This window comes from Nonomuraea sp. NPDC001831 (genome assembly GCF_042892035.1).
Lineage (GTDB): Bacteria > Actinomycetota > Actinomycetes > Streptosporangiales > Streptosporangiaceae > Nonomuraea.
In genome coordinates, this window is record NZ_JBIATU010000003.1 from 226,306 (window position 1) to 337,405 (window position 111,100).

Here is a 111,100-nt window from a genome sequence, read left to right on the forward strand (position 1 = left end):
CTGCTCGGGCTGAAGAAGCCGATCTCGCCGGCGCCGTCGCTGATGTCGGCCTGCTTGTTGTCCTCCGGCTGGGCACCGATGCGCCGCGCGGTGAACATCAGGTAGTAGCCGACCATGAACGCGAACCCGACCGAGATCGCCATGGCGGTGGTGCCCACGGGCTCACCGTGACCGGTCGCGGCCTTGGTCCAGAACCAGTAGCCGACGTCGACACCGGCGAAGAACAGGCCGCACAGCAGGAACAGCCAACCCTGGACCTTCATCAGGCCTCAACCTCCTGGGCGGACTTGGCGGACATGTGCGGGTAGTGCAGGTCGAACGCCGGGCGCTCGGACCGGATGCGCGGCAGCGAGGTGAAGTTGTGCCGCGGCGGCGGGCAGGAGGTCGCCCATTCGAGCGAGCCGCCGTAGCCCCAGGGGTCGTCGACGGTGACCTTGGCCCCGGAACGCCAGGTCTTCCAGACGTTGTAGAAGAACGGCAGCGTCGAGGCGCCCAGGATGAACGCGCCGACCGACGAGATCATGTTCAGGTCGGTGAAGCCGTCGGCCGCGCTGTAGTCGGCGTACCGGCGGGGGAAGCCGACCATGCCGAGCCAGTGCTGGACGAGGAAGGTGGTGTGGAAGCCGATGAACAGCAGCCAGAAGTGCACCTTGCCCAGCTTGTCGTCGAGCATCTTGCCGGTGAACTTGGGCCACCAGAAGTAGAAGCCGGCGAACATGGCGAACACGACCGTGCCGAAGACCACGTAGTGGAAGTGGGCGACGACGAAGTAGGTGTCGCTGATCTGGAAGTCCAGCGGCGGCGAGGCCAGGATGACGCCGGTCAGGCCACCGAGCAGGAAGGTGATCAGGAAGCCGACGGAGAACAACATCGGCGACTCGAACGACAGGTGACCCCGCCACATCGTGCCGATCCAGTTGAAGAACTTCACGCCCGTCGGCACCGCGATGAGGAACGTCATGAACGAGAAGAACGGCAGCAGGACCTGCCCGGTCGGGAACATGTGGTGCGCCCAGACCGTGATGGACAGACCGGCGATCGCGATGGTGGCGCCGACCAGGCCGATGTAGCCGAAGATCGGCTTACGGCTGAAGACCGGCAGGATCTCGGTCACGATGCCGAAGAACGGCAACGCGATGATGTACACCTCGGGATGGCCGAAGAACCAGAACAGGTGCTGCCACAGGATCGGCCCGCCGTTGGCCGGGTCGAAGATGTGGGTGCCGAGCTTGCGGTCGGCCTCCAGGGCCAGCAGCGCGGCGGCCAGCACGGGGAAGGCCATCAGCACGAGCATGCTGGTCAGCAGGACGTTCCAGGTGAAGATCGGCATGCGGAACATGGTCATGCCGGGGGCGCGCATGCAGATGATCGTGGTGATGAAGTTCACCGCGCCGAGGATCGTGCCGAGGCCCGACAGGGCCAGGCCCATGATCCACAGGTCGCCGCCGATGCCGGGCGAGTGGATCGCGTTCGACAGCGGCGTGTAGGCGAACCAGCCGAAGGAGGCGGCGCCGCCCGGGGTGAGGAAGCCGGACACGGCGATGATGCTGCCGAACAGGTAGAGCCAGTAGCTGACCATGTTCAGGCGCGGGAACGCCACGTCGGGCGCGCCGATCTGGAGCGGCATCAGCTCGTTGGCGAAACCGGCGAACAGCGGCGTCGCGAACATCAGCAGCATGATCGTGCCATGCATGGTGAACAGCTGGTTGAACTGCTCGTTGCTGGTGATCTGCAGCCCCGGCTGCGCCAGCTCGGCCCGCATGATCAGCGCCATGACGCCGCCGATCAGGAAGAAGGCGAACGACGTGATCAGGTACATGTGCCCGATGATCTTGTGATCAGTCGAGGACATCCACTTGGCGATGATCTGGCCCTTGGTGACGGGCCGGACCGGCGCCCGAAGCGGTTCTTGGATGGCGGTCACTGGGCACTCCCAGCCTGGGTCGCGATGTACTGGTCGAACTCAGCCTGCTTGACGAGCTTCACCGAGAACAGCATCCGGCTGTGGTCGACGCCGCACAGCTCGGCGCACCGGCCGGCGTAGACGCCCACGCGGTTGTCGCCGAGCGTCTTGATCTCGAACTTGCGCCCCGGGTTCCCCTCCGGGATGCCGGGGATGATGTCCCGCTTGAACAGGAACTCGGGCACCCAGAACGAGTGGATCACGTCGTCGGTCGAGAGGTCGAACTCGACCTTGGTGTTCGTCGGCAGGACCAGCTGAGGGCCCTGGTGGTAGTCGTGCACCGGCATGCCGGACACGGGCTTCGTCGTCTTGCCGTTGTAGGTCGTGGTGAAGCGCCAGCTCCACTGGTACGCCTCGACCTTGACCTTGACGGGCGCGTCGCCCGCGACGTCCGTGAGGGCCTTGCTGTCGCGGGCGGTGAAGAAGAAGAACACCGAGACCATGACGAGCGGGACCACCGTGTAGAGGATCTCGATCGGCAGGTTGTAGCGCACCTGGGGCGGCAGTTCGGCCTTCCCCCTGCGCTTGCGGTGGAAGATCGCGGCCCAGACGATCAGGACGATGACGACGGCGCCCGTGGCGAGTGCGGCGATCCAGGCCCCGTTCCACAGATGCTGAACGACCTCGGCCTGCTCGGTCACGCCCTCGGGCAGCAGGCCGTTGGACCAGTCGAACTTGGGAACGTCATTAGCACACGCCGTAGCAGTGGCCAGCAGCAACGCCAAAGCGGCGGCGCGCGGCACCCTGCGCCGGGCCAACGAACGCCGCGTCGTACGGCGAGTCGGACTCACGGATCGCCTACCCCACAGATGAAGCCCAAGAGTCTTTCCCTTGGGTGCTCGTATTTCCAAATGCACAGCTGATTGCAGACACATTAGCGTGCAGGTGTCCCGCCCTACCGCGCGACCCCTCGATGGTGCCGCAAGTGGGACGATGAGTCTCGTGGCGTATTTCGACGCGGCCTCGAGCGAGCCGCTCCACCCTCAGGCACGCGAGGCGCTGCTGGCGGCGATCGACGTCGGCTGGGCCGACCCCGCGAGACTGTACACCCAGGCCCGCCGCGCTCACCTGCTGCTGGAGCAGGCCCGCACGGAGGTGGCCGAGGCGCTCGGCGCGCGCCCCGACGAGGTGTCGTTCACCTCGTCCGGCACGCAGGCCGCGCATCTCGGCGTGCTCGGCACCCTACACGGCAGGCGCAGGGTCGGGCGTCATCTGGTCACCAGCGCGGTCGAGCACTCCAGCGTGCTGCACGCGGCCGGCGTGCACGAACGCGACGGCGGCACGGTCGAGACCGTCGGCGTGAGCCTGGAGGGGCGGGTCGACCTCGACGCGTTCGCCGAGGCGGTCGCGCGTCCCGGCACGGCGCTGGCCTGCCTGCAGACGGCCAACCACGAGGTGGGCACGGTGCAGCCGGTCGCCGAGGCCGCCGCCGCGTGCCGGGCCAACGGGGTGCCGCTGCTGGTCGACGCCGCCCAGACGGCCGGCCGCATGCCGATACCGCCCGGCTGGTCGGTGCTGACCGCGAGCGCGCACAAGTGGGGCGGCCCGGCCGGGGTGGGCGTGCTGGCGGTGCGCAAGGGCACCCGGTTCCGCTCGTTCCTGCCCGAGGACGAACGCGAGCGGCGGCGCGTCCCCGGTTTCGAGAACGTGCCGGGCATCGTGGCCGCGGCGGCGGCGCTGCGCGCGATGAGCGCCGAGGCGGCGCAGGAGCAGGCGCGGCTGTCCACGCTCGTGGCCCGGATCAGGGAGACCGTGCCGAAGGTCGTGCCGGACGTCGAGGTGATCGGCGACCCGGTCGGCCGGGCGCCCCACATCGTGACCTTCTCGTGTCTCTACGTCGACGGCGAGGCGCTGCTCACCGAGCTGGACAAGGCGGGATTCGCCGTATCGTCCGGAAGTTCGTGCACCGCTAGTACGCTTCGTCCATCGCACGTCCTCGAAGCGATGGGCGTGCTGACGCATGGGAATGTCCGGGTGTCGCTGCCCAGGGGCACGTCCGCGGCCGAGGTCGACCGGTTCCTGGCCGTGCTGCCCGATCTGGTGCGCCGCATCCGGCACGACGCAGGAGTCGCATGACCGAGGTAACTCAGCCGTCATTGACGATCGACGCGCTCGGGAAGAAGTGCCCGATCCCGATCATCATGCTCGCCGAGCAGATCAACCACGTGCCGCTCAACGCCGTGGTGGCGGTGCTGGCCGACGATCCGGCGGCCTACACCGACGTGCCGGCGTGGTGCCGGCTGAAGTCCCACCGCCACGTGGCCTCGTACGAGCTGCCCCAGGGCGGCTGGGCCATCCACGTGATGCGCAACTACTGACGGTTTGTGGGTAGGGCCCTCCCCTGACGGCACATCGACCATTCGGGGGAGACCATGGCCAAGGGGAACGAGACCGCCCGCGACGTGATGAGCACGGGCGCGGAGTGCATCGCCGCGCACGAGACGCTCGACCGGGCGGCTCAGATGATGCGCAACAACGACGTGGGCGCGCTGCCCGTGTGCGGCCCCGACGACCGGGTGACCGGCATCATCACCGACCGCGACATCGTGATCAAGTGCGTCGCGGCCGGTCACGACCCCGCGCAGGTGACGGCGGGCGAGCTGGCGACCGGCCTGGTCTGGGTGGCGGCGGACGCCACGGTGCAGGAGGCGCTGTCGCGCATGGAGCAGAACCAGATCAAGCGGCTGCCGGTGCTGGAGAACGACCGCATCGTCGGCATGATCAGCGAGGCCGACCTGGCCCGGTGCCTGCCGGACGACCAGCTCGCCGAGTTCGTGCACCGGGTGTACGCCAAGCGCTGACACCCGTACGGGGACCGCCCCGCCACGCCTGCGGCGGGCGGGGCGTACGCGTGTCAGGGGTGGTAGCAGCGCACGTGGCCGGCGATGTCGGCCGCGGCCTCGGCGCCGTAGGCGGCTGTGAAGCGCTCCAGGAAGACCTTCTGGCCCAGCTCGTACTCCTGGCCGCCGACGCGCTCCAGCACGTGCGTGGCCGTCAGGTTGCCGATCTGGCCGCAGCGCTCCAGCGGCAGCCCCCAGGCCAGGCCGGACAGGAAGCCGGCGCGGAAGGCGTCGCCGACGCCCGTGGGGTCGGCCTTGCCGCGCTCGGGGGCCGGGGCGACCTGGATGGACGGCTCGCCCTTGCGGTCGATGACGGCGCCCTTGGGGCCGAGCGTGGTGACGCGGACGCCGACCCGGTCGAGGATCTCCTCGTCGGACCAGCCGGTCTTCTGCTCGATGAGCCCCTTCTCGTAGTCGTTGGAGAACAGGTAGGCGGCGCCGTCGACGAGCTGCCTGATCTGCTCGTCGGCCATGCGGGCGAGCTGCTGGGAGATGTCGGCGGCGAAGGGGATGCCGCGCTGGCGGCACTCGTCGGTGTGCCGCAGCATCGCGTCGGGGTCGTTGGGGCTGATCAGCACCAGGTCGAGCCCGCCGAGCCGGGTGGCGACCGGCTGCAGCTCGATCAGCCGCGCCTCGGCCATCGCCCCGGTGTAGAAGGAGGCGATCTGGTTGTGGTGCTCGTCGGTGGTGCACAGAAAGCGCGCGGTGTGCTGCGTCTCGGAGATGTGCACGGACTCGCAGTCGACGCCGTGGCGCTCCAGCCAGGAGCGGTAGTCGGCGAAGTCGTTGCCGACGGCGCCCACCAGGATCGGCTTGAGGCCGAGGCAGCCCATGCCGAAGGCGATGTTGGCCGCGCAGCCGCCGCGACGGATCTGAAGGTCGTCGACCAGGAACGAGAGCGACACCCGGTCGAGCTGCTCGGCGATGAGCTGATCGCCGAAGCTTCCTGGGAACGTCATCAGGTGGTCTGTCGCGATGGAGCCGGTTACGGCGATGCGCACGGGATTCTTCTTCCTCGTTGTCAGCAGGCCAATGAGCCCCACGAGAATACGCGAAGGTCCCGCTCGCACAAAGGCGGGCGGGACCCCACAGGCCGAAGCCGTGACCCCTTAGTTGAACGAGTCGCCACAGGCGCAGGAGCCGGTGGCATTGGGGTTGTCGATGGTGAAGCCCTGCTTCTCGATCGTGTCGACGAAGTCGATGCTGGCGCCCATCAGGTAGGGGGCGCTCATGCGGTCGGTGACCACGCTGACCCCGCCGAAGTCCGTCACCACGTCACCGTCCATGGAACGGTCGTCGAAGAAGAGCTGGTAGCGCAGGCCGGAGCAACCACCCGGCTGCACGGCGACCCTCAGCTGCAGACCTTCCTCACCCTGCTGCTCCAGCAGGCTCTTGACCTTCGCGGCGGCCGCGTCAGTCAGGATCAGGCCCTGCGTCGTGGTCTCGCTGCTCTCAACCGTCATCTGCTGACTCCCTAACCCGGCTGTCTGTTTCCGACGTCCTACTGATGACGCTACCAACACCTCGCCCATGCCACACATTCCCGGGTCCCCTACCCCCGGAATAACCACGTTCGTCCATGTGTCATAGTGAGTATCGTCAAAACGACGATAAGGGGGTATGGCGATGGCCACCCAGACTGGGCTGCCGCTCTTCGTCCTCGGGCAGGGCGCCGATCCGCACAGCGAGAAGGGCGTCGACTGCCCCGGCGAGCTGCCGCCCGCGTCCGACCCTGACCTGGTCGAACGCGCCCGCAAGGCCAAGGAGGCGCTGGGCGACCGCCTGTTCGTGCTGGGCCACCACTACCAGCGCGACGAGGTCATCCAGTTCGCCGACGTGACCGGCGACTCCTTCAAGCTCGCCCAGCAGGCCGCCGCGCGGCCCGAGGCGGAGTTCATCGTCTTCTGCGGCGTGCACTTCATGGCCGAGTCCGCCGACATCCTCACCGGCGAGGCCCAGAAGGTGGTGCTGCCCGACCTCGCCGCCGGGTGCTCCATGGCCGACATGGCCACGTTCGACCAGGTGGAGGAGTGCTGGGAGGCCCTTGAGGACGCCGGTCTGGCCGGCGAGGTGGTCCCCGTCACGTACATGAACTCCAGCGCCGACATCAAGGCGTTCTGCGGCCGCAACGGCGGCGTGGTGTGCACCTCCTCCAACGCCAGGAGGGCGCTGGACTGGGCCTTCGAGCAGGGCCGCAAGGTGCTGTTCCTGCCCGACCAGCACCTCGGGCGCAACACGGCGGTGCTGGAGATGGGCATGTCGCTGGAGGACTGCGTGGTCTGGAACCCGCACCGTCCCGACGGCGGGCTGACCCGCGAGCAGCTCGACCGGGCGCGGATGATCCTGTGGAAGGGCCACTGCTCGGTGCACGGCCGCTTCACGGCCGAGTCCGTCGACGACGTGCGCGCGCGCATCCCCGGCGTGAACGTGCTGGTGCACCCCGAGTGCCGGCACGAGGTGGTGCTCAAGGCCGACCACGTGGGCTCGACCGAGCACATCATCAAGACCCTCCAGGCCGCGCCCGCCGGGTCGAGCTGGGCCGTCGGCACCGAGCTGAACCTGGTCAAGCGGCTGGCCGCGATGTTCCCCGACAAGAACGTGTCGTTCCTGGACCGGACGGTCTGCTACTGCTCCACGATGAACCGGATCGACCTGCCGCACCTGGTGTGGGCGCTGGAGTCGCTCGTGCTGGGCGACGTCGTCAACCGGATCACGGTGGACGAGGACACCGCCCACTGGGCCAGGGTGGCGCTGGACCGCATGCTGGCGCTCCCGTAACGCCCTCCCCCGACGGGCCGGGCCCGTGGCGAGGAGCGCCCGCCCTCGCCACGGGCCCGGCTGCGTCACTGCTGCGTTCCGGCTGGGCCCGACGCGGGTTCCGGCTCGGTCGCGGCGCGGGTCCCGGCTTCAGGCGAAGTCGTAGCCGACGCGGACGCCGACCGTCAGCGTCTGGCGGCCGGGGCTGACCGAGGACGCGCTGTCGGCCGCCGCGGCCATCGTGACCAGCGGCTGGGGGCCGCCCCTGACGTCCTCGGAGATCGACACCACCGGGCCGAGCGGGCGGCCGGCCAGCTCGGCGTAGTGGGCGGCCTTGGCCGCGGCGTCCCTGAACGCCCTCGTCCTGGCCTCGCCGAGCACCGACGCCGGGTCGGACAGCTCGAAGGCCACGCCGTTGAGCCGGGCCTCCTCGCCCACGCCGGCGACCGTGTCGATGACGGCGTCGGCCCGCGACAGGTCCCTGACGACCACCTCGACGCCCTGGGCCGCCCGGTAGGCGGAGACCTTCGGGTAGACCTCGTACTCGGGGCCGAGCGAGAGCTCGACCGTGCGCACGTCGTGGGCCGCGACCCCGGCCCCGGCCAGCGCGTCAGCCAGCCGGGCCGCGGCGGCCCTGACGGCCGTGAACGCCTCGGACGCCGACGCCCTGCGCACCTCGACGCCCGCCGTCAACCGCAGGACGTCGGGCGCGGCCTGCACGCTGCCCTCACCGACGACGGAGATGTCCACGCCTGCCCCCCCTCGACTGGGTACGCCTCGATCCTACGAGCCTGCCCTCACCCGCGGGCGGCTCACACGGCGTCGACGATCGCGTCCGGATCGTCCAGCTCGACCTGGTGCCCCGAGCGGGGCAGCAGCACCAGCTTGGCGTCGAGGCGGGCCGCCAGGCTCTGCCTGCGGGCGTCCCGGCCGCCCGCGCCGAGCACGGTGACCGGGATGTCGGGAAAGGGATGGCCGGCCCGGATGTCGCGGAGGTCGGCGGCCATGTCGCGGCGGGCCAGCCACTCCCCCGCCACGGCCGCGGGCACCTTGCCCATCCGGTACACGCCGAAGGGGTCGCCCATGCCGGTGACCAGGCGGTGCGCCGGCGGCCCGGTCAGGCGGGCCAGCACGTTCGCGCCCCACGTGCCGCCGAGCGCGGGCAGCCACGCCCCCAGGGCGGCGGCGAGCGCGAGCGGCCGGCCCACGGGCGGCGGGCTGGGGTCCACCAGGACGAGCTTGGCCACGCAGAGCGGGTGCAACCGGGCGAACGCCTCGGCGTGCCAGCAGGACAGGCCGTGCGCCACCAGGGTCACCTGGGACGGCTGCGCGGGCGCCAGCGCGGCCAGCCGGGCCACCTCGCCGTACAGGGTGGGCCGGTCGGTCGCGGGCGGGCTGAGGCCGAGCCCCGGACGGTCGAAGCGGACGACCCGGTGGCAGGCGGCCAGTCCGGCGGCCACGGCGTCCCAGTGGAACCAGGCGCCGCCGAGACCCGCCGTGATGAGCACGCCGGGGCCCGCGCCCTGGTCGAGGACGTGCGGAGGCCCGGCGGGGGCCTCGTCGTCGTCGTGGACGAGCAGCCGCAGCGCCACGTACACGACCCAGACGGCGACCATGGTGAGCTGGATCCGGTGGGCGACGCCGGCCAGCCGTCCGGCGGCCAGGGCGGCCAGCATGAGAGCGGTGGCGCCTACGTTCAGGCCGGTGAACAACCACGACACCCACGAGCGCCAGCGCGCGGAAAGCACCGCCATGGCGGTCAGCACGGCCGTCGTGGCCAGCGCGCCGGCCACCATGTGGAGCCGGTGCGAGACCCCCACGCCGCGGCAGGTGGGGTCGCTCAGCGCGGCGCAGTCGAGCGGGACCAGGCCGGAGACGACCGTCAGCAGGCCGAAGGCGGCCAGCGCCAGCCAGCCGGCCCACTCGCGCGCCACCCTGGGCAGCGTCGCGACGGCGGCCAGGCAGGCCAGCCCGGCCAGCACGTCGCTGACCCGGAACAGGCGCGTCCACGGCTGGTCGCGGGCGGCCAGCTCGCTCACGTAGCCGTCGGTCCTGTCCACGGCGGGCGTGGTGAACTGGCCGGTGATCCAGGCGCTGTACAGCACGGCCGCCACGATGAGCGCCGCGGCCGCGGCGACGAACAACCTTCGCTCCACGTGATGATTAGAACACCATCCGTGGTCAAAGGCCCGGAGCACCCCATACCGGGAACCATCGGCCGAGGTCGGCCTCCAGCGGCAGCTCGCCGTCCAGGACGCCTCTGGCCTGCAGTTCGAGGGCGTTGTCGCGCCTGTTCCCGGGCAGGGGCGCGAACGGGTAGAACGTGCCGCGCTTGTACAGGTACACGACCGCCAGCCGCCTGCCCGCCGGATCGGCGAACGACACCAGCGAGCACAGCAGCGAGGGCCCGAAGCCGGCCGACTCCAGCGAGGAGTTGACCGCGTGCAACTCGGTGACCAGGTCGCTGACGTCGTCCGGCGCGCGGCGGACCAGCAGCCAGGTGTAGCCGTAGCCGTCGTCGGACTCCTCGACGCGCCCGCCGAGCAGCGCCTTGACGTCGCTCTCCAGCGTGGCGAACGCGCCGCCCTCCGCGGCCCTGAACGACACCGAGCCGAGACCGGTGGGGACGAGACCGGTCGCGGCCTGGAGCGTCACGGCGGCGGACGGCAGCGCGAACAGCGCGTCGAGGTTGGGCTTGACCGGCTTGGACCGGCCCAGCAGCGAGTCGAGCCAGCCCATACGGCCTCAGCCCCTTCCGAGCTGCTTGGAGATGGACGCGAGCAGTTCGAGCCGGCGCTCCAGCGGCGGATGCGTGGAGAACAGGTTCGCCAGCGTCTCCCCCCTGGCCAGGGCGGGCGCGAAGTAGAAGGCGTTGAACGGCGCCGCCTCGCGCAGGTCGGTGGTCGGGATCCGGGCCATGTCGCCGGTGACCTTGGTCAGCGCGCTGGCCAGGGCCGACGGACGCTGCGTGAGCAGCGCTCCGGCCCGGTCGGCGGCCAGCTCGCGGTAACGCGACAGGGCTCTGGTGAGCAGGAAGCTGACGGCGTACACGACGATCGAGACGAACATGATGATCAGCCCGACCGGCACGCCGCCCTGGCCGTTGTCCCGGCGCCCGCCGAAGCCGGCGTACAGGGCGAACCTCGTCATCAGCCCGGCGACGATGCCGAGGAACGAGGCGATCGTCATGACGGCGACGTCGCGATGGGCGACGTGCGACAACTCGTGCGCCAGGACGCCTTCGAGCTCCTGAGGCTCCAGGCGGCGCAGGATGCCCGTCGTCACGCAGACGACGGCCCGCTTCTGGTTACGGCCGGTGGCGAAGGCGTTGGGGACGTCGGAGTCGGCGATCGCCACCCGCGGCTTGGGCATGTCCGCCAGCGCGCACAGCCGGTCGATGAGGCCGTGGAGCTCGGGGGCCTCCTGTGGGGAGACCTCCCGTCCGTGCATCGCGAACAGGGCGATGCGGTCGGACAGGAAGTACTGCACCAGCAGCAGCCCCCCGGCGAGCACCAGCACGGTCAGCGCGCGCACGCCGAGGGCGATCAGCACGCCGACGAACGCCACGTAGAGCAGCCCCAGCAGGAACATCGTCACGACCATGCGGCGGGTCAGGCCGCTGTCGGACGCGAACCGCGTGCCCACGGGGCTCAGCCCGGGATGAGGCCTTGGTCGCCCAGCATCTCCCGGACCTCCTCGATCGAGGCGTCCGCGGGGGGAAGGATCAGCTCTGACGGCTCAAGGCTGTCGTCGGGAAGCGCCTTGCCCACATGGCGCACCTTGTCGAGCAACGCGTGCAGCTTGACGCGGAAGGCCCCCTCGTCACCGGTCTCGATGGCGGCCTCCAGCTCGCTGTCGAGCTCGTTGAGCACCGCGATGTCGTCCGGCGAGATCTCGACCTGGCCCTCGCCCATGATTCTGACGATCATGCGTTCTCCCCGGGCTGACGCAGCTGCTGGGTGTGACCCTGCTGCGGCTGGGCCTGCTGCTGCGGCTGGCCCTGCTCGATGGCGCTCTTGGGCGCCGGGCCCTGGCCCAGCTCGGCCTTCATCCGGGCCAGCTCCAGCTCGACGTCCATGCCGCCGCCCATGCGGTCGAGCTCGGCCTGGATGTCGTCGCCGCGGGTGCCGCTGAAGTCGTCGAGCGCGCCACTGGCCAGCAGCTCGTCGATCGCGCCGGCGCGGGCCTGCATCTGCGCCGTCTTGTCCTCGGCGCGCTGGATCGCCAGGCCGACGTCGCCCATCTCCTCGGAGATGCCGGAGAACGCCTCGTTGATGCGCGTCTGGGCCTCGGCGGCGGTGTAGGTCGCCTTGATCGTCTCCTTCTTCGTGCGGAAGGAGTCGACCTTGGCCTGCAGCCGCTGGGAAGCCGTGGTCAGCTTCTCCTCCTCGGCCTGCAGGTTGTCGTGCTGGACCTTGAGGTCGGCCATCTGCCCCTGCAGATTGGACCGCCGCTGCAGGGCCTCGCGGGCGAGGTCCTCGCGCCCGACGGACAGCGCCTTGCGGCCCTGGTCCTCGTAGCGCCTGGCCTGCGCCTCCAGGCCGTTGATCTGCAGTTCTACCCGCTTGCGCGAGGTGGCCACGTCGGCCACCCCTCGACGCACCTTCTGCAGCAACTCGAGCTGCCGCTGATAGGAGTAGTCAAGCGTCTCGCGCGGATCCTCCATCTTGTCCAGGGCCTTGTTGGCCTTGGACTTGAAGATCATCGAAAGTCTCTTCATCACGCTCATGCGCGTCGGCCGTCCCCTTCTAGGTCGTGCTGGTGTTCACCCAATGCAGCGCAGCCGCCTTGGGATTACCCTACGCATAACGCACGGGGGCGTCACTAAGTTGCAGTCCAGGTAGGGTTGACGTGTGTTGCGACGCCGATCCCAAACCTCCGTGGACGACACCCCCGTCCCCGTTGACGATCCTAAGCCCCAGGGTAAAGGTCGTCCCACACCCAAGCGCCGGGATGCCGAGGGCAGACGACGCCAGCCGGTCTCCGCGCCGAAGGACCGCAAGGAGGCCTATCGGCAGATGCGCGCCAAGCAGGCCGCCGAGCGCGACCGGGCCCGCAAGGGCATGCTCGCAGGTGACGAGCGTTATCTTCCGGTTCGCGACAAGGGCCCGGCGCGCAAGTTCGCGCGCGACTGGGTCGACTCGCGGCGCCTGCCCAGCCAGTACTTCCTGCCGTTCTCGCTACTGATCCTGCTGGCCACCTGGATCCCGTGGCCGATCGAGATCCGCCAGGACGTGCTCAACATCGTGATCGCGGTCGGCTGGCCGATCATGATGGTCGGCGTCCTGGCCACCTCCCTCTACGTGGCGTGGAAGGTGAAGAAGGAGGTCGCGGCCAAGCTCCCCAGCGAGAGCGTGAAGGGCGTCGGCTTCTACGCGGCGATGCGCGCTTTGCAGATCCGCAAGCTGCGCTTCCCGCCGCCCACGGTGCTGCCGGGCGGGAAGCCCGCGCCGCCCAAGAAGTAGCCCCGTTTTCCCGATTTTTCGGGAAAACGGCTTATCGGCGACGCCCGCGTGCCCATCACCGTCCGGTGGTGGGCACTCGTGCTTCCCGCCTTCCCGCGTCCCGCCCGCTCAGCGGGCGGGTCTCCAGCGCAGGAGGCCGCCGGTGACCACGGGGCGGCGTCCGTCGATCGTGCCGCCCCGTTCGAGGGCGTCGGCGACGGTCCGCAGCAGCGTGTACGACGACCGCAGCCGCCGGGCCGTGACCCCGGCCACCGTCCCGTCGGCCGAGCTCACGGTGGCGTACGCCGTGACGCCGTCGGCGGCCGTGTAGGACAGGATCGGGATCAGCAGGCCGTCCCAGGAGCCGGCCGGGCGGCGGGCGCACATCTCGCGCCAGGCGTCCCTGATGCCGCGGACGGTGAGGTGGTCACCCGCCCCGGGGCGGAAGCCGAGGATCCCGGCGCCGCGCGCGCCGTTGTGGCGCAGCAGGGAGGCGCGCAGGGCGTCGGGGAAGTCCACGCCCATCTGCGACTCGGCCACGGCGATCGTGCGCGCCCTGACCGGGCCGCCGAGCGTGCGGTAGGTGCGGGGGGGCGTTGCTCCTGAGCCAGCGTTCGATGCGCCGCCACTGGGCGTCCACGGCCCGCTTGACGTCGGGCGCGACCCTGCGGGGGTCGATCGGGCGGCGCCGGGGCGCGCAGTTGGGCGCCTGGGCGGCGGAGGCGGCGGGCGTGGGCTGCGCGGTCGCCGCGGGGTCGGCCGGCGGCTCCACGGGCGTCACGGCCGTCAGGGGCGTCACGGGTGTCAGGGCCTCGCGGCCCGCCGGGGGCGGTTCCTCCTGCTCGGTGACGGCGCGCACGAGGGCCAGGGCGCCGCGCTGCACCGACGTCCCCATCAGGGCGAACCCCAGCGTCAGCGTCACGACGACCCCGATGACCAGCCACGACAGGACCGTCCCCGCACTTCGGCGCCGCGGCGCGGGAGCCGGGACGGACGGCGGCGGCTCGGCCCGCGGCAGGCGGGCCCGGCGGCGCAACCGCACCGCGAGGGCGATCAGGACGGCCGCGGTGAGAGCCTGGCGGACGAGCTTGAGCACGTCGCGCACCCTATCCCGAATCGAATCGGCTCATGTGACGCTCTAAGGTCGAACGTATGGAATTCCGACACCTCGGCCGCAGCGGTCTCATGGTCAGCGAGATCAGCTACGGCAACTGGCTCACCCACGGCTCCCAGGTCGAGGAGGACGCCGCCAAGCTGTGCGTGCAGGCGGCGCTCGACGAGGGCATCACCACCTTCGACACCGCCGACGTCTACGCGGGGACGAAAGCCGAGGAGGTGCTCGGCCGGGCGCTCAAGGGCGTCCGCAGGGAGTCGCTGGAGATCTTCACCAAGGTCTACTGGCCCACGGGCCCCGGCAAGAACGACCGCGGGCTGTCCCGCAAGCACATCACCGAGTCGATCCACGCCTCGCTGCGCCGCCTCCAGACCGACTACGTCGACCTGTACCAGGCCCACCGCTTCGACAACGAGACCCCCCTCGAGGAGACCCTCAAGACGTTCGACGACCTGGTACGCCAGGGCAAGGCGCTCTACGTCGGCGTCAGCGAGTGGACGGCCGAGCAGATCGGCCGCGCGCTGAAGATCGCCGACGAGATGGGCTTCGACCGGATCGTGTCGAACCAGCCGCAGTACTCGATGTTGTGGCGGGTCATCGAGGCGGAGGTCGTGCCGCTGAGCGAGCGCGAGGGCCTCGGCCAGATCGTCTGGTCGCCGATCGCGCAGGGCGTGCTCACCGGCAAGTATCTGCCCGGTCAGCAGCCTCCGCAGGGCTCGCGGGCGACCGACGCGAGCGGCAGCGCCATGATCGCGCGGTACATGAACGACGACGTGCTCACCCGCGTGCAGGAGCTGCGGCCGATCGCCGACGACCTCGGCCTGACCATGGCCCAGCTCGCCGTGGCCTGGGTGCTGCAGAACCCGAACGTCTCCAGCGCCATCGTCGGCGCCACCCGCCCCGAGCAGGTGCGCGACAACGTCAAGGCGGCCGGCGTCAAGCTGGAGGACGACGTGCTCAAGCGCATCGACGACGTGCTCGGCACGGTCGTGGAGCGCGACCCGGCCAAGACGGTGAGCCCCGCCACCCGTCCGTGACCCGGAAAACGGAAAACCCCTTGAGCCACAATGCGCTCAAGGGGTTTCCGTTTTTTCGCGGATCACTCCGGACGCAATGACAATCCCGTGTATTCGACGCGGTCCTCGTCGAGCAGCGCCACCTGCTCGACGCCGGATTCGAGCAGCTCACGCCAGTTCTCCCCGAGCCAGGACTCCGCATCGGCCTGACTCGGGAAAACCTCTCGCGGCAAAGGGCGGTCCGTCACCTCACCACCATTTGCATTTTCATAACGCCACCGCCATGTCATGCCATACGCTCCTTCTCCGCGGGTTCGCCGGCGCCTTCCCTCCGACGGCACTGGAACCCTACTCCCGAGCTCGGAGGTCCATCGATGCTGCGCGCGGGCCGTGTTGCCGCGGCGGTCGTCCTGGGGGCGGCCGCCGTACTCCTTCTCCCCTTCTCCGCGCTCGGCTCACCCTCCTCGCGGCCCGCTGGTCCAGCGCCGGAGGTCGTGCGGCTGTGGGGGTCTCGCGCAGCGACGGCACGGCGTGGCCGGCGCCGAGGACGCGACCGCCGCCCAGCTTCGCCCGGGTCGGGCCGGTCGGTAGCCTCTGGGCGGTGAAGCTTCTTCTCTCCGGGACCGGGGGTGCGGCGGGCTGGCCGGTGGACGGGTGCCCGTGCGCCTCGTGCGCCCGGCTCCCCCAGGGCCGTCGCCGCCCCTTCGAGCTCGTCGTGGACGACGCGGCGCGGTTCCCCTTCACCGGCGGCGGCGCGTTCGGCGGCGGGCTGGGCATGGTGGCGGCCGACGGCGCGGCGGTGTTGTGCCTGCCGCCGGGCCGGGAGGCCCCCTCCGACGGTCCCGCCCGCTACGACGTCGTCGTGCTGGACCTGCTGGACCGCCCGGAGCGGCTCGGCGAGCTGCGCCGCGCGGGGCTGGCCGACGAGCGGACCACGGTGGTGGCCGCGTGGCTGGACCACCGGATCAGGTCGGAGGAGGAGCTGGCCAGGCGGCTGCGGTTGTGGGGGGCGGTGGCCGTGCCGGACGGGACCGTCCTGGAGAGCGGCGGAACGGTACGCGAGACGCCGCCGCGGCGGGCGCTGCTGCTCGGCGGGTCCAGGTCGGGCAAGTCGGCCGAGGCCGAGCTGCGGCTGGCGGCCGAGCCGTACGTCACCTATGTCGCCACCGGCGGCGACGGCGCGGCGGACGGCGAATGGGCGGCGCGGGTACGGGCGCACCGGGAACGGCGGCCCGCTCACTGGGACACGGCCGAGACGACGGACCTGGTGGCGGTCATCGCGGCGGCGCGCACGCCCCTGCTGATCGACGGGCTGGGCACGTGGCTGGCGGCGGTGTTCGACGAGCACGGGGCCTGGGACGGCGACCGCACGCCGGTCGCCCGGCGCTGCGCGGAGCTGGTCGAGGCGTGGCGCGGCACGCCGGTGCCGCTCGTGGCGGTCTCGGACGAGGTGGGAATGGGCGTGGTGCCCGCCACGTCCGCCGGCCGGGCCTTCAGGGACGCGCTCGGCAAGCTCAACGAACGGCTCGCCGCCGAGTCCGAGTACGTCGCCCTGGTGGTCGCGGGACGCCTTCTGGAACTGTGACCCCGGGCCCCGGAGCAGGGGCTACGGGCGTACGGCTCTGGCGTACCAGCGGCCGTCGAGGCGGTCGACGTGCAGCGGGCGGCCGAAGCACTCGGACAGCAGGCCGGGGGTGAGCACCTCCGACACCGGCCCGGCGGCCAGCAGCCGCGAGTCGCGCATGAGCAGCGCGTGCGTGGTGGTCGCGGGCACCTCCTCCAGGTGGTGGGTCACGGTGACCGTGGTCAGCACCGGACGGGTGGCGGCCAGCTGCTCGACGGCGGTGATGAGGTCCTCGCGGGCCGGCAGGTCGAGCCCGGCGAACGGTTCGTCGAGCAGCAGCACGGCGGGCTCGGCCATGAGCGCCCTGGCCACCCTGACCCGGGCCCGCTCCCCTTGCGAGCACACCCGGAACGGGCGCTCGACCAGGTCCTTGCAGCCCAGGTCGGCCAGCAGTCGGGTGGCGCGCTCGCGCTCGTTGTCGCCGTACTTGTCCCACAGCGGGACGCTCGTGCCGGTGTGGCCGGTCAGGACCACCGTGTGGGCGGTGGCGCCCTCCTCCTCCAGCAGGTCTTCGTCGATCAGCCGCTGGCTGGCCGCGACCAGGCCGATGTGGCGGCGCAGCTCCCGCAGGTCGACCCGGCCGAGCCGGTGGCCGAGCACGCTGACCGCGCCCTCGCTCGGGTGGCGCACCGCCCCGGCCAGCGAGAGCAGGGTGGTCTTGCCCGCGCCGTTGGGGCCGAGGATCACCCAGTGGTCGCCGTACGCCACCTGCCAGTCGATGCCGTCGAGCAGCGTTTTGCCGACAACCCGGACAGCTACACCTTCGAGTTCAAGCACGTGCATTCCCGCCACATTAGTCGGCCCTAGGATCGGTCGTTATGCCGCTTGCTGAGCTGACCCATGGGCTGCGCTTCGCCATCGGCATGCTCAGCGCCGTTCCCGTGCCGGTCGACAGGATCGATCGGGAGGTCGCCGGGCCGGCCATGGTGGCCGCCCCCGCGGTCGGGCTGGGGCTCGGCGCGGTCGCCGGCCTGGCGCTGCTGCTGCCCGGGCCGCCGCTGCTGGGCGCGGCGCTCGCGCTCGGGCTGCTGGCCGCGCTCACCCGCGGCCTGCACCTGGACGGCCTGGCCGACCTGGCCGACGGCCTGGGCAGCGGCCGGCCCGCCAAAGACGCCCTCGACATCATGAAAAAGTCGGACATCGGGCCGTTCGGGGTGATGACGCTGGTCCTCACGCTGCTCGTCCAGGCGGCGGCGCTGACCGGGGCCGGTTACCCCGCCCTGGTGACCGCCTGCGTGGCCGGGCGGCTGGCGCTCACCTGGGCGTGCCGGGCGAGCGTGCCCGCCGCGCGGCCCGGCGGGCTCGGGGCGATGGTGGCGGGCACCGTCGGCGATCCGGCGGCGTGGCTGGCCACGGTCGCCGCCCTGGCCGTGACCGGCGGGCTGGGGCTGGCGGCCGGGACGTGGGCGCCGCCGGTCGCCCTGGCGGCCGGGCTCGGGGCGGCGCTGCTGCTGCTCCGGCACGCCCGGCGGCGGCTCGGCGGCGTCACGGGTGACGTGTTCGGCGCCCTGGTGGAGACCGGGACGGCGGCCGCGCTGGTGGTGTACGCGATCCTGGCCTGACCGCCTGACCGCCAGACCGCCTGACCGCCAGACCGCCAGACCGCCAGACCGGCGCAGGCGGGGTCAGGCGACCGGCTGCGGGGCTCGGGCGCGCAGGCCGCGCAGGAGCACCACGCAGAGCAGGGCGAGCGGGACCCAGCCGACCAGCCCGGTGAGCCCGGACACCGCCGTGTCGGGCGGAGCCGCGGCGTCCCCGAGCAGCAGCACGGCGGGCAGCACCGCGTTCAGCGAGCCGTGCGCGACCACGCAGGGCCACACGCTGCCCGTACGCAGCCGCAGCCAGCCGATCGCGATCCCGGCCAGCACGCAGAAGCCGGTGAACTGCAGCGCCGCCCACGACCCGAGGCTCGGGTAGTTGTAGCCGAGCAGGGTGAGCGGGGCGTGCCACAGCCCCCAGATCGCCCCGGACAGCGCCAGGCCGCCGATCGGGCCGTACGTGGCGGACAGCCGGGGCAGCAGCCAGCCGCGCCAGCCCCACTCCTCGCCCAGCGCCGGGACCGCGTTCAGCACCGGACCCGCCAGCACGCCGATGGCGATCTGCAGGTAGAGCGCCGGGCCCGGGTCGGCCGGCGGCTGCACGCCCGCGGCCGCGAGCTGGGCCCGGAACAGGCTGAACCGGTCGAGGTCGAGCGGGAACAGCCCGACGGCGGTGCTGAGCCCGGCGCAGACGACGATCAGCAGCGGCACGCCCAGCCAGGCGGCCAGCACGTACCGGCCGGTGCGGCCCTTGCTGTCGCCCAGGGTCAGGCCGGTCTCGGCGGCCCAGCGCCGCCAGGGCGCGCGCGACAGCGCCCACACCCCGAGCACCCCGGCGGTCGGCGTGAACATCATGACCGCGGCCAGCCCCTTGGCCGCCGGCGAGCCCAGGCCCGCGCCGAGCCAGATGGGCAGCGCCACCAGCCAGGACAGCCCGAAGGCGAGGGCGAGGAAGACGGGAAGCTGTTTTCTCATGACCGTGCACGCTCCGAGACGAGGGCGTTGATGAGGGAGGCGCCGCGCTCGGCGTCGTCGATGCTGATCGCCAGCCGCCCCCCGGAGCGGTAGCCGACGACCAGGCACTCGCCGCCGCGCAGCATGATGGTGGCCGCGCCGGGCAGGCCGCGGAAGCCCCAGCCGCCGACCTCGCTCGGCCTGCGGTCCTCGGTCCAGGCCCGGTCGATCCGCGACAGCGGGATCCTGCGCGCCGGGACGCCGAACGGCCCGAAGCCGATGACGAGCGCGTCGTCGCCGACCCGTACGGACAGCGACGCCGTCGCCAGCCCCGCGACCAGCACGATCACCGCCCCGGGCAGGGCGGAGGCCAAGGTCGCCGGCGACAGGACGCCGGCCAGGCGCAGCCCGCAGAGCACGACGACCGCCATCGCGGCCACCAGCGTCAGCGCGACCAGCCAGGGGTTGACCAGCCGGCTGACCCAGACCGTACGGCGGCCGGGCCGCAGCTTCATGGCCGGGGGCGGCGCGACGGCCTCGACCGGGTCGGGCCCGCCCCTGCCGAGGGAGCCGGCGAGCACGCCCACGCCGAGCGAGCCGACGACGACCAGCGCGACGTGCCAGCCAGGAAGGCTCGCCGCCGTCCAGTCGGGCACGTCGAGGTTGGCCGCCAGCGTGGAGGCCTGCGTGCCGAGCACCAGGACGCCGCCGCCGAACAGCCCGCCCCACCACAGCGCCCGCCCGTTGCGGTGCCGCAGCGCCCAGCCCCGCGCGGCGACGGCCAGGAACGCGACCCACACCACGGTCCACACCGCCGCCACGGTCCACACGTGGGCCTGGAAGGAGGCCGAGCCGTCGACGCCCGCCGCGCCCCAGTGGGTGGCCAGCGGGTCGGGCAGCCGGTCGCGCAGCCCCAAGGGAGCCAGGACCAGGGCCGCCGTGACGGCCGCGCCCCACGCGGCCGCCGGGATTCGGGGGTTCATGGCAGATCCTCCAGGATGGTGATGAGGTCCTCACGGCGGTAGCCGTGCCTCTTGGCCTCCTCCAGCAGCTCCCGGGCGCGCTGCACGAGCAGCGCGCGCCCGTCGGCCTGGCCCGCGACGCTGACCCCGCGGCCCCGCCTGAACTCCAGCAGCCCTTCGTCGCGCAGGTCGCGCAGCGCGCGCAGCACGGTGTTGGGGTTGATGCCGAGCGCCCTGGCGAGGTCGCGGGCCGGTGGAAGGCGGTCGCCGGGCGTGTAGGAGCCCTCGCCGATGGCGCGGCGGATGGCGCCGGCCACCTGTTCATGGAGGGGCCGTGCGTCGTTGAGATCGAGCGCTAGCAACATGATGCTAATGACACTAGCACCATGAAACGGAATGCGCCCGACCAGCATTTGTAGGATGAACCCCTGTTTGTGAGTACGCAGAAACCGTGGATAGCATCGGTTTACGTGACCACTGTGCGGCTGAACTCAGCAGACCCAGTCTCTGTCGACACCGACGCCCTGATCGTCGGCTTCCGGCCCGGCCAGGACGGCCCCCGCCCGGCCACGGGCGCTGAGTCCCTCGACGCGGCTTTCGGCGGCAACCTCGCCACCTCCCTCAGCTCGCTCGGCTTCTCCGGCAAACCCGGAGAGCTGGCCAAGCTGCCCACGTTCGGCGCCGTCCAGGCCCCGGTGCTCGTCGCCGTCGGCCTGGGCGACTCCTCCGACCACGAGTCCCTTCGCCGCGCCGCCGGCGCCGCCGTGCGATCGCTGGCCGGCACCGCGCGCGCCGCGCTGGCCCTGCCTGCCGACGACGACGCCCAGGCCGAGGCCGTCGCCCTGGGCGCGCTGCTCGGCGCGTACGGCTTCGACCGCTACCGCACGGGCGAGCCGCCGAAGGCGCCCGTCTCCGAGATCACCGTCCTGTCCGGCCGGGGCGAGTCCGCCGCCGAGCGGGCCGGCGTGCTGGCCGAGTCGGTCTCGCTCGTCCGCGACCTGGTCAACACGCCGCCGTCCGACCTGTGGCCGGCCAAGTTCGCCGAGATCGCCGAGCAGGAGGGCGCCAAGCACGGGCTCACCGTCGAGGTCCTCGACGAGAAGCAGCTCAAGGACGGCGGCTACGGCGGCCTGGTCGGCGTCGGCCAGGGCTCGGTCAACCCGCCGCGCCTGGTCCGCCTCGCCTACAGCCACCCCGAGGCGGGCAAGACGCTGGCGTTCGTGGGCAAGGGCATCACGTTCGACTCCGGCGGCCTGTCGCTCAAGCCGTCGGCCGCCATGGACTGGATGAAGTCCGACATGGGCGGCGCGGGCGCCGTGCTCGGCGCGCTGGTCGGCATCGCCCGGCTCGGCCTGCCGGTCAACGTCGTCGGCTACCTCTGCCTGGCCGAGAACCTGCCGAGCGGCACCGCCCAGCGCCCCTCCGACGTCATCCACAGCTACAGCGGCAAGACCGTCGAGGTGCTCGACACCGACGCCGAGGGCCGCCTGGTGCTCATGGACGGCATCGCGCGCGCCGCCGAGGACGACCCCGACCTGATCGTCGACATCGCCACGCTGACCGGCGCGCAGATCGTCGCGCTCGGCTGGCGCACCGCGGGCGTCATGGCCAACGACGACGCCGTCCGCGAGCTGGTCGTCGAGGCCGCCACCGCCGCGGGCGAGGGCGCCTGGGGCATGCCGCTGCCGGAGGAGCTGCGCAAGGGCCTCGACTCGCCGGTCGCCGACATCGCCAACCTCCACCCCGAGCGCTTCGGCGGCATGCTCACCGCCGCCATCTTCCTCAAGGAGTTCGTCCCCGACGGGGTGCGCTGGGCGCACATCGACATGGCCGGACCGGCCTACAACAAGGGCGAGCCGTACGGCTACACCCCCAAGGGCGGCACCGGCGCCATCACCCGCACCCTCATCGGACTCGCAGAGCGGCACGCGAGCATCTGAAACAAATGAAAAGATGACGGCATCACGAACACCCCGACAAGGAGCCTTCCTGTGGCCTATGACATCGTCGTCCTAGGTGGCGGCAGCGGCGGTTACGCCTGCGCGCTCCGGGCGGCCGAGCTGGGCAAGTCGGTCGTCCTCATCGAAAAGGACAAGATCGGCGGCACCTGCCTCCACAGGGGATGCATCCCCACGAAGGCCCTGCTGCACTCGGCCGAGGTCGCCGACGAGACCCGCGAGAGCGCGTCCTTCGGCGTCAAGGCGAGCTTCGAGGGCATCGACGTCCAGGGCGTGCACGCGTTCAAGGACAAGATCGTCACGCGGGCCTGGAAGGGCGTCCAGGGCCTGCTCAAGGGCGCGGGCGTGACGGTGGTCGAGGGCGAGGGCCGGCTGGTGGGCCCGCGCAGCGTGCAGGTGGGCTCGGAGGTCTACGAGGGCGCCAACCTCGTGCTGGCCACCGGCTCGGCCCCCCGCACGCTGCCCGGCCTGGAGATCGACGGCGAGCGGGTCATCACCAGCGAGCACACCCTGAAGATGGACCGCGTGCCGTCGTCGGTGATCGTCCTGGGCGGCGGCGTGATCGGCGTCGAGCTGGCCAGCGTCTACCGCTCCTTCGGCGCCGAGGTCACGATCGTCGAGGCGCTGCCGCACCTGCTGCCCACCGAGGAGGAGTCCAGCTCCAAGCTGCTGGAGCGGGCCTTCCGCCGCCGCGGCATCAAGTACGAGCTGGGCGTCTTCTTCGACTCGGCCAAGACCACCGAGACGGGCGTCGTCGTCACCCTGGCCAACGGCAAGACCCTCGACGCCGAGATCCTGCTCGTCGCGGTCGGCCGCGGCGCGGTGTCGTCCGGCATGGGCTTCGAGGAGCAGGGCGTCACGGTCGAGCGCGGCGCCGTCGTGGTCGACGAGCACTGCCAGACCTCGGTCCCCGGCGTCTACGCCATCGGCGACCTGATCCCCACGCTGCAGCTGGCGCACGCCGGGTTCGCCGAGGGCATCATGGTGGCCGAGCACATCGCCGGCCTCAACCCGCCGCCGATCGACTACGCCGGCGTGCCCCGCATCACCTACTCCGACCCCGAGGTCGCCTCGGTCGGCATCACGTCGGCGCAGGCCGCCGAGCGCGGCATCGAGATCGTCGAGCAGGTCTACGACCTGGCCGGCAACCCCAAGAGCCAGATCCTCGGCACCTCCGGAGCGGTGAAGGTCATCGCCCAGAAGGACGGCCCGGTCGTCGGCGTCCACATGGTGGGCCGGCGCATCGGCGAGCTCGTCACGGAAGGCCAGCTGATCTACAACTGGGAGGCGCTGCCCGCAGAGGTCGCCCAGCTCATCCACGCACATCCGACCCAGTCCGAGGCAGTCGGTGAGGCGATGCTGGCCCTGGCCGGCAAGCCGTTGCACGTACACAACTAGTCCAGCCCTCGAGATCAGAACGCGAGAGAAGAATAACGATGCCGGTCTCCGTACAGATGCCCCAGCTCGGCGAGAGCGTGACCGAGGGCACGGTAACCCGTTGGCTGAAGAAGGAGGGCGAGCGCGTCGAGGCCGACGAGCCGCTCCTCGAGGTCTCGACCGACAAGGTCGACACCGAGATCCCGTCGCCTTCCGCGGGTGTCCTGACCAAGATCGTCGTGGCTGAGGACGAGACGGTCGAGGTCGGCGCCGAGCTCGCCATCATCGACGAGAACGCCCAGCCGGGCGCCGCCGCCCCGGCCCCGCAGGCCGCTCCCGAGCCCGAGCCGGAGCCCGAGCCCGCCCCGGCTCCCCCGGCCTCCTCCATCCCGCAGCCGGCCCCGGCCCAGCCCGCTCCCCAGCAGGCCGCCCCGGCTCCGGCCCCGCAGGCCCCTGCCCCGCAGCAGGCCGCTCCGGCTCCGGCCCCGCAGGCCCCGGCTCCGCAGCAGCAGCCCGCCGCCGAGCCGGCCGCGCCGGCGCCCTCGGGCGACAGCCCCTACGTGACGCCGCTGGTGCGCAAGCTCGCCAACGAGCACGGCGTCGACCTCGACTCGATCAACGGCACCGGCGTCGGCGGCCGCATCCGCAAGCAGGACGTGCTGGAGGCCGCCAAGTCCCAGCGCGAGCAGGCCGCCGCCCCGGCCGCGGCTCCGGCGGCCCAGCCGGCCGCCGCCGCGCCGGCCCCCGCCGCCGCCCAGGCCCCGGTCGCCGCGGCGCCCGAGCCGGTCGAGGTCGACACCACGCTGCGCGGCCGTACGGAGAAGATGACGCGGCTGCGTCAGACCATCGCCAAGCGCATGGTCGAGTCGCTGCAGACCGCGGCGCAGCTCACGTCGGTCGTCGAGGTCGACGTCACGAAGATCGCCCAGCTCCGGGCGCGGGCGAAGGACGACTTCTTCCGCCGCGAGGGCGTGAAGCTGACCTTCACCCCGTTCTTCGCGATGGCCACCGTCGAGGCGCTCAAGCAGCACCCGAAGCTCAACGCCACGATCAACAACGAGACCAACGAGGTCACGTACTTCGACGTGGAGAACCTGGGCGTCGCGGTCGACACCGAGCGCGGCCTGCTCGCGGCGGTCGTCAAGAACGCCGGCGACCTCAACCTGGCCGGCCTGGCCCGCAAGGTCACCGACCTGGCCGAGCGCACCCGCAACAACCAGGTGACGCCCGACGAGGTCACCGGCGGCACGTTCACGCTGACCAACACCGGCAGCCGTGGCGCGCTGTTCGACACGCCGATCCTCAACCAGCCGCAGGTGGGCATGCTGGGCACCGGCGCGGTCGTCAAGCGGCCGGTCGTGCTCGACACGCCCGAGGGCGAGGTCATCGCGGTGCGGTCGATGGTCTACCTGGCGCTGACCTACGACCACCGCCTGGTCGACGGCGCCGACGCCGCCCGCTTCCTGACGACGATCAAGCGTCGCCTGGAGGAGGGCCGCTTCGAGGCCCAGCTCGGGCTCGCGTAGTCATCGCTCTTGAGGCCGGGTGGCTCCTTCGGGGGGCGCCCGGCCTTTGGCGTACTGTGGAGGCCATGGCGATCATCGTGACCGGGGCGTCGGGCCTGATCGGTACGGCGCTGGTCGGGGCGCTGCGCGACGAGGGGCGGGAGGTCGTCCGCCTGGTCCGGCGGGAGCCCGCGGGGCCGGGAGAGGCCTTCTGGGACCCCTCGGCGGGGGTGCTCGACCGGGCCGCGCTCGAAGGGGCCGAGGCCGTGGTGCACCTGGCCGGGGCCTCGGTCGGCGACCGGCGCTGGACGACCGGCTACAAGCGCGAGCTGGTGCGCAGCCGCGTCGAGGGCACCCGGCTGCTGGTCGACGCCCTGCGCGCGCTCGGCAGGCCGCCCGAGGTGCTGCTGTCGGCCTCCGGGGTCGACTTCTACGGCGACACGGGCAGCCGGGAGATCGACGAGAGCCAGGGCAAGGGCCGGGGGTTCCTGGCCGAGCTGTGCGAGCGCTGGGAGCGGGAGGCCGAGCGGGCCGCCGAGGCCGGGTGCCGGGTCGCGCGGCTGCGCACGGCGATGGTGCTGAGCCGGCACGGCGGGGCGCTCGGGCGCATGTTGCCGATCTTCCGCATGGGGCTGGGCGCGCCGCTGGGGACGGGCCGGCAGTACTGGTCGTGGATCTCCTTGGACGATTGGGTGGCCGCCGCACTACATATCCTGAAAAATCGGGAAATCGAAGGTCCGGTCAATCTCGGGTCCCCTTCTCCGGTCACCAACGAAGAATTCACCCGGACTCTGGGTAAATGCCTGCGTAAAGGCACAGTCCCCATGCCGGTACCGGCGTTCGCCCTGTCCATCGGGGTGGGCGAATTCGCCCGCGCGGGGCTGCTGCCGAGCCATCGCATGATCCCGCGGAAACTGCTTGACAGCGGCTACGGCTTCACGCATACCCGTCTCGACGAGGCGCTGCGCGCCGTACTGTAGGGTGCCGTTCGTCCTTCAGCACGCGGGAGATCCGACATGAGCAGGTCCGGGCAGTCGCACATTCTGGCCATCGGGGGCGGGTCGTTCCGCCCGAGCGAGCGCCACAACTTCATCGAGGCGAGCGGGTTGCTGCGGTACGGCCTCGACCTGACCGGCCAGGACCGCCCCAAGCTCGGTCTGGTCGCCACCGCCCTCGGCGACTCCGCCGACTGGCTGCTGAAGATGTACGGCGCCTTCTCCGGCTGGGACGTCGAGCTGAGCCACCTGACCGTCTTCCCCATGCCCAACGTGGAGGACGCGCGGGCCTGGGCGCTCGAACAGGACATGATCTACGTCAGCGGCGGCAGCGTGGCCAACCTGATGGCGTTGTGGCGGCTGCACGGCCTCGACGAGGTCTTCGAGGAGGCCTGGCGGGCCGGCGTGGTGCTGTCCGGGCAGAGCGCGGGCGCCCTGTGCTGGCACGTGGGCGGCAACACCGACTCCTTCGGCCCGGCGCTGCGCCCGTGGGCCGACGGGATGGCGCTGCTGCCGTACTCGTGCGGGGTGCACTACAACGCCGAGCCGCAGCGCCGCCCGCTGCTGCAGGAGTCGGTCGCCTCCGGCGAGCTGCCCGGCGGGTACGCCGCCGACGAGGGCGTCGCCCTGCACTACGTGGGCACCGAGTTCATCCAGGCGGTCACCGTCGACCCGCGGGCGTACGCCTACCGGCTGGAGTACGACGGCGCGGGCGGCGTCAAGGAGTTCAGGATCGAGCCACGCCTGTTGACCCCCTGATTACCCGGACAGGGTGAGGGAACGGCACAATAGGCTCATGCGCCCCACCCACGGGGACGATCCCCACGCGCTGGCCGTCGTCCGCCTCGGTGTGGACGTCCCCTACGAGCAAGCCTGGTCGTTGCAGCGCTGGATGCACGGCAAGCGGGTCGCCGGCGAGCTGGGCGACGCGGTCCTGATCCTGGAGCACGCCCCCGTCTACACCGCGGGCAGACGCACCCTGCCCGGCGACCGTCCCGCCGACGGCACCCCCGTCGTCGACGCCGACCGGGGCGGCCGGGTCACCTGGCACGGCCCCGGCCAGCTCGTCGCCTACCCCATCGTCGCCGTCGCCGACGTCACCCGTTACGTCTGCGCCCTCGAGGAGACGATGATCCAGGTGTGCGCCGACTTCGGCGTCACCGGCCGGCGGGTGCCGGGGCGTCCGGGCGTGTGGGCGGCCGGCGACGTCGCGCTGGGGCTGCCCGACCGGCAGCTCGGCGCGGTCGGCATCCGCGTCGCGCGCGGCGTGACGATGCACGGCTTCGCGCTCAACTGCGCCAACGACCCGCGGTGGTTCAACCGGATCGCGCCGTGCGGGCTGCCCGACGCGGGGGTCTCCTCGCTCTCGGCCGAGACCGGCCGCCGGATCGTGGTCGAGGAGGTCATCCCGATCGCCGAGAAGCGGCTGGCCGAGGCGCTCGGCAGGGAGCCGTTCGACCTGCACGAGGAGGATCTGCTGCGCAGGTGACCGAATCGGCATCGAACAGCGGTTGAATCCGGATCTTTCCGGCTTAACATCGCCGTGTGAAGCGTTCCGCCGCTCTCGTCCTCGCGCTCCTGGTCCACCTGCTCACGCTGGCCTTCCTCGCGCTGGGCGCGTGGGCCGTGCTGGCGCACCTCGACTCCCTCGTCGCGTGGCTGGTCGGCGGCGTGAGCCTGGCCGTGGGCTGGGCGCTGCGGCCCCGCCTTCCCCGCATGCCGGCCGACGCCGAGGTGCTCGACCGCGCCGCGGCCGGCGAGCTGTACGCGCTGGCCGACCGGGTGGCCGACCGGGCCCGCGTCAAGAGGCCGCGCAAGGTCGCGGTCCGGGATCTGGCCACCGAGACCGTCTATGACCATGTGGGCGTGCCGCGCACGCCGGTGCTGGTCATCGGGCTGCCGTTGTGGCTGGCCCTGACGCCGCGGCAGCGGGTGGCGCTGCTGGCCACCGCGTACGCGCGCACCCCCGCCGCCGAGGAGCTGATCGTGGACGGCGCCCTGTTCACGCTGGCCTCCTGGCACGACGCGCTGCTCGGGGCGAGCGCTCCGCTGAAGATCAGGGAGGAGGCCCAGGCCAAGATCGCCGCGTCGTCGCTGGGCGCGATCGACCAGCCCGGCACGACGTACGAGGCGGCGGGGTTCTTCGGCCGGCTGATCGGGCGGGTGCTGGGCGGCCCGGTGCTGCTGGCGGAGTACGCGCTGACGGCGCTGGCCCGCGCCGGGCGGCCTCGTGCCGAGGAACGGCGGGCGGCGATCGCCCGGCGGGTGGTGTCCGAGGCCGAGCTGGCCGAGCTGCGCGACCTGGCCGCCGGCGGCTACCTGGCGCCCATCCAGGCCGCGGCCCTGCGCGGCGAGAGCGTCACGGCCATCAGGCAGGGCGCGCTGGCCCGCCACCGGCTCACCGACGACGGCGTGCTGACCTCGGCGCCGCACTCGGAGCTGCTGGACACCGCCGGGTCCGCGCTGATCGACGAGGAGCTGCTGCGCCACTACACCAGGGCGATCCGCGGGTTCGGGCTCATCACCTGACCCTCGACCGGTCCGGTTCGACGGCGGACGTAAGCTGGACGGGTGACCGTTGCTCCTGATGGCCGAAAGCTCCTCCGCCTGGAGGTGCGCAACGCCGAGACCCCTATCGAGCGCAAGCCCCCGTGGATCAAGACCAAGCTGAAGACGGGCCCCGAATACACCGAGCTGAAATCGCTCGTGCGCCGGGAGGGCCTGCACACGGTCTGTGAAGAGGCGGGCTGTCCCAACATCTACGAGTGCTGGGAAGACCGCGAGGCGACCTTCCTCATCGGCGGCGACCAGTGCACCCGCCGGTGCGACTTCTGCCAGATCGACACGGGCAAGCCCAAGGAATACGACCGCGACGAGCCGCGCCGGGTCGCCGAGTCCGTCCAGCAGATGGGCCTGCGCTACGCGACCGTGACCGGCGTGGCCCGCGACGACCTGCCCGACGGCGGCGCCTGGCTCTACGCCGAGACCGCCCGGCAGATCCACTCGCTGCTGCCCGGCTGCGGCGTCGAGCTGCTGGTGCCCGACTTCAACGGCAACCGCGACCAGCTGGAGGAGGTCTTCTCCAGCAAGCCCGAGGTGTTCGCCCACAACGTCGAGACGGTGCCGCGCATCTTCAAGCGCATCCGGCCCGCCTTCCGCTACGAGCGTTCGCTCGGGGTGATCACGACGGCCCGCGAGGCCGGGCTGGTCACCAAGTCCAACCTGATCCTGGGCATGGGCGAGACCCGCGAAGAGGTCGTCGAGGCGATGCGCGACCTGCACGCCGCCGGCACCGACCTGCTGACGATCACCCAGTACCTGCGGCCGACGCCGCGCCACCACCCGGTGGAGCGCTGGGTCAAGCCGGAGGAGTTCGTCGAGCTGCAGGCCGAGGCCGAGGCGATCGGGTTCGCCGGGGTGCTGTCAGGGCCGCTGGTGCGCTCGTCCTACCGCGCGGGCAGGCTCTACCAGCAGGCCATCGCGGCCCGCCAGACCACCTGATCCAGGCTGATCCCAGCTGATCCCGCGTGATCCTGCTTGATCCCGCTTGAGCGGAGCCCCGGGCCGTTTGCCCGGGGCTTTTCGCGTCCCTAGCATGGCAGGGCCGAGGGAGGGGCGAGGCCATGGCGACCGTGATCCGCACCAGCGACCTGCCCGCGCGCAGCCGTCACGAGGCCTGGCGCGGCATCGTCTGCGACACGCTCGGGCCGCTCGACCTGCGCATCGATTCCGGCGCGCCGCTGCGGGGCGAGATCGAGCTGGGGCAATTAGGCCCCGTGGGCGTGGGCCGGGTGCGCACGTCCACGCCGCACAGCGTCCACCGCACGGCGAAGTTGATCCACCGCGACAACCCCGAGCTCTACCGGGCCGTGCTGGCCGTCTCGGGCAACCCGGTGCTGCGCCAGGACGGCCGCGAGATCCGCCTGGACAAGGGCGAGTTCGCCATCTACGACTTCACCCGCCCCTACGAGGTGGCCTACGACTCGGCCGTGCAGCTGGCGGTGTTCAGCTTCCCGCACGAGCTGCTGCCGCTGCCCTACGACGACGTGGCCCGGCTGACCGCGGTGCCCGTCTCGGCGCGCGAGGGCACCGGCGCGCTGGCCGTACCGCTGCTGCGCCGGGTCACCCAGGACTACGACGACTACACCCCGGCCAGCGCGGCCAGGCTGGCGACGGTGGTGATGGACCTGGTCACCACGGCCCTGGCCGAACGGGCCGAGCAGGCCGCCGCGGTGCCCGAGGACGCCCGCCGCCGCGCCCTGCTGCTGCGCGTGCGCGCCTTCATCGACCAGCGGCTGGGCTGGGCCGACCTCGACCCGGCGATGGTGGCCGAGGCGCACCACGTCTCGGTGCGTTACCTGCACCGGCTGTTCGAGTCCGAGAACACGACGGTGGCCGCCTGGATCAGGCACCGGCGGCTGGAGCGCTGCCGCGCCGACCTGCTGGGCGCCCGCCACCTGCCGGTCGGCGAGGTCGGGGCGCGCTGGGGGCTGCCCGACTCGGCGCACTTCAGCAGGCTGTTCAAGCGGGCGTACGGGCTGCCGCCGGCCGAGTTCCGGCGCGCCAACCCCGTGCGCTGATCGTCAACCGTCCTGGCACGGGGATCCAAGACGCGCGGGGTCGTGCTGAGCAGACTGAAGGTGTCGCAGAACACCTCAGATGCCTAGGAGCACGACATGCAGCTCTTCCTGAACCTCCCGGTCAAGGACCTGGACCGGTCGCAGAAGTTCTTCACCGAGCTCGGCTTCACCATGTACGGCATGGCCGAGGGCATGGCCTCGATGCTCGTCAACGAGCAGACCCAGGTCATGCTGCTCACGGAGCCGACGTTCTCCGCCTACGTCACCAAGGAGATCGCCGACGCCACCACCAGCACCGAGGCCATCCTGGTGCTCGGCATGGAGAACCCGGCCCAGGTGGACGAGCTGGTGGACAAGGCGCTCGCGCTCGGCGCCACCCCGGCCGGCGTGCCGCAGGAGGCCGGCGTCCGCTACCAGCGCGGCTTCGCCGACCTCGACGGGCACCACTGGGAGGCCCTCTGCCTGGTCCAGCCCGCGTGAACGGCCACGCCACCTCGGCGGACGGCACCGTGACCTCGGCGGACGGCACCGTGCTGGCCTACGACAGCTACGGCGCCGGACCGGCGGTCGTGCTGGTCAACGGCGCGTTCGGCGACCGGGCGCACCCCACGCTGGCGGGCGTGGCCGCCGGGCTGGCGCCCTGGTTCACGGTCGTCAACTACGACCGCAGGGGCCGGGGCGGCAGCGGCGACACCCGGCCGTACGCGGTCGAGCGGGAGATCGAGGACCTGGCGGCGGTGATCGGGGCGGCGGGCGGGACGGCCATGGTGTTCGGGGGCTCGTCCGGCGCGGCGCTCGTGCTGGAGGCCGCCGCCCGGGGCCTCGGCATCACGAGGGTGGCGGTGTGGGAGCCGCCGTACCACGTGGACGCCGACGCTCCCTCGCTGCCGGACGACTTCGCCGCCCAGCTCGACGCGCTGGTCGACGCGGGCCGCTGGGAGGAGGCGGTCGAGCGGTTCATGGTGGAGGCGGCCGAGGTGCCGGCCGAGGCCGTGGCCGCGATGCGGGCCGACGCGTCGTGGGCGCACCTGAAGGGCGTGGCCCGCACGCTGGCCTACGAGGCCGCCGTCCTCGGGCCGGGCAACCGGCTGCCGGCCGCCACGCTGGCCGCGATCGCACAGCCGCTGCTGGTGCTGAGCGGGGAGCGCAGCCCCCGGTGGATGACGGGCGCGGCGCGGGCGGTCGCGGCGGGCGTGCCGGGGGCGCGGCACCGGGTGCTGGAGGAGCAGTCCCACGCCGTGACGCCGGAGGCGCTGGTGCCCGAGTTGCTGGAGTTCTTCGCCCGGTGACAGGCTTTGCGTAACGTAAAGGTCACAAACCTATCGAGTGCTCGGTTTTCTGGTGAACACTGATGCCGTGGAACTCGACGAACTGATCGCCCGGCTCGACCTCGCCACCAAGATCCGCCTGCTCACCGGGGCCGGCATGTGGTCCCTTCCGCCGATCCCCGAGATCGGGCTCGACCGGCTCGTGATGAGCGACGGCCCGATCGGCGTCCGCGGCGAGCAGTGGACCTCCGCCGACCCGTCGATCGCGCTGCCCAGCCCGACCGCGCTCGCGGCCACCTGGGACGTGGAGCTCGTCCGGCGGGCCGGCGCGCTGCTGGCCCAGGAGGCCCGGCGCAAGGGCGTGCACGTGCTGCTCGCGCCCACGATCAACCTGCACCGCTCCCCGCTCGGCGGCCGGCACTTCGAGTGCTTCTCGGAGGATCCGTACCTGACCGGCGAGATCGGCGCGGCCTACGTCGAGGGCGTGCAGGAGGGCGGCGTGGCCACCACGCCCAAGCACTTCGTGGCCAACGACTTCGAGACCGACCGCTTCACGGTGGACGTGCGGGTCGACGAGAAGACGCTGCGCGAGGTGTACCTGCGGCCGTTCGAGCGGGTGGTGCGGGCCGGCGCGTGGGGGCTGATGACGGCCTACAACTCGGTGAACGGCACGACCATGACCGAGCACTCCGCCCTGGTCAACGGCGTGCTGAAGGACGAGTGGGGGTTCGACGGGCTCGTCGTGTCCGACTGGACCGCCGTGCGCAGCACCGAGGCCGCCGCCCTCGGCGGCACCGACGTGGCCATGCCCGGCCCGTTCGGCCCGTGGGGGGACAGGCTGGAGGCCGCCGTCCGGGAGGGGCGGGTGCCCGAGTCGGTGATCGACGACAAGGTCCGGCGCGTCCTGCGGCTGGCCCGGCGCACGGGCGCGCTGGGCGGCGGCGACCGGCCCTCACCCGGCGTCGTCGACGGCCCCATCGACGGCCCCGCGCTGGCCCGCGAGGTGGCCGTGCGCGGGTTCACCCTGCTCACCAACGACGGCGTGCTGCCGCTGCGGGACGTGCGCACGCTCGCGCTCATCGGCTCGGCCGCCGGCGAGGCCCGGGTCATGGGCGGCGGCAGCGCCCAGGTCTTCCCCGACCGGATCGTCTCGCCGCTGGCCGGGCTGAGCGCGCTGGAGGGCGTCGAGGTCCGCCACGCCGTCGGGACCGACCCGCGGATCCGCCTGGCGCCGCTGGCCTGCCCGGTCGTGGCGCAGTTCCTCGACGCGGCGGGCGGCCTGCTGGCCGAGCACCCGCTGGCGGCGGCCGAGGCGCGGTGGGTCGGCCAGTTGCCGCCGGACGTGGACGGCGAGCGGCTCGGGGCCGTGCGGCTGCGGGCGGCGTACACGCCGGCCACGTCGGGACGGCACGAGCTGTCGGTGGCGGGCGTGGGCGCCTTCACCGTCACGGTGAACGGCGAGACCGTGCTCGACGCGGCGATCGAGCCGGAAGGGGGCGATCCGGCGGCCGCGTTCCTGTCGCCGCCGGAGCGGCGCTTCGCCGTCGAGATGACCGCGGGCGAGCCGTACGAGCTGAGCGTGACGCATCCGGCGGGGGCCTTCGGGGGCATGGCGTTCGTGGCGTACACGCTGGGCCATGCCGACCCGGCGCCGGGGCCGGACGAGCTGATCGCCGAGGCCGTGCGGGTGGCGGCGGACAGCGACGTGGCGGTGGTGGTGGCCTCGACCACGCCGGAGGTGGAGAGCGAGGGCTTCGACCGCGAGACCCTGGCGCTCCCCGGCCGCCAGGACGAGCTGATCCGCGCCGTGGCCGCCGCCAACCCGCGTACGGTGGTCGTGGTCAACGCGGGCTCGCCGGTGGAGATGCCGTGGGCGGACGAGGTCGCCGCCGTGCTGCTGACCTGGTTCCCCGGGCAGGAGGCCGGGGCCGCGCTGGCCGACGTGTTGTCGGGCCGCGCCGAGCCGGGCGGCCGCCTGCCCACCACCTGGCCCGCCACGCTCGCGGACGCCCCCGTCACGGACGTCACCCCCGTGGACGGCGCCGTGGCCTACGACGAGGGCCCCTACATCGGGTACCGGGCCTGGGAGCGGTCGGGGCGGGTTCCGGCCTTCTGGTTCGGCCACGGCCTCGGCTACACGACGTGGAGCTACGACTCCATCGCCGCCGAGGGCTCCACCGTGACCGTCGCGCTGACCAACACCGGCGACCGCTTCGGCCGCGAGGTCGTGCAGATCTACCTCTGCCGGGGCGCCGACCGCCGCCTGGCCGGGTTCGACGTGGTCGAGGCCGGACCGGGCGAGACCGTGATCACGACCGTCTTCCTGCCCGACAGCGCCTTCCAGGTGTGGGAGGACGGCTGGCGCACGGTCGAGGGCGAGTACACGCTCCAGGCGTCGCACCACGTCGCGGACCCGAGGCTGTCGATCACGGTGAAGATCTAGCGACAAAGGCCGGTCGCGTTTTCCATAGTGCACCAGTTGGTTTGTATCCTTCTGAGCATGGCAAAGTCCGAGGATCCAGAGAAGCCGGGGCGCATCAAGCAGCTCCGCATGATCGCGCAGATCATCAAGCAGGCCAACCCCAAGGGGATGCCGATCGTCTTCCTCTCGGCGGTGGGCACGCTGGCTGTGGTCGTCGTGATCGGCCTGGTCACGGACTACCTGTGGTATTCGGTGTTCATCGGCGTCCTGGCCGCGCTCACCGTCGGGCTGGTCGTCTTCGGCCAGCTCGCCCAGAAGGCCCAGTACTCGATCCTGCACGGCCAGACCGGCGCCGCCGCCGCGGTCCTGCAGGGCATGCGGGGCAACTGGCAGGTCACCCCGGCCATCGCCGTCAACCGTGACCAGGACCTGGTCCACCTCGTCGTCGGCTTCCCGGGGGTCGTGCTGGTCTCCGAGGGGCCGGGCAACCGGGTGGCCAAGATGCTCGCCGCCGAGAAGAAGCGGGTCGCGCGCGTGGTGCTGGGCGTCGAGATCTACGACATCCAGTGCGGCGACGGCGAGGGCCAGGTGCCGATCGCCAAGCTGCAGCGGCACATCATGAAGCTGCCGCGCAACCTGAAGAAGCCCTCGGTCAACGAGGTCAAGGACCGGCTGCGCTCGCTGCCGAAGAACCTTCCGATGCCGAAGGGCCCGATGCCCAAGGGGGCCCGCATGCCGCGCGGCCCGAAGATGCGCTAGTGCTGTCGGTCTCCTCGCGGGCCAACCGCCACTGGTGGGACGGCAACGCCGACGACTACCAGGTCGAGCACGGCGGCTTCCTGGGGGACACCGGTTTCGTCTGGTGCCCCGAGGGCGTCGACGAGGCCGAGGCGCACCTGCTGGGCGAGGTGCGCGGCCGGCGCGTGCTGGAGATCGGCTGCGGCGCGGCGCAGTGCGCGCGGTGGCTGGTGACGCAGGGGGCCCGGGTGGCCGCCTTCGACATCTCCCACCGGCAGTTGCGCCACTCCCAGCGCATCGACCTCGACACCGGCCTGCGCGTGCCGGTGGCGCAGGCCGACGCCGAGTCGCTCCCGTTCGCCTCCGGCGCCTTCGACCTGGCGTGCTCGGCGTACGGGGCGCTGCCGTTCGTGGCCGACCCGCTGGCGGTCTTCCGCGAGGTGCACAGGGTGCTGCGGCCGGGCGGCCGGTTCGTGTTCTCGGTGAGCCACCCGATCCGGTGGGCCTTCCCCGACGATCCCGGCCCGCGCGGGCTCACCTCCGACCGCTCCTACTTCGACCGTTCGCCCTACGTCGAGCGGGACGACGACGGCACCCCCACCTACGTCGAGCACCACCGCACGATGGGCGACTGGATCGGCCTGCTGGCCGCCTCCGGGCTGACCCTCACCGGCCTGCTGGAGCCGGAGTGGCCGCGGGGGCACGAGCGCGCATGGGGCGGCTGGAGCCCGCTGCGCGGCCGGCACATCCCCGGCACGGCCATCTTCACCTGCGCGAATACCTAGCCGCCAGCGCGGCGAAGACCTCCTTGGGCTCCCAGCGGGTCTCGTCGAGCATCCTGACCACGCCGTAGGAGCCGAGATCGTCGGCGCCGCGCCGGTTGTAGGCGGCGAAGGTGAACCAGAACGCGGCCGCCAGGCCCTCGGCCTCGAAGACGTCGAGCAGCTCCTCGAAGTAGCGGACCTGCTCCCCCTCGTCGGGCACGGCCCCCTCGGGCACCAGGTACGCCGAGCCGCCCCGCTCCCCCGCGCCCTTGTAGGCGCAGGTGCCGAACTCGGTGGCGGCCACCGGCTTGCCGTGGGCGAAGTGGGCGCGCAGCTCCGCCGGGAAGTCCGCGGCGTTGTAGGCGGCGCGGTAGGCGTCGACGCCGACGATGTCGAAGGGCGTCCAGTCGACGAACTCCCAGGGGCCCGACGCGTACGTGAGCCGTCCGCCGAACCGGGCCCGGACCGCCGCGGCGGCCTCGGCCAGGAAGGCGTTGAAGCGGGGCGCGACGTCGGCGGCCGTCGTCTGCCACCAGGCGAGGTCGGCCGTCGTCATGGCGTGCAGGCGCTCGCCGTAGCCGGCGCCGGGGATGAAGCCGTGGCAGAACGCGCTGGTCTCGCACCCGGCGACCAGCACCACCTCGGCGCCGGTGCGGCGCAGGGACTCGGCGCGGGCGGCGCAGTCGGCGTAGAGGGCGACGGCCTGCTCGGGGGTGGCGTCCACGGGGAAGGGCGCGAACCACACCTCCAGACCGGCCGCGGCGGCCCGCTCGGCCGCGACGGAGAGCCGGTCGGGATCGCCGCCGGAGACGCGGACGGCCGTGCAGTGGAGCTCGTCGGCGATCACCCGCATCTCGCGGGCGACGACGTCGGGATCGAAGGTCCGGCGGCTGAGCTGGGGGCCGTTCAGAAACCCAGTGTCGTAGTTAATCCCTTTTTTCACTCTTTTCCCCTTTTATGGATGAAAAGCCGTTTTCGAGGAGATCGAAGGCCGTCTCGACGTCGTCCGCCAGCAGCCGGCCCGCCTCCTCCAGCGCGGCCCCCGAGGCGAGCCGGTGGAAGAACGTCTCCTGCAGCGTGGTGACCGCGGCGGTGATCTGGGCCGCCATGAGCTGGGCCGTCAGGTCGCCCGCGGGCACGCCCAGGTCCTCGGCCAGCGCCGCGGCCAGCGCGTGCCGCTCCCCCGCGTGGGTCTGCTGGACGGCCGCCAGCAGCGCCGGGGTGGCCGCGATCACCCGGACGCGGGTCAGCAGCCCCTCCACGTCCACCTCCCGCGCGCCCTGGGCGGCCATCGACCGGTAGTGCTCGCGCAGCGCGCCGAGCGGCGAGCGGCCCGGCGCCCGGCCCGCCACGATCGCGGCCGTGTCCTCCGTGACGCCGTCGAGGGCCAGGCACTCCTTGCTGGGGAAGTACGCGAACAGCGTGACCTTGGCGACCCCGGCCGCCTCGGCGATCTCGTTGACCGTCACCGCGTCGAAGCCGCGCTCGGCGAACAACCGCAGAGCCGTCTCCGCGATGCGCCGCCGCGTCTCCTCCTTCTTGCGCTCTCTGAGCCCCGCCATCATGGCTCCACGATAACCGTACCGGGTAAGAATTCAAACCCGGTACGGCTTTTTACTCCGCGGTGCTCATCGGCGCGCGGGCGGCCAGGCCGGCGGTGGCGGCCAGCATGGCGGCGCTGAGCGCGAAGACGCCGAGCACGCCGGTCGCGCCCGCCACCACGCCCGCCAGGGCGGGCACCAGCACCTGACCCAGCCGGTTGCCGGTCAGGCGCAGCGCGAGCGCCGTGCCGCGCTCGCCGGCCCGCGCGCGACCGGCCACCCAGGACAGCGTCAGCGGCTGGCCCAGCCCCAGCGCGAACCCCATCAGCGCGACGACCGGCACCGCGGCGGCCGTCCCGCACAGCGGCAGCGCGGCGACGGTGACCGCGGCGGCGACGGTGCTGGTCACCAGGACGGCGCGGCGGCCGTACCGCAGGACCAGGCGTTCCATGGCGAGCCTGCTCGCCATGGTGGTGGCGGCCCGCAGCGCCAGCAGCGCGCCGACCGCGACCACCCCGGCGCCGCGGCTCTGCCCCCAGGCCGGCAGGTACGCCAGCACCAGGTCGATCGTGGACACGGTGGCCAGGCTGGTGACCAGGGCCTGCCACATGCCCTCCTGGCCGAGCGTGCCGCGCAGCGGGAATCGCCGGACGGCGGCCCGCTCGCGCGCCGGGCCCGGCCCGTCGGCCCACAGGCTCGCCAGCCCCGCCACCAGCCCGAACCCGGCCGCCACGACGAGGGCGGGCCCGACGCCGGTCGCACTGCCGGGGCCGCCGCCGGCGGCGATCGTGCCGCCCGCGACGAGGGCCGCGGCGGACGGCCCGGCGAGCTGGCCGAGCGAGGTGAACACGGTGAAGCGCGCGTAGGCCCGGTCGTGGCCCCCGGCGGCCACCCGGTTGGCGATGACGGCCTGCTGGGCGACGACGGACAGCAGATGCCCGAGCCCGAACAGCGCGTTGAGCAGCACCAGCGCCCACAACGAGCGGGCCACGGCCAGGGCCAGGGCGCTGCCGGTGATCAGCGCGGCGCCCAGCAGGGCCGCGCCGCGCTCGCCGGAGGCGTCCACCCAGCGGCCCACGGAGACGGCCGCGAAGAGCGGGAGCACCGAGAACCCGGCGGTGATGAGCCCGATGCCGAGGTTGCCCGCGCCGATCTCGATGGCCCGGTAGCTGACCATCGGACGGGCCGCGAACGTCGCCGCCTGCACGCACACCGCCGCCACCATGAGCGGGCCGAACCACCGGCCCGCCCCGGCCCGGCCGGTCGTCACATCCGGACGACCACGGTGTTGGACACCCGGTCGTGCACCCCGCGGTGGTCACGGTCCCAGATCAGGGCCGGCAGGGCCAGGCCGAGCAGGACGGTGCGCACCAGCACGGGCAGCAGGCGCGGGGCGCCGCCGTCCATGGCGGCGACGCGGACGCCGGCCAGCCGGTGGCCGAACGTCTGGCCCATGAAGCCGACGAGCAGCAGGTACTGGAGCGCGAACACCAGCACCGGCGCCCACGGGGACTCGGCGGGGTTCATCCTGAGCAGCAGCTGCACGACGACCCAGGTGCAGATCATCCAGTCGATCACGAGCGCGGCGATCCTGCGCCCCCACCCGGCGACCGATCCGCTGCCCTCCTCGGGCAGCCCGAGACGCTCACCCGGGTATCCGAGGTCGATCCCGGCCGACCGGATGCCGCCCAGCCAGGTCTGCGTCCACCGAGGCTCGTTGCTGCTCATGCCGTCAACGGTATCCGGCCCCCGGGGCGGTCGGCATCGTGACCCAACCGCGCTCTGCCGTCGCCATCATGGTCGCCATGCCACACGGGGATGACCTTGACGCGCGCTTCAACGAGGTGATCGCGCAGTTCGACGAGGGCGAGCGCCGCAGGATGCGCTCGTCCGCCGCCAAGGGGGCCAAGGAAGGCGTCACGCGGCAACGCGCGCCTCGCCCGCCGCGCCGGGACCGCTTATCCGCCGGCCACGTGCCGGCCGAGCGCGGTTCGCGCCGGCTCGGGCGTATGTCGGTGGCGCTGATCGCGTTGTGCGCGATCGTGGGCGCCGCCGGGGTCGTGGTCACCTACCGCCCCGACCTGCTCGGCGCGAACCCGGGCCTGGAGGCCCTGCCCGTGCCCGCGAACCCCGTGGCCGCGGACGACCCCTTCGCCGGCTCGCCCGCCGAGCACTACGCCGACGGCGCCGCGGGCCTGGTGATGCCGGCGGCGAAGGCGCTGGGCGGCCTGTCGAAGGCGGACGTGGCCAAGGGCCTGGAGCGCACCCGCGCCCTGCTGGCGGCGGCCCTGCTCGACCGCGAGACGCTGCTGGGCGGCAGGCCCAAGGCGTTCGCCGGGCTGCTCGACGCCGACCAGCGCGAGGAGTTCTCCAAGGAGCTGGGCGGCAAGAAGTACGACAGCCGCCGGATGGTCATCAGCTTCGCCCCCGGCAGCGCCGAGCTCGCCACCGACGTGGTCAAGATAAACGGCACCGCCCGCCTCGGCACCTTCCGGGAGGACGGGCTGCACGGCGTCAAGGTCGAGGTGAACTACCTGGCCGTCTACGCCGTGCGCCGCCCCGGCGCGCCGGCCACCACCATGCGGCTGGTCTCGCAGCTCAACGGCGAGGTGCAGCTGTACCGTTCGGACGGCAAGCCGGCCCTGTACGCGAAATGGGGCATGAGCAGCACCCCGGCCGACTGCGACGCCGACGACGGGTTCGTCCACCCCGTCTACGAGGACGACCCGCCCGGGTCCGTCGCGCCCACCGGCCCGGCCACCGACCCCTACCACCTGGACGATCGGCCGGTTCACGACGGAGGCTGCGACACGTCCCAAGGGACGTGACCCTGCGTAACACATGCGAAACAATCGAGACACCGTACGGAAACGGCCGCGACTTAGCGTCGGCACGATGGCCAGTCCCTCAGGGAGGTTCGAGAGTGTTCAACTCCGCCGACGACGTCCTGAAGTTCATCAGTGACGAAGGGGTGCAGTTCGTCGATGTCAGGTTCACCGACCTGCCGGGGACGACGCACCACTTCACCTTCCCGGTCGAGAACTTCGGCGCGAACGTCTTCACCGACGGGCTCATGTTCGACGGCTCGTCCATCCGCGGCTTCCAGGCGATCCACGAGTCGGACATGCTGCTGCTGCCCGACCCGTCCAGCGCGGTGCTCGACCCGTTCCGCCAGCACAAGACGCTCAACCTGAACTTCTTCGTGCACGACCCGCTGACCGGCGAGGCCTACAGCCGCGACCCGCGCAACGTGGCGCGCAAGGCCGAGGAGTACCTCAAGGGCACCGGCATCGCCGACACGGCCTACTTCGGCCCCGAGGCCGAGTTCTACATCTTCGACGACGTGCGCTTCGAGACGAAGGCCAACGCCGGCTACTACTACATCGACTCCATCGAGGGCGCCTGGAACACCGGCAAGCGGGCCGAGGGCGGCAACCTGGGCTACAAGCCGCGCTACAAGGGCGGCTACTTCCCGGTCCCGCCGATGGACCACTTCACCGACCTGCGCTCGGAGATGGTGCGCAACCTCATCGAGTGCGGCATCGACGTCGAGATGCAGCACCACGAGGTCGGCACGGCGGGCCAGGCGGAGATCGACTTCAGGTTCGGCACGCTGCTCAAGACGGCCGACAACCTGATGCTCTACAAGTACGTCATCAAGAGCACCGCCCTGGAGTACGGCCACACCGTCACGTTCATGCCCAAGCCGATCTTCGGTGACAACGGCTCCGGCATGCACTGCCACCAGTCGCTGTGGAAGGACGGCTCGCCGCTGTTCTACGACGAGGTCGGCTACGCGGGCCTGTCCGACACCGCCCGCTACTACATCGGCGGCCTGCTGCGGCACGCGCCGTCGCTGCTGGCCTTCACCAACCCGACGGTCAACTCCTACCACCGCCTGGTCCCGGGCTACGAGGCCCCGGTCAACCTGGTCTACTCCCAGCGCAACCGCTCGGCCTGCGTGCGCATCCCGATCACGGGGTCCAACCCGAAGGCCAAGCGCATCGAGTTCCGCGTGCCCGACCCGTCGTGCAACCCGTACTTCGCCTTCTCGGCGATGCTGATGGCGGGGATCGACGGCATCCGCAACAAGATCGAGCCGCCGGAGCCGGTCGACAAGGACCTCTACGAGCTGCCGCCGGAGGAGGCCCGCCAGGTGCCGCAGGTGCCCGGCTCGCTGCCCGAGGTGCTCGACGCGCTGGAGGCCGACCACGACTACCTGCTCGAAGGCGGCGTGTTCACGCCCGACCTGATCGAGACGTGGGTGTCGTACAAGCGGGAGAACGAGGTCGACCCGATCCGCCTGCGGCCGCACCCGCACGAGTTCGAGCTGTACTACGACGTGTGAGGCCGCGGTTCCTCCATCGGGAGAACCGCGAACGAAAGGGCCCGGCGCCGATGGCGGCGCCGGGCCCTTTCGCTCACTCCTGCGGGACGGTTCCGCCGCGCCCTTCTGGCCGGTCCTTCCCCAGGAAGCCCGCCTGGGAGACCTCCCCGCCGCCGACCACGAGGCTGCGCCGGGCGGCCGCGTAGTACGCGTCCCGCGCCTCGTCGACCCGGCGGACCGCCGGACCCCACGACTCCCAGTCGTCGGTGACGCCCCGGGTGAAGTCGTTCAGACGCTCGATCGCGCCGCGCCACGCGCGGGCCGCCTCCACGGTGGCCGCGTCGCCCAGGAGCAGGACACCCTCCCACGTCCTGGTGCGGCGCTCCTCCGCCGCGGCGTAGAGCCGGCCGACCTCGTCGGCGTCGATCGGCTCGCTGCGCGATCCCGGCCGCTTCCTCGCGGTCGCCCGGTGTGCCAGGACCGACAGGTCCTTGAGCGTGCCGGCGTACTGCATGTAGGCGTCGAGACGCTGGGCGTCCCATCGGGTCCGCAGCTCACGGTTCCAGCGCGCCCGGTCAGCCGCTCTGGTCGTGGCCAGCGTCGCCAGGGCGCCCACGACGACGCCGAGCAGCGCGGGCAACTGGGCGAGCAACTGGCTCATGGGGAGAGCGTGGCACCCGTTCCGCTCCCCCGCAACGGCCGGTCGCGAGCGGTCGCGGGGGCTCTGGCGGGGTTCGCCGAACGCGGTTACCTTGATCCCAGATCACGCAACCGGCCATCGGCCGAACGCGCCCGAAGGATCTGGAGGACCGTCATGAGGATCAGACGAGGGCTGTTAGCCGCGGTGCTGGCCGCCGGCGCGCTCTGTCTCGGTTCGACCCCGGCTCACGCCATTCCGCCGCCGCCGCCCGGCGGCGACCTCCTCGTCGTCTTCGCCTACTTCAACGGCGATCAGCTCGTCGGCCAGCGCTGGTTCGGCTGCGGCCAGCCCGCCGGCGAGTGGGGCGTCCTGTCGGGCACCCAGAAGGTCTACTTCACGCCCTGCTGAGCCCGCGAGCGGGGGCCGCCCCGGGGTCAGAAGTCGAAGCGGGGCGACGACGCGGTGAGGATCTCCGACTTCGGCGACACCGGCCACAGGGCGGTCAGCTCGTCGTAGAGGGCCGTGGCCAGGCGTTCGACGTCCGCGCGGGCCGTCTCGTGCAGGGCCTCGGCCACGATGAGCACGTCGGTGGTGGTGTCGCGGACCGCCGACAGGCCGCTCTGCCGGTTGGTCCAGCGGCGCGCGTGCGCCCGGTCGCCGGCGTCGGCGAAGATCACTTCTCCGGCGGCCGGGTGCTCCGTCTCGCCGGAGAAGGTCAGGTACGTCTCCTCGCCCGAGGCGTACCGCACCTCGAGGAAGCCGGCGACGCGGGAGACGTCGAACACCGCCACCGGCACGGCGAAGGCGATCGAGAGCGCGTTGCACAGGTCGATCAGGGGATGCAGGCGCGGCAGCGCGCCCTCCTTCCTGAAGCGGCGCAGCAACGACTCCGACGCGCACCGGTACTGCGTCGGCTTGAGCCCCATCCGCGTGAACGCCCGCCGCCACGCCTGGATCTCGGGCAGCTCGCTCTCGGGGGCGGCCCGCCGGGCGGCCAGGTCGCAGTAGCGGGCCACCTGGTCGTCGACGCGGGCGGCGGCGTCGACGCCCGTCACGTGGAGCGCGAAGGGCACCAGGTCGGGGAAGTCCCGCCAGATGTCCGCGGAATGCTGGAAACGCACTGTCACCTCGCCGGTCGTCTGACTCGTGCGCCTCACGATACTGCGGCGGCCTCCCGGCGTCCCCGCGCGGCGTGCCGGGCGCGGGCGGCGGCCAGGGCGTAGCAGCCGAACGTCGCCGCCGTCAGGACGGCCGCCGCGACCAGGGGCCGCCCGACGACGCCCAGCACCGCGACGCCGAGGGTGGCGCCGACCTGGCGGGAGGCGTTCAGCACGCCGCCCGCGGTGCCCGCCGTGCCCGCGGGGGCGGCGTTCACCATGCCCGCCATCAGCGCCGGGAACACGAACGACAACCCGAACCCCATGACCACCAGCCAGGGCGCGAGCACGTCGGTGAACGCCACCCCCGCCAGGCCGGCCGCGAGGAGGGCGAGACCGCCCAGGATCGGCGGACGCGGGCCGTAGCGGGCCACCAGACGGCCGGTGAGCAGCGGGTTCACCGTCATGGGCAGGGTGAGCGGCAGGAAGGCGAGCCCGGCGGCGACCGGGGTCAGGTGGCGGGTGTCCTGGAGGAGGAGGGTGAGCACGAACAGCGCGCCGGAGAAGGCGAAGTTGGCGACCGTCCCGGCCAGCAGCTCCGGCCAGGTGGCGGCGAGCAGGCCGCCGGGCAGGGCGGGGGCGTGGCTGCGGCGCTCCACCAGCACCAGCGCCACCAGGACGGCCACGGCCAGCCCGGCGGCGGGCGCGGAGGAGTCGATGAGGGCCTCGGCGACCAGGCCGAGCAGCACGCAGGCCAGGGCCTGGACCTGCCAGTCGATCCGGCGGGACCCGCGCGGCGAGACGACGGTCCGCATGATCAGCAGGCTGGCCACGGCGAAGGGCACGTTGACCAGGAAGACCGCGCGCCAGCCGGACAGCCCGACCAGGAGGCCGCCGAGCAGGGGCCCGGCGGCGAGCGCCGAGCCGGTGAGCGCCGCCCACAGGCCGGTGGCGCGGGCGCGGGCGGCGGGCGCCGGGAACAGCTCGGCGAGCAGCCCGAGCGAGCCGCCGGTGCACAGCGCCGCGGCCACGCCGAGCAGCGCGCGCAGCACGACCAGCACCCCGAGGTCCGGCGCCGCCGCGCTGAGCAGCGACAACGCGCCGAACAACGCCACCCCGGCCTTGAAGACGCGGGCCGCGCCGAACCGGTCGGCCACGGCGCCGGCGGTGAGCAGCGACGCGGCGAAGGCGACGGTGTAGGCGTTGACCGCCCACTGCTGCCCGGCCAGCGAGCCGCCGAGGGAGGCACGCAGGTCCGGCAGCGCGATCGTCAGCACGGTCGTGTCGAGGATCACCAGGAAGTAGGCGAGGGAGAAACCGAACATTCGCATGCCCACAGCCTGCTGAAACGCCGCTTTTCCCCTCAACAGGCGCCGCCGTACGGGGCATTCGGGAAAACCTTATGCTGCTTTATATGGACTTGCGGCAGTTGAGGGGCTTCGTCGCCGTCGCGGGGGCGGGCACCGTCACCGGCGCGGCGAACGCGCTCGGCCTGGCCCCGGCGTCGGTGTCGGAGCAGGTGCGCAGGCTGGAGGGCAGCCTCGGCGTGCCGCTGTTCGAGCGCACGCCCCAGGGCATGCGGCTGACCGAGGCCGGCGCCGCGCTGCTCGGCCGCGCGCAGGGCCTGCTCGACCACGCCGAGGAGGTGCGCCGCGCGGTCACCGGCCGGCGCCGCCGGGTGCGCGTCGGCGCGCTGGAGATGCTGGCCGCCGTCCGGCTGCCCGCCGTGCTGCGCCGCCTGTCCGAACGCCGTCCCGACCTGGACGTGGACGTACGCTCCCTGATGCGGCAGGACCTGCTGGCCCAGGTGGCCTCCGGCGACCTGGACGCGGCGCTCCTGCTCGACCTCGGCCCGCGGATCGGCGGCCTCGGGTTCACCCCGCCGCCCGGCATGGACTTCCTCGACGTCGGCGAGGTCGCGCTGTCGCTGGTCGCCGCGCCGGACGGCGAGCGGGAGCCGCTGCTGGTGAGCCCGCCCGGCTGCTCGATCCGGCTCGCGGCCGACCAGGCGTTCGGCCCGGACGTGCCGCGCCGGGAGCTGACCAGCATCGCCACCGCCCGCGAGTGGGCCAGGCAGGGCTTCGGGCAGGCCCTGCTGCCGGACTTCGCGCTGGGCGCCGACCTCGCCTCCGGCGCGCTGGTCGCGCTCGACTGCCGGGCGCCCGCGCTGGCCCTGCGCCTGGTCTGGCTGCGCGGGCGCGAGGAGTCGCTGCGGGACGTGCTGTACGCCATGAGCGCCTGACCCGGCGGCCTGCTCACTGGTCCTTGCGCCGGGCCTTGATGCCGGTGATGCGGCGGAACACGTCCCACCAGAAGGGGGCGCCGAACAGCAGGGCCACGTACGTCAGCAGGTAGCCGGGCCAGTGGCTGGGCGTGGTGAGCCGGCTCCACCAGGTGGCGCCGTTCCAGTGGAGTGTCGGGTCGCCCTCGGCCGGGATGGCGATGCTGACCAGCGCGTGCTGGAGCATCTGGACCATCGCGGGCTCGCTGAGCGTCTCGGTGATGCACGGCACCGGGTCGGACTGGCCGCACCGGGCCTTGAGCTCGTCGTAGGCCGCCGGGCCCGCCTCGGCCACGGCGGTCACCGAGGCGCGGAAGGCGTTGTCGCGCAGCAGCGTCTTGCCGTACTCCAGGCCGTCCATGGTGAACAGCAGCGTGACCAGGAGGCCGAGGACGGCCACCACCCACTTGACGTAGCGCCTGTACAACATCGACAGGCGTTCCATCTCGCCGTCGAACCAGGTCTCGACGCCCTGCCTGAACCGGTCGAGGTCGCGCTGCGCGGTCTCCCAGACGCCGCGCAGGTGGCCGTACAGGGGGCTGCCCATCTCCTTGAGCTTGGCCAGGAAGCCCTCGACGCCCTCGGGCTCGGCGGCCGCCATCTCCATCAGGGCGACGGCGAAGCGCCCCGGCGGGATGTTCGCGATGCTCGTCCGGCCCTTCGTCGGGTGGTCGATCTCCTGGACGCGTTCGTACAGCAGCTTGACCATGGCGTCCTGCGCCTTGGGCTCGGCGGCCGGCAGCGTGCCGGGCTCGGCGGGCGAGGGCTGGTCGCTGTGGACGGGCCGGGGGTCGCGGGAGAACGGCAGCGCGGCGAACACGTCGCGCACCTTGGCGGGCAGCCACGACCTGCCCTGCGCGTCGGCGCCGTCGAGGGTGTCCCTGAGGTAGGCCCACAGGAACTTGCTGCGGATGGCGAGCAGGCGCACGAACGCCTCGTTGACCCCGCTCACCAGCAGTGAGAGCAGCAGGAACGACACCACCAGGCCGAGGGCCAGATCCACGTAAACGGATAACACCTGCGCCTTGATACACCCGGCGGCGGACCGGGATCAACCCCCGTAGAAGACGCGCTCGACGACCTGGCGGGCGCGGCGGGTGACGCGGCGGTAGTCGTCGAGGAAGTCCTCCGAGCCGTCCGGCGGGTAGCCGAGCGTACGGGCGATGAGCCGGCGCTCCCCCGCCTCGGCCGGCACGCTGTCCCCGGGCCTGCCCCGGACCAGCATGATCGCGTCGCGGACCCGGGAGGCGAACCGCCACGCCTCGGCCAGCACGCGCTCGTCGGCCGGGTCGAGCAGCCCCTCGGCCGCCGCCGCGCGCAGCGCCCCGATGGTACGGGTGGTGCGCAGGGCCGGCACCTCGCCCGCGTGGCAGAGCTGGAGGAGCTGGGCCACCCACTCCACGTCCGACAGGCCGCCGGGGCCGAGCTTGGTGTGCAGGGCGGGGTCGGCGCCGCGCGGCAGCCGCTCGGCCTCCATGCGCGCCTTCAGCCGCCTGATCTCCCTGACGGCGTCCTCGCGCAGCCCGCCGGCCGGGTAGCGCAGCTCGTCGATGACGGAGGTGAACGCGTCGCCGAGCGAGGCGTCGCCGGCCGAGAAGCGGGCGCGCAGCAGCGCCTGCGCCTCCCACGGCGACGACCAGCGGGCGTAGTAGGCGCGGTAGGAGGCCAGCGTGCGCACCAGCGGCCCCTGGCGGCCCTCGGGGCGCAGGTCGGGGTCGATGAGCAGCGGCGGGTCGGGCGCGGGCAGCGACAGCAGCCGGCGCAGCTCGTTGGCCACGGCGAAGGCGGCGTCGGTGGCCTCCCGCTCCTCGACGCCGGGCAGCGGCGCGTGCACGAACATCACGTCGGCGTCGCTGGCGTACGAGCACTCCATGCCGCCGAGCCGGCCCATGGCGATGACCGCGAACCTGGTCACGTCGGGGGCCTTGGCCAGCGCGGCGTCGAGCGCGGCCTGCAGGGTCACGTCGGTGAGCGACGACAGGGCCGTGCCGACGGTCTCGATGTCGAGGAGGCCCGAGAGGTCGGCGACGGCCGTGCGGAACAGCTCCCTGCGGCGCAGCCCCCGCACGGCCGCCACCGCGGTCTCCGGGTCGCCGGCGTGCCGGGACACCGCGGCCGACGCCTCGCCGCGCAGCGACTCGGGCGGGCGCACGGCCAGCTCCGCGTCGGAGCCGAGCATCGCGACCGCGTCGGGGGCGTGCATGAGCAGGCCGGTGGCGTAGCGGCCGGTGCCGAGCACCCGGGCCATGCGGGCGGCCACGGCCGTCTCGTCGCGCAGCAGCCGCAGGTACCAGGGGGTGCTGCCGAGCTTGTCGCTGACCTGGCGGAAGCCGAGCAGCGCCGCGTCGGGGTCGGGCGTGTCGGCGAACCAGCCGAGCATGACGGGCAGCAGCGTGCGCTGGATGGCCGCGCGCCTGGACACGCCCGTGGACAGCGCGGCGATGTGCCGCAGGGCGCCGTTGGGATCGACGTAGCCGAGCGCCTCCAGCCGGGCCGCCGCCGCGGCCGTGGACAGCCGCGCCTCCGACTCCGGCAGCCGGGCCACCGCCTGGAGCAGCGGCCGGTAGAACAGCTTCTCGTGCAGCCGCCGCGCCTCCATGGCGTGCCGCCGCCACCGGGCGGTGAACTCCCCCACCGGGTCGGCCTGCATGCCGAGGGCGCGGCCGAGCCTGCGCAGGTCGGCCTCGTCGGTGGGCAGCAGGTGCGTGCGCCGCAGCCGGTGCAGCTGCAGCAGGTGCTCGACCTGGCGCAGGAAGGTGTACGCCTCGGCGAGCCCGCGCGAGTCGTCGCGGCCGACGTAGCCGCCGCGGGAGAGGGCGGCCAGGGCCGGGAGGGTGGCCCGGCGGCGCAGCAGCGGGTCGAGCCTGCCGTGCACGAGCTGCAGGAGCTGGACGGCGAACTCGATGTCGCGCAGCCCGCCGGGCCCCAGCTTGAGCTGCCGCTCCCCCTCGGCGCGCACGTGCGACTCGACGCGGCGCCGCATGGCCTGCACGTCCTCCACGAAGTGCTCGCGGGTGGCGGCCGTCCAGACCAGGTCGTTGACGGCCTGGACGTAGGATTCGCCGAGCTCTTGGTCGCCGGCCACCGGACGGGCCTTGAGCAGCGCCTGGAACTCCCAGGTCTTGGCCCAGCGGCGGTAGTAGGCCAGGTGGCTGGCCAGGGTGCGGACCAGCGGGCCGGACCGCCCCTCCGGCCGCAGGCCGGCGTCGACCTCCCACAGCGAGCCCTCCTGGGTGGCCGCCGTGCAGGCCCGCATCATGGCCTGGGCCAGCCGGGTCGCCGACCGCAGCGCCTTGGTCTCGTCGGCGCCCTCGCGCGGCTCGGCGACGAAGATCACGTCGACGTCGCTGATGTAGTTGAGCTCGCGCGCGCCGCACTTGCCCATGCCGATGACCGCCAGGCGCGCCTCGGAGTCGTCGACCTCGGCGCGGGCGATCGCGAGGGCGGCCTCCAGCGCCGCACCGGCCAGGTCGGACAGCTCGGCCATGACCTCCGTGAGCGTGGCCTGCCCGGTCAGGTCGCGGGCGGCCAGGTGCATGAGCCGGCCCCGGTAGGCCACCCGCAGCGCCACCAGCGGTTCGGGGGCGCCGGCGCGCGGCTCGGGCTCGCCGGGCTCGGCGCCGACGGCGCGCAGCAGCGCGGCGCGGGCCTCGCCCAGCTGGGGCTCGGCCAGCAGGGCCGTCTGCCCGGGGTGGCGGACCAGGTGCTCGCCGAGCGCGGCGCTGACGCCGAGCACGGCGAACAGGCGCGTCCTGAGCCGCTCGTCCTCGCGCACGGCGGTCAGGACGGCCGGCTCGCGCTCGGCCAGGCGGGTCAGCGAGACCAGGGCCAGGTCGGGATCGGCCACGGCGACCAGGAACTCCAGGAGGTCGTCGAGGTCGGCCGGGGTGCGGTCGAGCAGCTGCGCGGCTCTGGCCCCGTCGGCGAAGCCGAGCTTGGCGAGGCGTGCGGCGGTCGATTCGATCCTGGGCACCTGCCCATCTTGACAGGTGGCTTCGGGAAAGCCGTAGAGTACAACGCAACGTAGCGTTGCGTTTTGCTTCAGGAGGGGGACGACATGAGCCGGATGCCCGCGGCGGTGACCTGGGGACTGCTGGCGGCCTGGGCCATGCACGACGCCGAGGAGCTGGCGACCATGGCGGGATGGGCGCGGCGGGCCCGTCCCCGGCTGGAGCGGCTGTACCCGGGGGTGCCGTGGGAGCGGCTGGAGGTGTCGCAGGCGCGGGTGAACGTGGCGATCGGGCTGATGGGCGGCGTGGTGGCGGGGGCCTCGGCGCTGGGGGCGCGCAGCGGCGGGCGCAGCCCGGTGTTCCAGGCGGTGCTGGCCGGGTTCGGGCTGCACGGGGTCGTCCACCTGGCGCAGGCGGCCGCCACGCGGGGGTACACGCCCGGGGTGGCGACGGCGCCGCTGGTGGTGATTCCGTTCTCGGCGTGGGCGTGGCGGCGGTTGCGGCGGGCAGGGGTGGTGGCGGCGCCGGGACGGTCGGCCGCGTTCGGGCTCGCGGCGCTGCCGCTGACGGTGGGGGCCGTGCACGCGGCCGCCCACCTGCTCACCCGCCGCCACGACCGGTCCGACGGGTCCGCGCCGACCGCGTCATCGGCCACGGACGGCCTCGGCCGCGACCGCTGGTTCTGACCCGCGTCGGCACCTCGCCTCCCGAGGTGGGCCGTCAGGCTGGGCGGGAGGCTTCGATCACCTGGGCGAAGGCCTGGGCGACCGGGCGCCAGGTCGCGACCAGGGCGGGCTCGGCAGCCTTGACGGCGGCGTTCAGGTCCTCGGCCGCCTCCAGGTCCGACTCCGCCGTCCAGGAGGTGAAGATCTCCGGGGTGGCCTCGGGGTGGAACTGCACCGCCCAGGCGCGCTCGCCGACCCGGTAGGCCTGGTTCGGGTACTGGGCGCCGGTCATCAGCGGCACCGCGCCCTGCGGCAGCCGCGTCATGGCGTCCTGGTGGTACTGGACGGCGGTGGCCCGGGCCGGGACGCCGGCCAGCAGCCGGTCGGAGGCGGCGGCGGGCAGCGCGACCACCTCGCACGCCCCCACCTCCAGGCCGTTCCCGCCGCGCTCGACCGTGCCGCCGAGCGCCATGGTGAGAAGCTGGGCGCCGAGGCAGATGCCGAGCGTGGGCGTGCCCTCCGCCACGGCGCGGCGCAGCAGGGCGCGGGTGGCGGGCTGCCAGGGGCTGCGCTCGTCCTCCCAGGCGGCCGCGGCGCCGCCGAGCACGATCAGGCCGTCGGCGGCCCGCTCCGGCACCGGCTCGCCCCGGTACGGCCGTACGACGTCGCAGGCCAGGCCCAGCCAGTCCGCCAGGTAGCCGAGCCCGGCGCCGGCCTCGTGCTCGATCACGGTGATGCGCATATCGGGTAATTTATCCCCATTTTTTGGTGAAAACGCTCTTACGCCCGCCGTGCGACGTGCCTGCGCCGACGGGCGGTGATTCCCGGCCCCGGACGGCGTCCCTAGGATCCGGCTATGAGATTCGACGAAGTGGACGGGCTCCGCGTCGCCACGTTCGGCACCGGCCCCCGCAAGGTCATCGCGGTCCACGGCATCAGCGCCTCGCTGATGGCCTGGGGCGCGGTCGGGCGACGGCTGCCCGAGGAGTGGTCGCTGATCGCGATGGACCTGCGCGGACGCGGTCACAGCGCCTCCCTGCCCGGCCCGTACGGGCTGCCCCGGCACGCCGAGGACGTCCTGCGCGTCGCCGAGCACGTCGGCGCGGGCCCGGACGCGGTGCTGGCCGGCCATTCGATGGGCGCGTACGTGGCCGTGCTGGCCGGGGCCCGGCGCGACTTCGACCGGGTCGTCCTGGTGGACGGCGGCCTCCCGCTGCCCCTGCCCGAGGGCGCGGACCCCGACGCCGCGCTGGCGGCCACGCTCGGCCCCGCCCTGGACCGGTTGCGCCGGACGTTCGCCTCCGCGGAGGAGTACGTGGACTTCTTCAAGGCCCACCCGGCCTTCGCCGGCCACTGGAGCCCCGACGTGGAGGCGTACGTGCGCTACGACCTCGCCGGCCCCGAGGGCGCGCTGCGCTCGCGGGCGGTGGGTGAGGCCGTGATGGCGGACGGGCGCTGGATGCCTACCGAGACCGACGAGATCGGCGCCGCGCTGGCCGCGATCAAGGCGCCGGCCTACCTCCTCAGGGCTCCGCGCGGCCTGCTGAACCAGGACACCGGCATGCTCCCCGACGAGGTCGCCCGCACCTGGACCGCCCGCGTGCCCGGCCTGCGCGACGAGGTCGTGCCCGACTGCAACCACTACACGATCCTGTTCGACGAGCAGCCGGTCACGACCGTCCTTGAACGGATCACCGGGGCATGAGAAAGGCCCCCGAGCCGGGCTCGGGGGCCGTACGCAGACGCAGGTCAGCGTGGAGCGATCCACGTGGCGCGGGCGGCGGCCACCAGGGTGCCGTCGTCCTCGTAGATGCCGCTCTCGCCGTACATCTTGCGGCCGTCGCGGCCGGTCGGACGGGCCACGACGGAGTAGCGGCCACCCGGCAGCACCGGGCCGTTGATCTGCACGACCAGGCGGCCGAGCAGGGCCGACTCGCCGGGGCCGAAGTGCGCCCAGCCGGTGATGCAGTCGAGCACCGCGCCCACGATCGAGGCGGGCACGCCGTCCTCGCCGCTCACCGTGAACGGCACCCGCCATCCGGCGGCGACCAGGTCGGAGCCCTCCACCGGGCCGGGGAAGATGCGCAGGCCGTCGCCCGGCTCGCGCAGGCCGCAGGCGAAGCACTCGGCGAACGGGTGAGCCTTCAGGCCGACGAACCCGGCCTCGGCGCGGGCGGCGTCGGTGAACGGCACGAACCCGGGCCCGGCCAGGGTCTCGGCGACGGGGATGGCCTCGACCAGGACCTTGTCGCCGTCGGACAGCGAGACGCTGTTGGCGACGTGTTCCAGGCGCAGCTCGGTCTCCAGGGGCGTGGGCGCGTGCAGCGTGACCTCGACCGCTGATCGGCCGCCGTTCAGCGCCTCTGCCATGGTGCCCGCGATCCAGCCGCCGTTGGCGACTCCCACCGGGCCCCGGAAACGCTCGGGAACGGTCAACACGGTCTGCAGGGCAGCCGTCGTCATGCCACACCCTCCAATATCGCCCCACAAGGCGAGAAGTCCGGAAATATCGTAAAGAGTAGGCCGATTTTACTGGACTCCCGGATTACCACGATGCTGGGGGTCCCTGACTGACGGCCGACTCATGCCATAACGCCACAGGCGTGGCCGAAACTTCCCCGGCCGCCCCCGGCCGTCCCCTCCCAGGGTCGGCGCCGTCCATGGCACGGATGTGACTCGGGGGTGAGGAACAACGAAAATCGGCCCCAACCCGGAGCCGTATCTGTATCCGGGGTGAGACCGATCAAGGCGTCGGCAGTACCTTATCCCGTGATTTCCCCGCCCCGGACCCGTTCCCGGTATATCCCGTCGGACCGTTCCGGCGGCCGGGCCCGCCCGCCACGCGCTCCCGCGCCCTATGCTGGCGCGCACAGGGGTCGAAGCGAATCCGATCGGGCGGGGTGGGTCTGTGCAGCGGGCGACGTTACGCTTTCCGCCCGGGTCGCTGGTCGTGCTGACCGGGCTGCCCGGCGCCGGCAAGACCACGCTGCTGCGCCGCCTCTACGGCCTGCACGGCGCCGAGAGCGCGCCCGTCGCCGCCGAGGCGGTCGTGGTGATCGACTCGGGGCAGTCCCGCCTGCGCTGGCACGGGCGGATCCCCTGGGCCCCCCGTCCGGTGCGCCGCGCCGTGGTGTTCGCCACCCACCTGAGCCGCATCAGCCGGGCGCTGGCCGGCGGGCGGGCGGTCCTCGCGCACAACCGGGGCTGCGCCACGTACGTGCTGAAGGGGTTCGCCTGGCTGGCCCGCAGGCAGCGGGCGAGCTTCCACCTGCTGCTGCTCGACGCGCCGCCGGAGGTGGCGGTCGCCGGGCAGCACGCCAGGGGCCGGGTGGTCGCGCCCCGCACGTTCGCCCGCCACCGCCGCCGCTGGGAGAGCCTGCTGGCGCGGGTGGCCGGCGGCGACCCGGCCCCGGCCGTCAGCGCGCACGTGCTCACCCGGGCCGAGGCCGACCTGCTGGAGCACATCGTCTTCGACAGCGCCGACCGCGCCCCCGCCGACTGACGGCGTCCGGGGGACGCGGACGGCGGACGCACGAGGGAGGACCCATGAAGCAGTACCTGCTCACCCTGTTCGAGCCCGACGGCCCGCCGCCCGAGCCCGCCGTCCTGGAGCCGATCATGCGCGACATCGGCGCGGTCGAGGCGGAGATGCGCGCGGCCGGCGTGTGGGTCTTCTCCGGGGGCCTGGCCCCGGCCGAGCAGGCGTCGGTGATCCGGATGCGCGCGGACGAGACGTTCACCACCGACGGCCCTTACACCGAGGGCAAGGAGCACGTCGGCGGGTTCACCGTCATCCGGGCCCCCGACCGGGATGCCGCGCTGGAGTGGGGGCGCCGGCTGGCCCGCGCCGTGGGCGTGCTGCCGGTCGAGGTGCGCGAGTTCAAGGGCTGAACCGGGCGGGTGCGTCCCGCCCGGCCTCACAACACCGGCAGGTAGCGGCCCAGCTCGAACTCGGTGACCGTACGGCGGTACTCGCGCCACTCGGCCCGCTTGTTGCGCAGGAAGAAGTCGAAGACGTGCTCGCCCAGCGTCTCGGCCACCAGCTCGCTGCGCTCCATGACGGCGATGGCCTCGTCGAGCGAGCCGGGCAGCGGCTGGATGCCCAGGGCCCGGCGCTCGGCGCTGGTCAGGGTCCAGACGTTGTCCTCGGCGGCCGGCGGCAGCTCGTAGCCCTCCTCGATGCCCTTGAGCCCGGCGGCCAGCACCAACGCGAAGGCCAGGTACGGGTTGCACGCCGAGTCGAGGGAGCGGAACTCGACGCGGGTCGAGCCGCCTTTGTGCGGCTTGTACATGGGCACCCGGACCAGCGCCGAGCGGTTGTTGTGCCCCCAGCACACGTAGGAGGGCGCCTCGCCGCCCTGCCCCGCGATGGCCTCGGCGCCGCCCCACAGCCGCTTGTAGGAGTTGACCCACTGGTTGGTGATGGCGGTGATCTCGGCGGCGTGCCGCAGCAGGCCCGCGATGAACGAGCGGCCGATCTTCGACAGCCGGTAGTCGGTGCCCGCCTCGTGGAAGGCGTTGCGGTCGCCCTCGAACAGCGACATGTGCGTGTGCATGCCCGAGCCGGGGTGCTCGGTGAACGGCTTGGGCATGAACGAGGCCCAGATGCCCTGCTCCAGGGCGACCTCCTTCATGATCAGCCGGAACGTCATGATGTTGTCGGCCGTGGTGAGCGCGTCGGCGTAGCGCAGGTCGATCTCCTGCTGGCCGGGGGCGCCCTCGTGGTGGCTGAACTCGACGGAGATGCCCATCGACTCCAGCATCATGATCGCCTGGCGCCGGAAGTCGTGGCCGGAGCTGTGGGGCGTGTGGTCGAAGTAGCCGCCGGAGTCGATCGGCTCGGGCCGCTGGCCCGCCTCGGGACGGTTCTTCAGCAGGAAGAACTCGATCTCGGGGTGGGTGTAGAAGGTGAAGCCCATGTCGGCGCACTTGGCGAGCGTGCGCTTGAGCACCCAGCGCGGGTCGGCGTGCGACGGGGTGCCGTCAGGCATCAGGATGTCGCAGAAGATGCGCGCCGCGCCCGGCGTCTCGCTGCGCCAGGGCAGGATCTGGAACGTCGAGGGGTCGGGCTTGGCCAGCATGTCGGACTCGTAGACCCGGGCGAAGCCCTCGATCGCCGAGCCGTCGAAGCCGATGCCCTCGGCGAAGGCGCCTTCCAGCTCGGCGGGCGCGATCGCGACGGACTTGAGGAAGCCGAGGACGTCGGTGAACCAGAGCCGGATGAACCGGATGTCGCGTTCCTCTAGCGTGCGGAGCACGAACTCCTGCTGGCGGTCCAAGGCATCCCCTCGTCGAAGCTGGTGCGGGTCTTGACATCAGCATGCCGTGCCCGTGTTTCGCACACGTTACGGGGGGTGCCGGTGCGAGCCTCACTGACAAAGGGGCCGCCCAGATCTACTGTGATCACGCAGTTAGTCTCGGGGGAGGCATTGGTGGCTATCGACCTGCTCAATCACAAGCTCGATCGGGCGTTCGACCACATCGACGCGAATGGCAACGGCGTCGTCGAGCGGGAGGACCTGCTGGGGCTGGGCGCACGCCTGCTGGTGGGTTTCGGGGAGTCCCCCACCTCGGTCACCGGCAACCGGCTCGTCGGCAGCTTCGACGGCATCTGGTCGACGTTGTCGCAGGCGCTCGACCGCGACGGCGACTCCGGCATCGCGCGTACGGACTTCCGCGGCGGGATGACGGCGGCGTTCGTCACCGGCGACCGGTACGAGCCGGTGTTCCGGCCGGCGACGGTGGCGGTGGCCCAGCTCTGCGACGGCGACGGCGACGGCCTGATCCGGCCGGGCGAGTTCCGCACGATGCTCAGCGCGTTCGGCACCGCCTACGACGACGTGGACGAGGCCTTCGACCGGCTCGACCGGGAGGGCAGAGGCGCGCTCACCGTCGAGGAGCTGATCCACGCGGCCGAGGACTACTACCGCAGCTCAGACCCGAACGCCGCGGGCAACTGGCTTTACGGTCCGCTGTGAACACGGCCGTGAGCAGCACCGTGTTCGCCACGGTGCGCACCGCGCTCCGCTCGGTCCTGCACTGGAAGCCGATGTTGCCGCTGCCGCGCAAGGGCGGCTCGCCCGCGCTGGCGCTGCTGCCGCTCGTCGAGCGGGTGCCGGCGATGGCGGCGCCCTGCCGGATGCACCCGGCCGTGTACGCCATCGAGGCCGCGGTCATCGACTGGGCCAGGCGGACGGGCCTGCGCGCCGACGCCGGGGTGGGCTTCCACCGGATGGCCGGGCGCGCGTTCGCCGAGTTCGACGCGGCCGCGGCGGCGCTGTTCGCCCAGTGGCTGACCTGGCTGTTCCACCTCGACGACGAGCTGGACGAGGGGTCGTGCCCGCTGGACATCTTCGGCGGCATGCTCAAGGGCGCGGCCCGGCACCCGCTGGAGGCGGCCTTCGCCGACCTGTGGCGGGTGACCAGCGCGCGCATGAGCGACCAGTGGCGGGCCCGCTTCGCGGTCAACCTGCGCCGCCAGGCCGACGCGTGCCGCACCGAGGCCGACAACCGGGCCGCCGGGCGCATGCCGACGCTGGAGGAGTACCCGGCCCTGCGCAGGGGCACCGTGGGCCCCTACCTGTACGACCTGGTGGAGCCGTGCCTGCGGGTCGAGGTGCCGGCCTGGGTGGTCCAGTGCGACCCGTGGCGGGAGCTGGTGGACGCCTGCAGCGACGTCACGGCCTGGTGCAACGACGTCGCCTCGCGGCCCAAGGAGCGCGGCGACGTGCACAACCTGGTCGAGCTGGCGGTCCGGCAGCTCGGGCTGGGCGAGCGCGAGGCCGTGGCGTGGGTGCTCGACCGGATCGCCGGGCGCTGTCAGGACATGAACCGGGCGGCCAGGCGGCTGCCGCTCGACGACCTCCCGCCCAAGGCGGCCAGGGACGTCAGCAAGGTCGCCTGCGCCTACCTGGCCGCGCCGCGCGCCCACCTGGACTGGCTGCTGGAGTCGTCCCGGTACGCCTGAACCCCGGAGGGGAGCCGGTCAGGGGGCGGCGCCGGCGAGCATGTCGCCGGCCGCCGTCCGGCGGTAGACGACCTGCTTGCCGAGGCGCAGGCCCACCGCCAGCCCGCCGTCGCTGAGCACCCCCAAGTGCTGGCTGACCGCGCCCGGGGTGAGCGACATCCGGGCGGCCAGTGCCGAGGTGGTGCTCGGCTCGGCCAGCGCGAGCAGGATCTGCGCCCGGCTGCGGCCGATGAGCGCGGCCAGCGCGCCGGGGGCGGGCGGCGGGCCCTGCTCCCACAGCGTGCCGACGCCGAGCACCGGATACACGAGCATCGACTGGTACGGCGCCGACATCACGGCCACCGACGGCCAGTAGAACGCGCTCGGCACCAGCAGCAGCCCGTCGCCGTGCAGGCCGCCCGCGTGGCACCAGGGCCGGTCGATGAGCAGCTGCTCCCCCGTCCACTCCACGGCGGGGCCGAGCCCGGCGAACAGCTCCCTGGCCCCGCCTTGGGCGAGCTGGCGGGAGCGGCGCAGCACGTCGCGTTCGAGCAGCCCGTAGACGCGCGGCCAGAACTCCTCGAAGCAGGCCCGCCAGTACGTCTCCAGCGCCGCCGCCACCCGCGCCACGCCGGCCGCGGGGTCGGCCATGAACCGGTCGAGCAGCGCCCGGTCGGTGCCCGCGATGGTGCCCGCGATGGTGGCGGCCTCGGTGCGGGCGCGTTCCGGCGGGGTGTTGCGGACCTGCTCCAGCTCGGCGGCGAAGTCGGGCAGCGGCGTGCGCGGGGGCGGGGTGATGAAGTCGGCCAGGTAGCCGCTCGGCGGCACCAGCGCGAACAGCTCGTCGAGGTCGAGCCCGGCCAGCCGGGGGCGCACGGCCTTGATCCAGGGCAGGTGGATCGACTGCCTGGAGGGGTCCTGGAGGGTGCGCAGGCTCGCGACCAGCTCCCACATGGGCGAGAACGCGAACCGGATGCGCGCGACGTCCTCCGGCTTGAGGTCCCAGGTGACGGCCATGGTTTTAGTGTGCACTAAATCGATGGCGCCTCGGCGTCCCAGACCTGACCCTTGGTCCGTGTCTAGCACCGCTGTTGAGAAGCCTTCCTTCCTCCGCTCCCAGATCGGCGGGCTGCCGCGGCCCTTCTGGGCTCTGTGGAGCGGCACCCTCGTCAACCGCCTGGGCACCCTGGTCATGCCGTTCACCGGCGTGTACCTGACCCACTCCCGCGGCATGTCGGTGACCGCCGTGGGCCTGGTCATGGGCGTCTACGGCGCGGGCTCGCTGCTGTCGCAGATCCTCGCCGGCGTGCTCACCGACCGGATCGGGCGCCGGGTCACGCTGGCGGGCGGCATGCTGGCCACCGCCGCCACCATGCTGGCGCTCGGTTACAGCACCTCGCTGCCGGCGATCGTCGCCTCCATGTTCGTGCTCGGGCTGGTGATCGACATCTACCGGCCGGCGTCCAGCGCCCTCGTGGCCGACCTGGTGTCGCCGTCGGAGCGGGCCCGCGCGTACGGGCTGCTGTTCTGGGCGATCAACCTGGGTTACGCGGTCGGCATGACGGCCGGCGGGTGGCTGGCGAGCGTCGGGTTCGCCTGGTTGTTCTGGATCGACGCGGCCTCGTGCCTGGTCTTCGCCGCGCTGGTGTGGCGGGCGGTGCCCGAGACCCGGCCGCCGGCGCGCGAGTCGTCCGGGGGGTTCGGCGTCGTGCTGCGCGACCGGCTGATGGTGGCCTTCACGCTGGTCGTGCTCGGCAACGCGCTGGTCTACCTGCAGACCGTGACCATGCTGCCGGTCGCGATGACGTCGGTGGTGAAGCTGACGCCGGGGCAGTTCGGCCTGGCCATGGCGCTGAACGGGGTGCTGATCGTCGTCGTGCAGCCGCTGGTGTCCGGCTGGCTCGGGCGCAGGGACCCCTCCCGCACGTTCGCGCTCGGGCTGGCGGTCATGGGGGCCGGGTTCGCGCTGACGGCCTTCGTCACCACGACGTTCTGGCTGGCCGTCACGATCGGGGTGTGGACCGTCGGCGAGATCATCACCGCGGGCATCGCCGGGACGATCGTGGCCGCGCTGGCCCCCGAGCACCTGCGGGGGCGGTACTCGGGGCTGTTCGGCTTCGCCTGGTCGCTGGCCTCGGTGCTGGCGCCGCTGATGGGCGGCCCGCTGCTCGCGGCCGGGCCGAAGACGTTGTGGTTCGCCGTGGGCGGCGTCGCGCTGGTCTCGGCGGCCGGCATGCTGGCCCTCGGCCCGGCGATCCGCCGGCGCTGACGCCGGCCTGAGGTTCTGGGCGGCGTTTCAACGGAATCCGCTGCCGTTGAGAGAATTTTGATCGGATGTTGGCTTCGTCCCGATAATTTCCTGCCGATCACGGAAGGAAATGGTGGGATGCGCCACGCAGTCTGGGCGCGCCGGGTGGTGACGAGGCTGGCCACGCCCCGCGTCGCGATCGGGATCGCCACGTTCGCCGTCGTGCTGGAGCTGGCCGACATCTGGGTGACCGCCCAGTTGCCGCCGTCGCCGTCCACGCCGCTGCCGTTCGCGCCGGAGGACATGGCGGGCACGGCCTTCCCGGTCTTCGGCGCGATCCTCGTGCACAGCAGGCCGCGGCTGGTCATCGGCTGGCTGCTGTGCCTGGGCGGGGCGAGCGCGGCGGCCAACATCCTGTCGGCCAACCTCTACCAGCTGCTCGACGGACGGCCGGGGCCGCGCTGGCCGGTCGTCAACCTGACCTGGAACGTCTGCGAGCTGACCCTCGGCGTCCTGCTGCCCCTGCTGTACCCGGTGGGCAGGCTGCTGTCGCGGCGCTGGCGGGCGGTGATCGCGCTGGCCGTGGCCGGGCAGGCGCTGGACTGGGCCGGGCTGCTGACCGGCCGGCCGGAGCTGCGCGAGGCCGGGCACGGCGCGCTCTCGGCGAGCATGGTGCTGGCCTTCGCCTCGCTGGTCGTGCGCTTCCGGCGCGGCGACGCGGTCGAGCGGCGGCAGCTCCTGTGGCTGCTGGTGGCCCTGCCGGGCCTGCTGGTGCCCTGGATGCTCGGCGAGGACGTCTGGTGGGTGGCCTCGCTGGCCATCCCGTTGATCCCGGCGGCCATCGCCGTGGCGGTGCTGCGCTACCGGCTGTTCGGCATCGACACGCTGATCAGCAGGGCGCTGGTGGGCACCGGCCTGGCCATCGTGATCACCCTCGTGTACGTGGCGGTCAGCGCGGCGCTCAGCCTGTTCCTGTCGGAGGTGGACCGGATCGCCGGGATCCCGGCGGCCCTGTTCGCCGGGGCGTTCTTCCAGCCGATGCGCCGCGGCCTGCAACGCGGCGTGGACCGCCTGCTGTACGGCAGCACCGGCGTCCCCGGCACGCTGGCCCGGCGGCTGCGGCACCGGCTGCAGCACACCGACCCGGTGCACGGCCTGCTGGCCACGCTCGACGTGCTGCGCGATGGCCTGTCGGTGACCGGCGTGGCGGTCGAGGCCGACGGCGCGGTCACCACGTCCGGCGTGGTGGGCGCGGCGGCCAGGACGGTGCCGCTGGTGTGGCACGGCGAGCCGGTCGGGCTGCTGCTGATCGGGCCGACGGACCGGCGCAGGTTCCCCGCGGCCCACGACGAGCGGGTGATCGCCACGATCACGCCGTACATCGCCGACGCCGCGCACGCCGTACGGCTGACGGCGGCGTTGCAGCGCTCGCGCGAGCGCATCCTGACCGCGCGGGAGGAGGAACGGCGGCGGCTGCGCCGCGACCTGCACGACGGGCTCGGCCAGTCGCTCACCGGCATGGCCATGTCGATCAACGCCGCCCGGCTGACCATGCACAGCGCCCCCGAGCAGGCCGACCGGCTGCTGGCCGGGCTGCGCGCCGGCATGGACGCCGTGACCGGCGACATCCGCCAGCTCGTCTACGGCCTGCGCCCGCCCGCCCTGGACGAGCTGGGCCTGGCCGGCGCGATCGAGGAGCTGGCCGGGACGCCGATCGAGACGTCGGGCGAGCTGACCGGCCTGCCCGCCGCGGTCGAGGTCGCGGCCTACCGCATCGTGCAGGAGGCGCTCACCAACGCCCGCAAGCACGCCAGTGCCTCGCGGATCACGGTGGCGCTGCGCCGCGACGACCGGCTGCGCGTCACGGTCCGCGACGACGGGATCGGCCTGCCGCCGGACGCGCGGCCCGGCGTCGGGCTGGGCTCGATGCGCGAACGGGCCGCCGAGCTCGGCGGCACCTGCGCCGTACGAACGGGACCAGGAGGTGGCACGGTTGTCCACGCCGAACTTCCCCTGTGACAATTCGCCATATCCCCGGACGTGTTCTCCCTCTACGCTTACCCCTGACATGCTGACATTCACCGCACTGGGACCGTTCCACGCCTGGAGCGACGGCGTCCCCCTCGACCTCGGCGGCCAGCGGCAGCGGGCGGTGCTCGCCCGTCTGCTCGTGGCGGGCGGCCGGGCCGTGCCCGTGCACACCCTCATCGACGAGCTGTGGCCGGGCGATCCGCCCGCGCAGGCCCTGTCCACCATCCAGGGCTACGTCTCCCGGTTGCGGCGCGCGCTGGAGCCCGGCCGCGCGCCGCGCGAGGAGGCCGAGGTGCTGGTCTCGGCCGCGCCCGGCTACGCGCTGCGGGCCACGCCCGAGCAGGTGGACTCGTGGCGGTTCGAGGGCCTGGTGAAGACCGAGGGGCCGCCGCCGCAGGTGTGGGCGGCCATGGAGAGCGCGCTCGGGTTGTGGCGCGGGCCGGCGCTGGCCGAGTTCGCCGAGCTGACCTGGGCGGCGACCGAGGCGGGCCGGCTGGAGGAGCTGCGGCTGATCGCGGTCGAGCGGCGCGCCGACGCCGGTCTCGCGCTCGGCCGGGCCACCTCCCTGGTGGCCGACCTGGAGGCGCACGCCTCGGCCCATCCGCTGCGCGAGGAGGCGTGGCGGCTGCTGGCCCTCGCGCTGTACCGGATGGGCCGCCAGGGCGACGCGCTGGCCGCGCTGCGCCGGGCCCGCGCGGTGTGGCGGGACGAGCTGGGGCTCGACCTGTCGGCCGGGCTGCGCCGGCTGGAGGCCGACATGCTGGCCCAGCGGCTGGAGGAGCCGCCGCCCGTGCCGTCCGCCCCGTCTCCCGCGCCGTCTCCTGCGCCGTCTCCCGTGCCGGCCGCCGACGAGCGGGTGCTGCGCGTGCTGGTGGCCGACGACCAGGCGCTCGTACGGGCGGGGCTGCGCGCCATGCTCGACAGCGAGGACGGCGTCGTGCTGGCCGGCGAGGCCGCCAACGGCGAGGAGGCCATCGCGGGGGTGCGCGCGCACCGGCCGGACGTCGTGCTGCTGGACATCCAGATGCCGCACCTGGACGGCCTGGCCGCCGCCCGCCGGATCCTGGCCGGGGAACGCCCGCCCAAGGTCGTCATGATGACGACATTCGGCAGCGACGAGAACCTGTACGCGGCGCTGCGCGCGGGCGTGAGCGGCTTCGTGCTGAAGACCTCGGCCCCCGAGCAGTTCCTGGCCGCCATCAGGGCGGCCGCCGTCGGGGACGCGCTCATCGACCCGGCGGTCACCACCCGGCTGATCTCGGCGTTCGCCGGCCGCACCGACCCGGCCTCGCCGCCGGCGCTGGCCGGGCTCTCCGACGCCCGGCTCGACGTGCTCAAACTCGTCGCGCGCGGGCTGACGAACCGGCAGATCGGCCAGACGCTCGCGCTGCCCGAGGAGGAGGTGGCGGCGCTGGTGAAGTCGCTGCTGGACCACCTGGGGCTGTTCGACCGGGCGCAGCTGGTGATGGCGGCTTACGAGTCCGGATTGGTCACTCCTGGCGACATGGGACACTTTTCGTCGCTTTGACGATAAAAATCGGGTCGTACTAGGCTAATGACGTGGCACAACTGCGCATAGCCCTGGCACAGACGAATCCGACCGTCGGCGACCTGGCCGCCAACGCCGAGCGGCTGGTCGCGTGGACCCGTGACGCCGCCGAGCGGGGCGCTCACCTCGTCGTCTTCACCGAGATGTTCCTCACCGGCTATCCCGTCGAGGACCTGGTGCTGCGCACGTCCTTCGTGGACGCCAGCGTCAGGACCCTGGAGGAGGTGGCGCGCAGGCTCGACCGCGAGGGACTGGGCGACCTCCCCGTGGTCGTCGGCTACGTCGACCGCGCCGGCCTGGCCCCCCGCGTGGGGCAGCCCAAGGGCGCGCCGCTGGACGCGGCCGCGCTGCTGCACAAGGGCGAGGTCGTCACCCGCACGGCCAAGCACCACCTGCCCAACTACGGCGTGTTCGACGAGTACCGCTACTTCGTGCGCGGCGACCGGTTGCCGATCTTCCGGTTGCACGGCGTGGACGTGGCGATCGCGGTCTGCGAGGACCTCTGGCAGGAGGGCGGGCCGGTGTCCGTCGTCGGCCAGGCGGGCGCCGGGCTGCTGGTGGTGCCGAACGCCTCGCCGTACGAGAAGGAGAAGGACGACGTACGGCTGGAGCTGTGCGCCCGCAGGGCGCGCGAGGCCGGCTGCGCGCTCGCCTACGTCAACCAGGTCGGCGGCCAGGACGAGCTGGTCTTCGACGGCGACTCGATCGTCGTGGACGGCTCGGGCGAGCTGGTCGCGCGGGCCGGCCAGTTCCGCGAGGAGCTGCTGGTCGTGGACCTCGACCTGCCGGTCTCCGACGCCGAGCCCGGGACGTTCCCCTACGACGCCCTCGACGGCACCACGATCACCGTGGAGCGCCGGGTGCTCTCCCAGGAGCCCGTGGCGCCCTACCCGGCGGCGCCCGCCCCCGTCGCCGAACGGCTCGACCTGCACGCCGAGGTGTACTCGGCCCTGGTGCTCGCGGTACGCGACTACGTGGCCAAGAACGGCTTCCAGTCGGTCATCCTGGGCCTGTCGGGCGGCATCGACTCGGCCCTGACGGCGGCCATCGCCTCCGACGCGATCGGCCCGTCGCGGGTGCACGTCGTGCTCATGCCCTCGCGCTACTCCTCCGACCACTCCCTGGCCGACGCCGAGGACCTGGTGGCCAGGCAGGGCATCAACTCCAGGATCGCGCCGATCGCCGAGATCGTCACGGCCTTCGAGAAGGAGATCGAGCTGTCCGGCCTGGCCGCGGAGAACCTCCAGGCCAGGGTGCGCGGCATGATCCTCATGGGCCTGTCGAACGAGCACGGCCACCTGGTGCTGACCACCGGGAACAAGAGCGAGCTGGCGACCGGCTACTCCACCCTCTACGGCGACTCGGCCGGCGGCTTCGCCCCGATCAAGGACGTGCCGAAGACGATGGTGTGGGAGCTGTCCAAGTGGCGCAACGCGCACACCTGCGAGGGCTTCCTGATGGACGTCGAGCAGCCGATCCCGGAGAACTCGATCACCAAGGAGCCCAGCGCCGAGCTCCGTCCCGACCAGCGCGACACCGACTCGCTGCCGCCGTACGAGGTGCTGGACCGGCTGCTGGACGACTACGTGGAGAAGGACATGGGCTCGCAGGAGCTCATCGCGGCCGGGCACGACCCGGCGCTGGTCACGCGGGTGATCAGGCTGGTGGACCTGGCGGAGTACAAGCGCCGCCAGTACCCGCCGGGTCCCAAGATCACGCCGAAGAACTTCGGGCGCGACCGCCGTCTGCCCATCACCAACCGGTGGCGCGAGACGACGACCTGACCCCATCGCCCTCGTCCACCCACAAGAAGAGCGGCAGGTCCGCCCGCCCCTCCGCTCCGGAGGGGCGGAGGGGCGGGCGGATTGTCGGTCGTGGATGGCAGGGTGGGGCCGTGGCACAACCGCTCAAAGACCTGATCAACGCCCGGTCCGTCTCGGTGCTGGCCGACGGCATGGCCGCCGTGTGGCCGTCGTTCCCGCGCGCCCGGTTCACCGAACGCGCCCTGGCCGGGCTCGGCCCGCTGGAGCTGAAGGGCCGCGTCAGGCACGTCTCCACGGCCCTCCACGACGCCCTGCCGCTGCCCTATCCGTGGGCCGCCGAGCTGGTGCGGGCCTGCGCCGCGCGCGGGGAGCTCGACCTGTGGAGCGGCTGGCCGCTCACCGACCACACCGCCGTCCACGGGCTCGGCCACCTGGAGGCGGCGATGGCCACGCTGGCGGCGCTCACGCCGTACTCGACGGGCGAGTTCGCCGTGCGCCCCTACCTCCACCACCACCGCGACGACGCCCTCAAGATCATGTACTGCTGGGCCGAGTCCCCCGACGAGCACCTGCGCCGCCTGGCCTCCGAAGGCTCCCGGCCGCGCCTGCCGTGGGCTCCGCGGGTCGGCTGGCTGATGGCGCCCGGCCCCACCCTGCCCCTGCTCGACCTGCTGCGCGACGACCCGAGCGAATACGTCCGCCGCTCGGTCGCCAACCACGTCAACGACCTGGCCAAGGACCACCCCGACGCGGCGCTCGCCTTGCTGGCCCGCTGGCGGGCGGGCGGCGGCTCGCACGTCGAGCGGGTCGTCCGCCACGCGGTGCGCGGGCTGCTGCGCTCGGGGCATCCCGAGGCGCTCGCGCTGCTGGGCGCCACGCCGGGCAGCGGCTCGGCGTGGGCGCTCACCCTGGAGTCCGACACGGTCGCCGTCGGCGGCAGCCTGACCTTCACCGTCACGGTCACGGCGGGCGCGCCAGGCCCGCTGGTGGTCAAGTACGCCGTCCGCCGGGCGGGCTCGCGCCGCGTCTTCCACCTGGGCGAACGGTCGGCCACCGCCGAGGGGGCGGAGTTCACGCTGCGCAAGAGCCATTCCTTCCGCCCGGTCACCACCCGCAACGAGCCGCCCGGCCCGCGCGAGCTCGACGTCATCGTCAACGGCCGCGTGGCGGCCACCGCGCCCTTCACCCTGACCGGCGCCCCCGGCCCGGCGGCTCAGGCGGCTCAGGGCACGGCGCGACAGTAGGGCACAGGCCACCCCGGAACGACGAACGGAGGCCGTCCCGAGGGACGCGCCTCCGTGCGGGTGAGGGAGATTCAGGGCTCGGCGCGGTCTCCGGCCAGCCCGAGCAGGACCATGTCGACCACCCGTTCGGCCAGGTCGGCCGGGAGGTCGCCGGCCGGTCCCCACTTCGACTGCCACATCATCGTGCCGGAGAACAGGGACATCACCAGGTCGACGTCGAGACCGGGCCGGAGCTCGCCGGTGGCGACGCCGCGCTCGACCACCGAGCGCAGCGCCTCCCTGCGCGGCTCGACGGCCCGCTTCACGAAGCGCTCCATCAGCCGGGGATAACGATCGGCCTCGCTCATCGCGATGTTCATCACGCACCGGGTGCGGGCCTGGCCCGCCTCCCTGCGCATCGCGTCCAGCAGGACGATCAGGTCGTCGCGCACGGAGAGGCCGGACAGCGGCGGGAGCGGCGCCTTCAGCGTGGAGAGGGCGTCGACGACCAGGTCCTCCTTGTTGGACCAGCGCCGGTAGATCGTGGTCTTGCCGACGCCCGCCCGCGACGCGATGGCCTCGATCGACAGCTCCGACACCCCCATGCCCTCACCGATCAGGTCGAGGGTCGCGTCGATGATCGCCTTCTCGGCCTTCTCGCTGCGCGGACGGCCCGCCGGGCGGGCAGTCCCTGAATCCTGGATCGTCATCGCGGCCTCACACTACCGCTGGTTCCTTCTGTTCCGCCTGCTGGACCGGGCGCGCCTTGCCCGGCATCCACTTGGCCACCACCGCGACGCCCACCAGGCCGATCACGGCCGACACCATCGCCGTGACGTGCATGCCGTCGACGAAGGCGGTGAAGGCGGGCTTGATCAGCGCATGGCCGCGCTCGCCGAGCGTTCCGGCGAACTGCAGCGTCTGCATGATCGACTCACCGGCGGTGTGCGGGGCGCCGGCGGGGAGCGCCGAGGCGATCTCGCCGCGGTAGCTGCTGGACAGGACGGAGCCGAGCACGGCCACGCCGAGCGCGCCGGCGACCTGGCGGACGGTGTTGCTCATGGCCGAGCCCACACCGGCCTTCTCCCTGGGCAGCGCCTCCATGATGGCGGTGGTCGCGGGCGGCATGATGTTCGCCATCGCCGCGCCCTGGACGAAGAAGATGATCTCGATCAGCACCACGGGCGTGTCGACGTCCATCAGCGCGTAGCTGCCCAGCGCCGCGGTCACCACGAGCATGCTGACCGTGGCCGACAGCTTGGCGCCGAAGAGCTGGTTCACCCGCTGGCTGAGCGGCGCGAAGATGAGCTGCGCGGCGGCGAACGGGATCATCAGGGCCCCCGCCTGGATCGGGCTGAAGCCCAGCACGATCTGCAGGTAGAAGGTCAGGAAGAACATCCCGCCCATCATCGCGAAGAAGACCAGGCCCATCATGCCGATGGCCGAGCTGAACCGTACGTTGCTGAAGTTGCGCACGTCGAACACCGGGTTGTCGATGCGCCGCTCCCACCACACGAACACGCCCAGCACGAGCAGGCCGGCCACCGTCGGGACGATCACCTCGGCGTTCGCCAGGGTGCCCAGGTCGCCGCCGCGGATGATGCCGTAGACCAGCGCGACCAGACCGATGATCGACAGCAGCACGCCCACCGGGTCGAGCTTGGACGGCTTCGGGTCACGCGACTCGGGCACGAAGGCGGCGATGAGGACCATGCTGATCACCACGATCGGCACGTTGATCAGGAAGACCGAGCCCCACCAGAAGTGCTCGATGAGCAGGCCGCCGGTGATCGGGCCGATCGCCACCGCGAGCCCCACGCCGCCGGCCCAGACGCCGATCGCCTTGCCACGCTCGCCGGGCGGGAACACGTTGGAGATGATCGCCAGCGTGGCCGGCATGATCGCCGCGCCGCCGATGCCCATCGCCGCCCTGGCGAGGATCAGCTGCATCGGGTCCTGGGAGTAGGCGCTGGCCAGCGAGGCCAGGCCGAACAGCGCCATGCCGATGAACAACATGCGCTTGCGGCCCGTGCGGTCGCCGATCACGCCGAAGGTGAACAGCAGCCCGGCGAAGACCAGCGTGTAGGAGTTGATCGCCCACTCCAGCTGGCCCTGCGTCGCACCCAAGCCGGCATGGGGGTCGGCGATGGTCTTCATCGCCACGTTGAGAATCGTGTTGTCCAGCACGACCGCCAGGAGGCTGAACACCAGCACTCCCAGGATGCCCCACCTGCGTGGATGCCCCGCGTTCTGATCCATGAGAACGTCCTTAATTTCGATACGACCAAGTTTCGCAACGACACCGTATCGCAAGGCATTCCGATACGCAACGGTCCCGTTTCGTAACTTTCCTCTGACGGGCGGAGTGCGCACGGGGAAACAACGGGGAAACCCCGTTCACCCCGGCGCAGGGCGTCACAACCACCCCCCGCACAGGCCGTCACGAAGCCTGCGGGCACCGCTGACACACCCGCCGGCCCGACGGCCCGGCAGGCTGGAACCCCCCGGATCAGCTCTTGGCCGCCGCCGGAGGCTGGACGTGCTCCTCGGCCTCGACCGGTGTGCCCGCGACCGGCGGACGCCGCCGCCACAGCGGCAGCGCGACCGCCACCATGACCACCCCGACCAGCCCCGCCACCACGAACGCCCACGTCGGCCCGCTGCCGTCGATGATCGCCCCGGCGATGGGCGAGGACGCGGCCCCGCCGATGAGCAGGGCCGTGCCGTGCAGGCCCATCGCCTCGCCCCTCGCCGCGGCGGGCACCCAGCGGCTGAGCACGTCGACGGTGGAGGACAGCGCCGGGGCGCACAGCAGACCGGCGGGCAGCATCGCCAGGATCAGCCACCGCCAGTCGGCGCCGGCCAGGCCCACGGGGATGGTCAGCAGGCCCATGCCCGCGATGAGCACCAGGGGCGAGAACCCGCGCGACAGCCCGCCGTAGACGAAGCCCCCGACCAGCGAGTAGAGGCACCAGATCGCCACGGCGAGGCCGACCCACTGCGTCTCGCCCGCGGTGTTGATGGTGGCCACCAGCCCGAGCTCGGTCGCGGTGAGGATGAACGTGGCCGCCGCCGTGGTGCCGAGCAGCGCGACGAAGCCCGGCGTGAGCCACTGCCGCCGCGGCACCTTCACCACCGGCTCCTCCAGCTCGACGGCCGACCGGGTGGGCGGGTTGAACACGATCAGGCCGAGGCCCGCGGCCGTGATGCCGACGCCGATGAGGACCAGCGTCGTCGTGCTGCCCAGTGTGGTGATGCCGGCCGCGGCGAGCGCGGGACCGGTCATGTACGACAGCTCGACCAGCATCGAGTCGAGCGTGAACCCGGTGCGCCGCTGCTCCGGCGGCACCAGCGCGGCCAGCGACTGCCTGGTCACGCTGAACACCGGCAGGTTGAGCAGGCCCGCCAGGGCCGCCATGACGGCGAGGGCGGGCAGCGGCAGCGCCCACGCGCACGACCAGAACACCGCCTGGGCCAGGGTGGTGACGACGAGCACGGGACGCACCCCGTGGCGGTCGACCATCCGGCCCGACAGCGGCGAGCCGACGGCCATGCCGACCGTGCTGGCCATCGTCACCACGCCGGCCTCGACGTAGCCCAGGCGCAGCCCGAAGACCACGTGGAGGGTGAGCGCCATTCCCATGGCGGTGGCCGGGACGCGCGCGAGCATCCCCACCAGGAGCAGAGTGCGGACGCCGGGCAGCCGGAAGAGCCTGCGGTATTGGTCGAGAGCCATGGTGTGTCGTTTACCTCCGCGTCGATTGTGTCAAGAGGCACCGACAGTTTCGCCACTGGATTTCCCGCATGACATCATCGAAGGAGTCCGGGGACGTCACTGGGACGCCTCGAGACGTTTCTGGAGGGAGTTCCATGTCTTCCACCACGTCTTCCACCACGCTGTACGGCGGCGCGTCAGGGCGCCGGATCACCGTCCGCGACCTCGCGGCGGCCAAGGAGCGCGGAGAGCGGTGGCCCATGGTCACCGCCTACGACGCGATGACGGCCCGGGTGTTCGACCAGGCGGGCGTGCCCGTGCTGCTGGTCGGCGACTCCGCGGCCATGGTCGTCTACGGCTTCGACTCCACCCTCCCGGTCACCCTCGACCACCTCGTCCCGCTCACCGCGGCCGTGGTGCGGGGGTCGTCGCGGGCGCTCGTCGTGGCCGACCTGCCGTTCGGGTCGTACCAGGGGTCGCCGCAGCAGGCGCTGGAGTCGGCGGCCAGGTTCATGAAGGAGGCGGGCGCGCACGCGGTCAAGCTGGAGGGCGGCCGGCGGGTGCTGCCGCAGGTCGAGGCGCTGGTGTCGGCGGGCGTGCCGGTCATGGCCCACCTCGGGCTCACGCCGCAGTCGGTCAACGCGCTCGGCGGCTACCGGGTGCAGGGGCGCGGGCAGTCGGGCGACGAGCTGATGGCCGACGCCAAGGACCTGGAGCGGGCCGGGGCGTTCGCGGTGGTGCTGGAGTGCGTGCCGGCCGACCTGGCGCACCGGGTGACCACGTCGTTGTCGGTCCCGACGGTCGGCATCGGGGCGGGGCCGTCCACGGACGCGCAGGTCCTGGTGTGGCAGGACCTGATGGGGCTGACGCCGCGCCCGGCCAAGTTCGTCAAGCGCTACTTCGACCTGGCCTCGGAGATGGACCGCGCGGTGCGGGCCTTCGCCGACGAGGTGACCTCGGGGGCCTTCCCGGCCCCCGAGCACACCTACAGCTGACCGCGCGCGCCGTCCCGCACCGCGAGGAAGCCCCGGGTGCCCTCCCGCGCCCCGCGCATCCGGGACGCGCTCACCCCGCCGCGCCCTAGAGCGTGGCGGGGTCGGTGTTGGAGCCGCACACCACGACGGCCACCCGCTCCCCCGCCGCGGGCCGGTAGGCCCCCGACAGCAGCGCCGCGTACGCCGCCGCGCCCGCGGGCTCGGCCACCAGCCGGTGCCGCTCCCACAACGTCCGCCGGGCCGCGACGATCGCGTCGTCGTCCACCAGGACGCTGTCCACCCCGGCCCCCGACAACACCTCGAACGCCAGCCCGCCGAGCTGCGTGGCGCCGAGCGCGTCGGCCGCCACGCCGCCCACCGGCACCGGCACCGGACGGCCCGCGCGCAGCGCCTCGTGCAGCGTGGGGATGGCGTACGGCTCCACCGCCACGATCCGCGGCGCGTCACCCCCGGCACGGGCCCCCAGCGTGATCCCGCCGGCCAGCCCGCCGCCGCCCACGGCCACCACCACCGTGTCCACGCCCCCGGTCTGCTCCATGATCTCCAGCCCGGTCGTGCCCTGCCCGGCCAGCACCTCGGCCTGGTCGTAGGCGTGCACGGTCAGCGCGCCCGTCTCGGCGGCGCGTTTGGCGGCGGCCTCCGCGGCCTCGGAGTAGATGGCCCCGATCTGGGTGGTGTGCGCGCCGAGTGCCTTGAGGCCGGCCACCTTCACCGGGCTCGTCACCTCCGGCACGAAGATCTCGGCCCGCACGCCGAGCGCCCTGGCGGCGTGGGCGACGGCCAGCCCGTGGTTGCCGCCGCTGGCCGCGATGACCCCGGAGGCGGGCAGCGGGCCGGCCGACAGGATGCGGTTGAAGGCCCCCCGCACCTTGAAGGAGCCCGAGTGCTGCAGCAACTCCAGCTTCAATGACAGGCCCGGCGAGATCTCCAGGACGGGCGTGCGCAGCACGTGCCCTTCGATCCGGCCGGCCGCGTCGAGGACATCCTGGTATGTGACGGTGGTCACGGCTCTCCTTCGGTCGTGCGCCCGCGATCAGCGGGCATGAGCCGACGCTATCCGAGCGCCTGGGCCACGTCTGCCCACAGGTCCTCGGGATGCTCGATGCCCACGGCCACGCGCACCATGCCCTCGCTCACGCCGTGCCTGGCCAGGTCCTCGGGGCCGAGGAAACGGTGTGAGGTGGTGGCGGGCTGCATGACGCGGGTCTCGACGCCGCCGAGCGAGGGCGCGATGCGCGCCAGCCGTACGGACCGCATGAACGCCTCCCCCGCCGCCCGCCCGCCGGCCAGCTCGAAGGAGAACACGCCGCCGAAGGCGGGCAGCAGCTTGGCGGCCAGCTCGTACGACGGATGCGCGGGCAGCCCCGGCCAGTGGACGGCCGTTACGGCGGGGTGCTCGGCGATCCGGCGGGCCAGGAGGTCGGCGTTGGCGCAGTGGCGTTCCATGCGCAGCGGCAGCGTCTGGATCCCGCGCAGCGTCAGCCAGGCCGTGAAGGGCGCGGCCGCGGCCCCCAGTTCGGTGGCGAAGTGCCAGACCTTTCCGTACAGGTCGGGGTCGGCGAAGACGGCGATGCCGCCGATCACGTCACCGTGCCCGGACAGGTACTTGGTGGCGGAGTGCACGACGACGTCGGCGCCGTGCTCAAGGGGACGGCAGAGCACCGGCGTGGCGAAGGTGTTGTCCACCACCGACAGGACGCCCAGCTCGCGGGCCGTGGCGCACATCGCGGGCAGGTCGGCGACCAGCCCCATCGGGTTGCTGATGGTCTCCAGGTAGACCAGCCGCGTCTCGGGCCGGACGGCGGCGCGCAGCGCGGCGGGGTCGTTCTCGGGGACGTGGGTGACGGCGATGCCGAACCGGCCGGCCAGGTCGTTGAGCATGGTGGCGGTGCCGCCGTACAGGGACCGCTGGGCGATCAGGTGGTCGCCCGGCTTGAGCAGGGCGAGCAGCACGGTGTTGATCGCGCCCATGCCGGAGGCGGCGGCCAGCGCGGCGGCGCCGCCCTCCAGGCCGGACACCGCCAGCTCCAGGGCGCGCACGGTCGGGTTGGTGTCGCGGCCGTAGACGAAGGCGTCGTCGGGGCGGGTCATCGCCACGCCCATCAGCTCGGGGTCGTCGAAGGCGAACCCGGCGCTCTGGTAGATGGGCATGCCGATCGGCCGGCTGCCCTCGACCGGGGGCTGCGGCAGGTGGACGGCACGCGTCTCAGGGCGAAAATCACTCATGTCATCGAATATCCCCTGGATTGGTGCGCGAGTGCAGAGCCAATACCGGAGAATTGGTCCATGAAGAGGGCCAATCCCGATGACCTCGTCCATCTGCTGGGCCGGTGGGCCTCCGGGCGCGGGCCGCTCTACCTGCTGCTCGCCGCCCGGCTGCGGGCGCTGATCGACGACGGCGTGCTGCCGCCCGGCGAACGGCTGCCGCCCGACCGGGTGCTGGCCGACCGGCTCGCCGTCGGCCGCGGCACGGTGGTCGCCGCCTACGAGCTGCTCCAGCAGGAGGGCCGGGTGACGCGCCGCCAGGGCAGCGGCACCCGCGTCGCGCCGGGCGACCCGCCGGCCACCAGGACCGCCAACGGCGTGGCGGCCAACCCGCTGATGCTGAACCTCCTGCACGACTCCGACGGCGTGCGGCTGCTGACCTGCGCGGCGCCGGACGACCCGCCGCCGGCGCTGTTCGAGGCGTACCAGGAGGCGGGGGCGCGGGTGGCCGGCCGGCGCGACCTGGGCTACCACCCGGCGGGCGACCCCGCGCTCCGGGAGGCGCTGGCGGGCTACTACGCCGCGCGCGGCCTGCCCACCACGGCCGACCAGATCATGGTGACGACGGGCGCGCAGCAGGCGCTCACGCTGCTGGCCGGCCTGCTGGTGGCGCCGGGCGACACCGTGCTGACCGAGGCGCCGACGTACCCGGGGGCGCTGGAGGTGTTCCGGCACGCGGCGGCCGTCGTCAAGCCCGTCGACCTGGGCGACGCGGGCGGCGACCAGACGCTGCGCGCGATGCGCGAGCGGCCGGCGCTGGTCTACAGCGTGCCCACTGCGCGCAACCCCGACGGCGCGGTCATGGACGACCCGGGCCGCAGGCGGCTGGCCGCCCTGGCCGCCGCGCACGACGTGCCGCTGGTCGACGACGAGGTCTGCGCCGAACTGTGCTTCTCGGGCGGGACGCCGGCGCCGGTGGCGGCCTTCGGCGGGGGCGAGCGGATGGTCACCGTCGGCTCGCTGAGCAAGCTGGTGTGGGGCGGGCTGCGGGTGGGCTGGATCCGCGCGGCCGCCCCGCTGGTCTCGCGGCTGGCCAGGCTGCGGGCCGTGCACGATCTCGGCGGCGAGGTCTTCAGCCAGCTCGCCGCCGTCGCGCTGCTGCGCCGCCTGGACGAGGTGCGCGAGTCCCGCGTACGCGCCCTGCGCCGGCGGCACGACCACCTGTGCGCCGAGCTGCGGGCGCGCCTGCCGTCCTGGACGTTCGAGCCGGCCCAGGGCGGCCAGACCGTCTGGGTGCGCCTGCCGCGCGGCGACGCCGGCTCCTTCGCCCAGGTGGCGCTCCGGCACGGCGTCGCGGTGCCGCCGGGCGGCTCCTTCGACCCGCTGGGCGGCCACGCCGGCCACCTGCGCCTGCACTTCCTGTTCCCCGAGGAGGAGCTGTCGCGGGCGGTGTGCGACCTCGCGGCGGCCTGGGCGGCCTACGACGGCGCCGGGAAACCCGTCTCCCGGCACGCCCTCGTCGTCTGACAGGGTGGGGGCCATGGAAACGACCTTCGTGCTGGTGCACAGCCCCTCCGTCGGGCCCTCGACGTGGGCTCCGGTGGCCGAGTCGCTGGCGCGGCGCGGCCGGGCGGCCGTCGTCCCCGACCTCACCGGCGTGTCCGCCGGCGGGGCGCCGTACTGGCCGCGCGTGGTCGCGGCGGTGCGCGCGGCCGTGCACTCCGACGGGCCGCTCGTGCTGGTGGCGCACAGCAACGCCGGGTTCTTCGTGCCGGTGATCAAGGAGGGGCTGGGCGACCGGGTGGTGGCGTGCGTGTTCGCCGACGCGCACGTGCCGCCGTCCCAGGGGCTGGTCAGGACCGCCGAGGAGGGCTTCCTGCCGTTCCTGCGCGGCCTGGCGGGCCCCGACGGCGTGCTGCCGCGCTGGACCGACTGGTGGGACGAGGAGGACATCGTGGCCATGCTCCCCGACCCCGCCCAGCGGCTGCTGGTCACCGGCGAGCAGCCGCGGCTGCCCCTCGACTACTACACGCAGCCCGTCCCGGTGCCGGCGGGCTGGGACGCGGTCAGGTGCTCGTGCCTGTGGTTCGGGCCGCCGTACGAGGAGGTGGCCCGCGACGCGGCCGGGCGCGGCTGGCCGGTGACCCGGCTGCCCGGCCTCCACCTGCACCAGGTGATCGACCCCGAGGGGGTCACGGACGCGCTGCTGAAGCTGTCCAGGAAGTCGTGAATTCTTCACTGTCGGCCCCCTGACCCGTCCGGCCATAGTCGGACACATGATCGAGGTGACCGAGCTCAGGAAGAACCACGGGACATTCGCGGCGGTCAGGGGCGTCTCGTTCCGGGTGGGCGAGGGCGAGATCTTCGCCCTCCTCGGCCGGAACGGCGCCGGCAAGACCACCACGGTCGAGGTGCTGGCCGGCTTCCAGCGCCCGGACGGCGGCGCCGTCCGGGTCGCCGGCCTCGACCCCTGGTCCGACCGCGCGGCCGTACGGCAGCGCGTCGGCATCATGCTCCAGGAGGCCGGCTTCTTCCCCGACCTGACGGTCGCCCAGACGGTCGAGGTCTGGCGCGACTTCACCCCCGCGCCGCGCCCGGCCGGGGAGGCGCTCGACCTGGCCGGCCTGACGGACAGGGCCGGGACCAGGGTGCGCCAGCTCTCCGGCGGCGAGAAGCGCCGGCTCGACCTGGCGCTCGCCCTGCTCGGCCGCCCCGACGTGCTGTTCCTCGACGAGCCCACGACCGGCATGGACCCCGAGGCCCGCGCGAACACGTGGGAGGTCGTCTCCGGCCTGGCCGCGCGCGGCACCACGATCCTGCTCACCACCCACTACCTGGAGGAGGCTCAGCGGCTGGCCTCGTCCATGGCGATCATGGACAGGGGCGAGATCGTCGCGGCCGGCGGGATGGCCGAGACGCTGGCCGCGCGGGGCGGACGGGTGACCTTCCGGCTGCCCGCCGGGGTCGCCGCGGACGACCTCCCGCTGCCGGTCACCGTGGACGGCGGCACCGCCGTGTGCCGGGCCGAGGACCCCGACCTGGCCGCGCAGACGCTGCTGACCTGGGCGGCCGGCCGCGGGCTGCGGCTGACCGGCCTGGAGGTCCGCGCGGCCACCCTCGAAGACCTCTTCCTCGACCTGCCCAGGAGCGCCCGATGAGCCTGACCGCCACCTACCGTCTCGGCACCCGCCTGTTCTGGCGCGACCGGGCCATGCTGGCCGCCTCGGTGATCACCCCGGTCGGGCTGACCGTCGGCATGCCGGCGCTGATGCGGCACGTCACCGGCGGCGGCGTGCCGTTCGCGACGGCGGTGTTCCACAGCTCGCTGGCGATCGTGCTGGCGCTCACCGCGTTCATGAACATCGCGGTCGCGCTGACGAACCGGCGCGACCAGCTCGTGCTCAAGCGGCTGCGGGCCGGGCTGCTGACCGACGCGCAGATCCTGGCCGGCCAGGTCGCCAGCACGGCCACGCAGACCTTCCTGGTGATCGTGTTGTGCGCGGTGGCCGTGCGGTTCGCCGCCGGGGTGCCGCTGCCGGACGACCCGCTGCTGTTCGCCGCCATGACCGCCGCGGGCTCGGCCGTCATGGCGCTGCTGGGGGCGGCCTACACGGCGGCGATCCCGCGGAGCGAGCTGGCCGGGGCGTTCGCCATGCCGGTGTTCCTGGTCGCCGCCGTGTCGGCGGGCGCGATGGGGTCGATCCCGCTGCCCTCGTGGCTGAGCCCCGTGCTGGACCTGCTGCCCACCTCGGCCGTGGTGCACGCGGTGAAGACCGGGGACGCGCTCGTGCCGGCGCTCGTCCTGGCCGGTTGGGCGGTGGTGGGCGGGGTGGCGATCCGGCTGTGGTTCCGCTGGGAACCGCGCCGGTCATGAGTCGGACATAATCGCTGCTGTGGTGGTCTCGTCCTCGGCGCAGAGGCTCGCGCGCGTGCTCATCACCGGCGTCTCGGTCGTCTATTCGCTCATCGGGCTGCTCTACTTCATGGGCGGCCCGGCGATCGGGCTGCTCGCGGCGGCCGTGACGGTCGCCGTCGTCTCCACCCACTACGTCAACATGCGGGCCGCCCTGCGCGGCGGGCGGCCGCCGCTGTTCCCGGCCACGCTGGTGCTCCAGGCCGTCGTCACCTACGCGGGCGACTACCTGCTGCCGAGCGGGTGGTCGTCGATCGCCGCCCCGCTGCTGGCCGGGACCCTGCTCGTGTTCCTGGGGCTGCGCTGGGCCGTGCCGCTGGTCGTCCTCATGATGTCGTACGAGGGCGCCATCATGTGGATCGGCCCCCACTACGCCGTGGTCACCCTGTTCTACGTGATCGCCGTCCCCATCACCGGCTCGATGATCTACGTCCTGGTCCGGCTCGTCCGCGTCGCCGCCGAGCTGGAGGAGGCCAGGGCCGAGCTGGCCGACGCCGCCGTGCTCAAGGAACGCCTGCGCATCTCCCGCGACCTGCACGACGGCCTGGGCCGCAGCCTCACCGCCATCGCGCTCAAGGGCGACCTGGCCGCCCGCCTGATGGACCGCGACCCCGCCTCGGCCCGCGGCGAGGTGGGCGAGCTGGTACGCGTCGCCCGCGAGGCCGCCCAGGACGTCCGGCACGTGGCCCGCGGCTACCGCGCGATGTCGCTGAGCGGCGAGACCGACCGCGCGGCCGCCCTGCTGGAGTCGTCGGGGGTGAGCTGCCAGGCGCACCTGGCCGACGTGGCGCTGCCCCGGCGGGCGGAGGAGGCGCTGGCGTGGGGGGTGCGCGAGGCGGTCACCAACGTCCTGCGCCACAGCAGGGCCACCACCTGCACGATCACCACGTCGCTGCGCGACGGCCGGGTCCGCCTGGAGGTCGCCAACGACGGCGCGGCCGGCACGCCGGCGCGCGAGCCCGGCGGTGGCCTGACCGGGCTCGCCGAACGGGCCTCGCAGGCGGGCGGCACGAGCGCCGCCGCCCCCACGGACGGCGGCGGCTTCCTGCTGACCATGGAGGTTCCGGCGTGATCCGGGTGCTGCTGGCCGAGGACATGCACATGATCCGCGCCGCGCTCACCGCCCTGCTCCGGCTGGAGCCGGACATCGAGGTGGTGGCGGAGGTCGTGCGCGGCGACGAGATCGTGCCGGTGGCCCTCGACGTCCGGCCCGACGTGGCGGTCGTGGACATCGACCTGCCGGTGACCGACGGCATCACCGCCGCCGCCGAGCTGCGCGAACGGCTGCCGTCCTGCCGGATCCTGGTGCTCACGGCCATGGGGCAGCCCGGCCACCTGCGCCGGGCGCTGGCCGCGGGCATCGAGGCGTTCCTGGTCAAAGACGCGCCGGGCGACCGTCTGGCCGAGGCCATCAGGCGCACCGCGGCCGGCCTGCGCGTGCTGGAGAGCGAGCTGGTCTCCTCGGCCATGGAGTACGGCGAGAGCCCGCTCACCCCCCGCGAGACCACCGTGCTCCGGCAGGCCGCCAGGGGCGCGACCGCCGAGGAGATCGCCGCCGGCCTGCACCTGTCGCCGGGCACGGTGCGCAACTACCTCACGGCCGCGATCACCAAGACGGGCGCCCGCAACAAGATCGACGCCGTCCGCGTCGCCGAGGACGCGGGCTGGCTCTAGACGTCGGTGACGCGCAGCCCGGCGTGGGCCTTGTAGCGGCGGTTGATCGAGATGAGGTTGGCGGTCAGCGCCTCGACCTGGTGGGCGTTGCGCAGCCGGCCGCCGTAGACGCCGCGCACCCCCGGGATCAGCTCGGCCAGCGCCTGCACGGTGTCGGTGGCCTCGCGGTCGTCGCCGAGCACCAGCACGTCGAGGTCGACCTTCTCCACGGCCGGGTCCATCAGCAGCACGGCCGACACGTGGTGGAAGGCCGCCACGACCCGGCTGTCGGGAAGCACCGCGGCGGCCTGCTGGGCGGCGCTGCCCTCTTCCACCGGCAGCGCGTAGGCGCCCTGCTTGTCGAAGCCGAGCGGGTTGACGCAGTCGACCACGATCTTCCCGGCCAGCTCGGCGCGCAACGACTCCAGCAGCGCCTTGTGCCCCTCGTACGGCACCGCCACGATCACGACGTCGGCCTCGGCCGCGACGTCGGCGTTGGCCCCGCCCCGCGCGCCGGAGCCGATCGAGGCGGCCGCCTCCTGGGCCCGCTCGGCGCTGCGCGAGCCGATCAGCACCGTGTGCCCGGCCAGCGCGAATCGCCGCGCCAGCCCCTTCCCCTGGTCGCCGGTGCCGCCGAGGATCGCGACGGAGAGCCCGTTCACATCTGTCATGACTCCGATCATGCCAGCCCCGGCCGCGCGGGCCGCAGTCCGGGGGCGGCCACCCGGCCGCGAACGGGCCACCTGCGCCGCGCTCCTCGTGCACCATGGAGGCATGGACTCAGGTTCGGTGGCATTCCTGCGCGAGCTCCTGGCCACGACGGGCTGGCTCGAACGCACCCGCGAGCTGGGCCTGGCCCTGCGGACCACCCGCTCGCCCGGCGGCCTGCTGCTCGTCGGCCCCCCCGACGACGAGCCCTGGCACGTCACGGCCCACCTCAGCGACGAGGCCGAATTCTCCGGCCTGCCGCAGCTCGCCCCCACCCTGATCCGCTGGTCGCCGCCCGCCGACGCCCCCGCCCACCTGCGCGTCGGCCTCGACCGCCTGCGGCAGGCGGGCCGCGGCGAGACCCTGTTCGTGCTGTCGGAGCAGGCCGCGCCCGTCCCGCTGCTGGAACGCGTCGACGACGCCCGCCGTACGGGGGCGACCATCCTGGCGATCGAGGGCGCCGACTCCGAGCTGAGCGGGCTGGCCCACGACGCCATCGCCGTCCCGCCGACCGGGCTGATCACCTTCGACGGCGCCCAGCACCTGGTCAGCGCGGCGGCCGGCGAGGTCGAGCGGCGGGCGGGGCTGCGCGAGCGGCTGGCCCGCCTGCTGGAGAAGGTCAGCGGCCCCCGCCTGTCGGAGTAGGCCGCGGCCGCGGGTCAGGGCTGGGCCGCGCGGCAGGGGCCGAGCGCGGCTCGCAGGTCAGGCTGGGCTGCGCGACGGGGCCCGAGGGCGGCGCGCGGGTCAGGGATGAGCGGCGAGGCGGGGGCCGAGGGCGGTCCGCAGGTTCTCGGTGGCCTCCTCGATGGCGCCGATCACCACCGCCTGCACCGGGTCCGGCTCGCCCGACCGCGTCCTGCTCACCCGGGTGACCGCGTCCAGGCGGCGGGCCCCCACCTCCCGCACCTCGCTCACCCGCACCTCGCCCTCCGGCACGTCGAGCAGGGCGAGGGCGGGCACGATCGCCACCCCGTGCCCGGCGGCCACCAGCGCGAGCACCGGCGAGAAGTCGGTGACGACGTGCGTCCTGCGCGGCTCGACGCCGTGGATCCCGGCGAGCCGGTCGAGCGCCTGCCCGCACGCCTGGTCCGGCTCGGCGGCCACCCAGGGCAGGCGCATCAGGTCGGCCGTCGACTCCGGCTCGGGCCAGTCGGGCGGCAGCACGACCCGGAACTCGTCCACGTGCAGCGGCCGGACGTTCAGCGACGGCTGCGCCGGCACCGGCAGGCTCATGTCCTGCTCGGTGATGAGCAGGTCGACGGCGCCCAGCCGCAGCTCCTGGAGCGCGGGCTGGCCGTAGACCTCGTGGATGACCGGCGTGATGCGGGGGTGGCGCTCGGCCAGGGCGCGCATCGCCGGCACCAGCATGTGCTTGATGGCCGTGGGGAAGGCGGCGATGCGCACCGGCCCGGCCAGGCGCTCGGTGAACCGGGTCAGCTCCTTCCTGGCCTCGCTCAGCTCCTCCTCGACCCGCTCGGCGTACCCGGCGAGCACGCGTCCCGCCGGGGTGAGCGAGACGCGGCGCTGCGAGCGGTCGATGAGCGCCAGCCCGACCTCGCGTTCGAGCTGGGCGAGCTGCTGGGAGACCGCGGAGGGGGTGAGGAACAGCGCCTCGGCCGCGCGCATCACGCCGCCGCGGCGGGCGACCTCGTGCAGGACACGCAGGCGTCGAGGATCAATATCCATGCAGGTCAGCTTACGTCTACCTTTAGCTTTCTTTATTTGTGCTTTAAGGCCAAAAATCCAGAGAATATCGGCCATGGATCTCCTCCTCGACGCCGTCGGCTGGGCCGGAGCCGCCCTGCTGCTGGCCGGGTACGCCCTGGTCTCGTCCGCGCGGCTGTCCGGCGACGGCGCGACGTACCAGGTCGTCAACCTGCTCGGCGCGCTCGGGCTCATGGTCAACAGCGCCTACAACGCCGCCTGGCCCTCGACCGGGCTGAACCTCGTCTGGGCCGCCATCGGCACAGTGGCCCTCGTCAGACTCGTCCGGGTGGGAGCCGCCAGATGATCGTCGAACTCAGCCACCGCATCACCGAGGGCATGACCACCTACCCCGGCGTCCCCGGGCCGACGCTGGGCACCCACCTGAGCAGGGAGGACTCGCGCGAGGTCTACGCCCCGGGCACCGAGTTCGAGATCGGCGTGATCACGCTGGCCGCCAACACCGGCACCTACCTGGACACCCCGCACCACCGTTACGCCGGGGGCCAGGACCTGGCGCAGGTGCCGCTGAGCAGGCTGGCCGACCTGCCCGGCCTGGTCGTACCGGCCTCGGGGGACGGCCGTGAGGTGGTGCTCGACACCGCGCTCGACGTACGCGGCCGGGCCGTGCTGATCCACACCGGCTTCGACCGCCACTTCGGCACCGGCGCCTACTTCCGCGACCACCCGTACCTGGCGCCCGCGTCGGCGGCGTGGCTGGCCGAGCAGGGCGCGGCGCTGGTCGGCATCGACTCGCTCAACATCGACGACACCCCGCCGCACGGCGAACGCCCCGCCCACACGATCCTGCTGAAGGCGGGGATCCCGATCGTCGAGCACCTGACGGGGTTGTCGGCGCTGCCCGCGGAGGGGTTCAGGTTCCATGCCGCGCCCCCGATGATCGCGGGCATGGGCACCTTCCCCGTACGGGCCTACGCCGTGGTGCCGTAGGCGGGGGTCACTCGTCCTCCTGCTCGGCCTCGTCCCACGCCTTGTTGCGGTCGGCGGCGCGCTGCAACGCGCCCGCCGCCTCCTCCTCCGAGGCGTAGGGACCCATCCGGTCCTTGTTGGGGCAGCCCTGGTCGGGCTCGACCCGCATGTGCTTGAGACAGAACCACCACTGGCCTTCGCTCACATGGTCAATTCTGCCCCGTAGACTCGTGTTTCATGACGACACTGCTCCAGCCCGGGCGAGTCTCGCCCGTCCGGAAGGTTCCCGCCCACATCGAGCGGCCGGAGTACGTCGGCAAGAAGCGCCCCACGACCGGCGAGTCCGACGTGAAGACCCCCGAGATCATCGAGCGCATGCGCGTGGCGGGCCGCATCGCCGCGCAGGCGCTCGAGGAGGTCGGCCGGCACATCGCCCCGGGCGTCACCACCGACGAGCTCGACCGCATCGGCCACGAGTTCCTGATCGACCACGGCGCCTACCCCAGCACGCTGGGCTACAAGGGTTATCCCAAGTCGCTGTGCACCTCGATCAACGAGGTCATCTGCCACGGCATCCCCGACGACACCGTGCTGCGCGACGGCGACATCGTCAACATCGACATCACCGCCTACATCGGCGGCGTCCACGGCGACACCGACGCCACCTACCTGGTGGGCGAGGTCGACGAGGAGTCGCGCCTGCTGGTCGAGCGCACCCGCGAGGCGATGATGCGGGCCATCAGGGCGGTCGCCCCCGGCCGCCAGCTCAACGTGGTCGGCCGCGTCATCGAGGCGTACGCCAAGCGCTTCGGCTACGGCGTCGTGCGCGACTTCACCGGCCACGGCATCGGCACGAGCTTCCACTCCGGCCTCATGGTCCCCCACTACGACGACCCGTCGCTGCGGGTGGAGCTGGTGCCGGGCATGACGTTCACCATCGAGCCGATGCTCACGCTGGGCACGATCGACTACGACATCTGGCCCGACAAGTGGACCGCGGTGACCAAGGACCGCAAGCGCACGGCCCAGTTCGAGCACACCATCGTGGTCACCGAGTCGGGCAGCGAGATCCTGACCCTTCCCTGACCGGCCCTGGCCGTCAGCGCCGCCTGGGGATCGCCCCGCTCACCGTCGTGCCCTCGCCGGGCACGCCGTTGACCGACAGGGTGCCGCCGAGCTCGGCGAACGCGGCCCGCATCCGGGCGATCCCGCGCCCCGCGCCGCCCTCGGCGAAGCCCTGGCCGTCGTCGCTGACCGTCAGGCGCAGGCCGCTCGGGCCCGTGGTCACCGCCACCGCGACCGTACGGGCCCGGCTGTGGCGCTCGACGTTGGACAGCGCCTCGCGCATCGTCTCCATGACGCCGCCCGACACCCGTGAGGGCACGTCCGTGCCGGGCAGCGCCCAGGTCTCGACGGCGATCCCCGTCCGCTCCGACCATTGCGCCAGGAGGCCTTCGAGCGCCTCGGCCAGGCTCTGCCCCCCGCGCATGCGTGTCTCTTCCGCCAATGGTCTCGCCTTCCTCGGCACCCCGGGCCCGCGCCGGTCCCCACTCCGGCGCCCCGCACGCGTCGCGCAATCCCCCCTCAAGGTCTGCGCACGCTAGCTGATGAGGTTATGCCCTTCTCCCCTGTGAGACAGGCTACCCGGCGCTCCTGAGACCTGTGGGCGGAGGATAGGGTGCCGTGGCCGAACCGCTACTCGCCCTTGTCAGCGCGGTTGAGACGGGCGAGATAGTCGTTGTAGGAGTCGAGTTCGGTGTCGCGGGCGCCGCCCCGGTCGGCCTTGCGGTCGCCGCGCCGGGCCTGCCGCTCGTCGTCGCGGTACCACTGGGCCGCGATGGCCAGCAGCACGAGCAGCGTCGGGATCTCGCCGAAGCCCCACGCGATGGCGCCGCCGTCCTGCTGGGTCTGCAAGAGGTTGTCGCCCCACGTACGGCCGAGCGGCTCGTACCAGCCGGCGGCGATCACCGAGCCGGTCATCATCAGCGCGATGCCGAAGAAGGCGTGGAAGGGCATGGTGACGAAGAGCATCAGCAGCCTGCCGACGTACGGCAGCCGGCTCGGGCCCGGGTCGACGCCGATGATCACCCAGAAGAACAGCGAGCCGCTGAGCAGGAAGTGCAGGGTCATCCAGATGTGCCCCAGGTGCTCCTGCATGGCCGACTCGAACAGCGGCGTGAAGTAGAGGGCGTACGTGGAGCCGACGAAGACGGCCGTCGCCACGACCGGATGGGACATGACCTTGACCACCCGGCTGTGCAGGATCGTGGTGATCCACTCCCGGGGGCCCCTGTCGCCCCGCCTGGCCGCCGGCTTGAGCGCCCGCAGCGCCAGCGTGACCGGGCCGCCCAGGACCAGGAAGATCGGCACGATCATGGACAGTGTCATGTGCTCGATCATGTGCACGTCGAACAGGACCTTGGCGTAGCGGGCCAGGCCGCTCTGGGTGGCGAACACCAGCAGCGCGATGCCGATGAACCAGGCGGCGGTGCGCCCCCACGGCCAGGAGTCGCCGCGCCGTATCAGCCGGTAGACGCCGGCGCCGTAGAGCCCGGCGAGCACGGCGGCCACCGCGGCGAAGAACAGGTCGAACCACCACAGCGAGAACACGTTCGCGATCGTGATCTCCGGCGGGACGGGGAAGCCGAGCAGCTCGAAGGCGCGGTCGGCGGGCACGCTGAACTCGGGGGGCGGCGTGCGCGACAGCGCGACGGCCAGCCCGACGGTGGCCAGCATGAGCAGCGTCTCGCCGCCGGCCAGCCGGGTGAACGCCCTGGGCCGCCCCGCCTCCAGGTCGACGAGCGTGCGCTGCCGGTGCCAGTAGCCGACGTAGCCGAGCAACACGAAGGCGACGATCTTGGCCAGGGCCAGCAGGCCGTACTGGGTGGTCCACAGGTCGGACAGCGCGCCGAGCCGGGCGACCAGGCTGAACACGCCGGACAGGCCGACCGCGACGAAGCACCACAGCGCCAGCGCGGAGAACCGGGCGGCAGCCACGGTGAGCTGCGGCTGCCCGCGCATCGCGTGCGCGGCCAGCACGACCAGGCCGCCCACCCACAGGGCGAGCGCGAGCAGGTGCAGCGAGACGGCCGAGGTGGCCAGGTCGTGGTTGGGCGAGGAGGAGGTGTGGCCGGTCAGCGGCGGCGGCAACATCGTCACCAGCGCGAAGACCAGCAGGCCGGCCGCGGACCCGGCGGTGATCGCGCCGCGCGAGAACAGCGCGATGGCCACCCCGAACAGCACCACCAGCGTGAGCGCCACGCCCTGCGTGGTCTGGGTGGCGGTGCTGGTCAGGTATTCCCGGTTGAGGATCTGCGGGACCGTACGGCCCCAGGAGTCGGCCGTGGTGAACACGATGGCCAGGAACGCCGAGGCGGCCCAGCCGAGCGCCGTCCAGGACGAGGCCCTGACGTAGAGCAGGCCGGACTTGCCGAGCAGGCCCTTGTCGTTGGGCAGCAGCAGGGCGGCCGTGAGCAGCAGGCCGACGGTGAGCACGCCGGTGACGTCCATCAGCAGCTTGGACACCGGCAGGCCCCACCTGACCACCGCGCCGGCGTCGGGCAGCCCGGGGATGATCCTGGGGAACGCCCTGCCGCCGGCGATCATGCCGATCACCAGGGCGGCGACCGCGGCCACCGCACCCGCGAGCGCGAGCCGCGCCGTTCTGCTCATGGCTTCTTCTTCCGCGCGCTGAACAGGAACCCGATGCCGATGCCGACCAGCGCGCCGATCACGATGACCAGCCAGGTCGGGAAGCCGCCCTTCGGCGTGGCCGCCGCCTGGTCGGCCGCGGGGGCGACCGGAGCGGCGGAGGAAGGAGCGGGGGCGGCGGTGGAGGGCGCGGCCGACGCCGCGTCGGCGGCCGGCGCGCTCGGCGAGGCCGCCGGGGCCGCCTTGACCGTGAAGGGGATCTCGCCCTCGATGGGATGGCCGTCGGAGGAGACGACCCGGTAGGCGAGGGTGTACTTCCCGCCCGGCAGCGGCCCCTTGACCGCCTGCCGCACCACCGCGCCGTCGACCTCGGGCTTGCCCTCCTGGAAGACGGCCTCGCCCGCGCCCCGGACGATGACGAACGGCATGCGCACCTTGGCGGTGAACTCCAGCCTGACCTCGTCGAGGGCCTCGACCTCGGCGCCCTTGGCCGGGTCGCTGCTCTTGAGTGAGTCGTGGGCCAGCGCCGGGGCGGCGGTGCCGAGCACGAACAGGGCGGCGAGAATCGCGGTGAGTGCCGCGAGCGGGGAACTCTTCATGGCACCACCAAGGCTACCGACGCCACCGCCCGGTCCTGACCTCGCTACAGCCCCGCGCAGGCGAGGGCCCGCTGGTAGGCGTCCACGGCGCCGTCGGAGTCGCCCAGCTGCTCCATCGTCTCGGCGGTGGCGTACCAGGTGGCCGCCGATCGGCGGGAGTCGGGCAGCGGCGCGAGCGAGTCGTGCACCGAGGCGACGTGCTGCCTGGCCTCCTCAGCGCGGCCGACCGCGCCGTAGATCCTGCCGAGCAGCAGGTCGGCCTCGGCGCCGAGTGCCGACCCCGACTGCGGCAGCATGCTCTTGCCGGTCTTGGCGTGCTCGACCGCCTCGTCCAGCTCTCCCGTCATGGCCTCGGCCACTGCCAGCTCCACCAGGACGCGGGCCCGGTCGATGGTGCTGGTGGAGGTCTGCTCATGCTCGACGAAGGCTTGGCGCATCGCATCACGGGCGGCGGCGGCCTCGCTCGGCCATGCCTTGAACCGCCGCTGGATGAGCGCCATGCGCATGATGGCGACGCTGCGCGGCTGACCGTGTTCGAGCTGCACGGCCATCGCCCGCTCGGCGAAGGACACCGACTCCGCGGCGTGACCGGTGGAGGCCGCGGTGTTGGAGGCCATCCAGTTGGCGGCCACCAGCGAGCGCGGGGTGCCGAGGGCGTCGGCCGCGTTGAGCAGCTCGGCCGCGAACTGCCGGGCGCGCAGCAGGTCGCCGCGCTCCATGTACGCCGCCAGCAGGCTGCCGCCGAGCTCCACGAGCAGATCGTTCCAGGCGGGCCGCGCCGAGGCGTTGAGTATGCGCTCGGCGACCTCGACGGCCTCGGTGAGCCGCTCGCTCTCCCGGTAGCTGCGGCACAGGTTGATGGCGATCTCGATCCGGCGCTCGGCCGACAGCTCCTCCTCCCGGAGGCGCAGCAGGATGGCGATGGCGCCGTCGAGGTCGCCGCCCGCCTGGGTGGCGAGCGCGAGCCCGAATTCGGTGTCTTGACGAAGGGCCGTCAACCCTGTCAGGTTGTTGTTCGCCAGCAGCTCGGTGTAGCGGGTGCGGGCCTCGGCGACCTCACCGTTCTCGAGCGCCAGACGCGCGTAGCCGAGTGCCAGCTCGATGTCCTCCATCTGCTCGGCGGTCACGCCGTTGATCAGGTAGGACAGCGAGCAGTCGAGTTTCTGTGCCAGCAACTCCAGGACGGCGGGGGTAGGGGTACGCTTGCCACTCTCGATCAAGGAGACGTAGCTGTCCGACAACTCGGGGTGTGCCAGCTGGGCCTGTGACAGGCCGCGCTGTCGCCGAACGGTCTTAATACGGAGTCCGACCAGGTCAGTTGTGGTCACAGTCGTTGCTCCCTGAGATGATGAAGTCCGAGCAACCCCACATAGGCGAGGGAGAACCCCCATGCGTATGCGTCTTGCCCTGTCCGCGCTGGCCACCGTGCTGATCGCCGCGGTGTCCTTTGGAGGCAATGTTACGGCCGCAAATGCCGAAACGTCTGCACTCTCCGCGAACCTGGACATGGTTCACTGCTGCTGAGCCACTTCTGGCAAGAGGGGGTGCATTCGGGCGCCTCAGGTTCCGAACCGCACTCGGACTTGCAGGTGCTCGCCCATGAGGCAGACGGTGATCCCCCGTCGGTGTGCCCCCTCTTCCTCCATCTGGCGCTGAGCTTACCCGGTGCCGTCTACATTTGATCTACAGTCGTCCGACCGCTTTACCGCCACCGGATTCTGATTACGCTGCCCTGATGAGGGGGACGTGGGCCCCAAGCGGGGAGGACGTGTGAGCGACGACATCTACATCCGGCTTCTCGGCACTGTTCACGCCGAACGCGGATCCCGGCCCGTCGATCTCGGCCCGGCCCGGCAGCGGGCCGCCCTGGCCGTCCTCGCCTCGGCCGCCGCCCGGCCCGTCCCGATGAGCCGACTCGTCGAGGGGATGTGGGGCGACGAGCCGCCGCGCAACGCCGAGCAGAGCGTCTACACCTACGTCGCCGGCCTGCGCCGCGCCTTCGAGCCCGACCGCGGGCGGCGTGCCCCGTCGCGGCTGTTGTCGGGCACCGGCGCGGGATACGTCTTCAACGTCCGGCCCGGACAGGTCGACTCCGTGTGCTTCGCCGAACGCCTGGACGAAGCGCAGACGTGCCGCCGCGACGGCGACGACCGCCGGGCCGTGCGGCTCCTGGACGAGGCCCTGGCGATGTGGCGCGGCACCGCGTTGAGCGGCCTGACCGGCCCGTTCGCCGAACGGGAACGCTCCCGTCTGGAGTTGTTACGCCTGACCGCGCTGGAGCAGCGGTGCGAGAGCCTGCTGCACCTGGGCCGCCACCACGAGATCACCGACGAGCTGCGTGACCTGACCGCCCGCAACCCTTTGCGCGAGCGCACCCGCGAGCTGCTCATGCTGGCCCTCTACCGGTCGGGCCGCCAGGCCGAGGCGCTGGAGGTCTACGAGGAGGGCCGGGTGCTGCTCCTGGAGGAGCTGGGCCTGACGCCGGGCGAGGGGTTACGCAGGTGTCACCAGCAGGTGCTGCGCGGAGAGCCCTCGCCCTGGCGGGGCGACGGCGTGCCCCACCAGCTGCCGCGCCGTCTGGCAGGGTTCGTGGGCCGCTCGCGGGAGCTGGCGGAGCTGGAGACGCGGCTGGCGCCGGGCGGCAGGCGTCCGCCGGCACCGCTGATGATCGTCACCGGGCCGCCGGGCGTCGGGAAGTCCACACTGGCCGCCCAGGTCGCCCATCTGGTCCAGGACGACTTCCCCGACGGGCAGCTCTTCGTCAACTGCCGCGGCGCCACCCCGGAACTGCCCGCGCTGACCGGGCTCGACCTGCTCGGCCGGTTCCTGCGGGGGCTGGGGGTGGCGGCCGACGCCGTACCGGCCGACCTGGACGAGGCGGCGGCGATGTGGCGCAGCCTCCTGCACGGCCGCCGGGTCCTCGTCCTGCTGGACGACGCCGCCGACCTGGCGCAGATCCGCCCGCTGCTGTCCACCCCCTTCGGCACCGCGCTGCTGGTGACCAGCCGCGAGAGCATGACCTGGGGCGAGGACTCCTACCAGCTCGAACTCGGCCGGATGTCCCCCGCGGAGTCGGCCGCGATGCTGGCCGGGCTGGCCGGGGAGGAGCGCGTGCGGGCCGGCGCGGGCGACACCGCCGAACTCGTACGGCTGTGCGAGGGCCTGCCCCTGGCGCTGCGCATCGCGGGGGCCCGCCTGGCCAGCCGCCCCGACTGGAGCATCGCCACGATGGCCGGCCGCCTGGGCGACGAACGGCGGCGGCTGCACGAGCTGGTCGCCGGCGACCTGGCCGTGCGGTCCAGCCTGGCGGCCGGCTACACCGCGCTGGAACGCAGCCCCCGCCCCCTCGACCGGCTGGCCGCCCGCATGCTCTCCCTGCTCGGCCTGCTGCACGTGCCGGAGATCACCGCAGAGGCCGCCGCGGCGCTGCTCGGCGGCGACCTCGCCGACGCCGACCTGGCCCTGGAACGGCTGACCGACGCCCACCTGCTCGACCGGCCCCGTCCGGGCCACTACCAGTTGCACGACCTCATCCGGCTGTTCGCGGGCGAGCTTCGTCCCCTCGACCCCACGGAGCCGGTGCTGCGCGCGCTCGCGTACTACGCGGCCTCCACCCGCCTGGCCTGCAGCGTGGCGGATCCGCATCGCGTCCAGCGCGGCAGGACTCCCGAGGCGGCCGCGCACGTGGTCACCGGCCAGGAGGAGGCGACGGCCTGGCTCGCGGAGGAGGAGGGCGTGCTGGAGGCCGCCGCCCGCCAGGCGCTCGCCGCCGAGGACGACGACATCGCGGCGATGGGCGTGACGCTCACGCTCGCCCTGGAATGGCCCTGCCAGCGGAGCTTCCGGACACGCGAGATGATCGAGCTCAGCGCGGCGGCGCTGGCGGTGTGCGAACGGCTCGGCGATCTGGAGGGCATGATGCACACCACGGGCCTGCTCGCCAACACCCTGCGCATGCGCGGACGGCACGAGGAGGCCGTCGAGCACCTGCGGGCCGAGCTGGCCCTCGCCAGGCGGCTCGGTGACGCCTTCTCCGAGCAGCGCGCGATGGGCAACCTCGCCAACACGTACTTCAACGACGGCCGGTACGAGCAGGCGATCGTCCTGGCCGAACAGCAACTCGCGATCGCCGACCTCATCGGCGCGCGGGTCGGCGCCCGGTACGCCATGCTCATCATCGGCGAGGCCCGTCAGGCCCTCGGCCGGGCGGAGGAGGCTCGCGAGATCCTGAGCTCGGCCCTGTCCGAGGCCGAACAGGTGGGCGACAAGACCCATCAGGCGCAGCTGCGCGCCGTCCTCGGCCGGGTGCATCTGGATCTGGACGAGCCGGAGCACGCCCTTCCCCACTACCTCATCGCCCTGGAGCTGATCGAACGGGCCGGCTACCGCGTGGGACGGGTGCGCGACCTGGTCGGGTTGTCACGCACGTACCGGGCCATGGGCGAGCTCGACGTGGCGCTCGCGCACGTCACCGAGGCGGTGGCAGGGGCCGACGGGCTGGCCGAATGGGAGACGGAGGCCAGGGAGGAACAGGCCGCCGTGCACGAGGCCCGCGCGAGGCTCCGATGACCGACGACGTCGGCGTCCGCCTGCTCGGCCCGGTGACCGGGGTGCTCGGCGGCCAGGAGGTCGACCTGGGGCCCGCCCGCCAGCGCGCGGTCATGGCGATGCTGGCCTCTCCCCCGGGCCGGGTCGTCACGATGGGGCAGCTTCTGGAGGGCCTGTGGGGCGAGGCGCCGCCGCCCAGCGCCGAGCAGAGCGTCTACACGTATGTGGCCGGGCTGCGGCGCGCGCTGGAACCGGGTCGCGAGCGCGGCCGGCGGTCCACGGTGCTCGTCGGGGAGGCCGGCGGGTACCGGCTGCTCCTCGCTCCCGGCCAGGTGGACTCCTGCCTGTTCACGGAGCTGGTGGACACGGCACGCCTCCTCGGTCCCGCCGGTGGCGACGACACCCTGCGCGTGCTGGACCGGGCGCTGGCCCTGTGGCGCGGCGTGGCCCTGAGCGGGCTGGCCGGGCCCTTCGCCGAGGCCGAGCGCTCCCGGCTGGACGAGCTGTTCCTGAATGCCGCCGAAGGCCGCGCCGAGACCCTGCTCCATCTCGACCGGCCGCGCGAGGCCGTCACCGGCCTCCAGGAGCTCGTCGCACGCCATCCGCTGCGGGAGCGTCTCCACGAACTGCTCATCCTGGCCCTGCACGGCGCAGACCGCCAGGCGGAGGCGCTGCTGGCCTACGAGAGGGCCAGACGCCTTTTGGACGGAGAGCTCGGCGTCCTGCCCGGCGAGGGTTTGCGCGCGGCGCACCGGCTGGTCCTGTCCGGCGGTGCCGAGGAGCCGGTGTCCGCCCGTCCTCCCGTGCCCCGGCAGCTGCCGCGCGATCTCATCGGGTTCGTCGGCCGGTCCGCGGAGGTGGCCCGGCTGAGATCGCTGCTGGCGCCGGAGGACGGGCCACCCCATCCGGTCGTCGCCGTCTCGGGGCCGCCGGGTGTGGGCAAGTCGGCGCTCGCCGTGCATGTGGGACACGCCGTCGAGGACCGGTTCCCGGACGGGCAACTCGCCATCGGCCTGCGCGGCGGCACGCCGGGCGTCGCGCCGCTGCCGGCTCACGAGATCGCCGGACGGCTGCTGCGCGGCATCGGCGCCTCGAACGAGGACATCCCCGCCGACGTGGACGAGGCGGCGGCGATGTGGCGGAGCAGACTGCACGGCAGGAAGCTGCTGGTGCTCCTGGACGACGCAGCCGGCCTGGCGCAGATCAGGCCGTTCCTCGGCACCCCGTTGGGCGTGGCCGTGCTCGTGACCAGCCGGGAGTCCTTCACGGCCGGCGACGACTGCGTGCAGCTGCGGCTCCGCCCGCTCTCCGAGCCCGAGGGCGCGGCCATGTTGTCCAAGCTGGCCGGCGACGAGCGGGTGGCGGCCGACGCCGGCCACACCGCCGCTCTGGTGAGTCTGTGCGACGGCCTCCCGCTCGCGCTGAGAATCGCGGGCGCGCGCCTGGCCGACCATCCGGAATGGAGCGTGGGCGCACTCGCCGCGCGGCTCACCGACGAACGCGGCCGACTGCGCGAGCTGACGGCCGGCGACCTGGCCGTGCGCTCCAGCCTCAGCGGCAGCCACAGTGGTCTGGCGGCGAGCCCGAGCCCCCTGGACCGGATGGCCGCCGACACCCTGCCGCTGCTGGGCCTGCTCAACGTGCCGGACGTGACCTCGGAGGTGGCGGCGATGCTGCTCGGCACCGGGGTGGAGGAGGCTGGGCGTGCGCTCGACCGGCTGGCCGACGCCCACCTGGTCGATCGGCCCAAGCCGGGCCGGTACCAGCTGCACGACCTCGTCAGGCTCTTCGCCGGCGAGCTGCGTCCCGAGGACTGGAAGCGGCCGCTGGCTCGGACGCTGGCCTACTTCGCCGCGTCCGCGCGGCTGAGCAGCGTCACCGTCGACCCGCATCGGGTGCAGCTCGCCCGGCACGTCGACGGGCCCAGTCGCGAGTTCGCCGACGCCGCGGAGGCGCAGTCCTGGTTCCTGGAGGAGGCGCACGTCCTGAGCGCCGCGGCCGTTCAGGCGCTGAACTCGGCGGACGACGAGATCGCGGAGCTGGGCGTGACGCTGACCTTCGCGCTCAAGTGGCACCAGCAGCGAGCCCGCGCGAGTCAGGAGATCATCGAGTTCAACACGCTGGCGTTGCGGGTCTGCGAGCGGCTCGGCGACGAGCCGGCGGCGCTCATCGCCCATGACAACATCGCCAACGGCATGCGGCTGACCGGCAGGACCGAGGAGGCGGTCGTCCATCTGGAGGCGGAGCTGGAGCTGGCGACGCGCCTCGGTGACTCCTTCGGCGAGCTGCGGGCGCTGGGCAACCTCGCCAACGCCTACGTCACCGGCCAGCGCTTCGCAGAGGCGCTGCCCTACGCCGAACGCCAGCTCGCTGTGGCGCGCGCCGCCGGCGCGCAGGTGGGCGTGCGTTTCGCCCTGCTCATGCTCGGCATGGCCTACCAGGGCACCGCGCGCCTCGTCGAGGCGAGCCGGGCTCTCACGGAGGGCATGGCCATGGCTCAGGAGGCCGGGGACACCACCCACGAGGGGCTCTTCCGCCTGTCGCTCGGTGAGGTGCTGCTCGAACTCGACGACGCCGATCGCGCCCTGGAGCACATCCGCGCCGCCACCACCGTGCTCTACTCGGGGGGCTACATGTTCCGGGTGAACGGCCTGGTCTCCCTGTCGAAGGCCTCGCGTGCCCTGGGAAAGCTCGACGACGCGCTGGACTACGTGACGCAGGCCCTCGACCTCACGCGGCGGCACGGCTACCCCACCTGGGAGCAGCGGGCCGGGGCCGAACTGGCGGCCGTGCGGGAGGCGATGAGGGCCGCGGGGCGGGAGCCGTGAGGTCAGGCGGGTGGGGTGGTGTCGCGGAGGGCGAGGAAGAAGTCGACGCGGTCGGACATCGCCGACAGGTTCCTGCCTGTCAGCTCCTCGATCCTGCGGACGCGGTACCGGACCGTGTTGACGTGCACGTGGAGCCGTTCGGCGCAGGCGTTCCACGAGCCCGAGCAGTCGAGGAAGACGTCGAGCGTGCGCACGAGGTCCGACTGGTGGCGGCGGTCGTAGGCGAGCAGCGGGGACAGCAGCCGGTCGGAGAAGGAGCGGCGCACGTCGCCGGGCACAGTGGCCAGGAGCAGCGCGTGGGTGTAGATCTCGTCGCTGGTGACCACGCCGCCGTCGCGGGCCTGCGCCAGCCGCCTGGCGTGCCCGGCCTCCTCCAGGCCGCCCTTGAGCGCGGCGGCGCCGGTCAGCGCGCCGCTCAGGCCGACGCTCAGGCGGGTGCCGGGCAGCGCGGCCAGCACGGCGGCCCCGGCCCGCAACCGCGCGGCCAGCTCCCCGGCGCTCCTCCCCCGCAACGCGACCACCGCCACCGCCCCGCCGCCGCTTCCCTGAGGCGGCTCGGCGGGGACGGGGGCGGCGACGACCTCGCGGGCCAGCAGTTCCTCCAGGATCCGGCCGCCGAGGACGGCGGGAGCGGGGCCGGGCGGGGTCGTCGGGCCCGGATCGGCTGCGCCGGGGGCGCCGGGGGGCGCGGCGGTGGCGCCGGGGAGCGCGGCGATGGCGGCGTGGGGCGCGGCGGTGGCGCTGACCACGGCGTACGGCTCGTCCGCGTCGATGCCGCAGGTGCGCAGCCGGGCGTTGAGGTCGGCCGCGTCGGACTCGGCCAGGGCGGCCGCCACGAGCTGCCCGGCCAGGCGGCGCTCGACCCGGCGGCCCTCCTCCAGGCGGCCGCGTTCGAGCGCCACGCAGGCGGCCAGCTCGTAGCCGAGGTCGGCGCGGCCGAGCAGGTCGCCGTCGCAGGCCAGGACCCAGCCGGCCGCCCGGTGGCCGCGTCCGACGGCGAAGAGCGTCGCGCCGCCGGCCAGCGCGGGCAGCCGGGGCGCGGTCAGGTACGCCCTGGCCAGCCCCGCCGGATCGGTGGCCGTGCCGACGACCACCTCCCCGGACGCGGACAGGACGGCGCCCGTGACGCCCAGCTCGGCGGCGGTCAGCTCGAACAGCCCGCGCAGGTCGGCGCCCTCGGCCAGGGCCGCCACGAGCCTGCGGTGACGCCCGAGCGCGTCGCGCACGTCGCCGGACAGCCGGGGCGCGACCAGCTCGGCCAGCGTGCGGAAGGAGACTTCGACCGGCACCTCGACCAGCGGCAGCCCGGCCTGCCCGCAGGCCGCGACGAGATCGGCGGGCACGTGCCCGAGCCGGGCCGCGCCCGCGCCGAGCGCGGACACCCCGCACTCCACCAGGGCGGTGACGAACCGGGCTGAGTCGGCGGCGGTGTCGCGCCACATCAGGCCGGTCAGCACCAGCTCGCCGCCGGACAGGTAGCGCCCCGGCTCGGGCAGGTCGGTGATGTGGACCGTGCCGAACTCGCGCTCCGGGTCGCCGGCCAGCAGCCTGAGACCCAGCTCGTCGATCGCCAGCAGGTCACTGATGCGCACTTGGAGGAATATACAAGCCCGCTCTGTCAAGCGATGACCGGGATTTCACGTCACGGGCATAGGACGCCCGGCCGGGCCGGTGCTCTACTCGGAGGATGACGGAGACGGTCCACCCCACCAGGTCCGAAGGCGTCGGCGAGGGGGTCGGCACGAGCGCCCGGCGGCCGGACGCGACGCTGAAGGTGACCGGCGAGTTCGCCTACGCCTCCGACCTGTGGCTCGACGGCATGGTGTGGGGCGTGACGCTGCGCAGCCCGCACCCGTCGGCCTGGATCCGGTCGATCGACGTGGGCCCGGCGCTGCGGATGCCGGGCGTGCTGGCCGTCCTGACGCACGAGGACGTGCCCGGCGAGAAGTTCTACGGGCTCGACCACAAGGACCAGCCCGTGCTGGCCATCGACCAGGTCCGCCACCAGGGCGAGCCGGTGGCGCTGGTGGCCGCCGACCATCCGGAGACCGCGCGCAGGGCCGCGCGGGCCGTCGTGGTCGACTACGAGCCGCGCCCGGCGGTGACCGATCCGCGCGAGTCGCGCGAGTACGTCAGGCGTCAGCCGGTGCGCAAGGGCGACACGTTCGAGGCCGAGGTCGTCGTCACCGGCGAGTACGAGGTCGGCATGCAGGACCAGGCGTTCCTCGGCCCGGAGTCGGGGCTCGCGGTCCCGGCCGAGGACGGCGGCGTGGACCTGTACATCGCCACCCAATGGCTGCACGTGGACCGCGACCAGCTCGCCCCCTGCCTGGGCCTGCCGCCGGAGAAGGTACGGCTGACGCTGTCGGGCGTCGGCGGCGCGTTCGGCGCCCGCGAGGACCTGTCGATGCAGGTGCACGCGTGCATGCTGGCCCTGCGCCTGAACCGCCCTGTCAAGATCGTCTACGGCCGCGAGGAGTCGTTCTTCGGCCACGTGCACCGCCATCCGGCCCGGATGCGCTACGAGCACGGCGCGACGCGCGACGGCAGGCTCGTCTACGTCAAGGCCGACATCCTGCTGGACGGCGGCGCGTACTGCTCCTCCTCCCCCGCCGTGGTCGGCAACGCCGCCTCGCTGGGGGCCGGGCCGTACGAGGTGCCGAACGTGTGGATCGACGCCGCGGGCGTCTACACCAACAACCCGCCGTGCGGGGCGATGCGCGGGTTCGGCGCGGTGCAGGCGTGTTACGCCTACGAGTCGCAGATGGACCGGCTGGCCGAGGCGTGCGGTCTGTCGCCGGTCGAGATCCGGGTGCGCAACGCCGTCTCCCAGGGCTCGGCGCTGGCGACCGGCCAGGTGATCGACTCCCCCGCGCCGCTGGCCGGCATGTTGCGCGAGCTGGAGGCCATGCCGCTGCCCGCCCCGCGCACGGGGGCGGACCTGCGGGCGCTGCCGGGCGGCGTGTCCCAGACCACGCACGGCGAGTCGGTGCGGCGCGGGATCGGCTACGGCGTCGGCATCAAGAACATCTGCTTCTCCGAGGGCTTCGACGACTACTCCACGGCCCGGGTGCGGGCCGAGCTGGTCGGCGGCGAGCCGCGGGTCACCGTGCACACCGCCGCCGCCGAGGTGGGCCAGGGCCTGGTCACGGTCCAGGCCCAGATCGCGCGCACCGAGCTGGGCATCGAGGAGGTGACGGTGGCGACCGCCGACACCGCCGTGGGCTCGGCGGGCTCGTCGTCGGCCTCGCGGCAGTCCTACGTGACGGGCGGCGCGGTCAAGGCGGCCTGCGAGGCGGTGCGCGAGCGGTTCGGGGGGCTGCCGCCGCGGGAGGCGCTGGCCAGGTTCGGGCCGATCGAGGAGACCCGGGAGTACCGGCACCGGCCCACGAAGCCGATGGACCCGGTGACCGGGCAGGGCGACTCGCACACGCAGCTCGCGCTGTGCGTGCACCGCGCGGTGGTGGACGTGGACGTCGAGCTCGGGCTGGTCAAGGTGGTGGAGCTGGCCGCGGTGCAGGACGTGGGCAAGATCATGAACCCGCAGGCGCTGGAGGGCCAGATCCACGGCGGCACGGCCCAGGGCCTCGGGCTGGCGCTCATGGAGGAGATCCAGATACGCGACGGCCGCGTGCTGAACCCGTCGTTCACCGACTACCTGATCCCCACCATGCTCGACATGCCGCCCATGCAGCTGAAAATCCTGGAAAATCCGGACCCGTCGGCACCGTACGGCCTCCGGGGCGCCGGCGAGCCGCCCACGCTCTCCTCCACCCCGGCCGTGGCCGCCGCCGTACGCGCCGCGACCGGGCTCCGGTTGACTCGCGTTCCGATCAGGCCGGAAGATATCGCCTTGTCCAATCACGGGGAGGTATCCGATGGCGAGCGGTCGTGAAGCCGCCGAGGCGGAGTTCAGTCGCTTCGACACCGACGGCGACGGTCTGCTGACCGCGGCCGAGATCAGGCAGGCCAACGAGGCGCTGGGGGTCCACGGCGCCTCCGAGGAGGAGATCGAGGCGTTCATCAACGCGGCCGACACCGACGGCGACGGCCGGATCGGCCTGGAGGAGTTCGTCGGCCTGGTCGGCCACGGGCGGCACGAGAAGGCGTGATCATGTCCCCCGCCGGGTAGGTGACCCGCATTCCCCTCGATCATGACGAGGGGGACGTGTGGTGCTCGACAGACTCTTCGAGCTGACCGGGCGGGGGACGACCGTCGGACGCGAGGTCCGCGGCGGCCTGACCACGTTCATGGCGATGGCCTACATCATCCTGCTCAACCCGATCATCCTGGCCGGCGCGACGGACGTCACCGGCGCCCGGCTGTCCATCGCCGAGCTGACCACCTCGACCGCGCTGGCGGCCGCGATCTCCACGCTGCTCATGGCGTTCGTCGGCAACGCGCCGTTCGCGCTGGCCGCCGGGCTCGGGCTGAACGCGGTGGTCGCCTACCAGGCCGCGCCGCACATGACCTGGCCGCAGGCGATGGGCCTGGTCGTGCTGGAGGGCGCGGTCATCATCGTCCTGGCCGTCACCGGCCTGCGCACCCTGATCATGAACGCGATCCCGCTGGCGCTCAAGCACGCGATCAGCGTCGGGATCGGCCTGTTCATCGCCCTGATCGGCCTGGTGGACGCGGGGTTCGTCGCCCGGGGCACCGGCACCCCCGTGCAGCTCGGCGCGACCGGGCACCTCACGGGCTGGCCGGTCACCCTGTTCTGCTTCGGCCTGCTGCTGATGATTGTCCTGTACGTGCGCAGGACCCCGGCCGCCATCCTCGTCAGCATCGCGGTCACCGCGGTCCTGGCCGTCGTGGTCAACGCGCTGGTGCCGGTTCCCGCCAAGGAGTGGGGGGTGGTCGTGCCGCACATGCCCGAGTCCCTGGTCGCGGCGCCGAGTTTCGGGCTGGTGTGGCAGTTCGACCTGTTCGGCGGGTTCGCCAGGGCGGGCGCGCTGACCGCGACCGTGGTGCTGTTCACGCTGGTGTTGTCGGGCTTCTTCGACGCGATGGGCACGATCATCGGCGTCAGCGACGAGGCAGGGCTCGTGGACCAGGTCGGACGGGTGCCGCGGCTGGGCCGCATCCTGACCGTCGACGGCGTCGCGGGCATGATCGGCGGCTCGGTCAGCGCCTCGGCCAACACCGTCTTCGTCGAGTCGGCCGCCGGTGTGGGCGAGGGGGCGCGCACGGGTCTGGCCAGCGTCGTGACCGGGGCGCTGCTCGGGCTGACGCTGCTGTTCACGCCGATCGCCGCGGTGGTGCCGGCGGCCGCGGCGGCGCCCGCGCTGGTGCTGGTCGGGGCGCTGATGATGACGCAGTCCAAGAACGTGCCCTGGACCGACATCGAGCTGGCCGTGCCGGCGTTCCTGACGATCGCGCTGATGCCGTTCACGTACTCGATCACGAACGGGGTGGGGGCCGGGGTGATCTCGTACACGCTGATCAAGGCGGCCAGGGGCCGGTTCGCAGAGATCCCGTGGCTGTTGTGGGCCGTCTCGCTGGTCTTCCTGGCCTACTTCGGCATCGACGCCCTCCGGGCCCTGTTCGGTTAGCGGATGTCAGCGCTGTTGCAGGCCACGCCATTGTGGTCGAGGTCGGGATACCAGGAGTACTCCTCGTGTCGCCCACGCGTGTAGGGGCCGTCGCCGGCGGCCTGGGCCTCCTTGCAGCTGGCGTACCGCTTGTCGGGGACGCGGGCGACGCCCGCGGGGGCGGTCGTGCCGGTGGTCGCGGTGCCCTGGCCGGTGTCCGTGGGCTGCTGCGGCTGCTGGTTCGTGGGCTGCTGGTTCGTGGGCTGCTGGTTCGTGGGCTGCTGCTGGTTCGTGGGCTGCTGGTTCGTGGGCTGCTGGGGCTGCTGGTCGGTGGCCGGCTGGGACGGCTGCGGCTGCGACGGCTGGGACGGCGACGCGCCGAGTATCCGGACCACCAGCGCGTCGGCCTCCTCCTTGGTGAAGCCCGCGATGCTCAGGCTGTCGCCGTCCATGCTCTGGGTGACGACCGGCGCGGCCAGGACCGTCTTCGGCGTCTGCTCGCCTTCGGGCGCCAGCACGATCGCGACCTGCCGCTGCGTGGGCTGGAGCTCGTCGATGAGCCGCACCAGCCGGCTCTTGAAGACGGGCGCGACCGCGATGCGCACCGAGTAGGAGTTGTCGGTGCCCCGGACGGCCTCGATCCGCTGCACGGCGCCGACCGTGACGCCGTCCTCCAGGAGGTAACAGGTGGTCTGCTGCTCGTCGAGCACGGCCGGCTCACCCGGGCAGGGCGCGGTCTTGGTCTCCTTGACCGGCGCGAAGTGGATGGGCGTGGCCAGGCGCTGCGGCGGCGCGCCGCCGAGCAGCGGGCTGTCGGGGCTCTTGGTCATCAGGACGGCGACCGTGCCGAGCACGCCCGCCACGACGACGACCAGCACCAGCGAGACGGTCAGCACGAGGGTGGTGAGACGGCTGGCCTTCGGCTCCTCCGGCTCGGCCGGCTCTTCCGGCTCCGCGGGAGGCGCCTCTACCGGTCTGTCCATCGTTGACGACCCCATCCTGACGTTCGGGCTGCCGGTGAGCTTATCGAGGACGGGCAGCAGCGGGGTAATCAGCCGAAAAATCCTCACCCATCTGTGAGATCGGAGGAAAAATGGAAATGAGAACGCAGGTTGTCGACAACTTTCCACGCGAACGAGGGATGACCCCATGAAGGTCGGAGTTCCCCGCGAGGTCAAGAACAGCGAGTACCGCGTCGCACTCACCCCCGCGGGCGTCCACGAACTGGTACGCCACGGGCACCAGGTCCACGTCGAGCGGCAGGCGGGCCTCGGCTCGGCCATCCCGGACGAGGACTACGCCGCGGCGGGCGCCGTCATCGCGCCGCACGCCGACGAGGTGTGGGCCACGTGCGACCTGATCATGAAGGTGAAGGAGCCGGTGGCCGAGGAGTACCACCGGATGCGCAAGGGCCAGATCCTGTTCACCTACCTCCACCTGGCCGCCTCGGGCCCTCTGACCAGGGCCCTGCTCGACTCGGGCGTCACGTCCATCGCCTACGAGACCGTGCAGAACAGGGACGGCTCGCTGCCCCTGCTCGCCCCGATGTCGGAGGTGGCCGGACGGCTGGCGCCGCAGGTCGGCGCGTACCACCTGATGCGCTCGCAGGGCGGCAGGGGCGTGCTCATGGGCGGCGTGTCCGGCGTGCGGGCGGCGAACGTCGTGGTGATCGGCGCCGGGGTGTCCGGCATGAACGCCGCCGCCATCGCGCTCGGCATGCAGGCCGAGGTGCTGCTCCTCGACCGCAACATCGACAAGCTCCGCCAGGCGGACATGATCTACCAGGGCCACTGCCAGACGGTCGCGTCGAACACCCTGGAGATCGAGAAGGCCGTGCTGGAGGCCGACCTGGTCATCGGCGCGGTGCTGGTGCCGGGGGCCAAGGCGCCCATGCTGGTCACCGACGACCTGGTGAGCCGGATGAAGCCGGGCTCGGTGCTGGTGGACATCTCGATCGACCAGGGCGGCTGCTTCGAGGGCTCGCGGCCGACCACGCACGCCGAGCCGACGTACCGGGTGCACGAGTCGGTCTTCTACTGCGTGGCCAACATGCCGGGCGCGGTGCCGCACACCTCGACGTTCGCGCTGACCAACGTGACGCTGCCGTACGCGCTGGCCGTCGCGGGCAAGGGGTGGCGCGAGGCGGTCCGTACGGACACCGCCCTGGCCGCGGGCGTGAGCACCCACGAGGGACGCCTGACCAGCCGGCCGGTGGCCGAGGCGCACGGCCTGGAGTGGACGCCGCTGGAGGAGGTGCTGGCCTGAGCCGCGGCCCGCCGGCCGGCGACCTCCGGCGGAACCCCGGACAGACGTCGAGGGCCCGGCCGGAGCCGGGCCCTCGACGTCTGGCGAAGGGGTGTTACTTGGACTGGCTGGGCGAGGGCGCCAGCGTCTCCATCGGGGTGTTGCCCGTCGGCGCGGGCGGCAGCGGAGCCTGGTCGGCCGTGGTGGTGATGGCGTCCGAGCCGCCGCAGATGGCGCCCGGCTCGGGGGTGTCACGGCCGTTCTGGTACTTCTTGATGAAGGCCGGGAGCTTCGGGTCGGACGGGTCCTGGAGCTTGAGCTGGTGGCCCCACGTCGAGGCGACGATCGGCGCCGGCAGGCCCGGGTAGGGGCTGACCAGCATGTAGTCCTGCTGGCCGGTGGAGGTGGCCACTTCCTTCAGCGCGTCGAGCTGCGCCTTGGGCAGGTCGGGGCGGTAGGTGATCCAGACCGCGCCGTGCTCCAGCGAGTGCACCGCGTGCTCGTTGTGGATCGGCTTGTCGTAGACCGCGCACTGCTGCCAGTAGTTGTTGTGCTCGCCGCCGACGGGCGGGGTCTCCTTGTAGGTGACCGTCTTGGCGACGTGCTGGCCGGCCTCGTACTTGTAGTTGGCCACCGCGTCGAGCGAGGTCGCGCGCGCCTGGTTGACCAGGTAGACGCCGACCACGCCGACGAGGAGCACGACGATGAGACCGCCCGTCCCCCACATGAGCAGTGCGGCGCGGCGTTGTTTGCGCTGCTGCTCGGCCCGCATCTTCTGCAGATGCTCGCGCCTCGCCTGCGCCTTCTCCTTCGTCATCGTCCCTCCAACGGCGTACCTGACTCCGGTCACCCTATGCCCTACCGGCGTATGCGGAGAATAAGAGGCGCATAAGCGTCGGATCACAGCTTGCGCGGGCATGGGTACGCTGGACGGGCCATGGAAAAGCCCGCCAGAAAACCCGTTCTGATCGTCTGCGCCGTGCTGGTGCTCCTCGCCGCGGCGTTCCTGCTGTTCGGCCGCGACTCCACGCCCGGCGACTCCTCACCCGAAGCCGGCTTCGCCCGCGACATGGCCACGCATCACGCGCAGGCCGTGGAGATGGCGTTCGTCATCCGGGACAAGAACCCGGCCAAGGAGATCAGGAACCTCGCCTTCGACATCATCACCACGCAGTCCAACCAGCGCGGCATGTTCCAGGGCTGGTTGCAGCAGTGGGGCCTCGACCAGGCGACCGACCAGCGGCCGATGGCCTGGATGGCGGGCCACGGCCACGGCGCCACGCCCGCGACGCCCGGCACCGCCCCCGGCGCGATGCCGGGCATGGCCTCGCCGCAGGAGCTGGCCAAGCTCAAGGAGCTGCAGGGCGTCCAGGCCGAGGTGCTGTTCCTGCAGCTCATGATCCGCCACCACGAGGGCGGCGTGGAGATGGCCGAGGGGCTGCTCAAGCTGTCCAAGCGGGACGAGGTGGCCGGCATGGCCCAGAAGATCGTCCAGGGGCAGAGCGGTGAGATCAAGCTGATGACCGACCTGCTCAAGCAGCGGGGCGCGCAGCCGTACCCGTCGATCCTGGCCTCCTGACCCCCGCCCGGGGCGGCGTGAGAGGCTGGAGGCCCGGAGCGCGGAAGGGCGGGCGCCATGGTCACCGCAAGGGCTGAGACGGTCGTCGTGGGGTCGGGCCCCAACGGGCTGACGGCCGCGGTCATGCTGGCCCGCGCCGGGCGCGAGGTGCTGCTGCTGGAGGCCGCCGACCGGTTCGGCGGCGGGCTGCGCTCCGGCGAGCTGACGCTGCCCGGCCGGGTGCACGACCTGGGCGCCACCGTGATGGCGATGGCGCTGGCCTCGCCGGCGCTGCGGGCGCTCGACCTCAAGGGGGTCGAGTTCGCCCATCCCCCGGTGGCCGCGGCCCATCCGCTCGACGACCGTCCGGCCGTGCTGCTGCACCGCGACGCGGCCCGTACGGCCGAAGGGCTCGGCAGGGACGGCCGGGTCTGGCAGGCGACCGCGGGCGCGGCGGCGCGGGCCGGGTTCCCGCTGGTGGAGGTGCTGCTCAGCCCGCTCGGGCCGTGGCGGGCCGGGCCCCGCACGTTCGCCAGGGCGGCCGGGTTCGGGGCCGCGGCCGCGCTGCCGGCCACGACGTTCGGCCGGCGGGCGCTGCGCACCGTGGAGGGGCGGGCGCTGCTGGCCGGGCTGGCCGCGCACTCCATGCTCGACCTGCGCTCCCCCGTCAGCGCCGGGTACGGGCTGGTGCTCGGGGCGCTGGCCCACCTGGTGGGCTGGCCGGTGGTGCGCGGCGGCTCGCAGGTGCTGGCCGACGCCCTGGTGGCCGAGCTGCGGTCGCTGGGCGGCCAGGCGGTGACCGGCCACCGCGTCGAGCGGCTCGACGAGCTCGACGCCCGCACGGTGGTGCTCGACGTGACGCCCCGGCAGTTCCTCGCGATGGCCGACCTGCCCGCCGGTTACCGCCGCGGCCTGCGCCGCTACCGGTACGGGCCCGGCGTCTTCAAGCTGGACTGGGCGCTCGACGGCCCGGTTCCCTGGCGGGACCCGGAGGTCGCGCGGGCCGGGACGGTGCACCTCGGCGGGACGCTGGAGGAGATCGCGCTCGCCGAGGCGGAGGTGGCCGCCGGACGGCACTCGCCCCGCCCGTACGTGCTGGTCGTGCAGCCGTACGCGGCCGATCCCACCAGGGGCGGGCACACGTTGTGGGCCTACTGCCACGTCCCCAACGGCTCGGCCGTGGACATGACGGACGCCGTCGAGGACCAGATCGAGCGGTACGCGCCCGGCTTCCGCGACCGGGTGCTGGCCAGGCACGCCACCGGCCCCGCCGCCCTGGAGGCCGGCAACCCCAACCTGGTCGGCGGCGACATCGGCGGCGGGCTCAACGACCTGGTCCAGCTCGTGCGGCGGCCGGTCTGGTCGGCCGCGCCGTGGCGCACCCCGCTGCCGGGGGTGTTCCTCTGCTCGTCCTCGACGCCGCCGGGGCCCGGCGTGCACGGGATGGGCGGCTGGCAGGCCGCCCGCCTGGCCACGCAGGCGGAGCGGCACGCCTCCTGACCGGCGGTCAGGCCCGCATCTCCTCGGCGACCGCCGCCGCGAACGCGTCGACGTCCGCCTCGGTGGTGTCGAAGGCGCACATCCAGCGCACCTCGCCGGTCGCCTCGTTCCAGGTGTAGAAGCGGAAGCGCTTCTGCAGCCGCTCGGTCACGTCCGCCGGCAGGATCGCGAAGACCGCGTTGGCCTCCACGGGCCGGGGCAGCGTGACGCCCGGGATGCGCGACACGGCCTCGGCCAGCCGCCGCCCCATGGCGTTGGCCTGCCGCGCGTTGCGCAGCCACAGGTCGCCCGAGAGCAGCGCCTCGAACTGCGCCGAGACGAACCGCATCTTGGACGACAGCTGCATGAACGTCTTGCGGATGTAGTCGACGCCGGTGGCCGCCGACGGGTTGAGCACCACGACGGCCTCGCCGTACAGCAGGCCGATCTTGGTGCCGCCGAAGGAGAGCACGTCCACGCCCGCGTCGGTGGTCAGGGCCCGCATCGGCACGTCGAGCGCGGCGGCGGCGTTGGTCAGCCGCGAGCCGTCGAGGTGGACGAGCAGGCCGAGCTCGTGCGCGTGGGCGCAGATCGCGGCGATCTCCTCGGGCGTGTAGACGGTGCCCCACTCGGTGGTGTTGGAGATGGACACCACCTTGGGCTGGGCCCGGTGCACGTCGCCGAAGCCCCACGCCTGGCGGTCGATCAGCTCGGGGGTGAGCTTGCCGTCGGGCGTGGGCACGGTGAGCAGCTTGATGCCGCCCGCCACCTCGGGGGCGCCGCCCTCGTCGGTGTGGATGTGGGCGCTCTCTGCGCAGATGACCGCCTCCCAGTGGGCGGTCATCGCGCGCAGCGAGACCACGTTGGCCGCCGTGCCGTTGAAGACCGGCCAGGCCCGCGCCCCGTCGCCGAAGTGCCGCTGGAAGACCTGCTGCAGCGCCTCGGTGTAGACGTCGTCGCCGTAGGCGATCTGGTGACCGCCGTTGGCCTGGACGATGGCCTGGAGGATCTCCGGGTGCACGCCGGCGTAGTTGTCGCTGGCGAACGCCTTGAGCTGGGGGTCGTGCCGGGGGATCAAGAAGTGAGGTCCAATCGGGTGCCGTTGATGTCTGCGGCGGGGCGGTCGTAGAGGCCGGCGATCGCCTCCGCCAGGTCGCCGACGTCGGTGAAGCCGGGGAACTTCGCCTCCGGCTTCGCGGCCCTCATCGCGTCGTTGACCAGGGCCTTCACCACCAGTATGACCGCTGCCGCGTTCGTGCCGGACAGCGCGTCAGCTAGGGAGAGCGTCCAGGCCTCCGAGGCCGCCTTGGCCGCCGCGTAGGCCGCGCCGCCCGCCGTGGGCCGCTGGGCGGCCTTGGCGGAGACGATCACGAACCGGCCGTGGTCGCTCTTGCGCAGCAGCGGCTCGAAGGCCAGCGACACGTGCTGGAGCGTGCGGATCAGCAGGTCGTGCAGGGCGTCCCAGTCCTCCAGGCGGGTGTCGGCGAACGTGCGCGAGCCGCGCCAGCCGCCGACCAGGTGGACCACGCCGTCGACCCGGCCGTGCTCGGCGTCGATCCGGGCCGCGAGGTCCTGGACGGCCGCGCGGTCGAGCAGGTCGACGTCGTCCTTGTCGACCCCGATCACGGTGTGCCCGTGCTTGCGGAAGTGCTCGGAAACAGCCTCACCCGTGGGGCCGCCGGCCCCCGTCACCAGGATGATCATGCGCGGATCCCCTTAGTCGACTCGACCACGTCTGTCAGCTTACGGCGCAGCGCCTCGTAGAACATGCTGAGCGGGAACTCGTCCGGCAGCACCGCGTCCACCTTGGCCTTCTGCTCCTCCGGCAGGGCCTGGACGCCCTTGGCCCACACCGAGCCGGGCGCCGGCGGCACGTACGCGCTGACCAGCTCGTGCGCGGCCAGCCAGTGAGCCAGCTTGGACCGGTCGATGCTGTCGCGGTACAGCTTCTCGACCTCGCCCCGCAGGTCGGCGACGCCGCCCGCGACCCGCTCCCAGTCGATCGTGAGCCGGTTGTCGGTCCAGCGGACGATGTCGTTGCGGTGCAGGTACGCGAACAGCAGCTGGCCGCCCAGCCCGTCGTAGTTGCGCACCCGGTCACCGGTGACCGGGAACCTGAACAGCCGGTCGAACAGGATGGCGAGCTGCACGTACCGGGCGTGCGGCACGCCCTTGCCCTCCAGCTCCACGGCCTCGCCGAACGCCGTCAGGTCGCAGCGCAGCTCCTCCAGCGAGTACAGCCAGTACGGCATCCGCTGCTTGATCATGAACGGGTCGAACGGCAGGTCGCCGTGGCTGTGCGTGCGGTCGTGGATCAGGTCCCACAGCACGAACGTGTCCTGGGCGAGCTGCTGGGAGTCCAGCAGGCGGGCGGCGTCCGGCGGCAGGTCGAGCCGGAGCGTGGCGGCGGCCGCCGCCGAGACCCGGCGGAACCGGGCGGATTCGCGGTCGGCGAAGATGCCGCCCCAGGTGAAGCGGGCCGGCGCCTGGCGCACCGCGACCGTCTCGGGGAACAGCACGGCCGAGTGGGTGTCGTAGCCGGAGGTGAAGTCCTCGAAGGCGATCGGCACGAACATCGGGTTGTCGTAGCCGCCCGCCTCCAGCCGGGCCAGCCAGTCGGGCCAGATGGTACGGATCCAGACGGCTTCGAGGTTGCGGTTGAGGTTGCCGTTCTGGGTGTACATGGGGAACACCACGACGTGCTCCAGGCCGTCCACGCGCTGGGTGTCGGGGTGGAAGAGGTCCAGGGCGCGCAGGAAGTCGGGCACGCCGAGGTCCTGCTCGGCCCAGGCGGCCAGGTCGTCCTGGACGGCCTGGAGGTACGCGGCGTCATGGGGGAAATGAGGCGAAATTTCGCCCACGCGGCGGCCGATCTCGGCGACCAGCGCCTTGGCCCGCTCCTTCTCCTCCGGCACCGAGCCGTCCTTGACCTGCAGCGGGCGCAGCTCCTCCACGGCCTCCTTGAGCCGGGCGAACAGCGCGGCCTTGGCCTCGTCCCGGGAGCCGGCGGCCTCGTCGCCGCCGGGGACGCGGGCGGCCCAGGTGATCACGTTGCCCCAGAGCCTGCGGTGGTCGTAGTCCTCGATCGAGTCGTCGCCGAACAGGTCGGAGTCGGCGAACACGACGACCCGGCCCTTGCCGTGCCGCAGGGCGACGGCCAGCGGCGCGCCCGCCGGGTCGGCGGTGGCCGAGGTGGCGAACAGGACCGTCGCCTCCTGCGGGGCGGTCAGCACGCCCGAGCGGTAGAAGCAGGCCCGCCGCACGCCGGCCAGCACGCCGTCGCCCGTGGCGCGCTCGGCCAGCACCCAGGTGGCGACCTCGCGGTGGGCGTTCCTCGGGTCGCGCACGGTCGTGTGACCGACGCCGACGCCGAAGCGGGCGAGCAGCTCGGCGACATTGTTGCCGTACTTGTCCTGCTCCTCCTCGGCCAGCACCACGAGCCCGCCGCCCTCGGCCACGAACGCCTCGACGGCGTCCAGCTCGGCGGGGGCGAAGACGGGGCTGCCGTGGCCGGTGGTGCGCTCCCACCGGTCGCCGGACGGGTGGGCGATCACCAGGACGTCCTGGCCGGCCAGCGCCCCGGCCGTGAGGGCGCCCTCGGTGTGGGCGAGCACGTCGTGCCCCAGATGGCGCAGCGCGGCGGCCGCGCGCGCGTAGCTGTTGTCGTCGGGGTGGGCGGGATTGATGGTCTCGGCGACGTCGCGGCGGATGGTCCACGACTCGCTGTGGGCCTCGTCGAACAGCACGCGGGGGAACGATGGCATGAAATATCTCCTGTTGCTACCGCCTTCTCACGGAAAATATACACATACGTACCCCCCTGTCCGTCAAACCTCAGGCCGCACCAGGGCGCACAACCCCTGATTCGTAGGCGAAGACGACCGCCTGGGCCCGGTCCCGCAGGCACAGCTTCATCAGCACCCTGGCGACGTGCGTCTTGACCGTGGCCTCGCCGACGTACAGATCTCTGGCGATCTCGGCGTTCGTCAGCCCCCTGGCCAGCAGCCGCAGCACCTCCAGCTCGCGCGGCGTCAGCTCGGCCAGCATCGGCGAGGGCGTGGGGTCGGCGCGCCCGGCGAACGTGGCGATCACCCGGCTGGTCACGGCCGGGTCGAGCAGCGCGTCGCCGGCGTGCACCACCCTGATCGCCTCCAGCAGCTGCTCGGGCGGCGACACCTTGAGCAGGAACCCGCTGGTGCCGGCGCGCAGCGCGGCGTAGAGGTTCTCGTCGGTGTCGAACGTCGTCAGCGTGATGACCTTGGGCGGCGAGGGCGTGTCCAGCAGCTCCTTGGCCGCGGCGAGCCCGTCGAGCCGCGGCATGGAGATGTCCATCAGGACGATGTCGGGTCTGGTGCGGCGGGCCACCGCGATGGCCTCGCGTCCGTCGCCGGCCTCGCCGACGACCTCCATGCCGGGGTCGCTCTCGACGACCATGCGCAACCCGGCCCTGACCATCGCCTGGTCGTCGGCGATGACGATTCGTATGCCCACAGGCGGAGGGTAGACGGCCGATGCCCGGCTTGGACACCCAGGTCAAGCCGGGCACAAGTCAGTTACAAGTCTACGAAAGGCGCACGCTCTGCCTGATGCGCGTCTGGACGGCGTCGTCGCAGGTGTTCTTGGCGCAGAAGTACATCACGAGCATGGTCTTGGGCTGACGGTCGATGACGTAGCTGACGAATCCGAGCCGGGTGCCGCCGGCCGGGTCGTGCAGCACGCCGTCGAAGCGGGTGGCCGGGCTGCTGCCCGCCTGGTCCTGGACCGGCTTGCCCAGGTCCACCTGGCCGGGCAGCAGGTTGTCCATCTTGCTCTTCATCTGCTCGGAGTCGCCGCCCGCGTCGAGGGTGTCGGAGACCTGGACGTACACGCCCACGGCGCTGTCGGGGTCGTCGGCGACGATCTGGGAGATCGCCGACCAGTCGGCGCCGGGACCGGCCACGAACAGCGACTCGAACTCGGTGGCGTGCGGCGAGGCCACGGCGAACAGGTCCTGGTGGGTGCGCGCGGTCCAGTCGCCGGGGTACTCGAAGGCCAGCGGCGCGGCGGCGCTGGCGGCGTAGCGCGACCAGGTGTCGCCGCGATGGTTGAAAATGATCATCGCGACCAGCGTCAGCGCGGCCACGGCGGCCACCAGCGTGACCACCACGATCGGCAGCCGCCCCGGCCGCCTGGCCGGCGCCGTGGGATGGGTGGGGGCGGCGCGCCGGGAATGGTCCTCGTGCGGCCCCGAAGGCTGCCCCAGGCCGTGCGGGCCCGTCCCGGGCACCGCGTACGGGCTCTGCTGCGGCCCGGTCTGAGGGACGGCCTGGGGCCCCGTACGAGGGCCCGTCAGCGGGCCCGCCGCTCCCGGCACCGGCGCGGCGTGCGGGCCGGTGCGCGGGACGGCGTGCGGGACCATATGCGGCCCCGACGGGTGCCGGCCGCCCGGCTCGGCCTCCTGGCCGCTGATCGCGTCGCGCAGCGCGGTCACGAACTCGGCGCAGGTGGCGTAACGCTGCTCGGGCGCCTTGGCCAGCGCGCGCGCCATCACGACGTCCACCTGCGGCGGCAGCTCGGGACGCAGCTGCGACAGCGGCGCGGGCTGCTCGGCCAGGTGCGCCCACAACAGCGCGATGTCGTTCTCCCGCTGGAACGGCAGCCGCGCGCTCAGCGCCTCGTAGACCACGCAGGCCAGCGCGTACTGGTCGCACCGGCCGTCGATGTGCTCCTTGTTGATCTGCTCGGGCGACATGTACCGGGGCGTGCCGATGAACTGGTCGGTCTGGGTCAGGCCGGAGATCGACGAGCGGTGCTTGGTGATGCCGAAGTCGGTCAGGTAGACGTGGTCGCCGGCCAGCAGGATGTTGGCCGGTTTCACGTCGCGGTGGATCAGGTCGTGGGCGTGCGCGGCGTCGAGCGCGGCGGCCGTCTGGGCGAAGATCTGGCTGGCCTGGGCGAGCGGCAGCGGGCCCCGGTCGTAGATGAGCCGGCGCAGGTCGAGGCCGTCCACGTAGCGCATGGCGATGTACAACACGCCGTCGGCGTCGGCGTTGGCCTCGTAGATGGGGATGATGTTGGGGTGCTCGATGCTGGCGACCGTCCTGGACTCCAGGATGAAGCGCTGGCGGAACCTGTCGTCCACGGAGAGCACCGGGTTGAGGATCTTCAACGCCACGCGGCGGCTGAGCCGGGGGTCGAGCGCCAGGTAGACGACGGCCATGCCGCCCTTGCCGACGATGTCCTCGATGTAGTACCCGGCCACCTCCTGGCCGATGAGCGATCTGTCGTTCAATTGCATCACGTCTCGATGGGATGGCCGCAGTAGCCGCAGAATCGATGGGCCGGGCCGAGCCTCATGCCGCACGAGGTGCAGTACTTGACCGGCGGCGAGTCGGGGGCGGTCATCACCTGCTGCTGCTGCGGGACCGCCAGGAACGGCTGCGAGCGCCGTACGACGACGGTCTGGCTCGCGCCCTCGTCGAAGGGCGAGGGCACCGGCAGGGGCTCCGGCAGCTCGACCGGTCTGTCCGGGGCCCGCCGCCGCCACAGCAGGAACACCAGGCCGGCCCCGGCGATGAGCAGCAGCCCGGCCGCCACCAGGAACGGCCACAGCGGCGTGGAGCGCGACGGGGGCGCCGCCGCCTGCTTGGTGCCCTGGTCCTCGGGCCCGCCGCGCTTGGCCAGCGACGTCTTGAGCAGCGTGGCGGCCACCACGTTGCCGGGGTAGAGCTCCAGCACGCGCTGGAAGCCCGGCGCCGCCTCGGTGTAGTACCTGGTGT

The 111,100-nt window shown here is 72.9% G+C and carries 107 protein-coding genes and 1 pseudogene (2 of these 108 running past the window's edge); 57 read left to right on the forward strand and 51 right to left on the reverse strand.

What is annotated here, in order from left to right:
• The 3 genes in view from ACFYYW_RS12030 to ACFYYW_RS12040 are tightly spaced (each overlapping or abutting the next) and all read right to left on the reverse strand, a layout consistent with a single transcriptional unit that may run on beyond the window.
• Nucleotides 1-263, reverse strand: partial view of a cytochrome c oxidase subunit 4 gene (locus ACFYYW_RS12030; protein WP_352326599.1) — the 5' portion only. It extends 151 nt beyond the left edge of the window; the window shows 263 of its 414 coding nt (coding positions 1-263); the start codon lies at nt 261-263; its stop codon lies off the left edge, out of view.
• A complete protein-coding gene (ctaD, locus tag ACFYYW_RS12035; protein ID WP_387647645.1) occupies nt 263-1,924 on the reverse strand; it encodes a cytochrome c oxidase subunit I in 1,662 nt (553 codons plus the stop codon). The genes ACFYYW_RS12030 and ctaD overlap by 1 nt, the downstream gene beginning before the upstream one ends.
• The gene (locus ACFYYW_RS12040; RefSeq protein WP_352326601.1) at nt 1,921-2,754 is read right to left on the reverse strand and encodes a cytochrome c oxidase subunit II; all 834 of its coding nucleotides are present in this window, start codon (nt 2,752-2,754) and stop codon (nt 1,921-1,923) included. The genes ctaD and ACFYYW_RS12040 overlap by 4 nt, the downstream gene beginning before the upstream one ends.
• A 142-nt stretch (nt 2,755-2,896) precedes the next feature.
• Between ACFYYW_RS12040 and ACFYYW_RS12045 the strand changes: the two genes are divergently transcribed.
• Genes ACFYYW_RS12045 through ACFYYW_RS12055 form a run of 3 tightly spaced genes read left to right on the forward strand, consistent with a single transcriptional unit; the run spans nt 2,897 to nt 4,764 of the window.
• A complete protein-coding gene (locus ACFYYW_RS12045; RefSeq protein ID WP_352326603.1) occupies nt 2,897-4,039 on the forward strand; it encodes an aminotransferase class V-fold PLP-dependent enzyme in 1,143 nt (380 codons plus the stop codon).
• On the forward strand, nt 4,036-4,281 hold the full coding sequence (locus ACFYYW_RS12050) for a sulfurtransferase TusA family protein (RefSeq protein ID WP_352326605.1): 246 nt from the start codon (nt 4,036-4,038) through the stop codon (nt 4,279-4,281). The genes ACFYYW_RS12045 and ACFYYW_RS12050 overlap by 4 nt, the downstream gene beginning before the upstream one ends.
• A 54-nt stretch (nt 4,282-4,335) precedes the next feature.
• Complete coding sequence (locus ACFYYW_RS12055; RefSeq protein ID WP_387647649.1) at nt 4,336-4,764, forward strand: CBS domain-containing protein; 429 nt, start codon at nt 4,336-4,338, stop codon at nt 4,762-4,764.
• A gap of 53 nt (nt 4,765-4,817) precedes the next feature.
• On the opposite strand, the gene ACFYYW_RS12060 is transcribed toward ACFYYW_RS12055, so the two are convergent.
• Together ACFYYW_RS12060 and erpA are read right to left on the reverse strand one after the other, a co-directional pair.
• Entirely contained in the window at nt 4,818-5,804 is a 987-nt protein-coding gene (locus ACFYYW_RS12060; protein ID WP_352326608.1) for a carbohydrate kinase family protein, read from the reverse strand.
• Nucleotides 5,805-5,912: 108 nt separating this feature from the next.
• Nucleotides 5,913-6,266: an iron-sulfur cluster insertion protein ErpA gene (gene erpA, locus ACFYYW_RS12065; protein WP_049566397.1), complete on the reverse strand. Its 354-nt coding sequence runs from the start codon at nt 6,264-6,266 to the stop codon at nt 5,913-5,915.
• Nucleotides 6,267-6,423: 157 nt separating this feature from the next.
• Here erpA and nadA point away from each other — a divergent pair, with 157 nt between their 5' ends.
• Nucleotides 6,424-7,581, forward strand: coding sequence for a quinolinate synthase NadA (nadA, locus tag ACFYYW_RS12070; RefSeq protein ID WP_364411836.1), 1,158 nt, complete (start codon nt 6,424-6,426; stop codon nt 7,579-7,581).
• 129 nt (nt 7,582-7,710) lie between these two features.
• Here the strand turns inward: nadA and ACFYYW_RS12075 are convergent, their stop codons facing one another.
• From ACFYYW_RS12075 to ACFYYW_RS12100, 6 genes are all read right to left on the reverse strand, one after another.
• Nucleotides 7,711-8,310: an SIMPL domain-containing protein gene (locus ACFYYW_RS12075; protein WP_364390723.1), complete on the reverse strand. Its 600-nt coding sequence runs from the start codon at nt 8,308-8,310 to the stop codon at nt 7,711-7,713.
• Nucleotides 8,311-8,372: 62 nt separating this feature from the next.
• Nucleotides 8,373-9,716 carry an alpha/beta fold hydrolase gene (locus ACFYYW_RS12080; RefSeq protein ID WP_352323079.1) on the reverse strand — a complete coding sequence of 448 codons (1,344 nt, stop codon included), beginning with the start codon at nt 9,714-9,716 and terminating at the stop codon, nt 8,373-8,375.
• 25 nt (nt 9,717-9,741) lie between these two features.
• A complete protein-coding gene (locus ACFYYW_RS12085) occupies nt 9,742-10,299 on the reverse strand; it encodes a hypothetical protein (RefSeq protein WP_352323078.1) in 558 nt (185 codons plus the stop codon).
• Nucleotides 10,300-10,305: 6 nt separating this feature from the next.
• Nucleotides 10,306-11,205, reverse strand: a complete 900-nt coding sequence (gene htpX, locus ACFYYW_RS12090; RefSeq protein WP_387647653.1) for a zinc metalloprotease HtpX — start codon at nt 11,203-11,205, stop codon at nt 10,306-10,308.
• Between the two features lie 5 nt (nt 11,206-11,210).
• On the reverse strand, nt 11,211-11,489 hold the full coding sequence (locus ACFYYW_RS12095; RefSeq protein WP_352323076.1) for a hypothetical protein: 279 nt from the start codon (nt 11,487-11,489) through the stop codon (nt 11,211-11,213).
• Nucleotides 11,486-12,289 carry a PspA/IM30 family protein gene (locus ACFYYW_RS12100; RefSeq protein ID WP_352323075.1) on the reverse strand — a complete coding sequence of 268 codons (804 nt, stop codon included), beginning with the start codon at nt 12,287-12,289 and terminating at the stop codon, nt 11,486-11,488. The genes ACFYYW_RS12095 and ACFYYW_RS12100 overlap by 4 nt, the downstream gene beginning before the upstream one ends.
• Nucleotides 12,290-12,440: 151 nt before the next feature.
• On the opposite strand from ACFYYW_RS12100, the gene ACFYYW_RS12105 reads away from it, so the two are divergent.
• Nucleotides 12,441-13,025: a DUF3043 domain-containing protein gene (locus tag ACFYYW_RS12105; RefSeq protein ID WP_387647656.1), complete on the forward strand. Its 585-nt coding sequence runs from the start codon at nt 12,441-12,443 to the stop codon at nt 13,023-13,025.
• Nucleotides 13,026-13,133: 108 nt separating this feature from the next.
• Here the strand turns inward: ACFYYW_RS12105 and ACFYYW_RS12110 are convergent.
• A pseudogene (locus ACFYYW_RS12110) lies at nt 13,134-13,553 on the reverse strand (SMI1/KNR4 family protein); the annotation flags it as partial.
• Nucleotides 13,554-14,156: 603 nt separating this feature from the next.
• Here ACFYYW_RS12110 and ACFYYW_RS12115 point away from each other — a divergent pair.
• A complete protein-coding gene (locus ACFYYW_RS12115) occupies nt 14,157-15,155 on the forward strand; it encodes an aldo/keto reductase family protein (protein ID WP_387647659.1) in 999 nt (332 codons plus the stop codon).
• Nucleotides 15,156-15,217: 62 nt separating this feature from the next.
• Here ACFYYW_RS12115 and ACFYYW_RS12120 read toward each other — a convergent pair whose 3' ends face one another.
• On the reverse strand, nt 15,218-15,424 hold the full coding sequence (locus ACFYYW_RS12120; protein ID WP_352323071.1) for a hypothetical protein: 207 nt from the start codon (nt 15,422-15,424) through the stop codon (nt 15,218-15,220).
• Between the two features lie 311 nt (nt 15,425-15,735).
• Here ACFYYW_RS12120 and ACFYYW_RS12125 point away from each other — a divergent pair, with 311 nt between their 5' ends.
• Nucleotides 15,736-16,719, forward strand: coding sequence for a bifunctional adenosylcobinamide kinase/adenosylcobinamide-phosphate guanylyltransferase (locus ACFYYW_RS12125; RefSeq protein ID WP_387647662.1), 984 nt, complete (start codon nt 15,736-15,738; stop codon nt 16,717-16,719).
• Between the two features lie 21 nt (nt 16,720-16,740).
• Here the strand turns inward: ACFYYW_RS12125 and ACFYYW_RS12130 are convergent, their stop codons facing one another.
• Nucleotides 16,741-17,541 (reverse strand): ATP-binding cassette domain-containing protein, encoded by an 801-nt coding sequence (locus tag ACFYYW_RS12130; protein ID WP_352323068.1) that lies wholly within the window; start codon nt 17,539-17,541, stop codon nt 16,741-16,743.
• 35 nt (nt 17,542-17,576) lie between these two features.
• Here ACFYYW_RS12130 and ACFYYW_RS12135 point away from each other — a divergent pair, with 35 nt between their 5' ends.
• Nucleotides 17,577-18,320 (forward strand): adenosylcobinamide-GDP ribazoletransferase, encoded by a 744-nt coding sequence (locus ACFYYW_RS12135; protein WP_352323067.1) that lies wholly within the window; start codon nt 17,577-17,579, stop codon nt 18,318-18,320.
• 63 nt (nt 18,321-18,383) lie between these two features.
• Here the strand turns inward: ACFYYW_RS12135 and ACFYYW_RS12140 are convergent, their stop codons facing one another.
• Genes ACFYYW_RS12140 through ACFYYW_RS12150 form a run of 3 tightly spaced genes read right to left on the reverse strand, consistent with a single transcriptional unit; the run spans nt 18,384 to nt 20,577 of the window.
• The gene (locus ACFYYW_RS12140; RefSeq protein ID WP_387647665.1) at nt 18,384-19,271 is read right to left on the reverse strand and encodes a CPBP family intramembrane glutamic endopeptidase; all 888 of its coding nucleotides are present in this window, start codon (nt 19,269-19,271) and stop codon (nt 18,384-18,386) included.
• The gene (locus ACFYYW_RS12145) at nt 19,268-20,233 is read right to left on the reverse strand and encodes a hypothetical protein (protein ID WP_387647668.1); all 966 of its coding nucleotides are present in this window, start codon (nt 20,231-20,233) and stop codon (nt 19,268-19,270) included. Before ACFYYW_RS12145 ends, ACFYYW_RS12140 begins: the two co-directional genes overlap by 4 nt.
• Entirely contained in the window at nt 20,230-20,577 is a 348-nt protein-coding gene (locus ACFYYW_RS12150; protein WP_387647671.1) for a GntR family transcriptional regulator, read from the reverse strand. The genes ACFYYW_RS12145 and ACFYYW_RS12150 overlap by 4 nt, the downstream gene beginning before the upstream one ends.
• Before the next feature lie 105 nt (nt 20,578-20,682).
• Between ACFYYW_RS12150 and ACFYYW_RS12155 the strand changes: the two genes are divergently transcribed.
• From ACFYYW_RS12155 to ACFYYW_RS12220, 14 genes are all read left to right on the forward strand, one after another.
• The gene (locus tag ACFYYW_RS12155) at nt 20,683-22,152 is read left to right on the forward strand and encodes a leucyl aminopeptidase (protein ID WP_352323063.1); all 1,470 of its coding nucleotides are present in this window, start codon (nt 20,683-20,685) and stop codon (nt 22,150-22,152) included.
• A 51-nt stretch (nt 22,153-22,203) separates the two neighbouring features.
• Complete coding sequence (gene lpdA, locus ACFYYW_RS12160) at nt 22,204-23,568, forward strand: dihydrolipoyl dehydrogenase (protein ID WP_352323062.1); 1,365 nt, start codon at nt 22,204-22,206, stop codon at nt 23,566-23,568.
• A 38-nt stretch (nt 23,569-23,606) separates the two neighbouring features.
• The gene (sucB, locus tag ACFYYW_RS12165) at nt 23,607-25,073 is read left to right on the forward strand and encodes a 2-oxoglutarate dehydrogenase, E2 component, dihydrolipoamide succinyltransferase (RefSeq protein WP_387647674.1); all 1,467 of its coding nucleotides are present in this window, start codon (nt 23,607-23,609) and stop codon (nt 25,071-25,073) included.
• Between the two features lie 65 nt (nt 25,074-25,138).
• On the forward strand, nt 25,139-26,032 hold the full coding sequence (locus tag ACFYYW_RS12170; RefSeq protein WP_352323060.1) for a TIGR01777 family oxidoreductase: 894 nt from the start codon (nt 25,139-25,141) through the stop codon (nt 26,030-26,032).
• A 36-nt stretch (nt 26,033-26,068) separates the two neighbouring features.
• A complete protein-coding gene (locus tag ACFYYW_RS12175; protein WP_387647677.1) occupies nt 26,069-26,806 on the forward strand; it encodes a Type 1 glutamine amidotransferase-like domain-containing protein in 738 nt (245 codons plus the stop codon).
• Nucleotides 26,807-26,843: 37 nt separating this feature from the next.
• Nucleotides 26,844-27,536 carry a lipoyl(octanoyl) transferase LipB gene (gene lipB, locus ACFYYW_RS12180; protein ID WP_352323058.1) on the forward strand — a complete coding sequence of 231 codons (693 nt, stop codon included), beginning with the start codon at nt 26,844-26,846 and terminating at the stop codon, nt 27,534-27,536.
• Between the two features lie 56 nt (nt 27,537-27,592).
• Entirely contained in the window at nt 27,593-28,576 is a 984-nt protein-coding gene (locus ACFYYW_RS12185; protein WP_387647680.1) for a M48 family metallopeptidase, read from the forward strand.
• Nucleotides 28,577-28,618: 42 nt separating this feature from the next.
• Nucleotides 28,619-29,548 carry a lipoyl synthase gene (gene lipA / locus ACFYYW_RS12190; protein ID WP_352323056.1) on the forward strand — a complete coding sequence of 310 codons (930 nt, stop codon included), beginning with the start codon at nt 28,619-28,621 and terminating at the stop codon, nt 29,546-29,548.
• Between the two features lie 122 nt (nt 29,549-29,670).
• Nucleotides 29,671-30,627 (forward strand): helix-turn-helix domain-containing protein, encoded by a 957-nt coding sequence (locus ACFYYW_RS12195; protein ID WP_387647684.1) that lies wholly within the window; start codon nt 29,671-29,673, stop codon nt 30,625-30,627.
• Between the two features lie 96 nt (nt 30,628-30,723).
• Entirely contained in the window at nt 30,724-31,107 is a 384-nt protein-coding gene (locus tag ACFYYW_RS12200) for a VOC family protein (RefSeq protein WP_352323054.1), read from the forward strand.
• A complete protein-coding gene (locus ACFYYW_RS12205) occupies nt 31,104-31,916 on the forward strand; it encodes an alpha/beta fold hydrolase (RefSeq protein ID WP_387647687.1) in 813 nt (270 codons plus the stop codon). The genes ACFYYW_RS12200 and ACFYYW_RS12205 overlap by 4 nt, the downstream gene beginning before the upstream one ends.
• Nucleotides 31,917-31,983: 67 nt before the next feature.
• Nucleotides 31,984-34,338: a glycoside hydrolase family 3 C-terminal domain-containing protein gene (locus tag ACFYYW_RS12210; protein ID WP_387647690.1), complete on the forward strand. Its 2,355-nt coding sequence runs from the start codon at nt 31,984-31,986 to the stop codon at nt 34,336-34,338.
• Nucleotides 34,339-34,395: 57 nt separating this feature from the next.
• Complete coding sequence (locus tag ACFYYW_RS12215; RefSeq protein ID WP_352323051.1) at nt 34,396-35,076, forward strand: DUF4191 domain-containing protein; 681 nt, start codon at nt 34,396-34,398, stop codon at nt 35,074-35,076.
• Complete coding sequence (locus ACFYYW_RS12220; RefSeq protein WP_387647693.1) at nt 35,076-35,840, forward strand: class I SAM-dependent methyltransferase; 765 nt, start codon at nt 35,076-35,078, stop codon at nt 35,838-35,840. The genes ACFYYW_RS12215 and ACFYYW_RS12220 overlap by 1 nt, the downstream gene beginning before the upstream one ends.
• Here ACFYYW_RS12220 and ACFYYW_RS12225 read toward each other — a convergent pair.
• The 4 genes from ACFYYW_RS12225 to ACFYYW_RS12240 are packed head-to-tail and all read right to left on the reverse strand — an operon-like array spanning nt 35,821 to nt 39,088.
• Complete coding sequence (locus tag ACFYYW_RS12225; protein ID WP_387647695.1) at nt 35,821-36,762, reverse strand: hypothetical protein; 942 nt, start codon at nt 36,760-36,762, stop codon at nt 35,821-35,823. The two genes, ACFYYW_RS12220 and ACFYYW_RS12225, sit on opposite strands and share 20 nt — an antisense overlap.
• The gene (locus ACFYYW_RS12230) at nt 36,746-37,384 is read right to left on the reverse strand and encodes a TetR family transcriptional regulator (RefSeq protein ID WP_387647698.1); all 639 of its coding nucleotides are present in this window, start codon (nt 37,382-37,384) and stop codon (nt 36,746-36,748) included. Before ACFYYW_RS12230 ends, ACFYYW_RS12225 begins: the two co-directional genes overlap by 17 nt.
• A 49-nt stretch (nt 37,385-37,433) precedes the next feature.
• The gene (locus ACFYYW_RS12235; RefSeq protein WP_352323047.1) at nt 37,434-38,630 is read right to left on the reverse strand and encodes an MFS transporter; all 1,197 of its coding nucleotides are present in this window, start codon (nt 38,628-38,630) and stop codon (nt 37,434-37,436) included.
• Complete coding sequence (locus ACFYYW_RS12240; RefSeq protein ID WP_352323046.1) at nt 38,627-39,088, reverse strand: RDD family protein; 462 nt, start codon at nt 39,086-39,088, stop codon at nt 38,627-38,629. The genes ACFYYW_RS12235 and ACFYYW_RS12240 overlap by 4 nt, the downstream gene beginning before the upstream one ends.
• 77 nt (nt 39,089-39,165) lie before the next feature.
• Between ACFYYW_RS12240 and ACFYYW_RS12245 the strand changes: the two genes are divergently transcribed.
• Both ACFYYW_RS12245 and glnA (ACFYYW_RS12250) read left to right on the forward strand, forming a co-directional pair.
• On the forward strand, nt 39,166-40,188 hold the full coding sequence (locus tag ACFYYW_RS12245; protein ID WP_387647702.1) for a hypothetical protein: 1,023 nt from the start codon (nt 39,166-39,168) through the stop codon (nt 40,186-40,188).
• Between the two features lie 95 nt (nt 40,189-40,283).
• A complete protein-coding gene (gene glnA / locus ACFYYW_RS12250) occupies nt 40,284-41,708 on the forward strand; it encodes a type I glutamate--ammonia ligase (RefSeq protein ID WP_352323044.1) in 1,425 nt (474 codons plus the stop codon).
• Nucleotides 41,709-41,781: 73 nt separating this feature from the next.
• Here the strand turns inward: glnA (ACFYYW_RS12250) and ACFYYW_RS12255 are convergent, their stop codons facing one another.
• The gene (locus ACFYYW_RS12255; RefSeq protein WP_387647705.1) at nt 41,782-42,348 is read right to left on the reverse strand and encodes a hypothetical protein; all 567 of its coding nucleotides are present in this window, start codon (nt 42,346-42,348) and stop codon (nt 41,782-41,784) included.
• 153 nt (nt 42,349-42,501) lie between these two features.
• Between ACFYYW_RS12255 and ACFYYW_RS12260 the strand changes: the two genes are divergently transcribed.
• Nucleotides 42,502-42,735, forward strand: coding sequence for a hypothetical protein (locus ACFYYW_RS12260; RefSeq protein WP_352353417.1), 234 nt, complete (start codon nt 42,502-42,504; stop codon nt 42,733-42,735).
• A 26-nt stretch (nt 42,736-42,761) separates the two neighbouring features.
• On the opposite strand, the gene ACFYYW_RS12265 is transcribed toward ACFYYW_RS12260, so the two are convergent.
• A complete protein-coding gene (locus ACFYYW_RS12265) occupies nt 42,762-43,484 on the reverse strand; it encodes a B3/4 domain-containing protein (protein WP_387647708.1) in 723 nt (240 codons plus the stop codon).
• Nucleotides 43,481-44,755, reverse strand: coding sequence for an MFS transporter (locus tag ACFYYW_RS12270; RefSeq protein ID WP_387647710.1), 1,275 nt, complete (start codon nt 44,753-44,755; stop codon nt 43,481-43,483). The genes ACFYYW_RS12265 and ACFYYW_RS12270 overlap by 4 nt, the downstream gene beginning before the upstream one ends.
• An 83-nt stretch (nt 44,756-44,838) precedes the next feature.
• On the opposite strand from ACFYYW_RS12270, the gene ACFYYW_RS12275 reads away from it, so the two are divergent.
• Entirely contained in the window at nt 44,839-45,666 is an 828-nt protein-coding gene (locus ACFYYW_RS12275; RefSeq protein WP_387647713.1) for a LysR family transcriptional regulator, read from the forward strand.
• A 13-nt stretch (nt 45,667-45,679) separates the two neighbouring features.
• Here ACFYYW_RS12275 and ACFYYW_RS12280 read toward each other — a convergent pair whose 3' ends face one another.
• Together ACFYYW_RS12280 and ACFYYW_RS12285 are read right to left on the reverse strand one after the other, a co-directional pair.
• Nucleotides 45,680-46,708, reverse strand: a complete 1,029-nt coding sequence (locus tag ACFYYW_RS12280; protein WP_387647716.1) for a hypothetical protein — start codon at nt 46,706-46,708, stop codon at nt 45,680-45,682.
• A gap of 48 nt (nt 46,709-46,756) precedes the next feature.
• A complete protein-coding gene (locus ACFYYW_RS12285) occupies nt 46,757-49,678 on the reverse strand; it encodes a bifunctional [glutamine synthetase] adenylyltransferase/[glutamine synthetase]-adenylyl-L-tyrosine phosphorylase (protein WP_387647718.1) in 2,922 nt (973 codons plus the stop codon).
• An 84-nt stretch (nt 49,679-49,762) separates the two neighbouring features.
• Between ACFYYW_RS12285 and ACFYYW_RS12290 the strand changes: the two genes are divergently transcribed.
• Nucleotides 49,763-50,341 (forward strand): HXXEE domain-containing protein, encoded by a 579-nt coding sequence (locus tag ACFYYW_RS12290; protein WP_387647721.1) that lies wholly within the window; start codon nt 49,763-49,765, stop codon nt 50,339-50,341.
• Between the two features lie 34 nt (nt 50,342-50,375).
• Here ACFYYW_RS12290 and ACFYYW_RS12295 read toward each other — a convergent pair whose 3' ends face one another.
• Entirely contained in the window at nt 50,376-51,062 is a 687-nt protein-coding gene (locus tag ACFYYW_RS12295; RefSeq protein WP_387647724.1) for a type 1 glutamine amidotransferase, read from the reverse strand.
• A gap of 114 nt (nt 51,063-51,176) precedes the next feature.
• On the opposite strand from ACFYYW_RS12295, the gene ACFYYW_RS12300 reads away from it, so the two are divergent.
• A complete protein-coding gene (locus tag ACFYYW_RS12300; RefSeq protein WP_387647726.1) occupies nt 51,177-52,025 on the forward strand; it encodes an alpha/beta fold hydrolase in 849 nt (282 codons plus the stop codon).
• A gap of 44 nt (nt 52,026-52,069) precedes the next feature.
• Here ACFYYW_RS12300 and ACFYYW_RS12305 read toward each other — a convergent pair whose 3' ends face one another.
• A complete protein-coding gene (locus ACFYYW_RS12305; RefSeq protein WP_352328044.1) occupies nt 52,070-52,783 on the reverse strand; it encodes a hotdog fold domain-containing protein in 714 nt (237 codons plus the stop codon).
• Between the two features lie 445 nt (nt 52,784-53,228).
• On the opposite strand from ACFYYW_RS12305, the gene ACFYYW_RS12310 reads away from it, so the two are divergent.
• The gene (locus ACFYYW_RS12310) at nt 53,229-53,822 is read left to right on the forward strand and encodes an AAA family ATPase (protein WP_352328045.1); all 594 of its coding nucleotides are present in this window, start codon (nt 53,229-53,231) and stop codon (nt 53,820-53,822) included.
• A 44-nt stretch (nt 53,823-53,866) separates the two neighbouring features.
• Nucleotides 53,867-54,211: a YciI family protein gene (locus tag ACFYYW_RS12315; protein ID WP_352328046.1), complete on the forward strand. Its 345-nt coding sequence runs from the start codon at nt 53,867-53,869 to the stop codon at nt 54,209-54,211.
• Nucleotides 54,212-54,237: 26 nt separating this feature from the next.
• On the opposite strand, the gene glnA (ACFYYW_RS12320) is transcribed toward ACFYYW_RS12315, so the two are convergent.
• Nucleotides 54,238-55,599, reverse strand: coding sequence for a type I glutamate--ammonia ligase (glnA, locus tag ACFYYW_RS12320; RefSeq protein WP_352328047.1), 1,362 nt, complete (start codon nt 55,597-55,599; stop codon nt 54,238-54,240).
• A gap of 153 nt (nt 55,600-55,752) precedes the next feature.
• Here glnA (ACFYYW_RS12320) and ACFYYW_RS12325 point away from each other — a divergent pair, with 153 nt between their 5' ends.
• Both ACFYYW_RS12325 and ACFYYW_RS12330 read left to right on the forward strand, forming a co-directional pair.
• A complete protein-coding gene (locus ACFYYW_RS12325) occupies nt 55,753-56,298 on the forward strand; it encodes an EF-hand domain-containing protein (protein ID WP_352328048.1) in 546 nt (181 codons plus the stop codon).
• Between the two features lie 8 nt (nt 56,299-56,306).
• On the forward strand, nt 56,307-57,287 hold the full coding sequence (locus ACFYYW_RS12330) for a terpene synthase family protein (protein WP_387647731.1): 981 nt from the start codon (nt 56,307-56,309) through the stop codon (nt 57,285-57,287).
• A gap of 18 nt (nt 57,288-57,305) precedes the next feature.
• On the opposite strand, the gene ACFYYW_RS12335 is transcribed toward ACFYYW_RS12330, so the two are convergent.
• Complete coding sequence (locus ACFYYW_RS12335; protein WP_387647734.1) at nt 57,306-58,283, reverse strand: DUF5937 family protein; 978 nt, start codon at nt 58,281-58,283, stop codon at nt 57,306-57,308.
• Between the two features lie 58 nt (nt 58,284-58,341).
• On the opposite strand from ACFYYW_RS12335, the gene ACFYYW_RS12340 reads away from it, so the two are divergent.
• The 5 genes from ACFYYW_RS12340 (at nt 58,342) to ACFYYW_RS12360 (ending at nt 66,101) form a co-directional block, all read left to right on the forward strand.
• Complete coding sequence (locus tag ACFYYW_RS12340; RefSeq protein ID WP_352328051.1) at nt 58,342-59,535, forward strand: MFS transporter; 1,194 nt, start codon at nt 58,342-58,344, stop codon at nt 59,533-59,535.
• Nucleotides 59,536-59,652: 117 nt separating this feature from the next.
• Entirely contained in the window at nt 59,653-61,533 is a 1,881-nt protein-coding gene (locus tag ACFYYW_RS12345; RefSeq protein WP_387647737.1) for a sensor histidine kinase, read from the forward strand.
• Nucleotides 61,534-61,582: 49 nt separating this feature from the next.
• On the forward strand, nt 61,583-63,073 hold the full coding sequence (locus ACFYYW_RS12350; protein ID WP_387647740.1) for a BTAD domain-containing putative transcriptional regulator: 1,491 nt from the start codon (nt 61,583-61,585) through the stop codon (nt 63,071-63,073).
• Between the two features lie 32 nt (nt 63,074-63,105).
• Nucleotides 63,106-64,878, forward strand: coding sequence for an NAD+ synthase (locus tag ACFYYW_RS12355; protein ID WP_387647743.1), 1,773 nt, complete (start codon nt 63,106-63,108; stop codon nt 64,876-64,878).
• Nucleotides 64,879-64,988: 110 nt separating this feature from the next.
• Nucleotides 64,989-66,101: a DNA alkylation repair protein gene (locus ACFYYW_RS12360; protein ID WP_387647746.1), complete on the forward strand. Its 1,113-nt coding sequence runs from the start codon at nt 64,989-64,991 to the stop codon at nt 66,099-66,101.
• Between the two features lie 71 nt (nt 66,102-66,172).
• Here ACFYYW_RS12360 and ACFYYW_RS12365 read toward each other — a convergent pair whose 3' ends face one another.
• The 3 genes from ACFYYW_RS12365 to ACFYYW_RS12375 all read right to left on the reverse strand — a co-directional run bounded on the left by ACFYYW_RS12365 (nt 66,173) and on the right by ACFYYW_RS12375 (nt 69,816).
• Nucleotides 66,173-66,790, reverse strand: a complete 618-nt coding sequence (locus tag ACFYYW_RS12365) for a TetR/AcrR family transcriptional regulator (RefSeq protein WP_387647749.1) — start codon at nt 66,788-66,790, stop codon at nt 66,173-66,175.
• A 7-nt stretch (nt 66,791-66,797) separates the two neighbouring features.
• Nucleotides 66,798-68,339, reverse strand: a complete 1,542-nt coding sequence (locus ACFYYW_RS12370) for an MFS transporter (protein WP_387647751.1) — start codon at nt 68,337-68,339, stop codon at nt 66,798-66,800.
• A 250-nt stretch (nt 68,340-68,589) separates the two neighbouring features.
• The gene (locus ACFYYW_RS12375) at nt 68,590-69,816 is read right to left on the reverse strand and encodes an MFS transporter (RefSeq protein ID WP_387647754.1); all 1,227 of its coding nucleotides are present in this window, start codon (nt 69,814-69,816) and stop codon (nt 68,590-68,592) included.
• Nucleotides 69,817-69,950: 134 nt separating this feature from the next.
• On the opposite strand from ACFYYW_RS12375, the gene panB reads away from it, so the two are divergent.
• Entirely contained in the window at nt 69,951-70,790 is an 840-nt protein-coding gene (panB, locus tag ACFYYW_RS12380; protein ID WP_352327863.1) for a 3-methyl-2-oxobutanoate hydroxymethyltransferase, read from the forward strand.
• 85 nt (nt 70,791-70,875) lie between these two features.
• Here the strand turns inward: panB and ACFYYW_RS12385 are convergent, their stop codons facing one another.
• Together ACFYYW_RS12385 and ACFYYW_RS12390 are read right to left on the reverse strand one after the other, a co-directional pair.
• A complete protein-coding gene (locus tag ACFYYW_RS12385) occupies nt 70,876-71,796 on the reverse strand; it encodes a serine/threonine dehydratase (RefSeq protein ID WP_387647757.1) in 921 nt (306 codons plus the stop codon).
• Between the two features lie 47 nt (nt 71,797-71,843).
• Nucleotides 71,844-73,016, reverse strand: a complete 1,173-nt coding sequence (locus ACFYYW_RS12390) for a trans-sulfuration enzyme family protein (protein WP_387647760.1) — start codon at nt 73,014-73,016, stop codon at nt 71,844-71,846.
• A gap of 60 nt (nt 73,017-73,076) precedes the next feature.
• Between ACFYYW_RS12390 and ACFYYW_RS12395 the strand changes: the two genes are divergently transcribed.
• The 6 genes from ACFYYW_RS12395 to ACFYYW_RS12420 are packed head-to-tail and all read left to right on the forward strand — an operon-like array spanning nt 73,077 to nt 78,582.
• Nucleotides 73,077-74,522 (forward strand): PLP-dependent aminotransferase family protein, encoded by a 1,446-nt coding sequence (locus ACFYYW_RS12395; RefSeq protein WP_387647762.1) that lies wholly within the window; start codon nt 73,077-73,079, stop codon nt 74,520-74,522.
• A 13-nt stretch (nt 74,523-74,535) separates the two neighbouring features.
• A complete protein-coding gene (locus ACFYYW_RS12400; protein ID WP_352327859.1) occupies nt 74,536-75,225 on the forward strand; it encodes an alpha/beta hydrolase in 690 nt (229 codons plus the stop codon).
• 46 nt (nt 75,226-75,271) lie between these two features.
• A complete protein-coding gene (locus ACFYYW_RS12405; protein WP_387647765.1) occupies nt 75,272-76,153 on the forward strand; it encodes an ABC transporter ATP-binding protein in 882 nt (293 codons plus the stop codon).
• A complete protein-coding gene (locus ACFYYW_RS12410) occupies nt 76,150-76,869 on the forward strand; it encodes an ABC transporter permease (protein ID WP_387647768.1) in 720 nt (239 codons plus the stop codon). Before ACFYYW_RS12405 ends, ACFYYW_RS12410 begins: the two co-directional genes overlap by 4 nt.
• Nucleotides 76,870-76,888: 19 nt before the next feature.
• Nucleotides 76,889-77,980 (forward strand): sensor histidine kinase, encoded by a 1,092-nt coding sequence (locus tag ACFYYW_RS12415; protein ID WP_387647771.1) that lies wholly within the window; start codon nt 76,889-76,891, stop codon nt 77,978-77,980.
• Complete coding sequence (locus tag ACFYYW_RS12420; protein ID WP_352323860.1) at nt 77,977-78,582, forward strand: response regulator transcription factor; 606 nt, start codon at nt 77,977-77,979, stop codon at nt 78,580-78,582. Before ACFYYW_RS12415 ends, ACFYYW_RS12420 begins: the two co-directional genes overlap by 4 nt.
• On the opposite strand, the gene npdG is transcribed toward ACFYYW_RS12420, so the two are convergent.
• Nucleotides 78,579-79,232, reverse strand: a complete 654-nt coding sequence (gene npdG / locus ACFYYW_RS12425) for an NADPH-dependent F420 reductase (RefSeq protein ID WP_352323861.1) — start codon at nt 79,230-79,232, stop codon at nt 78,579-78,581. The two genes, ACFYYW_RS12420 and npdG, sit on opposite strands and share 4 nt — an antisense overlap.
• Nucleotides 79,233-79,335: 103 nt before the next feature.
• On the opposite strand from npdG, the gene ACFYYW_RS12430 reads away from it, so the two are divergent.
• Nucleotides 79,336-79,914: a hypothetical protein gene (locus tag ACFYYW_RS12430; RefSeq protein WP_387647774.1), complete on the forward strand. Its 579-nt coding sequence runs from the start codon at nt 79,336-79,338 to the stop codon at nt 79,912-79,914.
• A gap of 99 nt (nt 79,915-80,013) precedes the next feature.
• Here the strand turns inward: ACFYYW_RS12430 and ACFYYW_RS12435 are convergent, their stop codons facing one another.
• Complete coding sequence (locus ACFYYW_RS12435; protein WP_352323863.1) at nt 80,014-80,955, reverse strand: LysR family transcriptional regulator; 942 nt, start codon at nt 80,953-80,955, stop codon at nt 80,014-80,016.
• Nucleotides 80,956-81,028: 73 nt separating this feature from the next.
• Between ACFYYW_RS12435 and ACFYYW_RS12440 the strand changes: the two genes are divergently transcribed.
• Entirely contained in the window at nt 81,029-81,280 is a 252-nt protein-coding gene (locus tag ACFYYW_RS12440) for a hypothetical protein (RefSeq protein WP_352323864.1), read from the forward strand.
• The gene (locus tag ACFYYW_RS12445) at nt 81,277-81,924 is read left to right on the forward strand and encodes a cyclase family protein (RefSeq protein WP_352323865.1); all 648 of its coding nucleotides are present in this window, start codon (nt 81,277-81,279) and stop codon (nt 81,922-81,924) included. The genes ACFYYW_RS12440 and ACFYYW_RS12445 overlap by 4 nt, the downstream gene beginning before the upstream one ends.
• Before the next feature lie 7 nt (nt 81,925-81,931).
• On the opposite strand, the gene ACFYYW_RS12450 is transcribed toward ACFYYW_RS12445, so the two are convergent.
• Nucleotides 81,932-82,108 carry a hypothetical protein gene (locus ACFYYW_RS12450; protein WP_352323881.1) on the reverse strand — a complete coding sequence of 59 codons (177 nt, stop codon included), beginning with the start codon at nt 82,106-82,108 and terminating at the stop codon, nt 81,932-81,934.
• Nucleotides 82,109-82,140: 32 nt separating this feature from the next.
• Between ACFYYW_RS12450 and map the strand changes: the two genes are divergently transcribed.
• Nucleotides 82,141-82,989, forward strand: a complete 849-nt coding sequence (gene map, locus ACFYYW_RS12455; RefSeq protein ID WP_352323866.1) for a type I methionyl aminopeptidase — start codon at nt 82,141-82,143, stop codon at nt 82,987-82,989.
• 13 nt (nt 82,990-83,002) lie between these two features.
• Here map and ACFYYW_RS12460 read toward each other — a convergent pair whose 3' ends face one another.
• The 4 genes from ACFYYW_RS12460 to ACFYYW_RS12475 form a co-directional block, all read right to left on the reverse strand.
• The gene (locus ACFYYW_RS12460; protein ID WP_387647779.1) at nt 83,003-83,392 is read right to left on the reverse strand and encodes a sensor histidine kinase; all 390 of its coding nucleotides are present in this window, start codon (nt 83,390-83,392) and stop codon (nt 83,003-83,005) included.
• Nucleotides 83,393-83,598: 206 nt separating this feature from the next.
• Complete coding sequence (locus ACFYYW_RS12465; RefSeq protein ID WP_387647781.1) at nt 83,599-85,575, reverse strand: cytochrome c oxidase assembly protein; 1,977 nt, start codon at nt 85,573-85,575, stop codon at nt 83,599-83,601.
• Nucleotides 85,572-86,153: a copper resistance protein CopC gene (locus ACFYYW_RS12470; RefSeq protein ID WP_387647784.1), complete on the reverse strand. Its 582-nt coding sequence runs from the start codon at nt 86,151-86,153 to the stop codon at nt 85,572-85,574. Before ACFYYW_RS12470 ends, ACFYYW_RS12465 begins: the two co-directional genes overlap by 4 nt.
• Before the next feature lie 44 nt (nt 86,154-86,197).
• Nucleotides 86,198-87,481, reverse strand: coding sequence for a helix-turn-helix domain-containing protein (locus ACFYYW_RS12475; RefSeq protein ID WP_387647787.1), 1,284 nt, complete (start codon nt 87,479-87,481; stop codon nt 86,198-86,200).
• A gap of 61 nt (nt 87,482-87,542) precedes the next feature.
• Between ACFYYW_RS12475 and ACFYYW_RS12480 the strand changes: the two genes are divergently transcribed.
• The 3 genes from ACFYYW_RS12480 to ACFYYW_RS12490 all read left to right on the forward strand — a co-directional run bounded on the left by ACFYYW_RS12480 (nt 87,543) and on the right by ACFYYW_RS12490 (nt 93,529).
• Complete coding sequence (locus ACFYYW_RS12480) at nt 87,543-87,677, forward strand: hypothetical protein (RefSeq protein WP_387647790.1); 135 nt, start codon at nt 87,543-87,545, stop codon at nt 87,675-87,677.
• 246 nt (nt 87,678-87,923) lie between these two features.
• Nucleotides 87,924-90,722, forward strand: coding sequence for a BTAD domain-containing putative transcriptional regulator (locus tag ACFYYW_RS12485; RefSeq protein WP_387647792.1), 2,799 nt, complete (start codon nt 87,924-87,926; stop codon nt 90,720-90,722).
• On the forward strand, nt 90,719-93,529 hold the full coding sequence (locus tag ACFYYW_RS12490) for a BTAD domain-containing putative transcriptional regulator (protein ID WP_387647795.1): 2,811 nt from the start codon (nt 90,719-90,721) through the stop codon (nt 93,527-93,529). The genes ACFYYW_RS12485 and ACFYYW_RS12490 overlap by 4 nt, the downstream gene beginning before the upstream one ends.
• A gap of 2 nt (nt 93,530-93,531) precedes the next feature.
• Here the strand turns inward: ACFYYW_RS12490 and ACFYYW_RS12495 are convergent, their stop codons facing one another.
• The gene (locus ACFYYW_RS12495; protein ID WP_387647798.1) at nt 93,532-95,121 is read right to left on the reverse strand and encodes a PucR family transcriptional regulator; all 1,590 of its coding nucleotides are present in this window, start codon (nt 95,119-95,121) and stop codon (nt 93,532-93,534) included.
• A 95-nt stretch (nt 95,122-95,216) separates the two neighbouring features.
• Between ACFYYW_RS12495 and ACFYYW_RS12500 the strand changes: the two genes are divergently transcribed.
• From ACFYYW_RS12500 to ACFYYW_RS12510, 3 genes are all read left to right on the forward strand, one after another.
• Nucleotides 95,217-97,424, forward strand: a complete 2,208-nt coding sequence (locus ACFYYW_RS12500) for a molybdopterin cofactor-binding domain-containing protein (protein ID WP_352323876.1) — start codon at nt 95,217-95,219, stop codon at nt 97,422-97,424.
• A complete protein-coding gene (locus ACFYYW_RS12505; RefSeq protein ID WP_352323877.1) occupies nt 97,408-97,641 on the forward strand; it encodes an EF-hand domain-containing protein in 234 nt (77 codons plus the stop codon). The genes ACFYYW_RS12500 and ACFYYW_RS12505 overlap by 17 nt, the downstream gene beginning before the upstream one ends.
• A gap of 61 nt (nt 97,642-97,702) precedes the next feature.
• Complete coding sequence (locus ACFYYW_RS12510; protein WP_387647801.1) at nt 97,703-99,082, forward strand: NCS2 family permease; 1,380 nt, start codon at nt 97,703-97,705, stop codon at nt 99,080-99,082.
• On the opposite strand, the gene ACFYYW_RS12515 is transcribed toward ACFYYW_RS12510, so the two are convergent.
• The gene (locus ACFYYW_RS12515; protein WP_387647804.1) at nt 99,079-100,044 is read right to left on the reverse strand and encodes an excalibur calcium-binding domain-containing protein; all 966 of its coding nucleotides are present in this window, start codon (nt 100,042-100,044) and stop codon (nt 99,079-99,081) included. The genes ACFYYW_RS12510 and ACFYYW_RS12515 overlap by 4 nt on opposite strands.
• A gap of 166 nt (nt 100,045-100,210) precedes the next feature.
• On the opposite strand from ACFYYW_RS12515, the gene ald reads away from it, so the two are divergent.
• Nucleotides 100,211-101,326, forward strand: coding sequence for an alanine dehydrogenase (ald, locus tag ACFYYW_RS12520; RefSeq protein WP_387647806.1), 1,116 nt, complete (start codon nt 100,211-100,213; stop codon nt 101,324-101,326).
• Nucleotides 101,327-101,420: 94 nt separating this feature from the next.
• Here ald and ACFYYW_RS12525 read toward each other — a convergent pair whose 3' ends face one another.
• Nucleotides 101,421-102,122, reverse strand: a complete 702-nt coding sequence (locus ACFYYW_RS12525; protein ID WP_387647809.1) for a DUF3105 domain-containing protein — start codon at nt 102,120-102,122, stop codon at nt 101,421-101,423.
• Nucleotides 102,123-102,242: 120 nt separating this feature from the next.
• Here ACFYYW_RS12525 and ACFYYW_RS12530 point away from each other — a divergent pair, with 120 nt between their 5' ends.
• Nucleotides 102,243-102,884: a DUF305 domain-containing protein gene (locus ACFYYW_RS12530; RefSeq protein ID WP_387647811.1), complete on the forward strand. Its 642-nt coding sequence runs from the start codon at nt 102,243-102,245 to the stop codon at nt 102,882-102,884.
• Nucleotides 102,885-102,941: 57 nt separating this feature from the next.
• Nucleotides 102,942-104,363, forward strand: a complete 1,422-nt coding sequence (locus ACFYYW_RS12535) for a phytoene desaturase family protein (RefSeq protein ID WP_387647814.1) — start codon at nt 102,942-102,944, stop codon at nt 104,361-104,363.
• 7 nt (nt 104,364-104,370) lie between these two features.
• Here the strand turns inward: ACFYYW_RS12535 and ACFYYW_RS12540 are convergent, their stop codons facing one another.
• The 6 genes from ACFYYW_RS12540 to ACFYYW_RS12565 form a co-directional block, all read right to left on the reverse strand.
• Nucleotides 104,371-105,420, reverse strand: a complete 1,050-nt coding sequence (locus ACFYYW_RS12540; protein WP_387647817.1) for a threonine aldolase family protein — start codon at nt 105,418-105,420, stop codon at nt 104,371-104,373.
• Nucleotides 105,417-106,046, reverse strand: coding sequence for an SDR family NAD(P)-dependent oxidoreductase (locus ACFYYW_RS12545; RefSeq protein WP_387647820.1), 630 nt, complete (start codon nt 106,044-106,046; stop codon nt 105,417-105,419). Before ACFYYW_RS12545 ends, ACFYYW_RS12540 begins: the two co-directional genes overlap by 4 nt.
• Nucleotides 106,043-108,106: a DUF6421 family protein gene (locus ACFYYW_RS12550; protein WP_387647823.1), complete on the reverse strand. Its 2,064-nt coding sequence runs from the start codon at nt 108,104-108,106 to the stop codon at nt 106,043-106,045. The genes ACFYYW_RS12545 and ACFYYW_RS12550 overlap by 4 nt, the downstream gene beginning before the upstream one ends.
• A gap of 70 nt (nt 108,107-108,176) precedes the next feature.
• On the reverse strand, nt 108,177-108,833 hold the full coding sequence (locus tag ACFYYW_RS12555) for a response regulator transcription factor (protein ID WP_125630960.1): 657 nt from the start codon (nt 108,831-108,833) through the stop codon (nt 108,177-108,179).
• A gap of 70 nt (nt 108,834-108,903) precedes the next feature.
• On the reverse strand, nt 108,904-110,619 hold the full coding sequence (locus ACFYYW_RS12560) for a serine/threonine protein kinase (protein WP_387648899.1): 1,716 nt from the start codon (nt 110,617-110,619) through the stop codon (nt 108,904-108,906).
• Nucleotides 110,619-111,100 carry the 3' end of a hypothetical protein gene (locus ACFYYW_RS12565; RefSeq protein ID WP_387647825.1) on the reverse strand. Its footprint extends 994 nt past the window's final position, so 482 of the gene's 1,476 nt are visible here — the last part of the coding sequence; its start codon lies off the right edge, out of view — the gene reads right to left on this strand; the stop codon is at nt 110,619-110,621. The genes ACFYYW_RS12560 and ACFYYW_RS12565 overlap by 1 nt, the downstream gene beginning before the upstream one ends.

Excerpts from the sequence above, each read along its gene's own strand:
- ACFYYW_RS12045 (WP_352326603.1), top strand. The coding sequence starts at position 2,897 with ATGAGTCTCGTGGCGTATTTCGACGCGGCCTCGAGCGAGCCGCTCCAC.
- ACFYYW_RS12050 (WP_352326605.1), top strand. The coding sequence starts at position 4,036 with ATGACCGAGGTAACTCAGCCGTCATTGACGATCGACGCGCTCGGGAAG.
- ACFYYW_RS12055 (WP_387647649.1), top strand. The coding sequence starts at position 4,336 with ATGGCCAAGGGGAACGAGACCGCCCGCGACGTGATGAGCACGGGCGCG.
- erpA (WP_049566397.1), bottom strand. The coding sequence starts at position 6,266 with ATGACGGTTGAGAGCAGCGAGACCACGACGCAGGGCCTGATCCTGACT.
- nadA (WP_364411836.1), top strand. The coding sequence starts at position 6,424 with ATGGCGATGGCCACCCAGACTGGGCTGCCGCTCTTCGTCCTCGGGCAG.
- ACFYYW_RS12085 (WP_352323078.1), bottom strand. The coding sequence starts at position 10,299 with ATGGGCTGGCTCGACTCGCTGCTGGGCCGGTCCAAGCCGGTCAAGCCC.
- ACFYYW_RS12095 (WP_352323076.1), bottom strand. The coding sequence starts at position 11,489 with ATGATCGTCAGAATCATGGGCGAGGGCCAGGTCGAGATCTCGCCGGAC.
- ACFYYW_RS12100 (WP_352323075.1), bottom strand. The coding sequence starts at position 12,289 with ATGAGCGTGATGAAGAGACTTTCGATGATCTTCAAGTCCAAGGCCAAC.
- ACFYYW_RS12115 (WP_387647659.1), top strand. The coding sequence starts at position 14,157 with ATGGAATTCCGACACCTCGGCCGCAGCGGTCTCATGGTCAGCGAGATC.
- ACFYYW_RS12120 (WP_352323071.1), bottom strand. The coding sequence starts at position 15,424 with ATGACATGGCGGTGGCGTTATGAAAATGCAAATGGTGGTGAGGTGACG.
- ACFYYW_RS12130 (WP_352323068.1), bottom strand. The coding sequence starts at position 17,541 with ATGCACGTGCTTGAACTCGAAGGTGTAGCTGTCCGGGTTGTCGGCAAA.
- ACFYYW_RS12135 (WP_352323067.1), top strand. The coding sequence starts at position 17,577 with ATGCCGCTTGCTGAGCTGACCCATGGGCTGCGCTTCGCCATCGGCATG.
- ACFYYW_RS12140 (WP_387647665.1), bottom strand. The coding sequence starts at position 19,271 with ATGAGAAAACAGCTTCCCGTCTTCCTCGCCCTCGCCTTCGGGCTGTCC.
- ACFYYW_RS12145 (WP_387647668.1), bottom strand. The coding sequence starts at position 20,233 with ATGAACCCCCGAATCCCGGCGGCCGCGTGGGGCGCGGCCGTCACGGCG.
- ACFYYW_RS12150 (WP_387647671.1), bottom strand. The coding sequence starts at position 20,577 with ATGTTGCTAGCGCTCGATCTCAACGACGCACGGCCCCTCCATGAACAG.
- sucB (WP_387647674.1), top strand. The coding sequence starts at position 23,607 with ATGCCGGTCTCCGTACAGATGCCCCAGCTCGGCGAGAGCGTGACCGAG.
- ACFYYW_RS12170 (WP_352323060.1), top strand. The coding sequence starts at position 25,139 with ATGGCGATCATCGTGACCGGGGCGTCGGGCCTGATCGGTACGGCGCTG.
- ACFYYW_RS12175 (WP_387647677.1), top strand. The coding sequence starts at position 26,069 with ATGAGCAGGTCCGGGCAGTCGCACATTCTGGCCATCGGGGGCGGGTCG.
- lipB (WP_352323058.1), top strand. The coding sequence starts at position 26,844 with ATGCGCCCCACCCACGGGGACGATCCCCACGCGCTGGCCGTCGTCCGC.
- ACFYYW_RS12195 (WP_387647684.1), top strand. The coding sequence starts at position 29,671 with ATGGCGACCGTGATCCGCACCAGCGACCTGCCCGCGCGCAGCCGTCAC.
- ACFYYW_RS12200 (WP_352323054.1), top strand. The coding sequence starts at position 30,724 with ATGCAGCTCTTCCTGAACCTCCCGGTCAAGGACCTGGACCGGTCGCAG.
- ACFYYW_RS12215 (WP_352323051.1), top strand. The coding sequence starts at position 34,396 with ATGGCAAAGTCCGAGGATCCAGAGAAGCCGGGGCGCATCAAGCAGCTC.
- ACFYYW_RS12230 (WP_387647698.1), bottom strand. The coding sequence starts at position 37,384 with ATGATGGCGGGGCTCAGAGAGCGCAAGAAGGAGGAGACGCGGCGGCGC.
- ACFYYW_RS12240 (WP_352323046.1), bottom strand. The coding sequence starts at position 39,088 with ATGAGCAGCAACGAGCCTCGGTGGACGCAGACCTGGCTGGGCGGCATC.
- ACFYYW_RS12245 (WP_387647702.1), top strand. The coding sequence starts at position 39,166 with ATGCCACACGGGGATGACCTTGACGCGCGCTTCAACGAGGTGATCGCG.
- ACFYYW_RS12255 (WP_387647705.1), bottom strand. The coding sequence starts at position 42,348 with ATGAGCCAGTTGCTCGCCCAGTTGCCCGCGCTGCTCGGCGTCGTCGTG.
- ACFYYW_RS12260 (WP_352353417.1), top strand. The coding sequence starts at position 42,502 with ATGAGGATCAGACGAGGGCTGTTAGCCGCGGTGCTGGCCGCCGGCGCG.
- ACFYYW_RS12270 (WP_387647710.1), bottom strand. The coding sequence starts at position 44,755 with ATGCGAATGTTCGGTTTCTCCCTCGCCTACTTCCTGGTGATCCTCGAC.
- ACFYYW_RS12275 (WP_387647713.1), top strand. The coding sequence starts at position 44,839 with ATGGACTTGCGGCAGTTGAGGGGCTTCGTCGCCGTCGCGGGGGCGGGC.
- ACFYYW_RS12290 (WP_387647721.1), top strand. The coding sequence starts at position 49,763 with ATGAGCCGGATGCCCGCGGCGGTGACCTGGGGACTGCTGGCGGCCTGG.
- ACFYYW_RS12295 (WP_387647724.1), bottom strand. The coding sequence starts at position 51,062 with ATGCGCATCACCGTGATCGAGCACGAGGCCGGCGCCGGGCTCGGCTAC.
- ACFYYW_RS12300 (WP_387647726.1), top strand. The coding sequence starts at position 51,177 with ATGAGATTCGACGAAGTGGACGGGCTCCGCGTCGCCACGTTCGGCACC.
- ACFYYW_RS12305 (WP_352328044.1), bottom strand. The coding sequence starts at position 52,783 with ATGACGACGGCTGCCCTGCAGACCGTGTTGACCGTTCCCGAGCGTTTC.
- ACFYYW_RS12315 (WP_352328046.1), top strand. The coding sequence starts at position 53,867 with ATGAAGCAGTACCTGCTCACCCTGTTCGAGCCCGACGGCCCGCCGCCC.
- ACFYYW_RS12335 (WP_387647734.1), bottom strand. The coding sequence starts at position 58,283 with ATGGCCGTCACCTGGGACCTCAAGCCGGAGGACGTCGCGCGCATCCGG.
- ACFYYW_RS12345 (WP_387647737.1), top strand. The coding sequence starts at position 59,653 with ATGCGCCACGCAGTCTGGGCGCGCCGGGTGGTGACGAGGCTGGCCACG.
- ACFYYW_RS12350 (WP_387647740.1), top strand. The coding sequence starts at position 61,583 with ATGCTGACATTCACCGCACTGGGACCGTTCCACGCCTGGAGCGACGGC.
- ACFYYW_RS12365 (WP_387647749.1), bottom strand. The coding sequence starts at position 66,790 with ATGACGATCCAGGATTCAGGGACTGCCCGCCCGGCGGGCCGTCCGCGC.
- ACFYYW_RS12370 (WP_387647751.1), bottom strand. The coding sequence starts at position 68,339 with ATGGATCAGAACGCGGGGCATCCACGCAGGTGGGGCATCCTGGGAGTG.
- ACFYYW_RS12375 (WP_387647754.1), bottom strand. The coding sequence starts at position 69,816 with ATGGCTCTCGACCAATACCGCAGGCTCTTCCGGCTGCCCGGCGTCCGC.
- panB (WP_352327863.1), top strand. The coding sequence starts at position 69,951 with ATGTCTTCCACCACGTCTTCCACCACGCTGTACGGCGGCGCGTCAGGG.
- ACFYYW_RS12390 (WP_387647760.1), bottom strand. The coding sequence starts at position 73,016 with ATGAGTGATTTTCGCCCTGAGACGCGTGCCGTCCACCTGCCGCAGCCC.
- ACFYYW_RS12395 (WP_387647762.1), top strand. The coding sequence starts at position 73,077 with ATGAAGAGGGCCAATCCCGATGACCTCGTCCATCTGCTGGGCCGGTGG.
- ACFYYW_RS12400 (WP_352327859.1), top strand. The coding sequence starts at position 74,536 with ATGGAAACGACCTTCGTGCTGGTGCACAGCCCCTCCGTCGGGCCCTCG.
- ACFYYW_RS12405 (WP_387647765.1), top strand. The coding sequence starts at position 75,272 with ATGATCGAGGTGACCGAGCTCAGGAAGAACCACGGGACATTCGCGGCG.
- ACFYYW_RS12410 (WP_387647768.1), top strand. The coding sequence starts at position 76,150 with ATGAGCCTGACCGCCACCTACCGTCTCGGCACCCGCCTGTTCTGGCGC.
- npdG (WP_352323861.1), bottom strand. The coding sequence starts at position 79,232 with ATGACAGATGTGAACGGGCTCTCCGTCGCGATCCTCGGCGGCACCGGC.
- ACFYYW_RS12430 (WP_387647774.1), top strand. The coding sequence starts at position 79,336 with ATGGACTCAGGTTCGGTGGCATTCCTGCGCGAGCTCCTGGCCACGACG.
- ACFYYW_RS12435 (WP_352323863.1), bottom strand. The coding sequence starts at position 80,955 with ATGGATATTGATCCTCGACGCCTGCGTGTCCTGCACGAGGTCGCCCGC.
- ACFYYW_RS12440 (WP_352323864.1), top strand. The coding sequence starts at position 81,029 with ATGGATCTCCTCCTCGACGCCGTCGGCTGGGCCGGAGCCGCCCTGCTG.
- ACFYYW_RS12445 (WP_352323865.1), top strand. The coding sequence starts at position 81,277 with ATGATCGTCGAACTCAGCCACCGCATCACCGAGGGCATGACCACCTAC.
- map (WP_352323866.1), top strand. The coding sequence starts at position 82,141 with ATGACGACACTGCTCCAGCCCGGGCGAGTCTCGCCCGTCCGGAAGGTT.
- ACFYYW_RS12460 (WP_387647779.1), bottom strand. The coding sequence starts at position 83,392 with ATGCGCGGGGGGCAGAGCCTGGCCGAGGCGCTCGAAGGCCTCCTGGCG.
- ACFYYW_RS12465 (WP_387647781.1), bottom strand. The coding sequence starts at position 85,575 with ATGAGCAGAACGGCGCGGCTCGCGCTCGCGGGTGCGGTGGCCGCGGTC.
- ACFYYW_RS12470 (WP_387647784.1), bottom strand. The coding sequence starts at position 86,153 with ATGAAGAGTTCCCCGCTCGCGGCACTCACCGCGATTCTCGCCGCCCTG.
- ACFYYW_RS12480 (WP_387647790.1), top strand. The coding sequence starts at position 87,543 with ATGCGTATGCGTCTTGCCCTGTCCGCGCTGGCCACCGTGCTGATCGCC.
- ACFYYW_RS12490 (WP_387647795.1), top strand. The coding sequence starts at position 90,719 with ATGACCGACGACGTCGGCGTCCGCCTGCTCGGCCCGGTGACCGGGGTG.
- ACFYYW_RS12500 (WP_352323876.1), top strand. The coding sequence starts at position 95,217 with ATGACGGAGACGGTCCACCCCACCAGGTCCGAAGGCGTCGGCGAGGGG.
- ACFYYW_RS12505 (WP_352323877.1), top strand. The coding sequence starts at position 97,408 with ATGGCGAGCGGTCGTGAAGCCGCCGAGGCGGAGTTCAGTCGCTTCGAC.
- ACFYYW_RS12515 (WP_387647804.1), bottom strand. The coding sequence starts at position 100,044 with ATGGACAGACCGGTAGAGGCGCCTCCCGCGGAGCCGGAAGAGCCGGCC.
- ald (WP_387647806.1), top strand. The coding sequence starts at position 100,211 with ATGAAGGTCGGAGTTCCCCGCGAGGTCAAGAACAGCGAGTACCGCGTC.
- ACFYYW_RS12525 (WP_387647809.1), bottom strand. The coding sequence starts at position 102,122 with ATGACGAAGGAGAAGGCGCAGGCGAGGCGCGAGCATCTGCAGAAGATG.
- ACFYYW_RS12530 (WP_387647811.1), top strand. The coding sequence starts at position 102,243 with ATGGAAAAGCCCGCCAGAAAACCCGTTCTGATCGTCTGCGCCGTGCTG.
- ACFYYW_RS12535 (WP_387647814.1), top strand. The coding sequence starts at position 102,942 with ATGGTCACCGCAAGGGCTGAGACGGTCGTCGTGGGGTCGGGCCCCAAC.
- ACFYYW_RS12545 (WP_387647820.1), bottom strand. The coding sequence starts at position 106,046 with ATGATCATCCTGGTGACGGGGGCCGGCGGCCCCACGGGTGAGGCTGTT.
- ACFYYW_RS12550 (WP_387647823.1), bottom strand. The coding sequence starts at position 108,106 with ATGCCATCGTTCCCCCGCGTGCTGTTCGACGAGGCCCACAGCGAGTCG.
- ACFYYW_RS12560 (WP_387648899.1), bottom strand. The coding sequence starts at position 110,619 with ATGCAATTGAACGACAGATCGCTCATCGGCCAGGAGGTGGCCGGGTAC.